The sequence below is a fragment of the Streptomyces sp. NPDC002467 genome (genome assembly GCF_042889825.1).
Classification (GTDB): domain Bacteria; phylum Actinomycetota; class Actinomycetes; order Streptomycetales; family Streptomycetaceae; genus Streptomyces.
On the sequence record NZ_JBIARJ010000002.1, the window covers coordinates 562,867 to 648,574 of the forward strand.

Below are 85,708 nucleotides of genomic sequence, written 5' to 3' on the forward strand. Positions count from 1 at the left end.
CTGCTCGACGCGGCCTCGCACGCCTACACCCTGGCGATCACACCCGCGTTCCTGATGGCGGGCGCCCTGGCGGTCGCCGCGGCGGCCACCACTTGGACGCTCATTCCCCGCGACCTGCGGCCCACCGAGAACCACTGACACCTGGGGCCTGTCTTTCGGATCAGGCAGGGCTCGCGGGGCCCTGATCCGGCCTGATCCGAAAGACGGGCCCCAGCCCGGCCGGCGCCGGGCCCAGCGTGGTGGTGCCCGGCGCCGCGCGGTGCCCGAGGCCGGTCCGGTAGGCGTCGAGAGCCGCCTCCACCCGGCCCGTGCGCCGCAGCAGATCGCCCAGCAGCCGGCACAGATCGGCCAGATCACCCGTCGCACCACTGCGCTCCAGCAGCGCCAGCGCCTGTACGTAGTGCAGCTCGGCGGCATCGGTCTCACCGCGCTCCTCGGCCATCAGCCCGAGGAGCCGGTGGGCGCCGCCCGCGTGCACCCTGCCGTGGCGTTCGCCCAGCTCCAGCAGCGCCGACAGCAGCCCGGCGGCCTCCTCGTACCGGCCGAGCCGGCGCAGCACGTCCGCGAGCTCCACCTCCACCTGCGCCGTGTACAGGGCGGCCCGCCGGGCCGACAGCACGGACCGGGCCGTGCGCAGCTCCCGCTCCGCCGAGGCCAGTTCGCCGTTCTGGGCGTGGACGTAACCGCGCATCCAGTGGCAGTGCGCCAGATCGGTCCGCAGCCGCAGCTGCCCGTAGATCTCCTGGGCCTTGGCGAGGGAGGCGTCGGCGTCGGCGATCCGCCCCTCCGCGAGGAACGTCCGCGCCACCTGCCGGTGCATGCCCGCCACCAGCGCCGGATCGCCCACCTGCGGGGCCAGCGCGAGCGCCATCTCGGCGGCGCGCGCGGCGCGGGCGTGAGCGCCCATGTCGATGTACGGCCCGATCACCGCGGCGTAGAGCAGCACCAGCGCCTCGGGATCGGCGAGCCCGCTCGCGCCCAGCTCGTCGATGGTGGATTCGAGGAGGTAGCAGGCGTAGCGCAGCTCGCCCGAGAGCAGGTGCGCGACGGCGCGGCCCCGGATCGGGCGGGCCCGGCGGGGGAGCGGCTCGTCGGCCAGCAGCCGCTCGGCCTCCTCGAAATGGCCGATCGCCTCGGCCAGTTCGCCCGACTCCAAAGCGCAGTCACCCAGCCCCAGGCGGGCCTCCGCCTGCTCGGGCGACAGGGCCAGCTCCTCCGCCCGGGCCAGCAGGGCCCGGTAGCGGTCGGCGGCCTCGTCGGCCTCACCCGTCGCCAGGGTCTGCTGCGCGTCGGACAGGGCGAGGCGCAGCTCCGTGGCGAGGTGGGCGGGGCGGCCCGTGGCGAGTTCCTCGTACGAGGTTCCCAGCCGCTCGGCGAGGAAGCGCAGCGCCGTCTCGGACGGGCGGACCTTGCCCGACTCCAGGGTGGAGATGTAGGCGGAGGTGTAGGACGGCTCCGCCAGCCGGCGCTGGGTCAGGCCGAGTTCGCTGCGCAGACGCTGAACCCTGCGCCCGATGTCGGCCGGTTCGTCCATGGAGACTCCCTGATCGCTCGAACTCCCCAGTATTCAGGGGGGAGTGGGCCATTGCGAACGCCCCGGCACCCCGCTTAGTTTAAGCAGCTGATTCAGCAGACTTAACAACCTTCTTAACTGCCTTTCACGGGGGAGGACTTCATGGACGTCGGTACACGCCCGGGCGCCCGCGCAGCCCTGCGCACGGTCGCCGCGGCGGTCTGCGCGACGGCCCTTCTGGTGGCCGCGGGCCCGGCCCGCGCCACGAGCGGCGAACCCACGGCGAAGCCGCGGGTGGCCGTCGAGGTACCGGGACCCGAACAGGGCGGCGACGCCGGATCCGGGCACGTCCTGGTCCCGCCGGGCGGCGCCGGACCGGCGAAGGGCGTCGCCGGGCTGAGCCCGGCCGAACGGGCCGCCGACGGCGAGGTCGCCAAGATGATCGACAACGGCCCCACCGCCGACCGCCTCGACGTCGTCGTCATCGGGGACGGCTACACCGCCGCCGAACTGGACCGCTTCCACGCCGACGCGGCGCAGAAGTGGGCCGAGGTGACGGCCGTCGAGCCGTACACCACCTACCGCAACCTCTTCAACGTGTGGACCGTCGACGCGGTCTCCCACGACTCCGGAGTCACCGGCGACCCCGACCGCGCCACCGTGCGCGACACCGCCCTCGGCTCGTACTTCTGGTGCGAGGACATCGAGCGGCTGCTCTGCGTGGACCAGCCCAAGGTCGACGCGTACGTGGCGAAGGCGCCCGCGGCCGACCTGGTGATCGTGCTGGCGAACAGCGCCAAGTACGGCGGCGCGGGCTACAACGAGCGCAGCGCCACCCTCGGCTACGAGGGGATCTCGACGGCCTCGGCGGGTCACCCGAAGTCGGGCCAGGTCGCCATCCACGAGACCGGCCACTCGCTGGGCAAGCTCGCCGACGAGTACTTCTACCCGGGCGTCCCGGACTACGAGAAGTACACCGGCCCCGAGCCGGCCGAATCCAACGTCTCGGGCCTTCCCGCCGACCGGATGGAGGCCCAACGGGCCAAGTGGTACCGCTGGCTGGGCGAGCCGTCCCCGGACGGCGGCACGGTCGGCGCGTACGAGGGCGGCGGCTACTACGTGACCGGGCTGTACCGGCCCACCGACAACTCGATCATGCGGGTGCTCGGCAAGCCGTTCAACCTCCCGGGCACCGAGGCGATGATCGCCGGCTTCTACCAGCACGCCCGGATCGTCACCCCGCTCACCCCGACCGACCGCACCCTGCGGCTGTGGGGCCGGGCGAAGGTGGCCGTGCCGGCCCTGGAGGGCGCCGACGGGCGTCGGCTCACGGTCCGCTGGTACCTCGACGGCAAGGAGGTGAAGCGCCTGGAGGGCCGCACCGAAGTGGCCGTGGCGGAACTCCGGCTCTTCGACCTGCGGACGCACCGGCTGTCGGTGACGGCCGAGGACCGGACCCCGTCGGTGCGCGACCCGAAGATCATGAAGACCCTGCGCGCCACGGCCGCGTGGAGCGTCAGGCTCTGAGATCCGCGGCGGACCGGGCCCGCGGGCGGGCGGGCCCGGCCCCGGATAGGAGCAAAGTCACCCCCCTCGGCAGCGGTTGCGGCGCACCCGCCAGGTAGGGTCGTCTGAAATGTCCCCGGTCCACCGCAGCCCCGGGGGCGTTCGCATCTGTCCCGGCACCACCCTTGCCCGGCGTCGTCCTGCCCGCCCCGGCCGCTGTACGGCCGCCTGCCCGGAAACAGCTGACATGAGTACGAACGCCGCGCTCCGCCCGCAGCCGACACCCGCCCCCGAAGCCGATTCCCTCCCGGCACCCGACGGCGCTCCGGTGCGCCGGTGGCCGGGGTTCACCGTACGGGCCCCGGCCAGGCCCGCCCCGGCGGCGGCCCTGCACAGCATCGCGGCGGCGACCACCGTCCTGCTGGCCCTCGTCGGGATCGGCGCGATGATCCACGAACCGGTGCTGATACCCCCGCTGGCCGCGAGCGCCGCCCTGGTCCACAGCGCTCCGACCCTTCCGCTCGCGCAGCCGCGCAACGTGGTCATCGGCCACCTGCTGGGCAGTGCGATGGGCTACGCCGTCCTCGCGGCGGCCGGCAGCAGCGCCTGGGCGGCCGCCGTGGCGGCGGGCCTCACGCTCGGCCTCAACATGCTCGCCCGTACCCCGCATTCGCCGGCCGTGGCCACCGCCGTGATCATCGTGCTCCAGACGCCCGCCCCCGGCCGGTTCGTCCCGCTGCTGTTCGGGGCGACCGTCCTGCTGGTGCTGACCGGGTACGCCGCCTCGCGCGTGCGCCGAAAGGCTCCGACCTACCCCGTCTACTGGTGGTGACGGGGTAGGGCCCGGCCTTCGGATCAGACCCTTGGCCGGAACCGGGCCGTACTACGCCGCGCCGGGGGAGGGCAGCGCCTGCGCCGCCGCCGTCGGGCCGGTGCCCGGCGTCGTGGAGGGCGCCGGGGCGGGCTCGCAGACGATCTCGTCGCGCGGCGTGTAGTGGGTGGAGTACTCCTCGCTCTTGACCTCCTGGCCGCCCTTGACGAAGATCCGGCCGACCTTGACGTCGAAGCCCTCCAGGGGCGTCTGGACCTCACAGGTCGGGCCGGTGTCCGTGTGCTTGGTCGGCGGGGTGACGTTGGTGCGCGGCCCCTTGGTCGCGCGGATCTCGTCGTACTTCTTCGTCCCCAGCAGGGTGATCGTCAACGAGGTGTCGGTCGACTGCGCCTGGACGTAGACGGGGTGGCCCGAGTCGTTGAGCCAGCGCAGGTCGAGGGTGCCCCAGGCGACGGTCGCCTCCCGGCCCTCCGGGTAGCGCTCGATGTAGAAGGAGTGCGCCCCGTGCTCCAGCGGCTTGAGACCGGCGAAGAACACGGCGTTGTACATCGTCGTGGCGACCGCGGACACGCCGCCGCCGGGCGACTTCACGTACCGGCCGTCGTTGATCATGATGCCGTCGACGAAACCGTTCTCCTTGGTGCGCTCGCCGACCGTGCGGTTGAAGCTCCACTCCTGCCCCGGCTTCACCACGGAGCCGTTGATCAGCTCCACCGCCCGGCCGATGTTCTTCGACCGGTACGGAGCCGCCGGGAACTGCACGGTGAAGGAGGAGAGCTTCTCCTTGATGCCCAGGCGCTGCGCCTCGGCGTCGGTGAGCTCCGGTTGGACGGCCGTGGTGGCCACCACGGCGCTGCGGGCGGCGCCCGAGCGGGTCAGCAGCGGCATCACGGCCTTGCCGAGGGCCTCCTCGGTGACCTCGTGCCCGGAACGGCTCGACTCGGTGACCACGGCGCGGCCGTTCGCGTCGAGGCCGAGCACGGCGTCGCGCGGTGAGCCGACGGCCTCCCCGAGGGGGCCGGCCACGGCGGGGTCGGCGAGCAGGCCGCCGGAGTCCAGCGCCGGTACGAGCCGCCCGGCGTCGTCGGCCTTCATCTTCAGGTGCTCGCCGAGGACCACGGGGCTCACGGGGACGCGGGTGTCGGCCACGGTGAGGGTGACGGGCTCGGACACAGCGGGCGCCGCGAACTCGCGCAGGGCGCGCTTGGTCTCCTCGGCCCCCACGCGCGGCTCGGTGCGCCGGACCGGCAGTTCGAGCGGGCCGCCGTCGGTGCGGGGCGCCAGGTAGGCGGCCCGCAGGGTGTCGAAGGCCGCGTCCTGTTCGAGGGTGACGCCGCTCTGCGCGGCGACCACCTTCGGCCTGCCCGTGTCGAAGGTTATGGAACCGTCGCGGACCTGCTGCGCGGTGCTCTCGCGGAGCCGGTCGACGCCGGCGCGAGCGGTCTTCTCGTCCGTCCGGATCACCGGCTCGACGTCCGGGTCGCCGGAGGCGAACAGCCGGCCGATGACGCCGAACGGCCCGGGACCCTCGCCCGCGGCGCGGTCGACGGTCGCGGCGGCGTCCAGGGACAGCCCGACGGCGGCGGGGGTGACCTCCTCGACCCGGTCGCCGACGCGCACGGCCACCGGCGCGGTGGCCTGCGGCCCCAGGGCGTCGGTCAGCTTGCGCTCCGCCGCCGCGGGGCTCATGCCGCCGATGTCCACTCCGCGGACCCGGGTCCCGGAGGCGATGTCGTCCCCCGCCGCGAGCCCGGCGACGTAGAGGCCGCCCAGCCCGAGGACCAGGGCTCCGCCCGTCGTCATCGCGGCGATCCGCCGATTACGTGTCCAGCTGCCCGCAGGTCGCACATCTCTCCTTGTGGCGCCGACCGGTCGCCGGGCGGCTCGCAGGCCGCGGCAGGGGCGCGTAGATGACGGGTGAGGTCATCCATCATCACCACGGAAATGTCCGATTAGGGAGAGAAGGTAACGGTTCTCACATTGCGGGCGAGGGAGCTCCGGGTCCGGCGGCCAGGCCGTCGAGGACCAGCCGCAGACCCAGCTCGAAACCGCGGTCGTCGAGCGCGTCCAGGCCCTCCCCGGTGGCGGCCGACTCGGCGAGGGAGTCGGCGAGCGCCGGGTACGCGGGCCGGTACTCGGCGGCGGGGCGGGTGAAGCCCGCGGTGAAGGTCTCCAGCGCGGAGCCCAGTACCAGGTAGTCGATGGCGGCGGCGGCCTCGGCGGCCCGCGCCGGGGTGCAGCCCGCGCGGGCGAGGGCCGCGAGCAGGGCGTCGTAACCGCGCAGCGCCCGGTCCGCCTCGACCCGGCGGCGGGCCGCCGGCGCGATCGCGTTCGGGTGGCGCAGGTACACCCGGCGGTAGCCGCGCGCGTACGCCGCGATCCCCTCGCGCCAGTCGGGCCCGTCGAGCGGGCTCAGGTCGATCTCCTCGTTGATCAGCTCCGAGACCGCGTCCAGCACGTCCTCCTTGGAGGCGACGTGGTGGTAGAGCGACGCGCCCTTGACCCCGAGCCGGTCGGCGAGCGTCCGCATCTTGAGGGCCTGGGGGCCCTCCTCGTCGAGCAGGTCGAGGGCCGCGCGGGCGATGTTCCCGCGGCTGAGCAGCGGCTGGTTCGGACGGCCCACGTGTGATCCCCCTCGTCGATGGCCGTCAGGTTACCCGTTGGCAGGGTCTTCCCCTGGGGTCCGGGTCGGGTTAAGGTCCCCGCAATCCCGCAACCTAACAACGTTAGATTTAGCTGTCGGGACGCGCCGGCCGCCCCGGCGTGCCCCGGCCCCGTGAGAGGTACGCATGCCAGACCTTCCCTCCCCCCGCACGAGCACGAGCACGGGCCCGAGTACGGCCGCGCCCACGGACGCGGACGCGGCCCGGATGACGGACCTGGGCTACACCCAGGAGCTGAACCGCAGCCTCGGCGTCCTCGGCAACATCGCCATGGGCTTCGCCGTGGTCTCGCCCGTCGTGGCCCTGTACGCCGTCTCCATGGTCGGCACGATGATCGCCGGCCCCGCCTGGGTGTGGGCGCTGCCGATCGTGCTGCTCGGCCAGTGCCTCGTCGTGAACGTCTACTCCGAGCTCGCCTCCCAGTGGCCGCTCGCCGGAGGGCCCTACCAGTGGGGGCGCCGACTGCTCGGCCCGTCCTTCGGCTGGATGAGCGGCTGGGTGTGGCAGTTCGCCGTCATGTTCGGCAACACCACCGTCGCCTACCTGGCGGCGCCCTGGGTCTTCGCCCTCGTCGGTGTCACCCCCACGCCGGGCGCCATGGTCGCCGTGGCCGCCGGGATCCTGCTGGCCTGCATGCTCGTCAACGCGTACGGGATCAGGATCCTGAGCCTGTTCGTCTCCCTGGGCATCGCCGCCGAGGCCGTCGCCTCCGTCCTGGTCGGCTTCGCGCTGCTGCTGTTCTTCCGCGAACACGGCTTCTCCCTGTTCACCGAGACCCTCGGCGCGGAGGAGCTGTCCGGCGGATCGACCACGATGGCCTTCCTGGCCGTACTGGCGGTCGCGGGCTGGGGGTTCATCGGCTTCGACGCCTGCGTCTCCACCGCCGAGGAGACCAAGGACGCCGGCCGGCAGGTGCCGCGCGCCATGTGGTGGGCGCTGCTCAGCGTCGGCCTCGTCGTCATCCTCAACGCGATGGCCGTGGCCCTCGCCCACCCCTCGCCCGCGGCCGTCGTCGCCGGCGAGGACCTCGACCCGGTGACGACCGCCGTCACCACCGCCTTCGGCTCCTGGTCGGACAAGCCCTTCGTCGCCGTGGTCCTGGTCGGCTTCCTCGCGTGCGCCATGGCCTCCCAGGGCGGCGCCGCCCGCGGCGTGTACTCGCTGGCGCGCGACGGCGGCTTCCCCCTCTCCCGCCACGTGCGCAAGGTCAACCGCCGCCAGGCCCCCATCGGCGGCCTGATCGCCTCCACCCTCGTCAGCTGTACCGGCCTGCTGCTGGGCCTGAACGCCACCGCCATCGGCAGCCTGATCGCCTTCGGCACCGCGGCCACCTTCCTGCCGTTCTTCCTGGTCACGCTGGCGGCGCTGATCGCCCGGCTGCGGGGCACCTGGGTCCCCTCCGGGCACGTCCGGCTCGGGCGCAAGGGCACCTTCCTGAACGTGCTGGCCGTGCTGTGGACCGCCTTCGAGGTCGCCAACGTCTGCTGGCCGCGGGCCGTCCTGGCGCCGCCCGGAGCCCCCTGGTACCAGGTCTGGGCCGGTCTGATCGGCACCGGCGCGGTGATCACGGCCGGACTGCTCTACCTCGCGGTCAGGAAGCCCCACCACGCACTGCGGAGCGCCCCGGCGGGCGAGGAGAGCGACGCGGGAGCAGGAACAGGCGTGCTCGCAGCCGACCGCCCCTGATCCGCAGCGCCCCGTTGGACCCGGAGCGCCCGGTCCGGCGGTGGGAACCCCGCCCCCGTCCGGTCCGGAGCGCCGACCGATCCCACAGCTCCCCTTGATTCCGGCATCCGCTTCACATCGAAGGAGTAATGTCATGGACCTGCCACACACGGGCCTGCCGCGCACGAACCTCCCGCGCACGAACCTCCCGCGCCTGACGCGCCGCGGTTTCGGCGCCGCCGCACTCGTGGCCGCCACCGTCCCCCTGCTCGGCCGCACCGCCTTCGCCGAGGCGAGCGCGGACCCGCTCCACGCCCCCGCCGAATGGGAGCCGCACGCGGGCTGCGTGATGGCCTGGCCCTGGGACCGGACGGCCGGCTGGGGCTCGCTGCTCGCCGACGTCCAGGCGGAGATCGCCGGGATCGCCCGGGAGATCGCCCGCTTCGAGCCGGTGATCATGGTGGCCGAACCGGGCACGGCCGCCGAGGCGCGCCGGCAGTGCGGCAGCACGGTCACCGTCATCGAGTACCCGGTCAACGACTGCTGGACCCGCGACACCGGACCGCTCTTCGTGGTCAACCCCGGCAACACGCACCGCGCCGGAGTCGACTTCGGGTTCAACGGGTGGGGCGGCAAGTACCCGTACGACAAGGACGACTTCCTCCCCGTCGGCGTCTGCGCCCACCTCGGCGACCCCCGCACGCAGGTCGGCATGGTCCTGGAGGGCGGGTCGGTCGTCACGGACGGCCAGGGCACCCTCGTCACCACCGAGGAATGCCTCCTCAACCCCAACCGCAACCCGGGCATGACCCGTGCGCAGATCGAAGCCCAACTGCTCGCCTCGTACGGAGCGAGCAAGGTCGTCTGGCTCCCGTACGGCCTCCACCACGACGACATCACCAACGGTCACGTCGACCTCGTCGCCGCGTACCTGGGACCGGCCAGGATCCTGCTCCACACCCAGCCCGATCCGGCCGACCCCAACCATGCCCGGATGGCCGCCAACAAGGCCGTGCTCCAGGCCGCGACCGACGCCTGCGGCAGGCCCTTCCAGGTGGTGGAGATGGAGCCCCAGCCCCACTTCCGTCACAAGGGACTGCTGGTGGAGACCTTCAGCTACACCAACTACTACCTGACCTCGGGCAGCGTCGTCGTCCCGCTCTCGGGCGAACCGGCCGACGCCCTCGCCCTGGCCCGGTTCGCGTCGCTCTTCCCCGGACGCCAGGTGGTCGGAACCCCGGCACGCACCCTGGCCTGGGGCGGTGGTGGCGTCCACTGCGTCACCCAGCACGTGCCTCGCGTGCAGTAGCAGGGAGGGAGAACGGGGGAACGGGGAATCGCTCCGGCCGGTGGCCGCCGCGATGGGGGACGCGGCGGCCACCGGCCGGGGTACGGCACGTGGGACGGGGGCGGACGACTACATGGGGTCCATGCCCCGGTCGTCCATACGGCCCTCCTGCTCGCTCTGCTCCTGGAGGCGGCGCGCCTTCTCCTTCAGCCGGCGGCGCTCTTCCGGGTCGGTCGAACGCTCAGCCGCGTCGTTCAGCTCCTTGGCCTTCATGCGCATCTGCTGGGACCGGCCGCGGGACTCGCCTGAAACGCTCATGATCGCTCCTTGGATCAGTGGGGGAGAGCGGGCGGACCCAGCGAATCAGCACCGCCGCGCGCACGCATCTCGAACCGTGACCGAGCGTGATCCGTGAAGGCGGCGCCGGAGCGCGGGCCTTACGCGAATGGCCGAGCACGGATGCCGGAGGCCCGCCCTTCGGCGAACCTGTGGGAGTGAGCCGAACCGACCCGGACGAGGACGCCGCCACCGGCACGAGCACCCGCGCCGGCACCCGCACGACCACCCGCACGAGCACGCGCATCACGCTGCGGGTCAACGGCATCGCGCACGTCCTGGAACCCGACCACCGCACCACCCTCCTCGACGCCCTCCGCGACCACCTCGGCCTCACCGGGGCCAAGAAGGCCTGCGACCACGGCCAGTGCGGCGCCTGCACCGTCCTCCTCGACGGGCGGCGGGTCTGCGCCTGCCTGCTGCTCGCGGTCGCCCAGGACGGCGCCGAGATCACCACGGTGGAGGGGCTCTCCGACACGGCGACCGGGGCCGCGCTCCAGCGGGCGTTCGTCGCACGGGACGCCTTCCAGTGCGGCTTCTGCACACCCGGCCAGCTCTGCTCCGCCGTCGGCGCCCTCACCGAGGCCGCCGACGACCCCGACGGCCCCGTCACCCTCACCGAGGCGGAGATCAGGGAACGGCTCAGCGGCAACCTCTGCCGCTGCGGCGCCTACCCGGCCATCGTCCGCGCCGTACGGGACGTGGCCGAACGAAACGTCGGCGACGGGGACGTCGGCGTAGGGGACTTCTCCGTACGGGACGCGGACCGGTGAAGCCCTTCGGCTACGTGCGCGCCGTCACCCTCCGCGAAGCCGTCGAGGCCCACGCCGCCCACCCCGGCTCCCGCTACCTAGCCGGCGGCACCAACCTCGTCGACCTCATGAAACTGGGCGTCGAGCGCCCCGGCACCCTCGTCGACATCTCCCGCCTCCCGCTCGACGCCATCGAGGAACGTCCCGGCGGCGCCCTGCTCATCGGAGCCACCGCCCGGGGTGGTGACGTGGCCGCGCACCCCCTCGTACGAGCCCGCTACCCGGCCCTCGCCCAGGCCCTGCTCGCCGGGGCGTCCGCGCAGCTGCGCAACGTCGCGACGACCGGAGGCAACCTCCTCCAGCGCACCCGCTGCGCCTACTTCCAGGACCCCTCCAAGGCGTGCAACAAGCGCGAACCCGGCACCGGCTGTTCCGCGCTCGACGGCGCGCACCGCGAGCACGCCGTGTTCGGCCACTCCACCCACTGCGTGGCCACCCACCCCTCGGACCTGGCCGTCGCCCTCGCCGCCTTCGACGCCGACATCGAGCTGTACGGGGCGCAGGGCACCCGCACCGTTCCCGCCACCGCGTTCCACCGGCTGCCCGGGGACCACCCCGAACGGGACACGGTGATCCGCGACGGCGAGATCGTCACCGGGGTCCTGCTGCCCGCGGCCGCGCCCGGAGCCCGCTCCCGGTACCGCAAGGCCCGCGACCGGGCCTCGTACGCCTTCGCGCTCGTCTCCGTAGCCGCCGTCCTCGACGTCGACGCCGGATCCGGCCTCGTCCGCCACGCCGCCCTCGCCTTCGGCGGGCTCGCCCACCGGCCCTGGCGGGCCGGCGCGGCCGAGCGGGCGCTGACCGGGGCCGCGCCGACCCCCGAGACCTTCCGGCGGGCGGTCGAGGCGGAACTGGCCGAGGCCCGCCCGCTGCGGGACAACGCCTTCAAGGTCGTACTGGCCCGCAACCTCGCCCGCGACGTACTCGGCGCGCTCGCCCGGGACGCCACCGCGTAGGCCCTGGAGAGGAGCAGCCCCCATGCCCCCGCACCCCGCACTCGGCACCCCCACCGTCCGCGCCGAAGGGCCGGAGAAGGTCACGGGCGCCGCCCGCTACGCCGCCGACCACAGCCCGCCCGGCCGCGCCCACGCCTGGCCCGTGCCCGCCACGATCCCGCGCGGGCACGTCACCGCCGTCGACACGGCCGCCGCCCTGGCCCTGCCCGGCGTGCTCGCCGTCCTCACCCCGTTCGACGCGCCGCGCCTGGGCCCCTGGGACGACCCGACCCTCCACGTCCTCCAGGACCCGGCCGTCCCGCACCGCGGCTGGTACGTGGCCCTGGCCGTCGCCGACACCCCGGAGGGCGCCCGAGCCGCCGCCGAGGCGGTGCGGATCGAGTACGCGACCGAGCCGCACGACTCCGTCCTGTACGAGGACCACCCGGACGCCCACACCCCCGAGCTGGTCAACGGCGGCTATCCCGCCCTCCGCGAGCACGGCGACCCGGACGCGGCGCTCGCCGCCGCACCCGTACGGATCGACTGCGCCTACACCGTGCCGCCGCTGCACAACCACCCCATGGAGCCGCACGCCGCCACCGCCGTCTGGGACGCCGGGCGGGGCAGGCTCACCGTGCACGACTCCAGCCAGGGCACGGGCCTCGTCCGCAAGGTCCTCTCCGCCCTGTTCGGTCTGCCCGAGGAGCACGTCGAGGTCCACGCCGAACACGTCGGCGGCGGCTTCGGCAGCAAGGGCACCCCGCGCCCCCACGTCGTCCTGGCCGTGATGGCCTCCCTGCGCACCGGCCGCCCCGTCACCCTCGCCCTGCCCCGCCGCCACTTGCCCGCCACCGTCGGGCACCGCGCGCCCAGCCTGCACCGGATCGCGCTGGGCGCCCGCCCCGACGGCACCCTCACCGCGCTCACCCACACCGTCACCGGCCACACCTCCCGGGTGCGGGAGTTCGTCGAGCAGTCCGCCGTCCCCGCCCGGATCATGTACGCCGTACCCGCCATCCGCACCCGCCACCGCGTCGTCCCCCTGGACGTCCCCACCCCCTCCTGGATGCGGGCCCCCGGCGAGACCCCGGGCATGTACGCCCTGGAATCGGCCATGGACGAACTCGCCGACGCCCTCGGCATGGACCCGATCGAGCTGCGCGTCCGCAACGAGCCCGCCGTCGAACCGGACAGCGGCCTCCCCTTCAGCAGCCGCCGGCTCGTCGCATGCCTGCGCGAAGGCGCGGACCGGTTCGGCTGGAGCGCCCTGCGCACACCGCGCCGGGACGGGCCGCTGCTGTGCGGGGTGGGCGTGGCCGCCGCCACCTACCCCGTCTGGATCGCCCCTTCCACCGCGAGGGTGCGGGCCCTGCCCGGCGGCGGGCACCACGTCGAGCTGAACGCCACCGACCTCGGCACCGGCGCGCGTACCGTCCTGATCCAGGTGGCCGCCGACGCCCTCGGGGTCCCGGCCGACTCCGTCACCATCGCCATCGGCAGCACCGGCCTCCCGGCGGCCCCGCTGGCCGGCGGCTCCGCCGGCACCGCCTCCTGGGGCTGGGCCGTCCACGAGGCCTGCACCGCCCTCGCCTCCCGCCTCGCCGGCCACCGCGGGCCGCTGCCGCCCGAAGGGCTGTCCGCGACGGCCGACACCGGCGCGGCGGTCAAGGCGAAGCCCCCGTACGCCCGCCACTCCTTCGGCGCCCACTTCGCCGAGGTCCGCGTCGACACCGTCACCGGCGAGGTCCGCGTGCACCGCCTGCTCGGGGTCTACGCCGCCGGGCGCATCCTGAACCCGACCACCGCCCGCTCCCAGTTCGTCGGCGGCATGGTGATGGGCCTCGGCATGGCCCTGACCGAACACAGCCCGGTCGACGCGGCCCACGGGGACTTCGCCCAGAGCGACCTGGCCGCCTACCACGTGCCCGTGCACGCGGACGTACCCGACGTCGAGGCCCACTGGATCGAGGAGCACGACGCGCACGTGGGCCCGCTCGGTGCCAAGGGCATCGGCGAGATCGGCATCGTCGGGGTGGCCGCCGCCATCGGCAACGCCGTCTCCCACGCCACCGGACACCGGCTGCGCGGCCTGCCCCTCACCCCCGACCGGGTACTGGCCGTCCTCGGCTGAGCTCAGTCCGTGTCCGACACGAGGGCGGTGGTGAGCGTGAACAGGGCCCCGTCCGGGTCGCGGAGCGTCACCCACCGTTCCTCCGCGTTCGAGACGACGTCCGAGACGGTGCGGCCGCCGAGCGCGACGGCCGCCTCGATCGCCGGCCGCAGCTTCGGCACCCGGAAGTGGACGTGCCAGCGCGGCCGGGTGTGCGGGGAGTAGGAGGCCAGCTCGACCGGGCCGCTGTTGAGCCGGGCGACGGGCACGCCGTCCTGCCGCAGCACCACCTGGTCCTCCTCGTAGCTGACCTCGCAGCAGCCGGGTCGCTCGGTGGCCCACTCCAGCACCGCGCCGTAGAACATCGCCGCGTCCAGGGCGTTCCTGGTACGCAGCTCCAGCCAGGCCGGCGCCGGGCCCTTGCCCACCCGCCAGTCCGCGGCCACGTCGCCCTCCCAGATGCCGAAGACCGCGCCGTCGGGGTCGGCCACCAGGGCCCCGCGGCCGCCGGACTCGAAGGAGACCGGGCCGACGGCGATCGTGCCGGTGCGCTCCCGGATCCGGTCCACCGCCACGTCGGCGTCGTCGACCGCGAAGTACGGGGTCCAGGCCACCGGGACCGCCAGGTCCCCGGCGAGGGCGCCGATGCCCGCCACCGGGACGCCGTCCAGCAGCGCCACCGAGAAGGCCTCGCCGAGCCGGGCCCGCCGGAACCGCCAGCCCGCGACCGCACCGTAGAAGCGCTGCGCCGTGTCGAGGTCGCGGGCCATCAGGCTCACCCAGCACGGCGCCCCGAAGACCTCCCGCGTCGAAATCTCCACCGCTCGCTCCATCCCTCGCGCACCCCCGGTCCCATTCTGGTCCTTTTGGGGACGACCCACCCGGTCGACCGCTCCCTTCGTATACGAGAAGTGGCCTGGAATCACGCTCCGTGGTGATCCCGTGGCGCCGCGCGCGGCGCTAGCCTCGGTCCCGGACGCGCTCCCGCACCCTCGGAAGGCAGGTCTCCCATGGCCGGTTCCCCGGTTCCCGCGACTTCCCCCACTCCCGGGACCCCCGTCGTTCCCGTGATCGATCTCGGTCCGTGGCGGTCCGGCGACGCGCACGCCCGGGCCCGTACGGCCGCCCGCGTCGACGAGGCGCTGCGCGCCGCCGGATTCCTGCTCGTCACCGGCCACGGCGTGGACCCCGCGCTGCCCGCGCGGATCCGGGAGACGGCGGCGGAGTTCTTCCGGCTTCCGGCCGCCGCGAAGCGGCCGTACGCGGTCACGGTCGGCGGGCGGGGCTGGCTCGGGCCGGGTGCCGAGGCCAACAGCTACGCGGAGGGGGAGCCCTCGCCGCCCGACCTCAAGGAGTCCTGGTCCTTCGCGGCCGACGAGCCCACCGGGGTCCCCTCCGTCGACGCCGAGTGGTTCCGCCCCAACACCTGGCCCGCCGAGGTCCCGGCGCTGCGGCCACTGGTGGAGGAGTACCTGGGGCTGATGCGGGCCCTCTCCGACGAGCTGCTGGAGCTGTTGGCCGCGGCCCTCGGGCTCGCCGAGGACCACTTCACCCGCCACACCTCACACCCCACCTGGGGGTTCAACCTCAATTGGTACCCGGGCACCGACACCGTCGGCCCGCCGCTGCCCGGCCAGTTCCGGATCGGCGCCCACACCGACTTCGGCACGGTCACGGTCCTCGACCGCCAGCTCGGCTCGGGCGGTCTCCAGATCCACACCGACGCCGACGGCTGGCAGGACGCCCCCTTCGACCCGGCGGCGCTCACCGTGAACATCGGCGACCTCATGGCCCGCTGGACGGGCGACCGCTGGCGGGCGGGCCGCCACCGGGTGCTGCCGCCGCCCGCCCACAGCCCGGCCGAGGAGCTGATCTCCCTGGTCTACTTCTACGAATGCGACGCGCACACCCGCGTGGAATCCCTGCCCGCCCCCATCGGCCGGATCGCCCACGACCCGGTGGACTCCCACGCCTACCTGCGGGGACAGCTCGACGCGATCAGCGTGCCCGCGACCTCTGAATGACCGGAGTCGACGATCGGGCGAGCGCCGGTCCGTGGGTTCGGCCGGGTGTACCGAAACCGGATGAGCCGTCGCCGAACCGCCACCGCAGTCGCGTTGGCGGCCGTCCTCCCGCCCCTTCTCGACGGTCCGACCGTCGACGCCCCGGAGGTCCGCTTCCACACCCTCTGACCAGGGCCGGGCGGGCCGCGACAGCCACCGTGGGGGCCGATTACGCCGATCCGTCGAACTTCGGCAGGATGGGCCCATGACCGAGATCCGCACCCCCCGACTCCTCCTCCGCCGCTGGACCGACGACGACCTCGTCCCCCTGTCGGAGATCAACGCCGACCGGGAGGTGATGCGCTGGATCGGCGACGGTTCCACGCTCGACCTGGACCAGACCGCCGAGGAGATCGAGCGGATGGAGGAGGAGTGGGACGAGGAGGGCTTCGGGCTCTTCGCCGTCGAACTCCTCGCCTCGGGCGAACTGATCGGTGTCGTCGGCCTCACCGTGCCGGACGGCCCGCCGGAGGTCCTCGCGGAGATCGCGATCACCTGGCGCCTCGGCCGCCAGTACTGGGGCCAGGGCTACGCCTCCGAGGCCGCCCAGGCCTCGCTGGAGTTCGCGCTCCAGGACCGCGGGCTCGACCGGGTGATCGCCGTGAACCGGGCCGGCAACGATGAGTCCGAGAACGTCATCCGCAAGCTCGGCATGGAGCTCGAACGGGACACCACCGACCCGGAGCACCACTACCTCCTGCAGATCCACGGCATCGACCTCACCGAGTACGAGGCCTGATCCGGCGGACCGCACGCCGCCCGCGGCCGCATCAACCGATCGGTTGACCGCGGGGTCGTCCGAACGATCCCGAGGGCCGGCCCGCAGGCGGACCGGCCCGCGCCTGCCGCCCGGCGACGATGGACCGGGGCAGCGGGAGGGCGGACCGGACCCTCCCGGCACCTCCCCGCCCCGGAGCCGAGAGGGACACCATGAACACGCACGACCGACAGCTCCTCGACGGCGCCCGGCGCGGCGACACGGCGGCGGTGGGCGCCGCACTCGCCGCCGGCGCCTCCGTCGAGGCCCGCGACGACCAGCTGCGCACCCCGCTGCTGCTGGCCTCGCTCGGAGACCACGTGGCCGTCGCCGAGCTGCTCGTCGCCGCCGGAGCCGACCCGAACGCCCCCGACTCGCGCGAGGACAGCCCCTGGCTGGTCACCGGCGTCACCGGCAGCGTGCGGATGATGCGGCTGCTGCTGCCCGCCGGGCCCGACCTGAAGCAGCGCAACCGGTTCGGCGGGATCTCCCTCATCCCGGCCGCCGAACGCGGGCACACCGCGTACGTGCGCGCCGTCCTCGAAGAGACCGCGATCGACGTGGACCACGTCAACCGGCTCGGCTGGACCGCGCTCCTGGAGGCGGTGATCCTCGGCGACGGCGGCCCGCGCCACGAGGAGATCGTCCGCCTGCTGCTCGCCGCGGGCGCCGACCCGGCACTGGGCGACCACGACGGCGTGACCCCGTACGAGCACGCCGCCCGCCGGGGCTTCGACGGCATGGCCCGGCTCCTGGGCGCGGCCGAGGCGGAGCGGGAGACCGGCCGGTGAACGGCCGCGCACGTGCCGCCCGTACGGCCTTCGCCTCGCTCGCCGCGGCCCTGCTGCTCGGCGCGTGCACGCAGGCCGCGAGTTCGGCGCCCGCCCCGGCACCCTCCGCCGCCTCCCCGCTGCCGGCCGGCGAGCCGACCCCGCAGGGGTTGCTGCTGACCGCCGATTTCGGGGCCGACACCGTCACCTTCGTCGACCCGCGGCGCGGCGCCGTCGCCTCCGTCACCGTCGGACGGGCCCCGTACGGGCTCGCCGTCGGCGCGGACGGCCGCGCCTGGGTGGCGACCGCCGAGGGCGTCGCCGTGGTCGACACCCACACCCGGACCCGGGTCGCGAACATCCCCTACCGCACCGGCACCGGGCCCGCCGGCGACGGCGAGTACCGCGGCGGAGGCATGGGCATCGCCCTGTCACCCGACGGCGCGCACGCCTACGTCGGGGTCAACGTCCCCGGCCGGACCGGAGTCCTGGAGGTCCTCGACACCGCCACGAAGACGGTCACCGCGGCCGTACCGGTGGGACGGCGCCCCTTCGACGTGGACGTGTCCCCCGACGGATCCGAGGTGTACGCCACCGGCCACGACTCCTTCGACGTCACCGTGGTCGACGCCGCCTCGCTGCGACCGCGCCGCATCGAGGTCGCCCCCTACGGAACCGAGGGCGGGCTCGGATCCTGGCTCAAGCCGCACTACACGGCCGTCCGCCCCTCCGACGGGATGCTGCTGCTCCCCTTCGAGGGCGAACGGCTCGCGGTGGTCGACCCGCGCACCGGAGGCACCACCATCGAGCCGATGACCGCCGACACCCACCAACACGGGGCCGAGCTCACCCCCGACGGCCGCCTCCTGGTGGTCGGCACGGGAGCCGTGGAACCCGGCAAGGGCAAGGGCCCCTCCCTGACGGTCCGTTCCCCGGACGGCACCGAGCGCGTGTACCCCCTCGACGGCCCGCACGAGACGGTGACGGTCTCCCGTGACGGCAGCACCGCGTACGTCACGGGCGGCTACACCCGCGACGGCTACTGGAACGGCATCACCACGGTCGACCTCACCACGGGCACCACCCACCGCCTCCCGACGGGCAACCGCCCCCTGGGCATCGCCGTCCTCTGAACCCCGCTCAGGCGGACCGGCCGTGCCGGAAGCGGGGGCGCGGCGCCGCCTCCCGGCCCAGGAGGCGACAGGCCGGGACTTCTTTCGTTCGGGGAACTTCCCGCGTCACTTCTGCATACATCTGGCGCACGTTCCCCTACCCTCCCCGCGGCGCGGCACGAGCCTGGGGAGGGAACCTTGAAGAAGGCCACGATGTTCGTCCTGGCGGCCGGCGTACTGCTGACGGGCTGCGGCGAGGAGCCGGATCCCCGCAAGGCATACGAGACGGCGTACGAACACGCGCGGCTCCTGAACGAGGCGTTCGACGGCCGGGAAGCTCCGGGGAAGGACGGGCCGACCGCCCTCGCGCTGTGTGCGGGCAAGCGCGGAGGTGACGAACCGGAATCCGTTCGGCTCGCGTCCTGGTCCGGATGCGTGGACGGGGTCATGGGGAAGCCCAGCCGCGCCGACACGTACGAGCAGCGATCGTGAGACGTCACCGCGAGCTCCGGACGCTCCCGGTCAGGCGGGCCTCGTCCCGGGAGCCTGGGCCGCGCGACCCGTGCGGATCTCGGCGAGGGCGGCGGTGTGCAGCGACCGCGGGGCGCCGTGGTGGGGGAGGGGGCTGCCCGTGAGGGTGTACCACTCGTCGGCGTCCTTGTACTGGACGTCGAACCGGACCCGGTCCCCGGGCAGGACCGTCGTGCGCAGGGTGAGCGGGCCCGTGACGACGCCGACCTCGTCGGTCATGGCGCCGCCCGGCCCGGCGGTCACGTCGTCCTGCCAGCGGAGCGCGTCCGTCATGAGGCGCAGGTGTCCAGCATCGTGGTGAGCATCTTCTTCTCCGGTTCGGTGACGGTCAGCGCGTACGTCGACTTCACGGTGGTCCAGGCCCGTCCGTACTGGCACCAGCTCGCCTTGTCCGGCGGCTGCCACAGGTCCGGGCTCTGGTCGCCCTTGGAGCGGTTCGAGGCCGCGGTCACGGCCAGCAGCTGAGGGTGGGTCAGGTCGTTGGCGAAGGCCTTGCGCCTGGCCGCGTCCCAGCCGGCCGCGCCGGAGCGCCAGCCCTCCGCGAGCGGGACCATGTGGTCGATGTCCATCTTCGCGGCGTCCGTGACGACCACACCGTCGTAGAGGCTCTTCCAGGTACCGGAGACCGCCCGGCACTCGGCGTCCTGCGTGACGTCCGTGCCGTCGCGCTTGAGGATCACCTCACGGGTGTCGCACTTGTTCCCCTGCTGGATCCAGTGGGTGAACTTGTCCCGGCTGTAGCCGGCCATCGTGCCCGCCGGCGCCACCTTCAGCCCCGCCAACTGGGTGCGGGCGACCGCGACGCCGACCATGCCCGGCAGTACCTCGCCACCGGCGGGCTTCGCGTCGGCGGGCGGCGATGACGCCGCACCCGACGGCTTGGCGTCCGGGGCGCCGGAACCCGCCGTTCCCGAACAACCCGCCACCGTCAGCAGCAGCGCGGCCGCCACCACCGCACCGCGCACCCTCGTATGACGTCCCATAACCCCACCCCGCACCGGCCCCGCTCCACAACTGACCCCGGAAGACTACCCAGAACCGGACATAAAACCGGCCGGGGACCCTCCGGCGGGCGTTGTCAGTGCCGCTCGCTAGTCTCCCGACATACCGCAGCCCAGGGGGGATTCGTCCCCCCTGTCAAGGCTGCGCTGATCCGTTGGGTACAGGCAAGCGAGGGGCACGGTCTGATGGCATGGCTGGCGGCGGGCGAGGGGTACGAGATCTCCCTCGTGGAAGGGCGGGTGGCGGCGCGGTCCACCACCGGCCGGTCGGCGGGACGGCAGTTGAAGTCACTGCCCAAGGCCCTCAAGGAACACCCCGAGGTGGACCGGCTGCGCCGGCTCTCCGAATGGCTCGACCGGCACGCCGCGGCCTGCGTCGCCCAGGTCGACACCTGGATGGTGTCCTCGCTGCCGGTACCGACCGAGCTGCTCGCCCGGGTCTGGCCCGACGAGGCCTGGCAGAGCGCACTGCGTGACGTGGCCGTCGTAGGCGACGACCCCGACGAGGTCGGCTTCCTGCGGGACGCCACCGAGTCCGGCGAACTGAAGGTGGTCAACCTCGACGGCGAGACCGTACGGCTCTCCCCGCGCACGGTGATCCTGCCGCACCCGGTGCTGCTGCCCGACCTCGACGACGTACGGGAGTTCGCCGCCGAACTGGGCATCGTGCAGGGCGTCGAGCAGATCCACCGGGCCACCTGGCAGAAGCCCGACACGTTCACCGCCGGCGCCACCGAGGTCCGCGACTACGCGGGCGGCAAGTTCCCCACCCGCTTCAGCCTCGCCGCCCGCGCCACGAGCCTCGGCTACCGGGTCTCCGGCGGCTACGCCACCTGCAAGGTCCGGGACGCGGGCGCCGGCGCGGAGGCGGCGGTGTGGATCGGCGAACCGTACTACGACGACGAGACCACCACCGGTGCCCTGAGCTGGCACGACGAGAACGGCCGGGCGGTGCGCCTGACCGACGTCGGACCGGTGGCCTGGTCCGAAGGCATGCGAATGGCCGCGGCGCTGTACGCCGGGCGCAAGATCGAGGAGGGCACGGGAGCATGAGCACGGACCTGAAGGACGACCAGCGCGGCGAGAACGCCACCGCCGGCGGCGAGGCCGAACTGCTGCTCAAGGCGGGAGCCGTGCTCCCGCCCGGCACCCCCGGCGCCGGGGCCGGCGCCGTCGAGCTGACCGCGCGCTCCTACCACCACCCCGCCCTCGCCGACCGCGTGGTCGTCCGCCTCGCCCCCGCCGAACTCGGCGCGGCCGAGGACCTCGCCGCCGGGTTCCTGGGCCTCGTACCCCACCAGGCCGAGCCGCCCGTCGTCGGTCTGAGCCGCCGCCAGGCACTCGGCTTCCCCGAGTGGGTCCTCGTGCACCACCCCGAGGACGGCCACCACGCCCTCGCCGTCGTCCCCGAACTCGACCGCATCGCACCCCAGGCCAAGACCAAGCCCAAGGCCGCCCTCGACGCCTGCAACGAGCTCGCCGGCCGGCTCGCCGCCTCCGTCCCGCACTTCCTGCCCGTCTTCTACGAGCAGGCCGCCCGGATCTTCCTCGCCGTCGAGAACACCACCTACGCCTCCCAGCTGTTCGGCCGCGCCCGGACGGCCGAGGCCCAGCACGGGCTGAGCGTCGACGAGGACCGGCTCGACGCCGTCTTCCTCGAATTCGCCCTGGCCGGCGCCCTGCCGGTCAAGGTGCTCACCGGCTACGGCAAGGACCTCGCCGCCCGCGTCACCCCCGCCGAGGCCCACGAGCGCTTCCGCCGCCTGTGCGTGCGCCGCACCGCGGGCGGACTCCCGCCCTCCGCGCAGGCCGCCACCGAGCTGCGCCGCCTCGCCCGGGCCGCCGGCCACAAGGGCACCGAGCCCGAGCAGGAGTACCTCGCCGAACTGCTGCCGCTGTCCGCGACCCTGCGCGCCGCCACCGGCTGGTGGAAGGCCCACCGGACCGCGCTCGTCGCACTGGCCCGCCGCGTACCGGCCGCTCGCGGAACCCTCCTCGGACTGATGCCGCCCGGCGGCGACGTCGAACTGTCCGACCTCTGGCTGGCGATCCTGGAGGAATCCGGCGCCACCGCCGGGCTCGTCGATGCGGGCCTGCCCGCCGAGCAGCGCTGCACCGACGGAGCCGTCGGCTGGCTGGAGCGCTACCACACCGCCCGCCACTCCGGTTGGGGACAGCGCCCCACCCCGCCCGCCCTCCTCGACCTCGTCACCCGCGCCGCCGACCGGCTGCGCGCCGAACTCGCCGAGCCCGGCCGGGAGACCGGCCTGCGCATCGGCGTCCAGGACGTCGACCTGCTCGACCTGGTCCTCACCCTCGGCGTCCCCGTCGCCGACCCCGAGGAGAACGCCCCCCGGTACCACCGCCACGACCAGCTGAACGTGGCCGACTGGGCACGCGCCGACCAGCGCCGCGACCTGCTCGCCCTTGCCGCCGACCAGCGGTTCCGCCCCGCGTTCGGCCGCGCCCTGAACGCCTTCGGCGACGCGACCTCCGGCGGCGACGTCATGCGCCGCCTCGCCGCCTCGCCCGGCGGCCGCCCCATGCTCACCGAATGGATGCGGGAAGTCGCCCGCAACTCCAAGGCCGCGGGCCTGCCCGGGCTGCCCGACGCCATCAGCCGGCTGACCTGGCTGCCCGCCGAGGCCCTCGAACTCGCCCGCGAGGAGGTGGCCGAGGCGGCCGCCGCCGACCTCGGCGCGATCCTCGCCCGGACCCTGCGCGGAGGCCTCTTCGAGGAGTTCGTCTGGCCCTCGTTCGAGGAGGCGCTCGTCGAACTCGCCGACCGCAAGGCCCTGCACCGCACCAACCTGACCGTCGTCGAGGCCTGGCCCCACCTGATCGTCGCCAACGGAGTCCAGGTCCGCGTCATCGACGCCGACTCCACCGTCCTCGTCCACGACCTGCGCGTGCCGACCGGCGGCTCCTACCGGTACGGATTCCACTACGTCGACGGCGCGCTGCTCGTCTTCTGGTCCACCTGGGGCAGCGACGTCCAGGGCTACTGGCACACCGACCCTCGACACGTGTTCACCCTCAAGACCGACCGCGCCCACTGGTCGCTGCGCTCCGACGAGATCAGCCTGCCCCTGACCGGCGGCGGACGCACCGTCGGCGGCGGCGTCCTGCACGCCGGGGACACCGAACTGCCCGACGAGCGGTCCGTGCTGTGCGACGGCACCTCCTACTGGGTCTGGCGGTCCCGCGACAACGACCAGGGCGGCGCCGGCTGGTGCGAGTACAACCCCGCCGACGGCACCCACGGACGCTTCTCCCAGCCCGCCTTCCTCACCGACACGCTCGCCGTCCGGCGCCCGACCACCAACTTCTCCGCCCGCTCCGCCTGGCTGCGGCCCGCGCCCACCGTCGCGGGCTCGGCCCTCGGTGAGCCCGTCGACGGCCTCCTCGGCTGGTGCGCCGTACGCGTCTGTGACGAGGGCTGGTTCGGCACCGACACCGCCGGCCGCACCGTCCGCACCCCCGAGGACGGCAACATGCCCGTCGCCGCCCTCGCCTTCCCCGGCGCGGACCGGCCGCGTGCCCTCACCCACCGCTGGCGCGAACTGAACATCACCGACCCCGACGGCGTCGTCACCGCGCTGACCAACGGCGACCACCGCAACGAGGGATTCGCCACCGGCAGCGTCGACCTCCCGCCGCTGCCCTTCTGGTACGCCCTGCGCCCCCGCGACCCCGAGGGCTCCAAGGCCCTGCGCGCCGCCGACCGCGACACCGTCGCCGCGCTGCTCGCCTCCGCGGCCGCCGTGGAGAAGGTCTCCGACCTGCCCGGCCTGGTCGGCGCCGCCTTCCCGCAGATCACCGCCCCCGAGCTGGTCGGCGGCGTCATCGAGGTCCTGCGCTTCGCCCTCGCCCAGCAGAAGGCCCTGGACGAGGTCGCCGCCCGGCTCCACGCGGACCAGGACGCGGCCCGGCAGGAGGAGAGCGGCCCCGTCGACCGCCTGATCGGCGAGGCACTGGCCGGCCTCCTCGGCACCGCGTACTACTACTGGGGTTCCGATCACGACGGCGCCCACCGGCTCCTGCGCGGCCTCGCCGCCGCCCGCGCCGACGGCGACGCACCCGAGGTGCCCGGGCGCCTCCACTGGGACCTGCCCGCCCTGGAGTACTCCAACTTCACGTGGACGCCCTGGCTCGACCAGCCCGCCGCCCTCGCCTACCGCGCCGCCGGTTTCACCGCCACCGACGAACAGCGGGCCGCCCTGCGCACCCTGCTCGACGCCGTGGACGAACTCGGCCTCGACTCGGCCGCGGGCTCCGCCGGCCACTGGCGCCGGGTCCTGCTCCACCTCGACCAGCGCCACCTGCGCACCCCCGACGGCTTCGAACGCAGCGTCCACCACCGCAGCCTGCTCCCCCTCGGCGGCGGCGCCGTACTGGCCCTCACCGAGCACAACACGTCCGTCCCCGACGGGCACGAGTTCGGCGCCCTGCTCCACGACCCCACCGGACGGTTCGCCGTCCCCGGCCCCTACACCCTGCGCGGCGAGGCACCGCTGGGCGACCGGGAGCGGGCCGCCGGCTGGCTGCGCACCTTCCTCGACGCCGCCGACGAGCACGGCCCGGTGCCCTTCCGCCCCGAGGCCGCCGAGGAGTTCGCCCGCCTCACGGGAGTCTCCGGCACCCTCGCCAAGCTGGTCGTCGCCGGCCTCCCGCACATCGACGACCGACAGCACCACTTCCTGCCCGCGCCGCTGCGCACCGTCCTCGGCGTCAAGTCCGCCGACGCCGACCACGCCCGCGACGAGCTCAGGGAACTCGACGCCGACGTCCGGCGCGAGGTGGTCGCCGCCCTGCTGCCCGCCGACCCCGAACGGCTGTGGAGCGACGGCCCCGACGCGGCCGCCGCAGCACAGGTGTGGAACCTGCGCGTGGGACGACGTACCCCCGTACCCGACTGGCTGCTCACCGAGGCCGCGCGCGCCGTGAACACCGGGTGGTCCCCGCACCGCGCCCTGGCCGCGGTCGTCGACCCCGCGGCCTCGCCGGAGCTCTCCGCCGACGTGCCCTGGCGGGTCAAGGGGGACCGCGCCGAGCCCTCCGAGCCGGCCGCCGCGCCCTTCACCACGACCGTGCTGACCGGCGCACTGTGCACGGCCGCATGGCTGGCCCACCGGCTGCCCGCCGGCGACCCGGTACGAGCGGCCCTGCCGCCCGTGCTGACCGCCCTGCGGCAGCGGCTGGCCGCACCCGAACTGCTCCTCCTCATCGGCTACTACACCGACATCGCCGAGTTCCGAAAGGCGGCCGGCACCCCGACCGAAACCGTGGAGGGCACCGACGGCTACGAACGCTACGGCGCGGTCATCCTGCCCACGCACGACGACCGGCCCATGCCCGTGCTGCGCCCGACGCTGCTCGACTCCACCGGCCGTGACCCGTACCTCCCGCTGCTGCGCGGCACCGACCAGCAGCCCAGCCGGAACGAGAGCGCCCTGCGGCTCGTCCACGACCCGGCGTTCGCCGCGCTGCTCGCCGACCCGGGCGCCCCGGCGGCGGGCGGCGTCGACGCCGACGGCACCTGGTGGCCGCAGGACCCGAGCCGTTCCGTGCCCGACCTGGTGGCCGAGGCGACAGCCGCGCACGGCCTCGGTGCGGACGCGGCCGCCTTGTACCTGATGCTGCTCGCCATGCCCGACCCCACCGACCGCAACACGGCCCGCTGGACCGGCTGGAAGCCCGCCCGCCTCAAGGCCGCCCGCGCCGAACTCGCCGCGACCGACCTGGTGGTGGAAGCCTCCCGGAGCAGGGCCGGGCGCTCGCTCTTCCTGCCCGGCGGATGGTCGGAGCAGAACTCCCCGGTACTGCCGGTGGAGCAGTGGAAGCTCCCGATGTACGAGGCTGCCTCCGTGGGCCAGATGGTGCCCGCGCAGCCCGTCGCCGACCTGTACCGCAGGGCCTGGCAGCGGGTCCGCGAGGGCGACACCCCCCGCTTCGAGGAACTCAAGGTCAAGCGCACCCGCGCCCGCCGCCGCTGACACCCGCGGCGCGCCCCGATCCGGGGCGCGCCGCCCCTTCCTTCCCCTCCGTCCCAAGGAACACCCCCATGACCCTCACCGAGCAGCCCGCCGCCACGGCGCCCGCACGCCAGGTACTCCCGGCCGAGGAGCGGTACGCCGCCGAACTGGCCTTCCTCGCCGCCCAGGACCAGGGCCCCCGCCCGCCCGGCTGGGCCCTGACCCCGCGCGCCGTCGTCACCTTCGTGTGCGGCAGCGACGGAGCCGAGCTCGCCCTGCCCGGCGGCGGCACCAAGATGGCCATCGCCCCCAAGTTCGTCGGCGAACGCGCCCTCGTCGAACGCTGCGTGGTCACCCTCGCCGGAGAGCGCGGCCTGCTGCTCACCGGCGAGCCCGGCACCGCCAAGTCGATGCTGTCCGAGCTGCTCGCCGCCGCCGTCTGCGGTACCAGCGCGCTCACCGTCCAGGGCACCGCCGGCACCACCGAGGACGCCTTCCGCTACGGCTGGAACTACGCGCTGCTCCTCGCCCAGGGCCCGAGCGCGGGCGCCCTGGTCGACTCGCCGGTGCTCGCCGCCATGCGGACGGGGCGGGTGGTCCGCGTCGAGGAGATCACCCGCTGCCTGCCGGAGGTGCAGGACGCGCTCGTGTCGATCCTCTCCGACCGGCGGATCAGCGTGCCCGAACTGACCGCCACCGAGGACGCCGTGGTCAGCGCGGCACCCGGATTCACGGTCATCGCCACCGCGAACCTGCGCGACCGCGGCGTCAGCGAGATGTCCGCCGCCCTCAAGCGGCGCTTCAACTTCGAGACCGTCGCCCCGATCGCCGACGCGGACGCGGAGGCCACCCTGATCCGCCGCCAGGCCGTCGCCGCCGTCCAGCGGGCCGGGGCGCCCTTCGGCGTCGACGACGCCGTGCTCGACGCGCTCGTCACCGTCTTCCGGGACCTGCGGAACGGGCGCTCCGCCGAGGGCTGGGACGTGGAACGCCCCGGCACGGTCATGTCCACCGCCGAAGCCGTGCAGGTGGCGGCCTCGCTGGGGGTCTCCGCGGCGTACCTGCCCGGCGGTGACGTGCTCGACCTGCTGCCGGGGCACCTGCTGGGCGTGGTCCGCAAGGACGACCCCGCCGACCACGCCCGCCTCCTCGGCTACTGGGACGGCCCCGTCCGCCGCCGGGCCGAGGACGGCTCGGCGATGTGGCGCCGCCTGTGGGACCTGCGCGGGAGCCTGCGGTGACGCCTGACCCGAAGGCAGCGGTGGACGCCCTCGCGGGCTCCCGCACGCCGTACCTGCTCGGCGTCCGCCACCACAGCCCCGCGCTGGCGGCGGTGGTCCCGGCCCTGCTGGACGCCTCCGGCGCGGACGTGGTGTGCGTGGAGCTCCCGGCGGACTTCCAGCCGTGGCCGTCCCACCTCGCCGACCCCGAGACCCTGCCCCCGATCGCCCTGGCGGGCACCTCCGGGGACGGCCGCCTCGCGTTCTACCCGTTCGCGGACTTCTCCCCGGAACTGGCGGCCATCCGCTGGGCCGCGGCGACCGGCGCGACGGTCCTGTGCTGCGACCTCCCCCTGGGCGCGCCCGCCTGGACCACCGGCGACCGGGCCGCGCTCCCCCTCCCCGGCGTGACCGCGGCGATCCCGGGCACGTCCCCGAATCCGGCCGCGGCCTCGGACCCGTCCTCGGGCTCCGGATCGGACTCGGTTCCGGGTTCGGGCACGGCCTCGGGTTCCGGCTCGCCTACGCGCCCGGACCAGGACCGGGACGTGGGGTCCGGGCGCGGGAGGCGATTCGCGGACGGGCTCGCCGCCGCCGGCTCCGGGCGGGACGGGGACGACATGTGGGACCGGGCCGTCGAGGTGCTCGCGCCCGGCTGCGCCCCGGAGGCCGTACGCCGTGCCGCGCTCGGCGTCGGCTGGGCGTTGCGCGCCGACACCGCGGCCGTCGAGCCGACGGACCTCGCCCGCGAGGCCCACATGCGCGAGGTGATCGGCGGCGCCCTCGCCGCCGGCCACCGGGTGGCCGCCGTGATCGGCGCCTTCCACGCCCCGGCCCTGCTGCCGACGGCCCCCGCCGTGGCCACCTCGGACGTGCACCCGGCTGCGTCGACCGCGGCCGAGGAAAGCACCCGCGGCGCGTCCGCCGACGTGCCCGCGACCGGGGCCACCGGCCGCCGGCACGGTGCGGACACGGCAGTGGGGCAGGGACCGGCCGCCGGTTCCGGGGCAGGCGCCTCGTCCGGCCCGGTCCCTGCCGGGGCCCTGGACGGTTCCGGCGACTCGGCCGAAGGGCACGTGCCCGGTCCCCGGAGCGGCAGCGAACCGGCCGCCGGGTCCGCGGCGGCCGGCGGCACGCGCGATTCCGGTGACGTCACAGCGGCCGGCGCACCGGCGCAGGCCGTCACCTCGCTCGTGGCGTACTCCTTCGATCTGCTCGACTCCCGCTCCGGGTACCCCGCCGGAATCCGGGACCCGCTCTGGCAGCAGGCCGTGCTGGAGGCCGGTGGCGATCCGGCACTCGTGCGGGAAGCGGCCTCCGGGGCCGTCGTCCGGCTCTGCCGGGAGCTGCGCCGCGCCGGGCACACCGCGGGTACCGGCGAGGCCGCCGAGACCCTGCGGCTCGCCTGCGACCTGGCCGTCCTGCGCGGGCTCCCCGCGCCCGGCCGCGGCGAGCTCCTGGAGGCCGTCACCACCGTGCTCGGTCAGGGCGAACCCCTCGGCCGGGGGCGGGCGCTGGCCCGCGCCCTCGAGGCCGTCCTCGTCGGCACCGCCCGCGGCCGGGTCACCCCGCACGCCCCCCGTTCCGGCCTCGGTCCCGCCGTCGAGGCCGAGCTGGCGGAGCTGCGGCTGCCCGGCCCCGACGACCCGGCCTCCAAGGAACTCCGCCTCGACCCGCTCCGCTCCGCCCTCGACGCCCGCCGCGAGGTGCTGCTGCAGCGGCTCCTCGTCTGCGGAGCCTCCTACGGCGAGCCCGCCCCGGTCGCCGCCACCGGCGACGGCACCGCGCTCGGCACCAAGTGGCGGCTGTCCTGGACGCCTTCCGTCCCGGCCCGCCTGGACCTCGCGGGCGTCCGCGGCGTCACCGCCGCCCAGGCCGCCGCCGGAACCCTCCGCGACACGGCCCGCCGGGCAGCCGCCGACGGCGGGCCGACCCCGGCGCAGATCCTCGCCGGGCTGGGCGCCGCCGCGCGGTGCGACCTGCCCGAGCTGGTCGACGTACGGCTGCACGAGGCGGCCACCACCCTCCCGCAGACCGCCACCCTGCCCGAACTCCTCGACGCCCTCGACCTCCTGGAGGCCCTCCACCGCGGCCACCTCCCCGGCACCACCGCCGGGTCCCGGGCCACCGCGAGCGCGCTCACCGCCGACCTCCTCGAAGCGGCCGTGCGCTCCCTGCCCGGCCTCGCCGGCAGCGAGGACCCCGCCGACGCGGCCGCCCTCGTGGCCCTCGCCGACCGGGCCGCCGCCCACCGGCTGGGACTGCGTACGGACGAGGCCCTTGCAGCCCTCGCCGCCACGGCCTCCCCGCTGATGCAGGGCGCCGCCCTGGCCGTACGGGTCCTCCTCGACCTCGACCCGGCCGCCCTGCTCGGCTCCCGCGCGGCCGGATGGATCGACGGCGCGGCCGGCCCCGACGGCCGGCGCGCCCTCAGCCGTCGACTCGGCGGACTCCTCACCGCCGCGGGGCCACTGCTCCAGGCCTCCCCGGCCGCCCTCACCCCGCTCCTCGACCGCGTCGAACGCCTCGATGACGACCTCTTCCTCGACCGCCTCCCCGCCCTGCGCGGAGGCTTCGACGTCCTGTCGCCGGCCGCCCGCGACCGGCTCCTGGACACCGTCACCGAACGCCTCGGCGACCGGATCGACCTCGGCCTCGACGCCCCGCCGGCGCTCCTCGCCCTCTGGGCGGCGGCCGACGCGGCCGGACTCGCCGCCGTCCAGGCCCTCGCACTGCCGTGCGGGGCGGAGGTCGGCGTGGCTCCCGAGGCCGGTCAGGACCCCACCGCCGAGCGGGAACCCGTACGTTCCCCGGACCGACCCGCCCGACCCGCCCGACCCGCCCGACCCGCCCGGCTGGCCCCCGCCGACCGCTGGCGGCTGCTGCTCGGCCGCGAACGCGACCGCCTGCCCGCCGACGCCCGCCGCTACGCCCACGCCCTGGACGAGCTGTACGGCGCCGGACGCGGCGAAGGCGCCGGTGACGCGGGCGGCGCGGGCCGGGGCGGCGGCCAGGAGGCCTCGTTCCCCACGGCCCGCGAGTGGTCCGAGGAACTGGAGGCCCTCTTCGGCACCGACGTACGGGAAGAGGTGCTCGCCAGCGCCGCGGAAGCCGGCCGCACCGACGTCCTCACCCAACTCGACCCGGCGTCCGTACGGCCCTCGGTGGAGCTCCTGAGCTCCGTGCTCTCCCTCGCGGGCGGCATGCCGGAAGCCCAACTCGCCCGTCTGCGCCCCCTGGTACGGCGGCTCGTGGACGAACTCGCCAGGGAACTGGCGACCCGCCTGCGACCGGCCCTCTCCGGCATCGCCACCCCGCGCCCCACCCGCCGCCCCGGCGGCACCCTCGACCTGGCCCGCACCCTGCGCGCCAACCTCGCGCACACCAGCCGCCGCGCCGACGGCAGCGTGGTCGTCGTCCCCGAACGGCCCGTGTTCAGCACCCGGGCGAGCCGCGAGGCCGACTGGCGGCTGATCCTCGTCGTCGACGTGTCCGGATCCATGGAGGCGTCCGTCGTCTGGTCGGCGCTCACCGCGGCCGTGCTGGGCGGCGTACCGACCCTGTCCACCCACTTCCTCGCCTTCTCCACCCAGGTGGTGGACCTCACCGAACGGGTGGACGACCCGCTGTCACTGCTGCTGGAGGTCCGGGTCGGCGGCGGCACGCACATCGCCGCCGGACTCGCCCACGCCCGCTCCCTGATCACCGTCCCGAGCCGCACCCTCGTCGTGGTGGTCAGCGACTTCGAGGAGGGCGCCCCCATCGGCGGGCTCCTCGGCGAGGTCCGCGCGCTGGCCGCCTCCGGCGCCCACCTGCTGGGCTGCGCGGCGCTCGACGACACCGGCTCGCCCCGCTACAGCGTCCCCGTCGCCCGGCAACTCGTCGCGGCCGGCATGCCGGTGGCCGCCCTCAGCCCCCTCGCCCTCGCCCGCTGGGTGGGGGACCGCCTCCGTGGAGAAGCCAGTTGAGCACCGAACTGCCCGCCGTCGCGCCCGAGGTGCTCGCCGAAGCCGTCGAGAGCCTCACCGCGCGGCTGCGCAAGAAGCTGGACGCCGCCATCGAGAGCTGCGGCGCGGACGCCACCCGGGAGGGGGACGGCAGCGTCACCGTCGGCTTCGGCGAGGACGCCGTGGTCACCCTGACACCGGGTCCCGAAGGCACGGTCACCCGCGCCGAACAGGCCGTGTGCAGCTGCCTGCTGGCACCGCGCTGCCTCCACCGCACCGCGGTCCTGGGCGCGGCCCCGCTGGCGGACGCCCCCCTCGACCCCGACCCGTCCCCGGACGCCGAGCAGCCGGGCTCGGCGGCCGGGCCGCTCCCGGTTCCGGGCGGCGGAGGCTCCGGGGGACCTGGAGAGGCGGAGCCTTCGCAGGCTTCGCCGGGGTCGCCGGAAGGGCCGCCCGCCGCAGGCTCGCCGGCCGCGGAGCCGGCGCGGGCCCCTGGGGCCTCCCGGGCCGCAGGGTTCCCTCACGATCCTGGGGCCCCCGCGGCGGCGCCCGAGGCCCCCGCGCCGGCCAAGCCGCTCACCGCGCCCCAGACCGCGGCGGCCGCCGCGCTCTGGCAGGCCGCCGCCGAGGCACTCGCCGCCGGGGTGACGGCCGGGGGAGCCGTGGTCCAGGCCGAGTTGCTGCGGGCCGCGCACACCGCCCGCCTCGCCGGGCTGCCCGCCGCCGAGGCGGCCGCGCTCCGGGTCGTACGCGGACTGCGCGCGGCCCGCGAGCGCCGGGCGGGCCAGCGGCTCGCCGACCTCACCGGCGTCTTCCGCGCGCTCCTGCACACCACCGCGCTGCTCGCCGCCGGCTCCGCCGATCCCGCGCTCACCGGCACCTCCCGCCGGGCCTACACCCCGGGCGGCAGCCTCCAGGTGTACGGGCTGTGCCGGGAACCGGTGCTCTCCGCCACCGGCTACGGGGGCGTGGTCACCCACCTGCTCGCCCCGGACGGCGCCCACTACTCCGTGGCCGACGTACGCCCCGGGGGTCTCGCGCGCGCCCGCGGAGCGGGGTCCGCCTCGGTGGCCCTCGGCGGGGCCACCCTCGACCACGCCGGGCTCTCCCGCGGCGGTCTGCGCATCGTCGGCGCGACCGTCTCCCCGGAAGGCCGCCTCGGCGCCGGACGCTCGGTCAAGGCGACCCCCCTGCGCGGGACGCCCTGGACGGGGGAGCCCGCCGCCGCGCTCTTCGCCCGGCCGGCCGCCGAGGCCGTCGCCGGACAACTGGCCTCCGAATCGGAGGAGTCCGAGCCCGCGCTGCTCGGCTGCGACGTCACGGTGGTCGGCGCGGTGGGGGAGCACCTCGTGGTCCGAGAGCCGCACGAGGACGCGCCGCTGCTGAGGCTGCTGCCCGCGCACCCCCACCCCGAGCTGCCGCACGCGGAGAACCTGCGCAAGCTGGCCTCGTACCCGGGCCTCGCGCTCCGCGTGCTCGGCCGCCCGGACCTCGACCGTGCGGCCACCCTGCGCCCCCTTGCCGTGGGGCCGGTGCCCGGCGCGGAGTACACCCTGCGGCTGCCCGAGGAATGGCTCGGCCGCGCCGACCTCGGCTACGACCGGCTGCAGGGCGCCCACTTCCCGCACCCGTCCACCACGCCCGCCCCCGCCCCCGCCCCCGCAGCCGCCCCCGACCTCCAGGACCCGCTCACCGACTCCCCGTTGTGGCGTACGCGCCGCCTCCTGGAGACCGGGATCGCGGGAGGCCGCCGGGCCGTCGCCGAGGCCGCCCGCGCCGACGGGCCCGTGGCCGCGTACGGTCCGCTGCGCCGGGCCGGCCTCACCGCGGCGGCGGAACTGGCCACCGCCCTCGCCGCCGAGGCCGACCGGCGGCCCCGCGACGCCTTCGGCCGCCTCTCGGACCCCTCGGCCGACGGCTACGCCCGCGCCTGGCTGGCCGCGGCGACCCACCTGGCGGCGGCGGAACGCCTGCTGGTCGCCGCCTCCTGGGCGGCTACGCGGTGACCAGCCACGCCCGCAGCACGCCGAAGTCCGCGTCGGTGAGACCCTGGCCGGGATCGACGCGGTGCAGGAGGGCCCGGCCGGGGTGGTGATCGGCCACCCAGGCGAGGTCGGCGGCCGTGATCTCGTCGTCGACCCAGATGAACGGACGCCCGGCCGCGTGCCCGACGAGGCCGGGGGTCTTCCAGTGGACCCGGCTCGGCACACCGTGCCCGTCCCCCTCGGAGGGTTCGGGCCACTCCACCAGGGGGAGCGGCGGCAGGCCGAGCCGGGGAGCGAGGCACTCGTTGGCCTCCTCCATCCAGGTCGTGGCCCACACCAGCTCGCACTCCAGCGCCGCGAGCCGGGACCCGACCGTGGCGTCGACCCTGGCGAGCAGGGGATTGTCCTCGTCCCCCTGCGGGTACGGGCCGGCCCCGAACGGGATGAGCGGTCCGTCGACGTCGAGGTAGAGGAGCGGGCGGGCCGCGGAAACGGTCATGCCCGCACCGTACGCCGTGGAACCGGGCCCGGTGATTTCCCCTCTTGGCAGCCAAGGGGGAGCAGCATGACGCAGCGGAAGACGACGATGAAGACGACGACGGGCCGGGTCCTGGCGGTGGGGCTCTTGTGCGCCGTACTGGCCGGCTGCGGGACCGGACGGGCGGGACAGGCCTCGGGCCCCGCCCCGGTGCCCAGCCTGACACCGGAGAAGTGCGCGCTCGACGTACCGACGGAGGAACAGACGGGCGGGTACGCGGGGCCGCCGACCGATCAGGAGACGGGTGGGTACGCGGGGCCGCCGACCGATCAGGAGACGGGTGGGTACGCGGGCCCGCCCACCGATCAGGAGACCGGCGCCTACGCGGGCCCGCCCACCGACCAGGACACCGGCCCCGCCGGCCCGCCCACCGACGGCGACACCACCACGGACACCGACGCGGACATCGGCAACGGCGGTGGCCCGTGCGGCCCGGCGGACTGGTTCGACATGACCCGGGACTTCATCGCCTACACCGCCGCGCACCGCGCCGAACACGACGACTTCCTCGTCCGGCAGACCCGCGTCCGCAAGGTCCGCACCGTCGGCGAGGCGAACATCGTCTTCAGCACCCACGAGGTGGGCAAGGGCCGCGGCGACATGGCCCGGCGCATCGCCGAGCTGTTCTCCGCCTGGCGGCACGAGGTGTACGGGGACCACGGCACGCTGGTCCTCCGCACGAAAGACGGGGGCGGCGGGAGCGACGGGGTCGTCGTCACCGAACCCTGGTGACCCCCGGCCCCGCCCCGGCTCCCGGCCAGAGCGCGTCCCACAGCGCGCAGTGGTGCTCGGCACGCGCGTCCACCGCGCGGATCCCTTCCGCACCCGGCGCCAGCGCCAGCACCGAGTCCGGCCCCCGGTACCGGGGCCACCGCACGCCGCCCGGGCCCGGGTCCGGGCGCCCGACGCGGGCGAACGACGTCCAGTACCGGGTCATCCGGTCCGCCAGCTCCCGCTGCGGTCCGGCCAGCGGAGCCATCGTGAACAGATAGGGCAGCTCGAAGCCGTGCGAAGCCCCGTACGGCAGATCCGCGGGCTCCGGCAGCCCCGTGAAGTTCGGCGCGCCCCGGTCGCCGAACCGATAGACGTACGTCGGCACGTGCCGGGCCAGCGCACCGCCGTCCCGTAGCGTCGGACAGGTGAACGAGGCGTCGGACAGCACCGCGGCCCAGGCCACCGCGGGCGTCGGCCGGTCGGACACCGGATACGCCGCCTCGACGGCCCGCGCGGTCTCCGCGCCGAACGACCGCTCCAGCCGCGCCCGGTACGCGGCCGCGTCGGCGACCGGATACGCCGCCAGGGTCTGCGCGACGAAGACCCGCATCTCGTCGCGGGTGGTGCCCTGGAGCACCGGCACCCGGTGGAACCGCCCGCTCTCCAGGGCCCGCCTCGGCTCCAGCGGCAGCAGGTCGTTCCCGTACGGCACGAGCGAGAACCGCTGCATCAGCTCGGGGACCGCGAGCGTACGGGCGTCCAGCCGGCGCAGGCAGTCCAGCACCCCGCCCGCAGGTCCGTCGCAGCCGAGCCGGCGGGCCGCCCGGGCCCCGTCCGCGACGGTCCGAGCCTCGGGTACGAAGGGCTCGTACGTGCCCAGTTCGGGCAGCAGCGAGCGCGCGGGGATCGTCGTCGAGCACGAGCCGCTCTGCACGATCGCCCTGTGGAAGAGGCCGGCGGAGGCGGGTGAGGCGAGGTGGGCGCACACGCTGAGCGCCCCCGCCGACTCGCCGAACACGGTCACGTCGTGCGGATCCGCCCCGAAGCGCGCCGCGTTGGCCCGCACCCAGCGCAGCGCCGCCTGCTGGTCCGCGAGGGCGAGCGCGGGAGCCCCGCCGAGCTCGGGGTGGCCGAACAGCCCGAAGACGCCCAGTCGGTAATTGACCGTCACGACCACGACTCCGCCGCGGACGACGAGCCGCTCGGGTCGGTAGAGGTCCCCCGCACCGTTGACGAATCCGCCGCCGTGGAACCACACCATCACGGGCAGCCCCCGCGGGCCGCCGCCCGCCGGCGCCGTCACGTTGAGGAACAGGCAGTCCTCCGCACCGCTCGGCCCACCCGGCCCGATGGCCGGCAGCTGCACGCACCGAGCTCCCGCGGCCCCGGCATCGCGGACGCCCGTCCAGCGGGGAGCCGGCCGCGGCGGCCGCCAGCGCAGCGCACCCGTCGGGGGAGCGGCGTACGGGATCCCCTCGAAGGTCCGGACCCCGTCGTGCGCCCGGCCCCGGACCGGCCCCCGGTCGGTCTCCACCAGCAGCGGCCCGGGCGACGGCGGGGAGGCGGGCGCGGGCGCCGCACCGGTCAGGAGCAGCACGACGGGCAGTACGACGGGCAGTACGACGGGCAGTACGAGCGCCATGAGCGGAGCGGACCACCCCCGGCGCCGGGCACTCGTGTCGGGCACGGCTGACGCCCTTTCCCCGTGGGGGCCGGGCGGGCCCCCGTTTGCCCGCCCCGAATGGCGCAGCGAGCGGATTCGACCGTAAATGTAACAAAGCGTGCGCTTCCCATGACGCACGATGACCGGCGCGCGATGTGTAGACCCGCGCGTCGGCGAACGGAGCTTTCCATGAATGACCCCATCACCCTCGCGGCGACGGACCACGACGACCGCCCCGGGACCCCCGACACCACACCGCTTCCGGAAGTGCCGGAAGCGCCGGAAGCGCCGGACGTCCGGCCGATACGCACGCTGCTGGAGACCGCGGTCACCTGCCGTCCGCTCGAAGAGGTCACCGCTCTGGTGAGCCTCCTCAAGGAGGACGGCCGCCTCCCCGACGCCGGACACGAGGCACTGCGCACGGCCGCCGTGACCCGGCCCGTCCACGACGTCCAGCGGATGGTCGCCCTCCTCGGCGAGCCCCCGCACGAGACCGTCGAAGCCGACATCACCCTGCGCGCCGCCGCCGTCGGGCGCCCGATCGAGGACGTCGCCCTGCTGGCGACCATCCTCGGCCACGAGGAGCACCGCGCCGCGGACCCGCGGCGCGCCCCGGTGCCCGACGAGCCCGAACCGGCCGCCCCGCCCCCCGAGGAGCCGATCGCGGAGGAGCCGTACGACCCCGGCTACTCGGAGCTCTACGACGCCCCGTACCAGGAACGGCCGCGGCGCACCCCCGTGGCGACGGCCCCGGTCCCCGTTCCCGTCCCCGTGACCGTCCCCGTCCGGGCCCCGGCCGGGGACGGGGGGCAGGTGCTGCGGCACGTACTGCGCTGGCCCGTGGCGATCGCCCTGCTGGTCAGCGGGGTGCTCCACCTCCCCGCCGACCTGACGGCACTGCAGTCCGCGCCGCCCGAGCGGTACCTGCCGCTGCTGGTCACCGTGGTCTGCCTGGGGCTCGGCGCGCTGCTGGCGCTCCGGGACACCCCGGCGGTGTGGCGGGCCGGCGCGGTCGCGGCCCTCGGCGTCGTCGCCCTCCACGTGGCGGGCGGCGCGGCGGGCTTCGACCCGCTGGCCGGGGCGGTGGGAGGTTCCGTGGCCTGGGCGGGTGCCGCGGCGGTCGTGTGCGCCGCGGCCGGTGCCCTGCTCGCGGGCCTGGCACTGCGGACCCGACAGGAGAGCTCGGCCTGACCCACGGCCGAACCGGTACGAAGCGGCACCCGGCGCCCCGAGGCGCGGGGTGCCGCTTCACGTGGTGCCGCTTCACGTGGTGCCGCCTCGCGCGGTGCCCGTGTGCCGTGCGTGCCCCGTGGGGAGGCGTTGACATTATGCAGGTAATCACCTGCATAATGGAGTCGTGAGCCTCGAAGCGAAAGAAGTGGACTCGGTCTTCAAGGCGCTGGCCGATCCCACCCGAAGACTCCTGCTCGACCGTCTGCGCCTGCAGAACGGCCAGACGCTGCGCGAGCTGTGCGAGCAGCTGGACATGGCGCGCCAGTCGGCGACCCAGCACCTCGACGTGCTCGGGCAGGCCGGCCTCGTGACCGTCGTCCGACGGGGCCGGGAACGACTGCACTACCTCAACCCCGCACCGATCCACGAGATCGAGGAACGCTGGATCTCGGGCTTCGACAAGCCGCGTCTGCAAGCGCTCGGCGCCATCAGGAACCAGGCAGAGGAGTACGCAATGATCAGCGAGAGCACGACCACGACCGTGCCGACCTACGTCTACGTCACCTACATCCGTGCGAGCGCCGAGCAGGTGTGGCGGGCCCTGACCGACGCGGACCTGACGGCCCGCTACTGGGGGCACGCCAACGTCTCCGACTGGCAGCCCGGTTCGGAGTGGGAGCACCGGCGCGTCGACGGATCGGGCGTCGTCGACGTCGTCGGCCGGGTGGTCGTGTCAGAGCCCCCGACGCGTCTGGTCGTCACCTTCGAGGACGACCCCGACGTCGAACCGCCGAGGGAACCGTCCGTCGTCACCTTCCTCGTCGAACCGCACGAGGACATCGTGCGCCTCACCGTGACCCACGAGAACCTGCCCAACCAGGAGATGCTCGGCGGCATCTCGCGCGGCTGGCCGGCGGTGCTGGCGAACCTCAAGTCGCTGCTGGAGACCGGCGACGTCCTCCCGCAGGCGCCGTGGGAGATGTCCGGGCCGCAGGCCTGAGACCACGCCGTCGCCTTCATCGAAAAGGAGCAGTCATGCAGGACACCACCCCGCTGCGCGACGCCTATCGCGCGTTGCTGGCCGCCGCCGACACCGTGGCGGACGCCGGGCCCGCGGTTCCCTCCCCGGCGCCCGGCGAGTGGAACGCCGACCAGATCCTGGCCCACGTGGTCCTGATCGGCGCAGCCGCCATCACCACCGTCTCCTCTGTCGCCTCCGGGAACGTGACGACGTACGACAGCCGGCCCACGCAGGACCACTGGACGATCGAGCGAGTCATCGGGCTCGCCGGCGGCAGCCCGGGGCTCCGTGACCGCCTCCGGCTCCAGGGCGAGGCCCTGTGCGCGCTCGGCGGACCCGTCCTGAGCGAGGTCGAACTGGACACACAGGTGCCCGCGATGCTGGTGTCCCACGGCAAGGCCCTCGTCGACCACCCCCTCCCGCTCAGGGACCTCCTGACGGGCCTCGCGGAACAGGAACTGCCGGGACACACCAAGCAGCTCCTGGACCTCCTGCCCGCCCGCTGAACCGGAAACCCTCCCCATCGGCCTGGCCGGCTCAGGGTGCCCGCCGGGTGCGGGTCCACTCCCGCACCTGGTCCGCGGACCAGGTGTTGATCACGCGGCCGGTGGGGACCCCGCACTCTGCGGCCCGTTCGCAGCCCAGCGGCTGCCAGTCCAGCTGGCCCGGGGCGTGCGCGTCGGTGTCGACGGCGAAGAAGGTCCCGGCCGCCACGGCGAGCCGCAGCAGCCGCCTCGGCGGGTCCAGCCGTTCGGGGCGGCTGTTGATCTCCACCGCGGTACCGGCCTCCGCGCAGGCCGCGAAGACGGCCTCGGCGTCGAACCGGGACTCGGGCCGGGTCCGGCCCGTCACCAGCCGCCCCGTGCAGTGGCCCAGTACGTCCATCAGCGGATTGCGCACCGCCGCCAGCAGTCGGCGGGTCATCGCGGGCGCGTCCATCCGCAGCTTCGAGTGCACCGAGCCCACCACCAGGTCCAGCCGCTCCAGCAGTTCCGGCTCCTGGTCCAGCGAACCGTCGTCGAGGATGTCGCACTCGATGCCCGTGAGCAGCCGGAACGGAGCCCACGTCTCGTTGAGCGCGGCCACCACCTCCAGCTGCTCCCGCAGCCGCTCCGGGGAGAGTCCCCGGGCGATCGTCAGTCGGGGCGAGTGGTCGGTGAGGACGGCCCATTCGTGGCCCAGCGCGGCCGCGGCCCGCCCCATCGCCTCGATCGGGCTCCCGCCGTCCGACCAGTCCGAGTGGACGTGGCAGTCGCCGCGCAGTGCCGCGCGCAGGGCGGCGCCGGCGGGCGTGGTCGGGGGAGCCTCCGGGAGCGCGGCCGCCTCGTCCTCCAGGTTCCGCAGATAGGCCGGCACCTCCCCGGCGAGTGCCTCGCGCACGACCTGGGCCGTCTTGGGGCCGAGCCCCTTGACCTGCTCCAGGGAGCCCGCCCCGACGCGGTCGGCCACTTCCCGGCCGTCCATCCGCCCGAGCGTGGCCGCCGCCGTACGGAAGGCCCGAACCCGGTAGGTGGGGGCCTGTGCGCGTTCCAGCAGGAAGGCGATCCGGTCCAGCGCGGCCACCGGGTCCATCGCGCACCTCCTGACTCCCGGACCCAGTGTCCGGCGGAGGCCGCTTTCGCGCCCGTCGCGGGTGCTACGCCTCCCGGGCCTCCGCCCGCGCCTCCTCCTGAGGTACGGCTGCGTCGAGTGCGGCGGTGAGCCGGTTCAGGCGGGTCTGGAGCTCCAGGATCTCGCCGAGCTCGAACCCCGTGGCGGTCGCGATCCGGCGCGGCACCTCCACGGCCCGGGCACGCAGCGCGGCGCCCTCCTCGGTGAGGTGCGCGTGCACGGAGCGCTCGTCCTCGGCGCTGCGCTCACGGCGCACCAGGCCGGCCGCCTCCAGCCGCTTGAGCAGCGGGGACAGCGTCCCGGAGTCCAGCCGCAGGTGCTGCCCGATCTGCTTGACCGGCATCTCGCCGTGCTCCCACAACACCAGCATCACCAGGTACTGCGGGTAGGTGAGCCCGAGGTCCTTGAGGACGACGCGGTAGAGCCCGCCGAAGGCGCGGGTCGCGGCGTTCAGCGCGAAGCAGATCTGGCCGTCCAGGCGGAGGAAGTCCTGGTCGGGGTGGAGGGCGGTCGGCTGCTCGGTCATGCGGCCAGTGTACCCGGGCGGGCTTGCGAGGCATTTAATTGTGCACAACTGAATTGTGTGCTCTACTCATGGAGCGGCGCCGAACACGGCAGCCGCGACGGTCGAACTCTTCGACTTCTTCGATCTCTGCGAGAGGGAACCCCGATGGACGCGCTGTACACCGCCGTAGCCACCGCCAACGGCCGCGAGGGCCGCACCGTCAGCTCCGACGGGCAGCTCGACCTCGCCCTGGCCATGCCCCCGGCGCTCGGCGGCAACGGACAGGGCACCAACCCCGAGCAGCTCTTCGCGGCCGGCTACGCCGCCTGCTTCGCCAGCGCCCTCGGCCTGGTCGGCCGCCAGGCCAAGGCCGACACCAGCGAGGTCTCCGTCACCGCCGAGGTCTCCATCGGCAAGGACGGCGAGGGCTTCGGCCTGGGCGTCGTCCTGCGCGTCGAGCTCCCCGAGTCCCTGGCGGGCGAGACGGGCACCCTGCTGGTCAAGCAGGCGCACGAGGTCTGCCCCTACTCCCGTGCCACGCGCGGCAACATCGAGGTGGACCTCGTCATCGAGTAGGTCCCCCGATCCGAGCGGGTGCCGTACGGCGAAGATGCCGGAGGCCCGGCGGGCGGCGACCATGGAGGAGCACCGACTCCAGCGGGGGCCGCACGCCGGGAGAGGCTCATGGCGCACACCTACGCAACCGACGTACTGGTCGTCGGCGCGGGCCCGGTCGGGCTGACCGCGGCCGTGGAACTGCGCAGACGCGGAATCCGCTGCCGGATCATCGACCGCCTCCCCGAACGGCTGCCGTACGCGAAGGCCGTCGGCATCCAGCCCCGCACCCTGGAACTCTGGGACCGCATGGGGCTGGTGCGCACCGCCCTGGAGGCGGCCGTCCCACTGCGAGGCCAACTGGTCTACGTCAACGGCGTCGAGCAGCCCCGCATGGATCTGGACCTGCCGCCCGAAGTCCCGTACGGATTCGCGGCCCTGCCGCAGTACGAGACCGAACGCGTCCTGACCGAATTCCTGGCCCGCTTCGGAACCGCGATCGAACGCGGAGCCGAACTGGAGTCGTTCACCCAGGACGCCGACGGGGTGACCAGCCGGGTCCGTACCCCTTCCGGAGCGGAGGAAGAGGTACGGACCCGGTTCCTCCTGGGCTGCGACGGCGCCCACAGCGCCGTCCGCAAGGGACTCGGGCTCACCTTCGAAGGCGGCGCCTTACCCGACGAGTTCATGCTCGCCGACGTGGAGCTCGACTGGGACCTCCCGCACGGCTACACCGTGCGCGCCATGCACCACGACGCCTCCGGCGCCGTGGACGACGTACTGGTCTGCATCCCGCTGCCCGGCGCCGGCCGCTACCGCGTGTCGATGATGGTCCCGCCCGAACTCTCCACCGCCGAGCGGGCGCAGGAAGCCCCCGACGGCGTCGCGCACGGCCTCCAGTCCGCCGGCCGCGCCCCCGAACTGCCCGACATCCAGGCCGTACTGGACCGGCTGGCACCGAAGCCGACCACTGCCTCAGCCGTGCGCTGGACCTCCGTGTTCCGCATCAGCCACCGCATCGTCGACAGGTACGGCGACGGCCGGGTCTTCGTCGCCGGTGACGCCGCGCACATCCACCCGCCCACCGGGGCCCAGGGCATGAACACCGGCATCCAGGACGCCTGGAACCTGGCCTGGAAGCTCGCCCTCGCCGTCGACGGCCGCGCCCACCCCGACCTGCTCGCCTCCTACGACGCCGAGCGCCGGCCCGTCGGCGAGGAAGTCGTCGGCCGCACCGTGCGGCACGCCGCCCACGGTGTCCAGGCGGACCCGGAGGACCCGGCCACGCTGATGCTGCGCGAGGCCCAACTCCTCGTCGGCTACCGGGGCAGCCCGATCACCGACCCGCCCGGGGAGGGTCGCGGCCCCCGCCCCGGCGACCGCGCTCCCGACTGCGTCGGCCTCAGCGGCGAGATCGCCGCCTACCCGCTGCGCCTGTACGACCTGCTGCGCGACCGCGACCACGTGCTGCTGCTGTACGGCGGCGCCCAGGACCCCGGCGCACTCGCCCGCACGGCCCGGGAGGCGTCCGGCGGCCGGACGGAGACCCTCGTACTCCTCACCGCGGGCAGCCCGCACACCGCGGCGCGGGGACTGCCCGTGTACACGGACACCGCGGGCCAGTTCGCCCACCTCTACGAGACGGACGGCCCGACGGCCTTCGTGATCCGTCCTGACGGCCACCTCGGCGCCCGCCTCGCCCCGCCCACCCCGGAGGCACTGCGCGCCCACCTGGCGCGCGTCTTCGCCCCCACCGGCTGAGCGGGCCGGCCCGCCGTCACTTCCGGTCGTCCGCCTTCGCCGCCTCCCGGCGCTGCCGCTTGCCCAGCGGTGCCTGCGACAGGTCCTCGGCCGTCGACTTCAGCTGCTTGAAGCCGTACCCCCGCTCGGCCAGCCAGCCCTCCGCCGCCAGTTCCGCACGGGCCGTCGCGTCGAGGATGTCCTCCTCGGCCTCCCCCGAGTCCAGGAAACGGAACGTGAAGAAGGGCCGGGCCGCGAGGTCGTAGGTGAGGTGTCCCTCGGCGGTGAAGGCGGCGCGCAGCACGTCGTGCTCGGGCGCGGCCGCGAGCAGCTCCGCCCGCTGCGCGTCGGTCAGGTTGTCGAAGGAACCGCGGACGGTGATGCGGAAGGTACGGGAACTCATCCCGGCAGCCTAGATCGGGCACCGTGCCCACGCATCGGGATTTCCGTCCGCACAGCGGTCGAGGGTCCCTGAAGACCGGGCAGGGGACCACGTTTTTGGAGTTGCCGGAAGATCCTCAATACGATCCGGCGATGATCACAAGAAAACGGCTTGCGGCCGGGGCGTGCGGACTGCTCGCCGCCCTCGCCGTCGGGCTCTTCCCGGCCAGCGCCGGCGCCGCCGACGGAACGACGAAGGAACCTCCCAAGGTCGATCTCGTCCTCGACGTCAGCGGCTCCATGCGGGCGACTGACATCGACGGCCAGTCCCGGATGGCCGCGGCGAAGCAGGCCTTCAACGAGGTCATCGACGCCGTCCCCAACGAAGTTCGGCTCGGCATACGCACCCTGGGGGCCACCTACCCCGGCGAGGACAAGGCCCTCGGCTGCAAGGACACCAAGCAGCTGTACCCGGTCGGCCCCCTCAACCGGACCGAGGCGAAGACCGCCGTGGCCACCCTCGCCCCCACCGGCTGGACCCCGATCGGCCCGGCCCTGCTGGCCGCGGCCCAGGACCTGGACGGCGGTGACGCCACCAAGCGGATCGTCCTCATCACCGACGGCGAGGACACCTGCGCCCCGCTCGACCCATGTGAAGTGGCCCGCGACATCGCCGCCAAGGGCATCCACCTGACCATCGACACCCTCGGCCTGGTCCCGGACGCCAAGACCCGCGCCCAGCTCACCTGCATCGCAGAGGCCACCGGCGGCACCTACACCTCGGTGCAGCACAAGGCCGAACTCTCCGGCAGGGTCCGCCAACTCGTCGACCGGGCGGCCGATCCCGTCGTCAACCCGGTCGCGACCGAGGGCGCCAAGCAGTGCGAGGGCGCCCCGCTGCTGAAGCCCGGCCTCTACAGCGACCGCGAGACCTTCGGCGAGCACCGCTGGTACCGCGTCGAGGTCCTGCCCGGCCAGGAGCTGCGGGCCTCGGTGAGCATCGCTTCCGACCGCGCCGTCAACAGGGACTACGGAGTCCTGCTGCGCGCCACGACCGTCCACGGCCGCGAGATCGTCCGGGGCTCGGAAGCCGGTGACGGCCGCACCGACGCGATCTCCACCGGCCTGCGCTACCCGAAGGCCGAGATCGACGGGACCGACTCGGACAAGCCGGCCGCCGAGACCGTCTGCGTCCAGGTCAGCAACTCCTTCTCCGCGCCCGCCTCCGTCAAGACGACGCCCGGCATGCCCGTCGAGCTCACCGTCGAGCTGGTGGACGGCCCCGACGAGGCCTCCGACGCCGCCGCCTTCGGACTCGGTCGTGGCTGGTGGCTGCTGGCCGCGCTCACGATCGTCGGGCTGCTGGCCGGACTGGTGTGGGGCTGGGTCTCGCGCTGGCGCATCTCCGTCTGGAGGACCAACTGATGCGTACCGTACGCACACTGACCGCCGCACTGCTGGCCGGCGCCGCCGCCCTCGGGATGGCGGGCTGCTCGGCCGAGGCCGACGGCTCGTCGGCCACCGCCTCACCCTCCGCGTCGGCCACGGCCACCGGGGACAAGGCCGGCTCCGACAAGAACGCCGACAAGAACGCCGACAAGAACTCCGGCGGGACCGGAACGGCGCCGACCGAAGCCGGCACCAGCTTCCGCACCGCCACCGCCTTCCTCCCCGGTGAGAAGGCCACGGCCGGAGCGTCCACCGGCGACTACCTCTACTGGGTCGTCCCCGTCGACGCCGAGCAGCGCGCCACGGTGAAGGCCACCGTCACCCTCCCCGACTCCGCGAGCCGGCACGGCGCCGCCACCTGGCAGCTCGACGTGTACGACGGACTGCGCCGCCGCCAGGCGTGCACGTACGGCAACCAGACCCGCGCCGCCGCCAAGGAGGCGGCCACGGTCGAACTGTCCTGCACCCTGCGCACCGTCCGCGCGTCGGCCGAGCAGTGGGCCAACGACCCGCTGCCCGGCAGCTACTACGTACGCCTGACCGTCCTCGACGTGCCGGACGAGGACAAGGGCCTGCCGGTACGGGCCTCGGTCGAGGCCGACGTGAACGACACGGGCGGCGCCCACGCGGTGGACGGATCGCTCTCCACACCTCTGGTCCCCGCCACCGTCACCGGCACCCGGCGCGCGCCGGAGGCCGGCTGGTCCGGCGGCTGGTGGACGGACCGCTGGCTCTGGACCGCCGCGGGCGGAGTCCTCGCGGCCCTCGCGGGCCTCTTCGGGTACTCCCTGACGCGCGGCTCCGGCCGCCCGCCCGGAGTCCCGCCGCGGGCCTGACCGAGCGGATCGCCGGGGCCGTGGGGGACTCCCTCACGGCCCCGGCCCCGTACGGACGACACCGCTAGCGCAGACGCGTGAGCCTGGTTCCCACCGAAGGCTCGGCCAGGTCCCCGCGCACCGCCACCGGCACGCTCTTGGCCCCGTCCCCGTCGCCCACCGTGAGCACCCCGACCTCGGTCCCGTCCTTCGCGGTGCGAACGGCTCCCGAAGCCCCGGTGGCGAGCGAGATCCGCATCCGCTGGCCCGGAACACCGATCACGTTCAGGTCCTTCGTCGCCACGAGCGGGGTGCGGCCGCCGAGCCCGTCGTCCACGTACCCGACCTGTTGGCCCTTGCGGACGGCCGGAGTCGAGGCCAGCGCGCCCCGCACCGCCTCGATCACCTTCCGGCTGTTCTCCTTCACCAGCACCAGGCTGTTCGCGCCGTTCGGGTCCGGGCCGTCCACGTGCTGGTCCATCATCGTGCCGAGGATCCGGGGGGTCTCGTCGCCCACGGTCTTGTACGCCGCCCACACCAGCGTCCCGCCCGCCGGCGTGCTCGAACCGGTCTTGATGCCCTTGATGCTGAGGCCCGGCGCGGTGAGCAGATTGCCGTTGTTGTTGTAGATCGGCTTGGGCAGGCCCTTGATGGTGGCGTCGGGCAGGGCCACGACCGCGCGGAACGCCTCGTCCTTCATCACGGCCTCGGCGAGCTTGAGCTGGTCGACGGCGGTGCTGACCGTACCCGCGTCCAGACCGCTGGGATCGGTGTACGTGGTGTTCTTCATCCCGAGTTCCGCGGCGGCGGAGTTCATCTTCGCGACGAACGCCGTCTCGTCGGCGCTGCCGGTGTCCCACCGGGCGAGGAGCCGGGCCACGTTGTTGGCGGACGGGATCATCAACATCTTGAGCATGTCCTGCTCGCTGAACTTCGTACCGGCGGTGAGCCCTTCGGCGCGCGACTCGCTGTCGGCGTTGCCTTCCGCCACCGCCTTCGCGTCGACCTCGATGCTGGGGCCGGCGTCGTCCTTGTTGCGCAGCGGGTGGCCCTTGAGGATCACGTAGGCCGTCATCACCTTGGCGACACTGGCCGTCGGGACGGGCTTCTGCTCCCCGAAGGTGCTGATGTCACCGGACCCGACGACGCGGATGGCCCCCTGCCCCTTGGCGGGCCAGGGCACGGTGAACTGCCCGTCCAGGGCGTGGACGGACTCGGAGGCGACGAACACCGGCGCGGGGAGCGGCCGCAGCAACTGCGCGCCGACGTAGGCACCGCCGAGCAGCAGGAGCAACGGCGTCCACACCTTGACCCGCCGCACCACAGTCCGCCGGGGGGTCTCGGCGGGGGGAGCGGTATTGGTGAGCGAAGCCAACAACTCGAGCGGCGGCACCACGGCCCCGGCCCCGGGCGCCGCCCCGCCGAGCCCGGGCGTCCCCACCCCCGCACCGACACCTGGGTCTCGCGGGACCCCTTCCACCGCGCCCGGCGCCGTTTTGACGCCGGGCCCGGTGAGGGCCGTGGCCTCGCGGAGTGCCTTGGGCGCCCCCGCGGTCGTCTGCCTTTCGGCGTCGGGTGTCGACCCCGAGCCGGGACCGACGCCCGGGTCCCCCCGGAGCCCTTCCGCCGCGCCCGGCGCCGCTTTGGCGCCCGGCCCGGTGCCCGGTTCCCCCTGGAGCCCTTCCGCCGCGCCCGGCCCGCCCGTTGCCGCCCCGGAGTCCCGATCCCGCCGGAGACCCGCCTTCGCGTCGGCCGTGGCCTCGCGGAGTGCCTTGGGCGCGCCTGCGGGCGCCTGGTTCTCGGCGTCCGGTGCCGGCCCCGCGCCGGGCCCGGCGTCTTCCCGGAGGTCTGCCCCCGCGTCTGGGGTCGCCTCGGCGTCGGCGTCGGCGCGGTGGCCGGCTTCCTCGTCGGCTTCCGCCGTGGTGCGTGCTTCCGCACCGAGGCCCGCCTGGTCACCGTCCTCCGCGTCCGCGTCCAAGTCCGCTTCGGACGCGGTGGGTGCTTCCGCCTCCGGGGCGGACCGCGGGTCGGCTTCTTCGTCCGCTTCTGCTTCCGCTTCCGCGGTCGTGACGGCGGGCTCCTCGTCCGGTGCCGCCCCGGTGTCTGCTTCTGCGTCCCCGACGGAGTCGGCGTCGGCGTCCGCGTCCGCGTCAGCGCCGGACTCCTCACCGGTCCGCTCGGAGTCCGGGTCCGCCTCCCGAGCCCCGTCCCGGAGGTCCCCGGATCCGGGTTCAGGGCGTGCCCCGGCCGCGTCCCCGTCCTCGGGCTCGGGCTCGGCCGACACCTCCGGTTCCGCCACGGGCTTGGGGTCGGCCCCGGACGTCCGCTCGGCCTCCGTCCCGACTGCGACCCGGGGGTCGACGGGGGTTTCGGCCGCCGACACCCCGTCCGGGGTGGTTTCCGGCATCCGCAGAACGGTCGTCCGTTCCATCTCCCCGCCGTCCGAGGAACCGTCCGCCGCCGTCACTGCCTTCATCCCAGCCCCGCTCTGCCGCTCGCACCCGGTCCCCGCCGGGGCGCGCACGCGGGCCCCGGCGTTCGGCCGGTCATTGCCGATACCGTGAGGTGAGGGCCCCGACGGGCCCTCGCCGCATGCCTAGATGTCCGCGGCGGCTCCGGCCGTTCCCCCCGTCCGATCCTGTGACCGTTCGGTCATATTCAGCGACGCGACACGGCACCCGAACAGGTCAGGAGCGACTTCCGGCGCGCGAACGGGCCCGGTATCCCGCGACCTTCGCCAGGTTCCCGCAGCGCTCCATCGAACACCAACGCCGCCGCCGCGCCTGGGAGTCGTCGAGGAACATCAGCGAACAGTCCGGGTTCTCGCACTCCTTCACCCGCGCCACCAGCGGGCCGCCGATCAGCAGCACGGCGTCCCGTGCGACCGTGGCCATCGCGGCCCGGACGTCGTGGCGGGCCGAGGCGCCGCCCGCGTGGTTCCGTACGGTCCACCCGGAGCCGCTCCCGGCGAAGGCGAGTTGCGGCGCGAGGTCCGGCCGTGTCGCCGCCTCGTTGATCCGTACGAGATCCTCCGCATCCGGCAGCGCCACTTCCCGTCCGTCCCCGCCCATCGCCGCCCGCAGGGCCAGGTGGATCGACTCCCGCAACTCCCGGGCCGCGGCCAGCTCCGACGCCGTCACCCGCACGCCCTCCCCGCCCGCCCGATCCACCCGCAGGCCCGCCTCGCCGATCCAGCGGCTCAGCGCGTCGGGGTCGGTGAGCCGCTCGAACGGGGCGGTGTACCGCTTGCCGAGCGTGGCGACGAAGTCGAGGCACGGGCGCCCCCCGGTGAACGGGAACACGAGGGCCGGGTCGGCCGGTGTGAGGGTCATGGGCCGACTCTACTCCCTTGACACCGGTTCGTACGGTGTCGCAAGGTGACACCACTTCAACCGGTTCAACCGGTGTCACGAGGGATGAGGGCGTGAGCAGCATGCGAGCAGTGCGGATCGAAGAGTTCGGCGGCCCCGAGGTGCTGGTCCCGGTGGAGCTGCCCGACCCCGTACCCGGAGCGGGCGAGGTGCTCGTACGGGTCGGAGTGGCCGGAGTGAACCGGGCCGACGCCCTCACCCGCGCCGGCAGCTACCACAGGGCGGGCCGCCCGCCGATCCTCCCCGGCCTGGAGGCGTCCGGCACGGTCGTGGCGACGGGGCCGGGGGTGAGCGGCATCGGCGTGGGTGACCGGGTCATGGCCCTGGGCGCCGCGGGAGCCCCCGGCTTCTACGCGGAACTCGCGGCGGTGCCGGTGGGGCGGCTGGTCGTGCTGCCCGACGGAGTCGGTGCGGCCGAGGCGGCGGCCATCCCCGTGGCCTGGCTCACGGCTTGGTACACCCTGCGCCGGCTGGCCCGCGTGGCGGAGGGGGAGACGGTGGTGGTGCACGCGGCGGCCAGTGGCGTCGGGAGCGCGGCGGTGCAGATCGCGGCGGATGCCGGGGCGCGCGTCATCGCCGTCGCGAGCTCGGCCGCCAAGGCGGCCTGGGCCACCGGGCTCGGCGCCCACGAGGCCGTCGACCTTTCCGCCCTGCCCGCCGGGGAGCCGGCGGAGGAGGTGCTGCGGTTGACGGACGGCCGCGGCGCGGACGTGGTCCTGGACACCGTCGGCGGGCGGGTGTTCGGGCAGAGTCTGCGGATGGCGGCGTACACGGGACGGGTGGTCGCCCTGGCCAACGTCGCGCTGGAGTCGAGCACCGTCGACACCCGCGACTTCTACCCGAAGAACGCCTCCGTGCAAGGCTTTCAGCTCACCAATCTGCTGGAGCACGGCTACGACCCCCGCGAGGATCTGAGCGAGATCGCGGCCGGGGTCGCCGCGGGCACCTACCGGGTCCCGGTCGAGGCGCGGTTCCCGCTGGAGCGGGCGGCCGAGGCCCACGAGCGCCTGGAACAGCGCGGAAACCGGGGGAAGATCGTGCTCTCCGTGGCCGGATGACGGCGTCGGCGGGCCTCAGCGCGTGCTGTGCCCGAGTACGAGGTGGGCCGCGGCATCCCGGTCGGCGTCCGTGTCGATGAAGGACACGATCACCGGACTGCTGCCCGTCGGCCCGCCGGCGGTCGCGCGCATCCGGTAGCGCTCGACGCGGACGGCCTCGCGGGCGAGCGGCGCACCGCCCGTGAACTGCGCGAGCGGCTTGACGTCGTTGGCGATGCGCAGGTCCGCCGGGCGCCAGGCGCCCGAGGCGGCGTCGAGGCGCTCCAGCAGGAAGCCCGGTCCGCTGCCGGGCCGGTCCCCGGGTTCGCCGACGAGGATCTCCATCTGGAAGGCGACCAGCACGTGCCGGTACGCGGCGGAGTTCCCGTTCCGCAAGGTCACGGTGAACTCCTGCCCGGCGCCGCCGCGCACGAGCGAGAGCGCGCCGCCCGGAGTGTCGACGGAGACCGAAAGTCGGGTCGAAGTCGCCGGGGAAGGCGCCGCCGTACGCGAGGGAGACGCGGAAGGGGAAACCGAATCCGCAGCCGCCGCCGCTGCGGTCGCCGTCGTCGTCGCGGTCACCGTCGCCGAAGGGGAATCCGACGCGGAGGCGGCCGCGGGCGCGGAGGTCACCGCGCCCGCCGGCGGCTCGCCGGCCTCGTCCGCGCATCCGGCGGCGCCCGCCAGCAGGACGGCGGACAGGGTCGCGGCGGTGAGGACCCGGCGGGTTCCTCCGGGTGCGGGCATGTGATCGGTCTCCCCGAGGTCGTTTCGCAGGAAGCTAACAACCGGAATCCGCCCGGACGAGGCCGGGAGGGACTCGGGCGGGCGACGTTTCGGTCACGGCCCGCCGCCGCGGGCCGCCCCGGGTGCTCAAACGGTCAGGGTCGCTTCGAGCACGGTCACCGCGTGCCCGCTGAGCAGTACGCGGTCCCCGCGCAGGGCGGTCCTGACCACACCGGTACGCGCCGAGGCCTGGAAACCCACGAGCCGGTCGCGGCCGCCCAGCCGCGCCGACCAGAAGGGGGCCAGCGAGGTGTGGGCGCTGCCCGTGACCGGGTCCTCGGGAATGCCGTTGGCCGGCGCGAAGAAGCGGGACACGAAGTCGTGCCCCCGCTCGTTCCTCCCCGCGGCCGCCGTGACGATGATCCCGCGCAGTCCCTCGCGCACGGTCAGCGCCGCGACCGTTCCGAGGTCGGGACGCAGCGCCCGGACGGCGGCCTCGTCGGGCAGGACCGTGAGCAGATCACCGAGCGCGCCGGTGCGGAACGTGGCCTCGGGCCGCACACCGAGCGCCTCGACGAGACCCGCGGGGACGGGCACCTCGTCCGCCGGGGCGGCGGGGAAGTCCAGGGTGAACTCCCCGCCCGCCCGCGCGTGTGCGATGAGCAGCCCGTACGAGCGGCTGCGGAACCGCACCGAGTCGCCGGTCAGCAGCCCCTCGCGGCGCAGCGTGTGCGCCGTGGCCAATGTGGCGTGCCCGCACAGCTGGGCCTCGACGAGCGGGGTGAACCAGCGGATCTCCCAGTCGGCCTCCTCCCCGGCGGGGAGGGGCAGCGCGAAGGCCGTCTCCGGATGGTTCAGCTCGGCGGCGATCCGCCGCAGCCAGGAGTCCTGAGGCCAGGGCCCGGCGGGGAGCAGGCACACGCCGGCGGGGTTTCCGGCGAAGGGGCGAGTGGTGAAGGCGTCGACGATCTGGATACGCATGCCGAGAACGTAGCGAGGCCAATGTGCGGCACGGCAAGGCCAATTGCCGACGAGTGGCCTGCCCGCCTGCCCGCCTGCCCGCCATTCCGTCAGGCGAGTGACTTCTCGAAGCTGAAGGCGGTCACGGACATCCGCTCGCGGAAGTAGAAGCGGTGCGCGTCCGCCCGCTGGGTCCCGGAGTCGAGCGTGAGCGCCGTGCATCCGGCGTCGCGCGCGTGCTCCTCGAGGTGCGCGAGCAGCGCGCGGCCCACGCCGCCCGAACGGGCGGTGGAGGTGGTGACCAGGTCGTCGACGTAGAGCTTGCGGACGGCGAAGGTGTTGGCGACGACACGCCAGCCGGCCGCCCCCACGCATGCGCCGCCCTCGTCGTAGGCGGCGGTGAAGCGCAGCCCCTGGGGTTCGCCCTCCGCGAGGACCGAGAGGAAGAGCTCTTCGGTGAGGTGCGGGCGGAGTTCGAGGAGCACGGGGAGGAGGTCCCCGGACAGTCGCGGATCGCCGGGCTCGAAGTCGATGATCTTCATGACATCAGACTAGTGGGAGCATGTCCGCATGCCGGACGTCGTCCACCGTTGTCAGACCCTCCCCCTACTCTTGATCACGTGAGTCCGACCCCTGAAAGTGAAGCCCGCCCGGTCCCCGAGCGCCCCCTCTCCGAGATCAACGCCGACATCCGCGGCCTCTTCGCCCGCGCCGAAGGCCGCCTGACCGACGCGGAGCGCGTCCGGCACGCCTCGCTGTTGCAGGAGTGGGCGCAGGCGATCCGGGCCTCGGTCGTACCGGCGGCGTAGACCTCGCCCCGGAGGTCATGCGCATCTGATCGGGTGAAGCGGCGGAACCTGAAGTGATCGCGGCCGTTGATCAAGGCGCTCACCACCATGCACTTGTGCAACAGCAAGGACCAATGATGATCAAGAAGATGATGGCCACCGCCGCCGCCACCGCATCCATCCTCGGCGCGGGTGCCGCCGTTGCAGCCCCGGCCATGGCCATCGGCAACGACAACGGCATCAACACCGTCAACGGCAACGGTTCGCAGCAGATCTACGGCAACCAGAAGACCCACGGTGACCTGAGCCCGCAGCTCGGCGTCGTCCAGGGCACCCTGAACAAGCCCTGCATCGGCCTGCCCGCCAAGGTCAACGCCCAGTCGATCCTCGCCGCGCTCAACGTCGGTGTCCAGGACATCAACGTCCTGTCCAACCCGCAGAACCAGCAGTGCACCGAGAACTCCACCCAGGCCAAGGGCGACGAGCCGCTCTCGCACATCCTGGACAACATCCCGGTCCTCTCGGGCAACCTCTCGGCCGGCAGCTGACGCAGTCCCCTTTGCGAGCCGGGGCCCCGGATGCCCGCGCGAGTGCCCACGGGGCCCCGGCTTGACCCGAACGCCACAGGCGCGCTTCGGCTCCGCACGCACACCACAGAGCCTCCGGGCCCCGAGACCGGGCCGGAGGCTCTGTGGTGCGCGTATGAGGTACCGCCGTCCCAGGACGACCGGCGGACGGCCGGACGCTCGACGCGGCTCAGGAACTCCGTCGGGTGGAACGGCTTGGCGAGGCAGTCGTTCACCCCGGCCTCCAGTGCACGGGCCGTGCACTCGGGGTCGGCCGGCGGCGGGGCGAGGATCGGTACGAGGCCGAGGTCGGGGTGGCGGCGGTCGGGCGCGTGCCCGCCTGCCCCGGGGCGGCTTATCGGGTAGTTTCGGGATATGACCCCTGAGCCGCAGAGCTTCGAGATCCTGCTGGTGCCCGAGCACATCGAGAACCTTCGCGGCGGCTCCGCGGCCGACAGGGCACTGCGCGTGGCCTTGGTCGAGGCGACCGGCGAGACCGGGGCCTCCGGCTACCCCCACTACCGCGGACAGGGCGTGGAAGCCGACATCGACCCGCGGACGCGCGCGATCGAGGCGCTGCTCGTCGACGGTGCGGAACTGGACCTCGGACTGACCGCCATGGTCGCCCCGGAAGGCGCCAAGGGCACCGGGCGGGCGTCCGGGCGCGCGTAGCGCGGGCCGTGGACCCGGTCCGGCTCCCTCCCCCGAGCGGGGGAGAAGGCCCGTACGTCAGGCGGACGTGGCGCCGGGGGCCCCGCACCATCCTGGGGTCATGGAGTCAGCGAAGACCACGACGAGCACACAGCGGGCCGCCGCACTCACCGCTTGCGCCGGTGCGCTCGCGTACACCGTCAGCAAGGTCGACCTCGCGCGGGACGGCGAGCTGGGCATGGCGGGTTTCCCCGCCCCGCCCGAGGCCTACGCGTCGATCGGTGACGTCACCGCCGCCCAACTGGGCAATGCCGGTCTCGGCCTGCTGATGGCGCTCGTCGCCCTGCTCCTGGTCCGCCCGCCGGCCACCCGGTGGGTCCGGTGGGGAGCGGTCCTCGTCTCCTGGGCGGGCATCCTCATGGTCGGGGCCGGGGTCATCGGCTTCGGCGCGCGGGCTGCGGGCCTGGCGCCCGCCCTGGGCGCCACGCCTCCCCACCTGGGCACCGCCCTCGCGGCACTCGCCGTCGGCGCACTGTGGGTGGCCGGCTGGGCGGTGGCCGCGGTCGGCGCCGCGCGGAGCGGCACCGAAGGGGTCGACCGCTCTCAGCGGGACACCCCGTAGCGCGCGGCGAGCGCGGCGGCGCGGTCGCGCAAGGCGCTGCGCAACCACGGAGGGGCCAGGGCTTCCGCGTGCGGGGCGAGGCTCCACAAGGCCCACTCGGCGTGTCGCCGGTCCTGGAAGGTCACCTCCAGCCGCAGCAGGCCGTCCTCGGTGGTCTCTTCGGCGAGGACCGCCAGCGCGGTGCCCACCAGCTCCTCCCGCCGGGCCGGATCAACCCGGACCACCACGGCGACCTGTTCGCCTCCGGTCCGGAACCGCGTACTGCGTTCCTGCCAGGCCCGGTCCAGGTCCACCCGGTCCGGTCGTCGCGCCGGTTCGGGGAGTTCCTCCGCGGCCAGGATGCGGGACAGCCGGTAGGTGCGGTCCGCGCCGGACCGTGCGGCCAGCAGGTAGCCCCGGTCGCGCACGGTGACCAGGCCGATCGGGTCCACCGTGCGCCACGTCGGGGCCTGCTCCACGGCCGCGTAGCGGATGCGCAGCCTGTGCCCGGCCAGCACCGCGCGCCGGACCTCGGCCACGACGGCCTGGGGAACCTCCTCGGTGACCTCGCGGCGCGACAGGAGGTCGGTCTCCGGGTCGACGAGCAACCGCTGCACCGCACCGTAGGCGATGGCCCGCTGGCCATCGGGCAGCGCGTCGACCACCTTCAGCATGGCCGAAGCGAGCGCCGAGCCGAGTCCGAACGCCTGCGCGCCGCGCCGTGATCCGGCGATCAGCAGGGCGAGCGCCTCCTCGTGGTTCAGCCCCGTGAGTTCGGTCTGGAAACCGGGCAGCAACTCGAAACCGCCGTGCCGGCCGCGTTCGGAGTAGACCGGCACACCAGCCGCGGACAGCGCCTCGATGTCGCGCAGCACGGTGCGGGTGGACACCTCCAACTCGCGGGCGAGCGCGGCCGCGGACAGCCGGCCGTGCTGCCGCAGCAGCAGTACCAGCGATACCAACCGGTCGGCGCGCATCCGAAAACCCTACGGGAATACACGACAGAGGGTGTCGTGATTGGTTGACAGGCTTACAGGCGCCCCAGAGATCCAACGCACACGAGAGGTGATCCACATGGCGCACGCCATCGTCAATCCGGACGGTCTGCACGACCCGGTCCCGTTCGGCTACAGCCACACCGCGTCCGTCCCGGCGGGCTCGGAACTGGTGCTGATCGCGGGTCAGTACGGATCGGGCCCGGACGGCGGGGTCGTCTCGGACGACTTCGCCGAGCAGGTGAAGCAGACGTTCCGCAACATCTCCGTCGCCCTCGCCGCCCACGGCCTCGACCTCGGGCACGTCGTCCAGCTCAGGACGTACGTGGTGAACCACGACGTCGGCAAGCTCGGGCCGATCGCCGGGGCCGTGCAGGAGATCTGGGGCAAGGAGCCGCCCACGCAGACGCTGATCGGCGTCGCGAGCCTGGCCGCGCCCGACGTGCTGTTCGAGGTCGAGGCCGTCGCCGTGCGGCCCTGACGGGCGGGCACACGCGTCCGGCCCGGCCCCCGCGGCAGGCGGGGACCGGGCCGGACTTCACGTGCTCACACGGTGGTTCGGAGTCAGCTCACCTGGACGGTGACGTCGTCCACGACGAAGGAGGTCTGCAGGGACTGGTCCTCCACGCCGTTGAACTTCAGGGTGACGGTCTGGCCGGCGAACTGCGCCAGGTCGTAGGTCTTCTGGACGTAGCCGGACGTCGGGTTGAGGTTGGAGAAGGTCTCCAGGGTCTGGCCGCCCACCGAGACGGTGAACTTGTCGTAGACCACGGGGTCCGTCTCGTCCGTGTCGATGTGCAGGAAGAACGAGAGTCGGTACGAGGAGCAGCCCGACGGCACGGTCAGCGACTGCGAGGCGCTGTCCGTGTGGCTGGAGCCGTACCCGTTCAGCCACGCGAAGTAGCCGCCGCCGTGCGGGACCTGGCCGGACTGGTTCGTGACGACGCCCGCCGTCGCGGTCCACGGGGACGAGCCGCTCTCGAACCCGCCGTTGACCACGAGCTGGCGCGGCGTGCAGCCGCCGGTCCCGGTCACGGTCAGCGTGTAGGTGGTGCTGTGGCCGACGGTGCCCGAGCCGGTGATCGTCAGGGTGTAGGTGCCGGGCGCGGTGCTCGCCCCCACCTGGACGGACAGCGTCGAGGAGCTGCCCGACTGCACGGAGGTCGGGTTGAGCGTGGTGGTCACCCCGGCGGGCGCGCCGGAGACGGAGAGGGCGACGGTCTGGGCGGCGCCGCTCACGGTGGAGGTGTTCACCGTCGCGGAGGTGGAGCCGCCCTGGGCGGCGCTGCCCGCGGTCGGGCTGACGCCGATGGAGAAGTCCTGCGCGGGCGTCTCACCGCCGACGGCGGTCTTCCAGACGGCGTAGGCGACACCGTCGGCGCTGCGGTCCAGGACCGTGGCGCTGATGTTGTTCGTGGTGTCGCAGGCACTGTGGTAGCAGGAGTCGTAGGCGGCGTTCGCGGTGCCGCCCCACTTGGTCGCCTGCGCCGAGGTCTTGCGGGCGCTGGCGCCGGCCGCGTAGCCGGAGGTCGGGATGCCGCCCTGCTGGAACGAGTAGTCGTCGCTGCGGCCCTGGCCCTCGGTGTTCTCCTCGGGGGCGAGGTTCAGGGTGGTCCAGTACGCCTTGAGCGGTGCGGCGGTGGCGGAGTTGAGGTTGTTGATGAAGTAGCCGCCGTTCGGCGAGCCGACCATGTCGAAGTTGTAGTAGCCCTTGATGGCGGCCTTCGCGGTGCTGCTCAGCTGGTTGACGTAGAACTTCGAGCCGTTGAGGCCCTGCTCCTCGTCGGTCCACCAGGCGAAGCGCACGTGCTTGGTCATCGTCGGGTTCTTCTGGGCGAGTACGAGCGCGTTCTCCAGCAGGGTCGCGGAGCCCGAGCCGTTGTCGTTGATGCCGGGACCGGCCGAGACGCTGTCGAGGTGCGCGCCGAACATGACGACCTGGTCGGCGGGGCCGCCCGGCCAGTCGGCGATCAGGTTGTTCGACGGGTAGGTGCAGGAGGTGCAGTTCTGCTCGGTGACCGTGTAGCCGGCGGCCTGGAGCTTGCCCTTGATGTACGCCACCGACCCGGTGTAACCGGCGCTGCCCGCACGGCGGTTGCCGCCGTTCTGCGAGGCGATGGTGTTCAGCTGGGCCAGGTGCGCCTGCACGTTGGCCACGTCGATGTTCGGCGGGTCGTTCGGCGGCTGGGTGCCTCCGACGTTGAGCGCGAAGTCGACGGTGTGCGACAGGGTGCCGCCCTGGCCCTTGACGACCACGGTGGCCGCGCCCGGCGTGGCGTTCGCGGTGGCGCTCAGGGTCAGCGTCGAGGACTGGCCGGACTGCACGGTGGCGGGGTTGAAGGAGGCGCTCACGCCCGCCGGCAGGCCGGTGGCGGTCAGCGTCACCGACTGGGCGGTGCCGGTGGTGACGGTGGTCCCGACGGTGGTGGTGACCGTACCGCCCGGCTGGACGGTGCCCGACGTGGGGCTGAGGCTCATCGAGAAGTCGTTGTTCTGACCGCTCGGGGTGCAGGTCGGGTCGGCGGTCTGGGCGGGCACGCTGATGGCGTCCCAGGCGGCCTTGGTCTTGTTGAAGAGGTCACAGGTGGTGTCGAGCGACTTGGCGGAACCGAGCGTCGCCGTCCGGTACTTCTTGTAGGACATGCTGCTCGTCTTGAGCAGCATCCCGCCGTAGAAGATCTTGCCGGCGTTCTGGACGCCCACGCCCGTCACGGTGGAGGAGTTGCAGGTGGGGCTGGTCGGCTTGCCGCCGCCCGGGTTGCTGCCCTCGGCGAGCAGGTAGAACCAGTGGTTCAGCGGGCCCGCGGCCGCGTGGACCTCGGTGCCGGGTATCGCCGAGCTGTAGCAGTTCGGGTCGTTGTCGATGGCCGACGGGTTGTACATGTTGCGGATCGGACCCTGGCCCTGGAGATTGATCATCTCACCGACCGTGTAGTCCGGAGTGTCGTACGGCGACTGCTCGTTGGCGTACGCCTCGGTCAGCGCGCCGAAGATGTCACCGGTTCCCTCGCCGAGGCCGGCCTCCTGGCCGCTGGTGCCGCCGGGGGTGTTGGAGTCGATGGCGTGCCCGTACTCGTGGGCCACCACGTCCAGGCCGGAGATCCACTCGTTGGCGCTGTTGTGCCCGATGGTGACCGAACTGCCGTCCCAGTAGGCGTTGAGATCGCCCAGGCCGACCTTGCCGGGGAAGCTGCGGCCGTTCCCGCTGACGCCGTTGCGGCCCAGCCACTGGCTCAGCATGTCCCACTGCTTCTGCGCGGCGAACATCAGGTCGACGCAGCCGGTCTCCTTGCTCGTGGGGTTGCCGGTGCCCCAGGAGTCGGAGGACTTCGAGAAGACCGTGCCGGAGCTGTAGTCCGCGCAGCTCAGGCCGGTGCGGTTGGGGTCGCGCAGCGAGTACGTGCCGGCCGAGTTGGTGGTGTCGATGGTGAGCGGGTTGGGGCCGTTCCACTTGCTGTTGCCGGTGCCCGCGACCACGTCGTCGTAGCTGTCGACGACGGCGCCCGTGCGGGAGTCCACGAAGACGTGCAGCTTGCTGGGCGCCGTCTTGGTGCGGCCGATCAGGACGGTCTCCCAGGCCAGTACCGGCTTGTCGTCCTTCAGCCGGACGACGAGCCGGCTGCTGTCGACCTTGTCGACCGAGGCCAGCTTCGAACGAGACGTGGACTCCGCGTCCTTGGCGCTGACCGTCGCCCGGGTCGAGACGTCGATCCGTACGGAGGAGGCCGACTGGAGGGCGCGGACCTTGCCCGCGCCGTCGGCGAGCACCACCGCGTCGCCGCCGACCACCGGCAGGCCGCGGTAGCTGCGCTCGTACGCCACGGAGAACAGGTCCTTGACCCAGGGGGTGACCTGGCGGCGTTCGTACTGCTCCTGCGAGGAGTTGACCAGGGAGTCGAGACCGCTGCCGACGGCCTGGTCGGCGGCGGCGACCGCGCGCGCCGCCGGGGTGTCCTTCTGGGACGGGGAGGGTTGGGCTTGCTGCGCCGACGCCGTTCCGGCGGCCAGGGTGCCGGCCAGGCCCGCGGTCAGCACCATCGCTGCCAGGGCCGCCGTCCATCTGGTGGGCTGCAACGTCCACTCCGATCGTGGGGGGTTGGGTGGGTGAGTGTTCGTTCGCGGCCGAGTATGAGCGTGTACATGACGGCTTTGGGTCATCTCGGCGGACATAAGGTCCGCGTTATGGTGCCGTGGCGGCCCGCTGCGTACGCTGCCCGGATGCAGCTGGAGTTGAGGCATCTGCAAGCCGTCTGCCGGATAGCGGAGGCGGGCAGCCTGGGGGGCGCGGCGCGGCGGCTGGGGGTGTCCCAGCCGGCGCTTTCGGCGCAACTGCGGCGGATCGAGCGGGTCACGGGCGGGGAGCTCTTCGTGCGCGGCCGCAGCGGAGTGGAACCCACCGCGCTGGGCCACTTCGTCCTGGCCAAGGCGCGACGGGTGCTGAACGAGATGGACGCGCTGGGCGCCGAGGCGCGGGCCATCGGCACCGGGACCCCGCTGCGGCTCGGCTGCATCCTGCTCGTACTGGTCGACGGACTCCTCGCCCAGACCGACCTGTTCATGTCAGGTCAGGAGATCACGGTCAACCTGGAGCACTCCGTGACCGCACTGGCCCGGATGCTGGGCACCGGGCGGTACGACGCCATCGTCTACGGAGAGGTCAACGACCACGAGGTGCCGCTCCCCACGGGAGCCCTCGCGCGCACGCTCGTCCCGAAGGAGCCGTTCTGCATCCGTCTCCCGGCGGGGCACCCCCTGGCCGGCCGGGAACGGGTCGACCTCGCCGACCTCGCCGGGGAATCCTGGCTGACCCTCGTGGAGGAGGACGACGGGGGACCCGAGGCGCTCATCACCGCCTGCGCGAACGTCGGTTTCACCCCGTCACTGCGCTACCGGATCACCGACCGCATGATGCAGTACGACCTGATCGCCGCAGGCCGCGCCATCTCCCTCAGCCAGCCCACCGCCCCACAGGTGCCCGGCACCGTGATGCGTCCGCTCGCGGGCACGCCGATCAGCGGGCGCATCCGCCTCGCGTGGAACCGCTCGGCGGTCTCGGCCGGCCAGGCGGAACTGCTCTACCGCGCCGCGGCCCGCGCCTATCTGGCGAACGTGGACAACAACGGCTTCCACAAGGAGTGGTGGGACGCCCACCCCGAGCTGCAGGTCAGCCTCGGCGGTGAGCCGTCAGCAGCAGGTACTCCCACTCCATGACGCCGTCCGCGGTGTGCTCGGCGGCGAGCGCGTCGAGGTCCCGGTCCAGGGCGGCGACCCGCTCGGGGTCCTCGGCGATCGACCGGTAGACGGCGACGGTCGGCCCGTACAGGGCCTTGAAGAACTCCCGGAACTCCGAGGGCTTGGTGAACCGGTCCACGCGGACCGTCTCGCGCCGGGCGACCAGATCGGTCACCCCGTCGCCCAGCAGCTCGTGGACGTGCTCCGGGTCGCCCCACAGCGGCGGCGGCTGCGCCCCGGGCGGGGGCGGGGGAGCGTAGGGCTTCATGGTGGCGAACATCCGGCCGATGAAGCCCTGCGGGGTCCAGTTGAGCAGCCCGATGGTGCCCCCGGACCGGCAGACGCGCAGCAGCTCGTCCGCGGCGGTCTGGTGGTGCGGCGCGAACATCACGCCGAGGCAGGACATCACGGTGTCGAACTCGCCGTCCGCGAAGGGCAGCGCCTCGGCGTCCGCCTCCCGCCACTCCAGCTGGGCCCCGCGTACGGCGGCCAGGTGCCGCCCCACCTCCAGGAGGTCGGGGGTCAGGTCGGAAGCCACGACGTCGGCCCCGGCCAGCGCGGCCGGAATGGCCGCGTTTCCGGAGCCGGTGGCCACGTCCAGCACCCGGTCCCCGCGGCTCACACCGCACTCCCGGACGAGCACGGCGCCCAGCTCCGGAATGAGGTGGGAGGCCACGGACGGATAGTCGCCCAATGCCCACATCGCGCGGTGCTTGGCCTTCAGTGCGCGGTCTGCCTGGGCCGCGTCGATCGACTCGGTCATCACAGCCGCCCTCCAGGAGTCGGGTCAGGGCTCTCTTTCCGAGCATAGGTACGATCCGCCGAGGCGGCCTCTCGGCCGCGGGGCCGGGCTCCGGACCAGCCGGATCCGGCCGCGGGCCGCGGGCCGAGGCCCCCGGCCGCCCGTTCACGCCACCCGGTTCCCCTCCCGGCCGGAGTCGAAGTCCCGCTCGAAGCCCTCACGGAAGCCGGGCCGCTCGACAGCCCGTTCGAAGGCGTGCGCGGCGCGGGCGAGAGCGGCTTCGTTCTCCTGGGCGGCGGTGAGTTCGGCGAGGTACGCGCGCAGGCTCAGTCCGCGGGCCGTGGCGAGTGCGGTGAGCCGCTCGTGCACATCGGTGTCGACCTCGACTGTGGTGGTGTCAGCCATGCTCCGAGTATGCGCGTCCGCGACCCCGCCAAAGGCCCGTTCGACGTACTCACGTGAGTACCTCAGCCCGCCCAGCGCCCCGTCAGGAAGGTGACGGCCACCAAGGTGGACAGCGGGCCCACGACGCACACGTACGCGGTCCGCAGCCGCGGACGGCGCAGGCTCCAGCCCGCCAGGGTGATCCACAGCGGCCACCACAGCAGCGTGGAGCGGGGGACGGAGGTGTACCAGTACGAGGTGCCCAGGGCCCACAGGGTCAGGGCCGTGTAGAGGGCCTCGGGCCACTGGCGGCGCCGCACGAGCAGGACCAGGAGCGCGACGCCGACCACCATCGCCACCAGCTCGGCCTGCCACATCAAGGCGTACCCGGTGGGCTGCGTGTGGTGGAAGGCGGCGTTCCAGGTGTTGCCCCAGGCCTCCCACGGGGTGTGGAAGTCCCGGTACCAGCCGCGTTCCTGGGCGTGCTTCCAGGCCATCCAGTCCCCGGTCCACGCGTGCAGGAACCAGCTGTACGCGGCCGGAGCGAGGAGGGGCAGGCACAGCCACGGGGCCGCCCGCCAGTCGTGCCGGTTCCGTGCCGTGAGGACGAAGAGGAGTGCCAGCGCCGCCGTCAGGAACAACCCCGTGACGCGCACCGAGGACGCCAGGAACGCCAGGGCCGCAGCGGCGGGCCAGTTGCGGCGCTGCGCCGCCAGCCAGGCGGGCAGGGCCAGGGCCAGGAACAGGGCCTCGGTGTATCCGGCGGCGAGGAAGACCGCGAAGGGCGAGAGCAGCAGGAACAGGACCGTGCGCCGCCCCGCCTCCGCGTCCCGCAACCGGTTCCGGGCGATGCGCGCCAGCGCCAGGACGGCCACGCCTCCCGCGAGGAACGAGATCAGCGCTCCCGCCGCGGCCCAGTGCGGCACGACCGTGTGGACGGCGCGCAGGGCGAGTGGGAATCCGGGCAGGAAGGCCTCCCGGTTGTCCCAGCCGGCCGTCCAGGGGCCCGCTCCGGCGGGGAAGTAGCCGTCCTGGGCTATGTGGAGGTAGTGCGACCAGTCCCACCGCTCCCAGGGCGAGAACAGCGACCCGGGCCACGGGGTCCGGCCGTCGCCGGGCGGGAAGAGCCAGCGGACGGCGGCCGCGGTCGTCCAGACCCCCACGCGCGTGAGCACGTACAGCCAGAGCACCTCACGGTCGTCCGGCCCGGGCCGCCACCCGCGCAACCGGGCGCCCGGCGCGCGTCGCACAGGAGCGGACGGGCCCGGGGCGGCGAGCGGCCTGGGCGGGGCGAAAACGGACATACGGGATCTCCTGATCGGCTCTGGGGTGTGCGGAACCGCCGGCCGGGGTCGGGGTGTCGAAGTCCGGGCCGGTGGTGGTGCGGTCACTGCCGCGGGGTTACGGGGGGTAGGGCGTGGAGCCGCGCGTCGAGGTCGGGGTCGTGGTCGGCGGCGGGGTCGGCGGAGGGGAGGCCGACAGGGTGTGGGACGCGCCCGGGTACGCCGTTCGGGTGGAGGTGGCGGTGGCGGACGGCGTCGTGGAGGGCGGAGCGGACCGGTTCGGCACGGGGGACGGCGCCAGGGGCGGGGGAGTGGTCGCGGGGAGGCTCGGGCCGGGGTCGTGCGGCAGGAACGCGGCCACTGCCGCGGCGGAACCGCCGATGACGAGGCAGCAGGCGAGCGCGAACCCCGCGATCCGGCGTCGCCGAACCTTCTCCCCGCGCCGGGCGATGACGGACACGGGCGGGAGGGCGGCGCGGGACCGTCCGACGGAGGCCGCTTCCCGGAACAGGGACCGCAGCGGGTCGTGGTCGTACGGGTCAGGCATCGGGAGCCTCCTCCATGCGGGGGTCGTGCAGCTCGCGGGCGAGGGTGGCCCGGCCCCGGGACAGGTGGGTCTTGACCGTGCTCGCGGACAGCGAGGTCTCGGCGGCGATCTGTTCGACGGTCAGATCGCACAGGTAGTGGAGCGCCATGGTCCGGCGCTGTTTCAGGGGCAACAGGCGCAGCGCCTGTACGAGGGCCACCACCTCAGGTCCCGGCCCCTCCACGTGGCCCGCGGGCTCGGTGCGCCGCCAGGCGTCGGCGCTGCGGCGCCGTCCGCGCCAGCGGCTCACGGCGAGCCGCCACGCGACCGTGCGGATCCAGGCCTCGGGCCGGCCGTCGCGCTCCAGCCGGCGCCGCCGGTCCCAGGCCTTGACGAAGGCCTCCTGCACCACGTCCTGTGCCTCGTGATGATCGCCGAGCATCACGTACAACTGTCCTGTGAGCCGTCCCGCCGCCTGCGCGTAGAACTCCTCGAACTCCTCGACGGTCAAAAAATCGCTCCCGAATCCATGTGTCCCTCCCACCAGGCATACGCCCGGCGCCGCGGATCCGGTCGACACGGTAGGGCCGGAACTTCGTGTGAGTGCGGTCACACGGCGGGCGGCCCCGCGTACCGGCGAGTAGGGCCCGGATCCGGCCTGATCCACAACCCGCCGTCAAGGACCGATCAAACCCCCTGGTGACGGTGCGTGCAGACGTGTACCTTCACGGGTAGCTGTCGTGGTTCCAAGTGCCTTGCCCGCGCCATTCGGTGTGGGCACTTTTGCTGTGTTGTGCCGTAGGACCAGGGCGATCACCTCCGTCTCCCACGCGGTGTGGGAGACGTACGTCAAATGGAAGGCATGAACATGGCTACGGGCACCGTGAAGTGGTTCAACTCCGAAAAGGGCTTCGGCTTCATCGCTCAGGACGGCGGCGGTCCGGACGTCTTCGCGCACTACTCCGCGATCAACGCCACCGGCTACCGCGAGCTCCAGGAGGGCCAGGCCGTGACGTTCGACATCACGCAGGGCCAGAAGGGCCCGCAGGCGGAGAACATCACCCCCGCCTAAGCATCGCCGCCTGATCTCCGTCGCCCACCCCAGGGTGGGCGAGGAACCGTTTCACCGCTGATGCGCTGGAACGGCTGAAGTGCGACACCAGGGCCGTGCGGCGATCGCCGCACGGCCCTGGTGGCATGAGGTGGGTGTGCATCGCACCCGCCGTCACCTGACCCCGTCCCGGCCGGGGAACCGCGACCCCGTCCCGATGCGGCATGATCGGGGGATGTCCGAACGCATCATTGCCGCCTGTGACGGAGCGGCGAAAGGTAATCCCGGCCCCGCCGGATGGGGATGGGTCATCGCCGACTCCGAGGGCCGCCCCGAGCGCTGGGAGGCCGGCCCGCTGGGGCGGGCCACCAACAACGTGGGGGAGCTGACCGCGCTCCAGCGGGTGCTGGAGGCGGTCGCCCCCGGTACGTCGATGCAGGTGCGGATGGACTCGCAGTACGCGATGAAGGCCGTGACGCAGTGGCTCCCGGGCTGGAAGCGCAACGGCTGGAAGACCTCCTCGGGCCAGCCCGTCGCCAACCGTGAACTCGTCGAGAGCATCGACGGACTGCTGGCCGACCGCGACGTCACCTTCCTCTACGTGCCCGCGCACCGCGAGGACGGCGACCACCTGAACGCCATCGCCGACCAGGCCGCCAGCGACGCGGCCGTCTCCCAGCAGGCCGCCGGCACGGCCCACGGGCACGCGGACATGCCGGTGCCCGCACCGGTGGCGCCCGCGCGCCGCAAGACGGCCGCGCCGAAGAAGCGCACGGCTGAAGGCGCCTCCACGGGCCGCGCGTCCCGGGCCATCAAGGCGAAGTTCCCGGGCGGCTGTCCCTGCGGGAAGCCCTACGCCGCCGGCGACATGATCGCCAAGAACGGCAGCCGCTGGGGCCACGAGGCCTGCGCCGCCGCCTCCTGAATCCGCGGGCCCCTCGTCAGGGCCGCTGTACGCGCAAGTGCGCGACCTCGAACGACATGCGTGACACGTCGCGGTCGGGCGCCGGGTGGTAACGCCCGGCGCACACCGAGAGGTTGACGATCAGGTACGCCCGCCAGCTCCGCCCCACGCCCCGGCGGTCGGCGAACACGCGGGTGCCGTCGACCCACCACACCACCGACCGGGAACCGAACTCGACCTTCAGGTCCACCCAGCCGCCGGGCGTGATCGAGGGATCCCGGTGGTAGCGCTGGCCGCCTCTGACGTGGTTGGAGAGTTCGAGCAGGTCCGGGTTGTCGGGGTGGTACTCGAAGACGTCCACCTCGTTCCCCCCGTCCCGCCAGGTCCAGATGGCCGGCCAGGCCCCGAGCTCGGTCGGCAGGCGCACCCGGGCCTCCAGCACGTCGCCCGTGCGGACCATGAACCCCTCGTCGCTGCCCTCGGTGGTCAGCAGGCCGGAGTCCCAGTCGCCGTCCGCCCGGCGGGTGGCCAGGAACGTGCCGGTGCGGCTGTAGGAGGGGGTCGGGACCAGGTGGTCCAGCTTGTTGTCGCCGTGGTTGGTGGGGCCCCCGTTCGGATAGGCCCAGGAACGGCCGGCGACCCACTGGGACGTCGAGCCGAAGTCGGCGGTGAACACCGTGGCGTCACGCGCCGCCGCGTCACGCGCAGTGCCGGTGCGCCGCCGCAGTTGTCGTACGAGTCGGGCGATGAGCTGAGTGGCCAAGGCGCGGTCCTTTCGTGCTGCGATTGCCTCTGGCTCATGCCCCATCGCCACGGGCGCGCACACCGGCGCACCGGTGCGCACTTGCAGCACATCGTACGAAATCGTATAGTCCGAAATTGTGAATACCGAATTCGTTGCACCCGCCTGGTCGGCGCTCCTCGCCCTGCAGAGGGCCACGCACGCCACCCTCCAGGTGCTCGCCGCGGAGCTCGCCGACCTGGACCTGACCCCGTCCGAGATCAACGCGCTGGCCAACCTGGCGGACGGCCGGGGGCGGACCGTGTCCGAACTCGGCGCCGCCGTCGGCACCCGGCCCACCACGCTGACCAGTGTGCTCGACCGCCTGGAACGGCGCGGACACATCACGCGCGGCGCCCGCCCGGGCGACCGCCGCGCCGTGCTCGTCGAGCTCACCGACTCCGGCCGGGCGGCCTCGGCCACCATCCGGGAGACCGTCACCGCGCTGGAGGACCGCGCGCTGGGCGGCTTGCCGCCGGAGGTACTGGCGGGCCTGCGCACCGGCCTGGACGCCCTGACGGAGGTGTCCGCATGACCGCCGGGACGACCGCCGGGACGACCGCCGGGACGGTCGGCGCGACCGCCGGGCAGGACGGGGCCGCCGCGTTCGACGCGCTGCTGGCCGGGGTCATCGCGACTGCGGGACGGTTCGGCCACCGCGAACACGTCCACCTCACCTGGCTGGCGGTGCGCCGCTTCGGCATGCCCGGGGCGCTGGACCTGCTCGACGAAGGCATCCGGCGCACCGCCACCCGTGCGGGAGCACCGGAGAAGTACCACCGCACGCTCACCCGGGCCTGGACGGAACTGATCGCCCACCACGCGGCCGGGACGGGCGAGGACGACTTCGACGCCTTCGCGGACCGTCACCCCGACCTCCTCGACAAGCACCTGCCGGAGCGCTTCTACAGCCCGGCGGCGCTGGCCGCGCCCGAGGCCCGGGCCGGCTGGCTCGAGCCGGACCTGGCCCCCTTCCCCTGGCGGGCCGGGTAGCGCGGCCTCAGGGGGCCTCCGGCCCGTGGGTGCGGGCGATGAGCAGGGCCACGTCGTCGTGGGTGTCGGGGCGACGCAGCGCCGACAGGAGGAGGTCGCAGGTCTCCTCGATCGGGCGCTGGGGGCCCGCGAGCAGGTCCGTGAGGGTCTGGATGCGGGTGTAGATGTCCTGGTCGCGGGTCTCGACGAGCCCGTCCGTGTAGAGGACGAGCCCGTCGCCGGCGGCGAGGGTGATGGTGGTCGTGCTGAACGGGATGCCGCCCACGCCCAGCGGCACCGCCGTCTCCAGCTCCACGACCTGCGGCTGTCCCGCGTGCAGGTGCACCGGCGGCAGGTGCCCCGCGTTGGAGATGTGGCACAGCCGGGTGCGCGGATCGTAGACGGCGTAGATGCAGGTCGCCATGGCGTCACCCACGTCGGCGGTGACCGCGTCGAGGTGGCCGAGCACCGTCGCCGGCTCCAGCCCGAGCCGCGCCAACGTGCGGGCGGCCGTACGCAACTGCCCCATGGTCGCCGCGGCGTTGATGCCGCTGCCCATCACGTCCCCGACGACCAGGGCGGTGCGCTCCCCGGCGAGCGGGACGACGTCGAACCAGTCGCCGCCGGTCTCGTCCGCCACGCCGGCGGGCTGGTACCGGTAGGCGATGTCCAGCCCCACTGCCGTGGGAGGGTGCTGCGGCAGGAGGTGGCGCTGGAGGGCGAGCGCGGTGTGCCGCTGGTGCTGGTACCAGCGGGCGTTGTCCACGGACACGGCGGCGCGGGCGGCGAGTTCGGAGGCCAGCAGCACGTCGTCCGGGCCGAACGGCTCCGGATTGCGGGCCCGCTTGAGGTCCAGCGCGCCGAGCACCTGGCCGCGCGCGATGAGCGGCACCGCCAGATAGGAGTGCACCCCGGCCTCGGCCAGCAGCCGCACCGCGTTCTCGTCGCGGGCGATGCGAGGCAGGTCCTCCGGCCGTACGTGCGGGACCAGCACCGGCCGGCCCGTGCTCGCACAGCGCGACACCAGCCGGTTGGGGCCGTACAGGGCCACGTCCCCGACGGGGTCGGCCGCCTGCTCCGCCGGGGTGGGGTAGGCCGTCTTCAGCGCCAGTGCCCGGAACCGCACGGCCTCGCCGTCCGCGCCCTCGCCGGGCCTGGGCCCCGTGAGGACGGTGTCGAGGACGTCCACGGCGGCGATGTCGGCGACCTCGGGCACCGCCACGTCCGCGAGCTCGCGGGCGGTCACGTCCAGGTCGAGGGTGGTGCCGATGCGGACCGACGCGTCCGCGATCAGCGACAGACGGCGGCGGGCATGGGCGGCGGAGACGGCGGCCATGTGCTGCTCGGTGACGTCCACGACCGATACGGCGACCCCGATGACCTGGGAGGCCTGGTCCTCCAGCCGGTACATCGACGACAGCCAGGCGTGCTCACTCTCCGCGTCCGGGGAGATCCGGCCGGTGGTGAAATCGTCCAGCAGGGGCACGCCGGTGCGCATGACCTCGCGCATCCCCGCCTCGATGCCCTCCCCGTCCAGGAACGGCAGGACCTCGGTGATCCGCCGACCCAGGTGCTGCTCGGCCGGTACCCCGTTGATGCGTTCCAGGGCGGGGTTGACCAGCACGTACCGCAGGTCCGTGTCCAGGACGGCCAGCCCGATCGGCGACTGGTCGACCAGCCGCAGCGAGAGCGCCAGATCCCGCTCGACCCGGCGCAGGGTGGCCCGGTCGGAGGCCAGCCCCAGCGCGAAGGCGCGGCCGCTGTCAGCCTCCAGCCGCATGTTGCGGAACTCGACCAGTACGGTCGCCCCGTCCCGGCGCCGGACGGGGAAGGCCCCGGCCCACGCGCCGTCGCCCGCCATCACCTGGCCGAACAGGCCCAGCACCACGTCCCGGTGCTGCTCGTCGACCAGCAGCTGTGCGGCGTACCGGCCCCAGGCCTCCTCGGCCGTGTAACCGAACAGCTCTTCGGCCTGTGGGCTCCACAGTGTGACCCGCCCCTCGCCGTCCAGGACGATCGCCGCGACCCCCAGCACGTCCAGGAGACCACCCGCCGCGAGTGCCACGTCCCCCGCGCCCGGGCCGGGCACCGGCGGAAGGGACTGGTCAGCGGCCATCACCGGCCTCCTCACCCGTACGCGCCGGGCAGCCCGGACGGGCCCGGACCTCCTTCCATGCTGCGGCCCCGAAGAGCGCGACGCGACCTCGGGACGGCCCGCGGGGCCCTCGTGGCCGGGGCCGAGGCCCATCCCGGCCCGACCCCGACCCGCCTCGCGGGGCGGGCCTGGCGGGCGGACGGGTGCGCAGACAGTAGGGTCCGTTCCGTTCAGCGCCGTTCCGTCGGCGCCGGCCACCCGCACCCATCAGGGGAAGACATGACGATGCGTGACCCGAAGCTCCTGAAGCTCAAGGCGGTGCTCCTCGCCGCGGCCGTCGGCCTCGGCGCACTGACCACGGCGGCCTGCGGAAAGACCGGCGGGGACGCCGGGTCCGCGGCCCCCAGCCTCGCCTCGCAGCCCGCCTCCTCCTCCCCGGCCGCCCCTTCGCCCACTGCCTCGACCACCCCTTCGGCCGCCGCCTCCGCCACCTCGTCCCCGGCCGTCACCCGGCAGCCCGCCACGCCGGCGGCCACCCCCAAGGGTGACAAGCCGCAGGTCGCCCTGTCCGAGGACCCGACCGCCGCGGGCAACGAACTGGCCCGGCTCCGGAAGGCCGGCTGGTTCAACCCGAACAAGATCGAATACGCGGACGACCCGGTCATCGCCCTCCAGCAGTTCAAGCGCTGGCTCGACCTCGGCTACATCGCGAACGACGGCGCCTGGACCCCCGAGGGCCTGGCCGCGGTCAAGCGCGCCAACGAATCCGGCACACCGCTGTAGCCGCCTCCGGGCGGGATCGTCTCCCCGCGTCCCTGCCGGCACCGTCTGCGATCCTGCTTCGCATGAAGCACCGGATCCCGCCCGCCCTCACCCAGCTCACCGGGACGCACGAGGTCACCCCGGGGCTGCGGCGCCGGCTCGCCGACTGCTGGATCGCCGTCACGAACGCCGGTGGTGCCGCCGGGTTCCCCTTCCCACCCGTCCAGGACGGCGAGGTGCTCCCCGTCCTGGACGGGATCCTCGGGCGTCTGCACCCGTCCCGCAGCCGGCTCGTCATCGCCGGGACCGACGACGTCGTCGCGGGGTGGGTCGTCCTCGATCGTGATCCGTTCCGGCTCGTCGCGCACTGGGGGACGGTCCATCACCTCCAGACCCACCCCGACCACCGTGGCCGTGGCGTCGGATCGGCTCTCATGCGCGAGCTGCGCAGGGCCGCCCGGGAGGAGTTGGGACTCGACCAGCTCCGGCTCGCGGCCCGGGGCGGAGAGGGGCTGGAGGACTTCTACGGTCGCCTCGGATGGCGCGAGGTGGGCCGCTGGCCCGGAGCCCTGCGCTTCGCACCCGACGACACCCGGGACGAAGTCCTCATGCTCCTCGACCCGCTCTGACCGGCACGCGCCGAGGCCGCCGCGCCAGGGCCCGGCTTTCGGATCAGGCCGGGCGCGCGGGGCCTAGACGGAACCCGTGTACGAGGCCGTGGTCCGTACCTCGCCGAAACGGGGGAAGATCCTGCGCACCGCGAACTCGTGCTCGTCCGCCGCGAACGCGGACATCGCGTCCTCGACGAACTCGACCTCGTACCCGTGGTCGCTCGCCGCGCGTGCCGTGGACTCCACCCCCATCGTCGTCACCAGCCCGGCCAGCACGAGCCGGTCGACGCCCAGGGCCCTGAGCTCCTCGTCCAGGCCGGTGGCGTGGAAGGCGCCGACCGTCCGCTTGACGATCTCGATGTCACCCGGGCGCGCGAGCCCCTCCACCAGACCGCTGCCGGGCGGCTGCTCGGCCACGTTCGGCCGCTCGACGCGCACCAGCACCACCGGGCGCCCCTCGGCGCGGAACGCTTCCGCCAACAGAGCGCAGCGGGCCGCGACCGCCTCACCGGAATGCGGAGCGACCGGCAGGGCGATGATGCGCGGCATGAGGTCCACGAGGACGAGGGCGGTGCCGGCCGAGGTATGCGTCACGCGGTGATCTTAGTCAGAGCTCCCGCGCGGCCGGAATGATTATTCGACCTCGAAGCGGGAGGTGTCGCCCGCGCCCCGGCGTACGATCTCCGCCTCGCCCCCGGAGAAGTCGATGACCGTGGTCGGCCTGGTGCCGCAGTCGCCCGAGTCGACCACCGCGTCGACCACGTGGTCGAGCCGCTCCTTGATCTCCCAGCCCTGGGTCATCGGCTCGTCCTCGTCGGGCAGCAGGAGGGTGCTGGAGAGCAGCGGTTCGCCGAGCTCCGCCAGCAGCGCCTGCGTGACGCCGTGGTCGGGGATGCGGACGCCGACCGTCTTCTTCTTCGGGTGCAGCAGCTGGCGCGGCACCTCCGACGTGGCCGGGAGGATGAAGGTGTACGGGCCGGGCGTCGCCGCCTTGATCGCACGGAACACGTCGTTGTCGATCTGTACGAACTGGCCCAGCTGAGCGAAGTTCTGGCACACCAGTGTGAAGTGGTGCTTGTCGTCGAGGTTGCGGATGGAACGGATCCGGGACACGCCGTCACGGTTGCCGAGCTGGCATCCCAGGGCGAAACAGGAGTCCGTCGGGTACGCGATGAGCGCGCCGGAGCGGATGCTGTCTGCCACGTTGCTGATGGTGCGAGCCTGCGGATTCTCAGGGTGCACGTCGAAGTACTTCGCCATCCGCCGAGACTACGGGATCCGCCTCCCGCACCCGACACCTCGTGGCGCACCGCGCGGACGCGGCGCCCGGGCCCCTCAACCGGGCTTGGGCTCCGCCGGCTTGTGGCCGGGGTAGACGTGTTCGGGGGTCACGATGCTCGTGATCGCCTCACCGAACAGCGTGCTCGGCTCCTGGCCGTCGCTCAGGATGTCCGTGTTGAGCAGGACCACCAGGGTCGCCTGGTACTGCGGGAGATAGATGGTCAGCGACTCGTACCCGGGCAGCGAGCCGTTGTGGCCGATCCAGCCCTGGACGTTGAAGATGCCCAGCCCGTACCCGGCGCCGGGAATGTCCATGGGCGTGGTCTTCAGCCGCTCGGCCTGGGTGGCGGGCGTCAGCAGGCTGCCGGTGGCGACGGTGCGCGCCCAGCTCCGCAGGTCCAGCAGGTCGGAGATCATCGCTCCGGCGGCCCAGGCCCAGGAGGGGTTCCAGTCGGTCGCGTTGACGACCTTGCCGGACGCCGACTGCTCGGTGTAGCCCTGCGGGTGCGGATCGGGGAAGCTCGCGTCGACGGGGAAGACCGTGCGGCGCAGCCCGGCCGGCTCCAGCACCTCCTGCCGGATGAACTCGCTGAGCGGCTTCTTGCCCACCTTCTCCACGACCAGTCCGAGCAGGATCAGGTTGGTGTTGCTGTAGTCGAACTGCGCGCCCGGTTCGAACTGCACGGGGTGCTTGAACGAGTAGGCCAGCAACTGTCGTGGTGGGATGTACTTCTTGGGGCTGGTGGTGAGTTCCTTGTTGAAGGTGGGGTCCTCGCTGTAGTTGTACAGACCGCTGCGCATGCCGGCGAGTTGGCGCAGGGTGATGCGGGCCCCGTTCGGAACGCCCTCGATGTACTTGCCGATGGGGTCGTCCAGCGCGAGCTTTCCCTGGTCGACGAGTTCGAGCAGGGCCGTGACGGTGAACGTCTTCGTCTCGCTGCCGATCCGGAAGTTGAAGTCGGTCTCCATGGGAGCACCGGTGGCCTTGTCCGCGACGCCGAAGGTGCGCACGTAACTGCCCTTGCCCGGGGCCCACAGGCCCACGACCACACCCGGCACCTTCGTCTCCCGCAGCACCTTCTGCACGGCGGTGTCCAGTTGGGCCGCGACGGCGGGAGTGAGCTGGGGGAACTCCGTGCCGGCGTCGGGCGAAGGCGAAGCGGAGGAGGGGGCCGGGACGGAGGGGCCCGGTGTCGCCACGCTGTGCGCCGGGTTCATGGCGGCGGGGAGGGCGAGCAGGCCCGCGGCCGCGACCGCCACACAGGCCCGGCGGAGCCGTTCGTGCGTCGGACTCACGGCGTGCCTCCTGTCGTGCGAAGGACCCCGAGACAAGGCAGTCCCACCAGCCTAGACCGGCCCCACCGGGCCCGCGACCGAGGGGGAACGGGGGCAACCGGGGGCCGTCCGACGTACTGGATCATGGTGCGATGGACAATACGCGGCACATCGTCAGCTCAGGATCCCCCCTCGAACCGGAGATCGGCTTCTCCCGTGCGGTGCGCGCCGGAAGCCACGTGGCCGTGGCGGGCACGGCCCCCATCGCCGACGACGGTTCCACCACCGCCCCCGGCGACGTGTACGGACAGACGGTCCGGTGCCTGGACATCGCCGAGCGGGCGCTGCGCGAAGCGGGGGCCGGGCTCGACGACGTGGTGCGTACGCGCGTCATGCTGACGGACGTGACGCTGTGGAAGGAGGCCGCGCGGGCACACGGCGAGCGGTTCGCCGCCATCCGGCCCGTGACCACCTTCGTGGAGGTGTCCCGCTTCATCGACCCCGGCTGGCTCGTGGAGGTCGAGGTCGACGCCGTGGTCCGAGCGGGTTGAGTTCCGGGCCTCGTTCGGCTGCACATCCGAGTTGGTGATCATCGTTCTGGCGTCTTGTCCGTTTTGATGCCGTCTCCGGGCTGAAGCGGTTCAGGGAGGGTTGTGTGGTCATGCGGCGGGCGCGACGGACACGGATGGTGGTTGCGGGTGCAGGCGCGAGCGTGCTGCTGATGGTCGGGGCGGCGGCCCCCGGCCAGGCGCCCGGGGCGGACGGAGGGCGTCGCGCGCCCGGGGCGGCCTCGGTCGGCCTGCTGGTCGGCCGCGTCCTGGACGAGGGCCGCGAGGCCGTTCGCCCCGGGAGCGAGCAATGCGCGGTGGAAGTCTTCCGGCCGGGCATGTGCCGGAACTGGCGACAGGAACGGGTGGTGGCCACCGCCGGCGGGCAGGGAACCGTACTGCCCCCGCCGGCCCTCGACGGCGTGTCCCGCCGGGTCGCCCGCGGGACGCACGCCGGTGGGCCCCTGGAGATCTCCGTGGCCGAACCGGGCCAGGGGATCCTGACCGACGTGTCCGTCACGGACGGCCGCGGACGCCACCTGGCGGGCACCCTCGCCGAGGGCGGCGGGCGTTGGGTGAACGCGGAGTCGCTGCGGGCCGGGGAGTCCTACACGGTGCGGGTCGACGCGCAGGACCCGGCGGGCAACGCGGTGGGCGTCACCCTGGAGTTCCGCACCGCGCCCGCGCCCGCGCCGACCGCCGAAGGAGGGCGGCTGACCGCCGAGTTCGGGCCGCGCGGCGGTACGTACGGCGCCGGGGAGATCGTGACGGCGGAACTGAGTCACCCCGTGCCGGCCACCGACGGCCTGGCCCGCAGCCGCGTGGAACAGGCGCTCCAGGTGACCTCCCACCCCCACGTGGAGGGCGCCTGGCACTGGGTCGACGCATCGACCCTGCACTACCGCCCCCGCGCGTACTGGCCCGCCCACACGACGGTGAGCGTCCGCAGCGGCCTCGACGGGGTCGAGATCGGCGGCGGACTCTACGGAGGACCGTCCGAGGGCGTGGAGTTCACCGTCGCGGACCGGATCGAGGCGGTCACCGACTCCGCCGCGCACACCATGACGGTGAGCCGCAACGGAACGGTCCTCAGGACGATCCCGGTCACCACCGGCAAACCCGGGTTCAGGACCAGGGCCGGGGTCAAGGTCGTCCTCGGCAAGGAACCCAAAGTGCGGATGCGGGGGGACTCCGTCGGCATCAAGCGCGGCACGAGCGAGTTCTACGACCTCCCCGTCCAGTACGCGACCCGTGTGACGTGGAGCGGTGAGTACGTGCACGCCGCGCCCTGGTCCGTGGAGGCGCAGGGGGAGGAGAACGTCAGCCACGGCTGCACGGGCATGAGCACGGAGGACGCCGCCTGGTTCTTCGAGACGGTCCGCGAGGGGGACATCGTCGAGGTCGTCAACAGCGGAGGCCCGCTCATGGAGCCCTTCGGCAACGGCATCGGGGACTGGAACCTGGACTGGAAGGCATGGCGGGCGGGCAGCGCCCTGGCCACCACCTACGGCGCCCCCGCCCCCGGCGACCCGCCGGCGCCGTCCCGGCTGTCCCCGACCACCTGACGCGCCCCTGAAACCGGGGGAGGGACGGCCGGCGTCCCCCTGCGGGGGTGGTGTCCATGTCGGAGTCGGAGCCGAAGGAGTGGGGGCCGGTCGCGGCCCTGCCGGCCGCGGCGGCGGCGGCCGTCTTCGCCTGGACCTCGTGGTGCTTCACTGGGGCCGCGGCGCCGTCGATCACCGTCACGGTGGCGGGCGTCGGGGTCCTGCTCCTCGCCGCGTGCGCCTCGTACTTCGTACGCGTCGGCGGCAGCGGCGGCTTCTTCGGGACGCTGTTCCTGGCACTGGGCCTGCTGGCCACCGTGGCGACCGCGGACCAGACGACGGCGCGTGGAGAGGTCGCCGGCTGCGTCGTACGGGACGTCCGCGCCCAGGACCAGGAGTCCCAGGGCGAGGGTCCCGCCTCGAAAACCGTGTACCGGCTCGCGCTGGACTGCCCCGGAGGCTACCCGGCGGAGCTCAAGGACGGACCCGAGGCCGCGGTGGGCGCGCGGATCCGGGTCTCCTACGACCCCGGGCGCCGGGTGTCCCCGGTGGCGGAGGGCGGGACCTCGCCGTGGACGGCCGGCGTGTGCGCGGTGTTCCTCCTCGCCCTCGCCACCGGCCTCGCCGGGCGTAGGAGGTCCGCGGCCTGACCACGGCCTGCCGAAGCGGGCCTCAATCCCCGCCGCCGGAGTCCCGACGGCCGGAGTCCCCGCCCCCGAAGTCCCAGGCTTCGACGTCGCGGTAGTGGATCGGTCCCGGGCCGCGGCCGATGTTGCTGCCGACCAGGTGCAGCCGCCGCGTCGGCCACGGGCGGCCGGTGAACGCGGCCAGTCCCGCGGCGGCCTCCACCGCGTGGAGGGGCTCGTTCCGACGGGACCGGGCCAGCGTCAGATGGGGACGCAGCGGCCGGCCCTCGAAGGGGATGCCGCACTCCTTGACCAGGGCGCGCACGGCGTCGGAAAGGAGGTGCAGTCCTTCGAGGTCCCCGTCGATGCCGGTCCACAGCACCCGCTCGTCGAAGTGACCGCCGCCGCGCATCGACAGCCGCAGGGGCCGGTGCGCCGCCGCGAGCTCGGCCAGCGGCGGCCGCAGCAACGGGACCGCCGCCACCGGGAGCTCCCCGAGGAACGCCAGCGTGATGTGCCAGTCCTCGATCCGGTTCCACCGCATCCGCGGGTACGCCTCGTAGGCAGGGCGCAGTGCCCGCTCCAGCTCCTGCTTGGCGTCGTCGGGCGGGGCGAGCGCGACGAATATCCGGACGGTCGAGGTCTGGGACTTTTCCTTCACACAGCACTTGGTACCGTGCGCCGGGCCGATCGGTCACATCCGGCGGGCACTCAGGGGCGCAGGAACCGGCGCAACCGGGTCAGCGGCCACGTGTTGACGACGTCGTCCCGCGTCAGCCAGCCCCGCTGCGCGACGCCCACGCCGTAGCGCACGTACGGCAGGTGCGTGGGGGAGTGCGCGTCGGAGTCCACCGCGAAACGCACGCCGAACCGCTTCGCCCGCAGGACGTCCTCGTCGCACAGGTCGAGCCGCTCCGGGTGCGCGTTGATCTCCAGAGCGGTCCCGGTCCGCGCGCAGGCCCGGAACACCTCGTCGAAATCGGCGTCGATGCCCGCCCTGCGGCCGATCCGCCGTGTGGTGGGGTGGCCGATGACCTGCACGTACGGGTTCTCGCAGGCCCGCACCAGACGGCGGGTCTGCGCCCGCCGGTCCAGCCCGAAGTGCGAATGCACCGAGGCCACGCACAGGTCGAACCCGGCCAGGAACCCGTCGGGCCAGTCCAGCTCCCCCTCGGGCCCGATGTTCAGTTCCGTGCCGTGCAGCAGCCGCATTCCGCGGTGGGACCGGTCCAAGGCACGCACCCGCTCCCGCTGGGCCAGGATCTTCTCGTCGGTCATCCGCTGCATGTACAGGTTCGGGGCGTGGTCGGTGACGGCGTAGTACGCGTACCCGCGCGCGGCCGCGGCCTCCACCATCTCCTCCAGCGGCGCCAGACCGTCGGTGAGGTCGGTGTGGGTGTGCAGGTCGCCCCGCAGGTCCTCCTCCGCCACCAGTTCGGGCAGCTCGTCCCGCAGCCCGGCCGCGATCTCCCCGCGGTCCTCGCGCAGCGGCGGGGCGATCCACGGCAGGCCGAGCGCCGCGTAGACCTCCTCCTCCGTCGCGCCGGCCCGCCGCTCGCCGCTGTCGGCGTCGAAGAGCCCGTACTCGGACAGCTTGAGCCCCAAGCGGACCGCGAGCTCCCGGGTGCGTACGTTGTGCGCCTTCGAGCCGGTGAAGTACTGCATGCCCGCTCCCCAGGACGCCGGCGGCAGCACCCTCAGGTCCACCTGGAGCCCCTTCGTCGTGCGGATCGAGGTCTTCTTCGACCCGTGCGCCAGGACCTCGGCCGTATAGGGCAGGGCCACGAGGGCCTCCATGACCGGGCCCGGCCGCTCGGAGGCCACGAGGACGTCGATGTCGCCGATGGTCTCGCGCATCCGCCGCAGCGACCCGGCGTGCGCGCACCGGACGACGCCCGGCACCGACGACAGTTCGTCGGTGAGTCGCTCGGCGATCTCGGTCGCGGCGCCGATCAGGATCCGGCTGCCCGCCTTCTGCATCAGCGAGATGCCGGCGAGGATGTTCTCCTCGCTCTTCTCCCCGAAACCACGCAGGTCACGCAGCCGCTCCGCGTGGATCGCGTCGAGCAGCTGGTCCACCGTGGCGACCCCGAGCCGCTGGTGGAGCAGCATGGCCCGCTTCGGCCCGAGCCCCGGGATCCGGGTCAGCTCCCGCACCCCCGCCGGAACCGCCGCCCGGACCTCGTCGATCGCCGGGACACGGCCGGTGCGCAGGTAGCCCAGTACCTTCTCGGCGATCGACGCGCCGACGTTCGGGATCTCCTTGAGCCCCTTCGCGTCCAGCTTCGCGACGTCCAGAGGACTGCCCCCGATGGAGCGGGCCGCCTTCTCGTAGGCGCGGACCTTGAAGGCGTCCCCGCCGCTGATCGCGATCAGGTCGGCGTACTCCTGCAGCAGTGCCTCGACCTCGTCATTGACCCGGGCCATGTCTTCAGGGTGCTCCTGGGTCCCGCGGTTCCGCCAGAAATCCCCATTCCGTGCGTGAACTCGCGTTCGATGCCGTCCTGTCGGCCCATGGCCTGTGAGAATCCACCGACCTGCGGTTCCGTGGCTTCGCGCTGCTGCTGTCGCTCGGTGTGGGACTCGGCCTGGGCCTCGCCCTGCGCGGCCTCGTGGCCCGTACGGCGGCGGTCGTGCTCGCCGGCGCCTGGCTGCTCCGGTTCTCGCCGGCCTCGAACAGGGAGCACGCGCAGGCCGTGCAGCTGTACCCGCGGACCACCTGGCTGATCATGTACTGCCTGATGGTCCTGAGCGTGATGGGCGTGATGGCCCTGGTGCAGCGGGGCTCCGGTTGGGCCGAGCGCTCGCTCCGGCCGAGCGGCCCCGCTCCTGCGCGGGTCGTTCCGCGTCCCGTCGTCCGGCAGGTCGCCGCGGGCATGGTGTGCGTGATCGCCCTGTTCGCGACGATGGGCGCGTCCTGGAGCGTCCACCGCTACATGCCCTCGCCCGACGAGTCCGCCATGGGCATCGACGCCTACCGGGCGCACGTCCTGAAGAAGGAATGTCTGACGGTCGGCGCGAAGGACCTGCGACCCAACCCCGACCGGGGCTTCTGGTGCGGTGGCGTCCCCGCCGACAAGTGGCCGCTGGTCTGCGGACGCGAAGCGCCCTTCTGGCAGCCGTCCCGTACCCGACTCCCCGGGACCGGTGCGGACGAACGGTGGGCGCAGTCCGTGCCGGTCCCGGAGGGCGGATCAGGGGGACGGGCTGACCTGGAGGGTGGTCAGGGAGCCGCCCGCGGCCTCCTTTTCGACGGTGATCCGGGTCCCGGTGTCCGGGACCCGGACCCCGAGCTGGGGCAGCTCGGGGTTCCAGTACGAGCCGTGGCGGTCGTCGAACACCGCGACTCCGGGCCGTGACGGTACGACCACCGGGGCGCCCGCCCGGTGCAGCACGATCCGATCGCTCGCCCGGCGGGAAAATGGCGCGTCGAACGTCTGGGCCCGCGCGTTCAGCAGGGTGCCGTCGGTGAACCGCAGCGGCTCCGGACGGGAGTCGACCGGCAGCAGCAGACCGGCGCCCGGGTGGGCCTTGGTGGTGTTGTCGCTGTAGGCGGTGTCCCAGAGCCAGATCAGCACGCCCTGCTGGTACGGGTAGAACTCCACCTTGTCGCCGCCGAAGCCGAAGTTGTACGGCCCGGACTTCAGCAGGCTGCCGTAGCCCGTGTAGCGCCGGTTCTCCGCGAAGTACGCGCGCGGGTGCTGCGCGACGCCCGTGCGGCCCTCCGTGATCGACCACTTCCGGGCCGTCCAGCCGTTCGCGCCCCGCTCCGCGCCGTCGCGCAGCAGTTCCCGGCCGTCCGCCGTGATCCGCAGGTCGTCGAAGGTGACGCCCTTGCCGTGGGTGTTGCCGTCCGAGGTCACGCGCAGCCGGATCTGGACGCTCCGTCCCGCGAACCGGTCCAGCGGGACGCTCAGTTCCCGCCACCCGGACGAGGTGCCGGAGACGCCGTTCGCGGGAATCCCGGTCCCGTCGACGGTGCCGGGCAGCGGCGCCCAGTTCACCCCGCCGTCCGTGGAGGCCTCCACGGTCAGGAAGTCGAAGTCCTGCTCGATGTCGTACCAGACCCGGGCGTCCAGCCGGGCGGAGCCTGCCCCCGTGAGGTCGACCGGGCGCGTGAGGGTGTTGTCCATGAAGTCACCGGTGCCGCTCCACCATTGGCCGGCGCCCTCGTACGGGTCGATGAGCTCGGTACGGGTCATCGAGGGCGGCAGGTGCACCAGCAGGGCCTGTGGGTCCTCGGTGTTGTATCCCGACACGCCCAGCACGGCGCGCGTCTTGCGTCCCGCGTCGGCCTCCGTGTACTCGAGCCAGCCGAGTTGGAGCTTGCTCCACGGATCGAGGTCGCCGGGGAACTCGCCCGTCGTACCCGGGCCCTTGCCGAGGTAGGAGGCCGAGGACATCAGGGACCAGAAGTTGACGCCGTTGTCCCCGTCCGAGCTGTACAGGTCGGGCAGACCCAGGTCGTGACCGAACTCGTGGGAGAACAGACCGGCTCCGCTGTTCTCACCGCCCGTGAGGTAGTCGCCGGCCCAGATGCCGGAGTCACCGACGGGCGTGCCTCCCGCCTTGTTGCCCTCCGGGCCCGCGGTTCCGGCCTGGTTCCAGTACGCGAACCAGCGGTGCGCCCAGACGGCGTCCTTGCCCTGGGCCCCGCCGCCCCAGGTCTGGTCCTTGCCCGCGTGCACGACGACCAGGTGGTCGAGGTAGCCGTCGGGCTCGTCGAAGTTCCCGTCGTGGTCGGCGTCGTAGCGGTCCCACACGTCGTACTCGGCGAGCTGTGCCTTGATCTGCTCGGGCGTACGTCCCTTGGCGCGCTCGGAGTCGTACCAGGCGGCGGTGGCGTCGCGGATCATGTCCCAGTTGGTGCGGCACTGACCGGCCTCGGTGCAGTTGTCGGTGCCGTAACGGGCCTCGTTGTAGGGGAGCTTGACCCAGTCGGTGACCGTGCCGTCCATGTCGTAGCGGCCGGAGGACTGGAGCCGGTAGTAGGCGCGCATGGACGCCGATGCGGGTTCGGTGGAGAAGAACTGCTTCTGGTAGTAGTCCCGTCCGAAGTCCTTGCGCCACAGGGTGTGGTTGTCGTCCGGGGCCGGTTTGCCGATCGCGTTGTGCAGGGGCCCCGGGGTGCCGCCGAAGCGGGGGTCCGTCTGCTCGCCGAACTCGGCGAGGATGACGAAGACCTTGTCCTTGCGTTCCTGGGCGAGTTCGACGTACCGCTTCCCGATCTTCGCGGTGCGGGGGAGGGTGCCGTCCGCCTCCGCGCGCAGGGCGTCTCCGGAGCCGCCGCCCGCCGCGACGTCTTCGAGGGCCTGGCGGCGAAGGGCCTGGCGCTGGAGTTCGAGCGGGGCGGGAGGCGGAGCGGCGGCGTGCTCGGCCCGGGCTCCGTCGTACGGCGGGGAGGGCGGCGGGGTGGCCGCGCTCGCGGGGGTGGAGAGGAGAGTGAGGGCGGCGAGGGATATCGCCGCCCCCACGGCAGCGAGTCTGCGCAACGTGAGGCGCCTTTCGGTGAATTGAGCCCGGCGGGGCCGCGGTGAGCCGCAGCGCGGGTAATATTTCACATGTGACAGGTCATGCATAGATGGCGGCGCTCGCGCGGAAGGGACGCTGCCCGGGCGGGCTGCTAAAATGTGCGCGTCGGCCTTCGCCACCGCCCGAACGGGTGCGTGCGGAGGCTTTTTTCATGCCTCCTCACCCTTCCGCACGCACCGCACCTGCCGCACCACCCACCACACCACCCGTCACCGGCTACCGCGTCCTGCTCCGCAACCGTGAATTCGCGGGCCTGTACGCCGGGTTCACGCTGACCGTCGCCGCGACCACGCTGTCCGGCTTCGCGCTCGGCACCCTGGTCTACGACCAGACCCGATCCGCCTTCCTGACGGCCGTGAGCATGTACGGCGCCACCTTCGCCACGGCCCTCGGCGCCCTCACGCTGATGTCCGTCGCGGACGGCAGCCGCCCCCGCCGGACCCTCGTCGCACTCCAATGCCTCACGCTCGCCGGAGTCGCCGCGCAGGCGGTTCCCGGGCTGTCACCGGCCGCCCGCTTCGGGCTCCTCCTGCTGCTGGGGTTCTTCCAGTCCCTCGGGACCGGCACCCGCATGGGCCTGCTCGCCGAAGTCGTGCCCACCACGCATTACGCCCTGGCCCGCTCGCTCATGAACATCACCTCGGGCGGCACGGCCGTCCTCGGCTACGCCACGGGCGCCGCACTGCTCACCCGCTTCACCCCGCACGGGGTGTTCATCGCCGCGGCGGCCCTGACCGCCATCGCGACGGCCGTCGTCGCGGCGACCGTCCGGGAACGCTCCATCCGCCTGACCCGCCGCCCGGGCCTGCGCCGGACCTGGCGGACCAACGCCGAACTCTTCTCCCACCCCGGCGGGCGCGCGCTCCTGCTGAACCTCTGGGTCCCGGGCGGCCTGATCGTCGGCTGCGAGGCCCTGTTCATCTCCTACGCCCCGCAACACGCGGGCGTCCTCCTGGCCGCCGGATCGGCCGGCATGCTCCTCGGAGACCTCGCGGTCGGGCGGTTCCTGGGCCCCGCGCAGCGCCGCCGCCACGCCTTCACCCTGCGTCTTCTGCTCGCCGTCCCCTACCTGCTGTTCGCCTTCCATCCCCACGTACTGGTGGCGGCCGCCGCGGTGTTCGTCTCCGGCCCCGGGTTCGCCGCCACCCTGCCGCTCCAGGAACAGCTCCTCGAACTGACCCCCGATCCGGTACGCGGCCAGGTCCAGGGAGTCGAATCCGCGGGCCGCATGACATGGCAGGGCATCGGAGCCGCGATCGCCGGCGGCCTCGCCGGGCAGCTCGACCCCGCCACGACGATCACCGCTCTGGCGGCGGTGTCGCTGGCCGTCACCGTCGTCTCCCGGCCGTTCGTGCTCCGCGCACGTACCGTGCGGGGCCGTGAGCGGACCGCCCCTTCCTCGGAGGCCCGTTGTCAGACCCATGGGCGAGGATCATGCTCATGAAGAACCTTCCCGCCGCTGAGGCGCTGTCCGTCATGTCCGGCCGCGACGAGTACGAGGGCGCCCTGGCCCGACTGCGCGAAGCCTCCGCGGCCTACTACGGCGACGGCGAGGGCCCCCTGGACGACGCGACCTACGACGCGCTCCGGCTCACGGTGCTGTCCTGGGAACAGGCGCACCCGGACGAGGTGGCCCAGGACTCCCCGACCGGTCTGGTCGGGGACGGCGCCGCCCCGGCGGGCGACGTCGCGCACACCACACGACTGCTCAGCCTCGACAACGTCTTCGACCCGGCCGGCCTCGTCGCCTGGGGGGCCTCCCTCCAGCGCCGCCTGGGCCGCGAACCCGCCGGCGGGTTCACCGTCGAGCCGAAGATGGACGGCGCGGCCGTAGCCGCCCGCTACCGCGACGGCCGACTGTTGCGGATCGTCACCCGGGGCGACGGCACCACCGGCGAGGACGTCAGCCACGTCATGGGCACCATCGACGGCCTGCCCGAGCAACTTCCCGTACCGGCCACGTTCGAAGTCCGCGGTGAAGTCCTCTTCACCCGCGAGCAGTTCGAGACCGCGAACGAGGTCCGCACCGCACACGGCGCGCAGGTCTTCGCCAACCCCCGCAACGGCACCGCCGGCACCCTGCGGGCGAAGGACCGCCCCTACCGGCTCGCCATGAGCTTCTGGGCGTACGGAGCCGTCGAGCTCGACGGCGCATCCTTCGCCCCCGAGGGAGCCACCCACGCCGAACTCCTGGCCGCGGTGGCGGAGGCGGGCGTACGGACCACGGCCGCCACACCTGCGGGACTCCACGTGGTCGCGACCCTCGCCGAAGCACAGCGGAAGGTCGACGAGATCGCGGCGCTGCGCCCGGACCTGCCGTTCGGCATCGACGGCGTCGTGATCAAGGCGAACGACGCGGCGGAGCAGACCGCGGCCGGCTTCGGCAGCAGGTTCCCGTACTGGGCGATCGCCTTCAAGCTGCCCGCCGTCGAGCGCCGGACCGTGCTGACGGACGTGATCTGGGAGGTGGGCCGGACGGGCGTGCTCGCCCCGACGGCCGTTCTCGAACCGGTGGACCTCGACGGCTCCACGGTCACCCGTGCCACCCTCCACAACCCCGCCGACATCCGCCGCCGCGACCTGCACCTCGGCGACACCGTGACGGTCTACAAGGCGGGCGACATCATTCCCCGCGTCCAGGCTCCCGTCACCGCCCTGCGCCCGGCCGGCGCCCAGGAGGTGCCGCTGCCCGAGGCCTGCCCCAACTGCGGAGGGGAGATAGACAAGGGCCAGGAGCGCTGGCGCTGCGCACGGGGAACCGCCTGCGCGCTGCCCGCACTGATCGAGTACGCCGCAGGCCGGGACATGCTCGACATCGACGGCCTCGGCAGGACGTACGTCAACGCGCTCATCGAGGCGGGCGCCGTCACGGACGTCGCCGACCTGTTCACCCTCACCGAGGAACAGCTGACCGCCGCCTCCGGCAGCTCCAAGCGCGGAGCGAAGCTGGCCGAGCAGATCGAGGCGGCCAAGTCCCGGCCGCTCAGCCGCGTCTTCTGCGCCCTGGGGGTCCTCGGAACCGGGCGCAGCATGTCCCGCCGCATCGCCGCGCACTTCGGCACGATGGACGCCATCCGGCGGGCCGACGCCGCGCTGATGCAGGAAGTCGAAGGCATCGGCGGCGAGAAGGCTCCGGTCGTCGTCGAGCAGGTGGCCGCCCTGGCCCGCGTCATCGACAAGCTGGCCGCGGCCGGGGTCAACATGGAGGAACCGCGGCAGCCGACGGCCGCGGGCGACGGTCCACTGGCGGCCGCGACCGTCGTCGTCACCGGGAAGATGAGCGGGCCCCTGGAGAAGCTGGGCCGCTCCGAGATGAACGCCCTCGTCGAGAAGGCCGGCGGCAAGGCGGGCAGCAGCGTCAACTCCAAGACCACCTACCTGGTCTGCGCGCCGTCCGCGAACGGCAAGCCGAGCTCGAAGGCCCTCAAGGCCGCGGAACTCGGCGTCACGGTCCTGACTCCGGAGGCCTTCGCCGAACTGGTCGCCGAGTTCCTGGGCCGGGAGGCGTCGTAGGGCACGGTGACCACCGCCGGAACACGGCGCTGCGCCGGTCTCCCCCGTGAGAGACCGGAGCGGCGCCCACCTGCACCCCCGTACCCGGTCGGCCCGCCGTGCGGCCGTCGGACCCCTATCCCTGCGCGGCCGGGATGAGGTACCCCCAGGTCTTGATGCCGACGATGCCGTCCGGGCCGCCGGTCTCCCGCGGGTACTTCGACTGGAACCGCAGCACGGCCGCCTCGGTCTTGGGGCCGAAGTCGCCGTCGATGAAGGTCGGGGCGTCGGAGGAGTCGACGAACGCAGTGCGGACCAGGGCCCACTGGAGCGCCCGTACGCAGTCGCCCCTGGAGCCCCTGGCGAGGTTCACGGCCGGAACGGGCCAGCCGTTGGACGCATAGCGCGTTCCGACCTGGTTCTCGCACGCTTCCAGGTACCCGGCCTGGGCCGACGCCTGCGGAGCGGCGAGCCCGGCGGTCATGAGCAGCGTCGCGCCCAGGACCCCGAAGCGGGTCGCCGTTCGCCTGATGGTGTTCATGCCAGGATCTTCCTTTCGGTGAAGCGTGGGCATGCCGGCCACTCGGCCTACTCGAAGTAGACGTGGGCGATCAGGGAGTGCCAGGTGTACCGCCCGACGACACCGTCCGCGCCGCCCTGGACCCCGGTCCTGTTCTGGAAGTTCACCACCGCGTTGTACGTCTTGGGTCCGAAGGAACCGTCGATGAACCCGGGCTGGTCCTCGCTCCGGACCGCGCCGACTTCGAGCAGCTCCTCCTGGAGCTCCCGGACGCACACCCCGGACGAGCCCTTGCGGAGCACCACCGTGGGGATGTCCCAGCCGAGGTAGTACTCATGGCCGTAGGCGTTCTTGCACGTCTGAAGGTCGCCGCTCCAGCCGGCCTGGGCGGGGGCGGCGGCCAGGGCGCCGAGGAGGACCGTGGCGGTCGCGACGGTCGCGCCCGCCCACATCGTGCGCTTGCGCGCTGCCTTGTTCGTCATGGCGACCGCGCGAGCCGGCGCCGCCGGTCACCGCCACCGGAGAACGGCGGTGACCAGCACCTTCACATCACTCCCCGGGTCTCCCCAGGGCCTGTCGTCAAACTCCCGTCTGCCCCGCGACGCCTGGCACGCGCTCTCGCCGCACCGGGCGGAAGCCAAGTACGTCCAGTACGCGGGCTTC

The 85,708-nt window shown here is 73.7% G+C and carries 78 protein-coding genes (1 of these 78 cut by a window edge); 44 read left to right on the forward strand and 34 right to left on the reverse strand.

Going from position 1 to position 85,708, the window contains the following annotated elements:
- Window positions 1-138: the 3' portion of an MFS transporter gene (locus tag ACFYYJ_RS05915; protein WP_389128896.1), read on the forward strand. The gene continues 1,386 nt to the left of window position 1, outside the view; only the last 138 of its 1,524 coding nucleotides appear in the window; its start codon lies off the left edge, out of view; it ends in the stop codon at window positions 136-138.
- Window positions 139-160: 22 nt separating this feature from the next.
- Here the strand turns inward: ACFYYJ_RS05915 and ACFYYJ_RS05920 are convergent, their stop codons facing one another.
- Window positions 161-1,534, reverse strand: a complete 1,374-nt coding sequence (locus ACFYYJ_RS05920) for a tetratricopeptide repeat protein (protein ID WP_389128899.1) — start codon at window positions 1,532-1,534, stop codon at window positions 161-163.
- Window positions 1,535-1,675: 141 nt separating this feature from the next.
- Here ACFYYJ_RS05920 and ACFYYJ_RS05925 point away from each other — a divergent pair, with 141 nt between their 5' ends.
- The gene (locus ACFYYJ_RS05925; RefSeq protein WP_389128901.1) at window positions 1,676-3,040 is read left to right on the forward strand and encodes a M64 family metallopeptidase; all 1,365 of its coding nucleotides are present in this window, start codon (window positions 1,676-1,678) and stop codon (window positions 3,038-3,040) included.
- Between the two features lie 226 nt (window positions 3,041-3,266).
- Window positions 3,267-3,851 carry an HPP family protein gene (locus ACFYYJ_RS05930; RefSeq protein ID WP_389128903.1) on the forward strand — a complete coding sequence of 195 codons (585 nt, stop codon included), beginning with the start codon at window positions 3,267-3,269 and terminating at the stop codon, window positions 3,849-3,851.
- A 51-nt stretch (window positions 3,852-3,902) separates the two neighbouring features.
- Here ACFYYJ_RS05930 and ACFYYJ_RS05935 read toward each other — a convergent pair whose 3' ends face one another.
- Entirely contained in the window at window positions 3,903-5,654 is a 1,752-nt protein-coding gene (locus tag ACFYYJ_RS05935) for a VanW family protein (protein WP_389128905.1), read from the reverse strand.
- A gap of 172 nt (window positions 5,655-5,826) precedes the next feature.
- Window positions 5,827-6,474 (reverse strand): TetR/AcrR family transcriptional regulator, encoded by a 648-nt coding sequence (locus ACFYYJ_RS05940; RefSeq protein WP_389128908.1) that lies wholly within the window; start codon window positions 6,472-6,474, stop codon window positions 5,827-5,829.
- Window positions 6,475-6,640: 166 nt separating this feature from the next.
- Between ACFYYJ_RS05940 and ACFYYJ_RS05945 the strand changes: the two genes are divergently transcribed.
- Together ACFYYJ_RS05945 and ACFYYJ_RS05950 are read left to right on the forward strand one after the other, a co-directional pair.
- Window positions 6,641-8,200, forward strand: coding sequence for an APC family permease (locus ACFYYJ_RS05945; RefSeq protein ID WP_389128910.1), 1,560 nt, complete (start codon window positions 6,641-6,643; stop codon window positions 8,198-8,200).
- Between the two features lie 133 nt (window positions 8,201-8,333).
- The gene (locus ACFYYJ_RS05950) at window positions 8,334-9,488 is read left to right on the forward strand and encodes an agmatine deiminase family protein (protein WP_389128912.1); all 1,155 of its coding nucleotides are present in this window, start codon (window positions 8,334-8,336) and stop codon (window positions 9,486-9,488) included.
- A gap of 108 nt (window positions 9,489-9,596) precedes the next feature.
- On the opposite strand, the gene ACFYYJ_RS05955 is transcribed toward ACFYYJ_RS05950, so the two are convergent.
- Window positions 9,597-9,785 carry a DUF6381 family protein gene (locus tag ACFYYJ_RS05955; protein WP_376658165.1) on the reverse strand — a complete coding sequence of 63 codons (189 nt, stop codon included), beginning with the start codon at window positions 9,783-9,785 and terminating at the stop codon, window positions 9,597-9,599.
- Window positions 9,786-10,048: 263 nt separating this feature from the next.
- Between ACFYYJ_RS05955 and ACFYYJ_RS05960 the strand changes: the two genes are divergently transcribed.
- The 3 genes from ACFYYJ_RS05960 to ACFYYJ_RS05970 are packed head-to-tail and all read left to right on the forward strand — an operon-like array spanning window position 10,049 to window position 13,684.
- Window positions 10,049-10,576 (forward strand): (2Fe-2S)-binding protein, encoded by a 528-nt coding sequence (locus tag ACFYYJ_RS05960; protein WP_389129055.1) that lies wholly within the window; start codon window positions 10,049-10,051, stop codon window positions 10,574-10,576.
- A complete protein-coding gene (locus ACFYYJ_RS05965) occupies window positions 10,573-11,571 on the forward strand; it encodes an FAD binding domain-containing protein (protein WP_389128915.1) in 999 nt (332 codons plus the stop codon). The genes ACFYYJ_RS05960 and ACFYYJ_RS05965 overlap by 4 nt, the downstream gene beginning before the upstream one ends.
- A gap of 22 nt (window positions 11,572-11,593) precedes the next feature.
- A complete protein-coding gene (locus ACFYYJ_RS05970; protein ID WP_389128918.1) occupies window positions 11,594-13,684 on the forward strand; it encodes a xanthine dehydrogenase family protein molybdopterin-binding subunit in 2,091 nt (696 codons plus the stop codon).
- A 2-nt stretch (window positions 13,685-13,686) separates the two neighbouring features.
- Here ACFYYJ_RS05970 and ACFYYJ_RS05975 read toward each other — a convergent pair whose 3' ends face one another.
- Complete coding sequence (locus tag ACFYYJ_RS05975) at window positions 13,687-14,433, reverse strand: VOC family protein (protein ID WP_389129058.1); 747 nt, start codon at window positions 14,431-14,433, stop codon at window positions 13,687-13,689.
- A 240-nt stretch (window positions 14,434-14,673) separates the two neighbouring features.
- Here ACFYYJ_RS05975 and ACFYYJ_RS05980 point away from each other — a divergent pair, with 240 nt between their 5' ends.
- The 5 genes from ACFYYJ_RS05980 to ACFYYJ_RS06000 all read left to right on the forward strand — a co-directional run bounded on the left by ACFYYJ_RS05980 (window position 14,674) and on the right by ACFYYJ_RS06000 (window position 18,857).
- Entirely contained in the window at window positions 14,674-15,687 is a 1,014-nt protein-coding gene (locus ACFYYJ_RS05980) for an isopenicillin N synthase family dioxygenase (protein WP_385130341.1), read from the forward strand.
- Window positions 15,688-15,931: 244 nt separating this feature from the next.
- Window positions 15,932-16,465 (forward strand): GNAT family N-acetyltransferase, encoded by a 534-nt coding sequence (locus ACFYYJ_RS05985; protein ID WP_385130342.1) that lies wholly within the window; start codon window positions 15,932-15,934, stop codon window positions 16,463-16,465.
- Between the two features lie 191 nt (window positions 16,466-16,656).
- On the forward strand, window positions 16,657-17,274 hold the full coding sequence (locus tag ACFYYJ_RS05990; protein ID WP_389128923.1) for an ankyrin repeat domain-containing protein: 618 nt from the start codon (window positions 16,657-16,659) through the stop codon (window positions 17,272-17,274).
- Window positions 17,271-18,386 carry a hypothetical protein gene (locus ACFYYJ_RS05995; RefSeq protein ID WP_389128926.1) on the forward strand — a complete coding sequence of 372 codons (1,116 nt, stop codon included), beginning with the start codon at window positions 17,271-17,273 and terminating at the stop codon, window positions 18,384-18,386. The genes ACFYYJ_RS05990 and ACFYYJ_RS05995 overlap by 4 nt, the downstream gene beginning before the upstream one ends.
- Window positions 18,387-18,563: 177 nt before the next feature.
- Window positions 18,564-18,857 carry a hypothetical protein gene (locus tag ACFYYJ_RS06000; protein ID WP_389128929.1) on the forward strand — a complete coding sequence of 98 codons (294 nt, stop codon included), beginning with the start codon at window positions 18,564-18,566 and terminating at the stop codon, window positions 18,855-18,857.
- Window positions 18,858-18,887: 30 nt separating this feature from the next.
- Here the strand turns inward: ACFYYJ_RS06000 and ACFYYJ_RS06005 are convergent, their stop codons facing one another.
- Window positions 18,888-19,169, reverse strand: a complete 282-nt coding sequence (locus ACFYYJ_RS06005; protein ID WP_385366907.1) for a hypothetical protein — start codon at window positions 19,167-19,169, stop codon at window positions 18,888-18,890.
- Window positions 19,166-19,879 (reverse strand): DUF1524 domain-containing protein, encoded by a 714-nt coding sequence (locus tag ACFYYJ_RS06010; protein WP_389128932.1) that lies wholly within the window; start codon window positions 19,877-19,879, stop codon window positions 19,166-19,168. The genes ACFYYJ_RS06005 and ACFYYJ_RS06010 overlap by 4 nt, the downstream gene beginning before the upstream one ends.
- A gap of 204 nt (window positions 19,880-20,083) precedes the next feature.
- Here ACFYYJ_RS06010 and ACFYYJ_RS06015 point away from each other — a divergent pair, with 204 nt between their 5' ends.
- From ACFYYJ_RS06015 to ACFYYJ_RS06035, 5 genes are all read left to right on the forward strand, one after another.
- Window positions 20,084-20,950 carry a DUF4132 domain-containing protein gene (locus ACFYYJ_RS06015; RefSeq protein ID WP_385130357.1) on the forward strand — a complete coding sequence of 289 codons (867 nt, stop codon included), beginning with the start codon at window positions 20,084-20,086 and terminating at the stop codon, window positions 20,948-20,950.
- Entirely contained in the window at window positions 20,947-25,893 is a 4,947-nt protein-coding gene (locus ACFYYJ_RS06020) for a DNA-binding protein (RefSeq protein ID WP_389128936.1), read from the forward strand. Before ACFYYJ_RS06015 ends, ACFYYJ_RS06020 begins: the two co-directional genes overlap by 4 nt.
- Window positions 25,894-25,961: 68 nt before the next feature.
- On the forward strand, window positions 25,962-27,113 hold the full coding sequence (locus tag ACFYYJ_RS06025) for an AAA family ATPase (RefSeq protein WP_389128939.1): 1,152 nt from the start codon (window positions 25,962-25,964) through the stop codon (window positions 27,111-27,113).
- Window positions 27,110-31,060 (forward strand): DUF5682 family protein, encoded by a 3,951-nt coding sequence (locus ACFYYJ_RS06030; RefSeq protein WP_389128942.1) that lies wholly within the window; start codon window positions 27,110-27,112, stop codon window positions 31,058-31,060. Before ACFYYJ_RS06025 ends, ACFYYJ_RS06030 begins: the two co-directional genes overlap by 4 nt.
- Window positions 31,057-33,045: a hypothetical protein gene (locus tag ACFYYJ_RS06035; RefSeq protein WP_389128945.1), complete on the forward strand. Its 1,989-nt coding sequence runs from the start codon at window positions 31,057-31,059 to the stop codon at window positions 33,043-33,045. Before ACFYYJ_RS06030 ends, ACFYYJ_RS06035 begins: the two co-directional genes overlap by 4 nt.
- Here ACFYYJ_RS06035 and ACFYYJ_RS06040 read toward each other — a convergent pair.
- On the reverse strand, window positions 33,035-33,523 hold the full coding sequence (locus ACFYYJ_RS06040) for an HAD domain-containing protein (protein WP_389128949.1): 489 nt from the start codon (window positions 33,521-33,523) through the stop codon (window positions 33,035-33,037). The two genes, ACFYYJ_RS06035 and ACFYYJ_RS06040, sit on opposite strands and share 11 nt — an antisense overlap.
- Before the next feature lie 66 nt (window positions 33,524-33,589).
- On the opposite strand from ACFYYJ_RS06040, the gene ACFYYJ_RS06045 reads away from it, so the two are divergent.
- The gene (locus ACFYYJ_RS06045) at window positions 33,590-34,294 is read left to right on the forward strand and encodes a hypothetical protein (protein WP_389128951.1); all 705 of its coding nucleotides are present in this window, start codon (window positions 33,590-33,592) and stop codon (window positions 34,292-34,294) included.
- On the opposite strand, the gene ACFYYJ_RS06050 is transcribed toward ACFYYJ_RS06045, so the two are convergent.
- Window positions 34,278-35,918 carry a carboxylesterase/lipase family protein gene (locus ACFYYJ_RS06050; RefSeq protein ID WP_389128953.1) on the reverse strand — a complete coding sequence of 547 codons (1,641 nt, stop codon included), beginning with the start codon at window positions 35,916-35,918 and terminating at the stop codon, window positions 34,278-34,280. The genes ACFYYJ_RS06045 and ACFYYJ_RS06050 overlap by 17 nt on opposite strands.
- A 210-nt stretch (window positions 35,919-36,128) precedes the next feature.
- On the opposite strand from ACFYYJ_RS06050, the gene ACFYYJ_RS06055 reads away from it, so the two are divergent.
- From ACFYYJ_RS06055 to ACFYYJ_RS06065, 3 genes are all read left to right on the forward strand, one after another.
- Window positions 36,129-37,130 (forward strand): hypothetical protein, encoded by a 1,002-nt coding sequence (locus tag ACFYYJ_RS06055; protein WP_389128956.1) that lies wholly within the window; start codon window positions 36,129-36,131, stop codon window positions 37,128-37,130.
- A 187-nt stretch (window positions 37,131-37,317) separates the two neighbouring features.
- Window positions 37,318-38,112: an ArsR/SmtB family transcription factor gene (locus ACFYYJ_RS06060; RefSeq protein WP_389129061.1), complete on the forward strand. Its 795-nt coding sequence runs from the start codon at window positions 37,318-37,320 to the stop codon at window positions 38,110-38,112.
- Window positions 38,113-38,147: 35 nt separating this feature from the next.
- The gene (locus ACFYYJ_RS06065) at window positions 38,148-38,639 is read left to right on the forward strand and encodes a hypothetical protein (protein WP_385366889.1); all 492 of its coding nucleotides are present in this window, start codon (window positions 38,148-38,150) and stop codon (window positions 38,637-38,639) included.
- A 31-nt stretch (window positions 38,640-38,670) separates the two neighbouring features.
- On the opposite strand, the gene ACFYYJ_RS06070 is transcribed toward ACFYYJ_RS06065, so the two are convergent.
- Window positions 38,671-39,705 carry a PHP domain-containing protein gene (locus tag ACFYYJ_RS06070; protein ID WP_389128959.1) on the reverse strand — a complete coding sequence of 345 codons (1,035 nt, stop codon included), beginning with the start codon at window positions 39,703-39,705 and terminating at the stop codon, window positions 38,671-38,673.
- Between the two features lie 64 nt (window positions 39,706-39,769).
- Window positions 39,770-40,270, reverse strand: coding sequence for a MarR family winged helix-turn-helix transcriptional regulator (locus ACFYYJ_RS06075; RefSeq protein ID WP_385130386.1), 501 nt, complete (start codon window positions 40,268-40,270; stop codon window positions 39,770-39,772).
- A 144-nt stretch (window positions 40,271-40,414) separates the two neighbouring features.
- Here ACFYYJ_RS06075 and ACFYYJ_RS06080 point away from each other — a divergent pair, with 144 nt between their 5' ends.
- Window positions 40,415-40,825: an organic hydroperoxide resistance protein gene (locus tag ACFYYJ_RS06080; protein ID WP_385130388.1), complete on the forward strand. Its 411-nt coding sequence runs from the start codon at window positions 40,415-40,417 to the stop codon at window positions 40,823-40,825.
- A 108-nt stretch (window positions 40,826-40,933) separates the two neighbouring features.
- The gene (locus ACFYYJ_RS06085) at window positions 40,934-42,565 is read left to right on the forward strand and encodes an FAD-dependent monooxygenase (RefSeq protein ID WP_389128962.1); all 1,632 of its coding nucleotides are present in this window, start codon (window positions 40,934-40,936) and stop codon (window positions 42,563-42,565) included.
- 16 nt (window positions 42,566-42,581) lie between these two features.
- Here the strand turns inward: ACFYYJ_RS06085 and ACFYYJ_RS06090 are convergent, their stop codons facing one another.
- The gene (locus ACFYYJ_RS06090; RefSeq protein WP_385366961.1) at window positions 42,582-42,947 is read right to left on the reverse strand and encodes a DUF6204 family protein; all 366 of its coding nucleotides are present in this window, start codon (window positions 42,945-42,947) and stop codon (window positions 42,582-42,584) included.
- A gap of 131 nt (window positions 42,948-43,078) precedes the next feature.
- Between ACFYYJ_RS06090 and ACFYYJ_RS06095 the strand changes: the two genes are divergently transcribed.
- Both ACFYYJ_RS06095 and ACFYYJ_RS06100 read left to right on the forward strand, forming a co-directional pair.
- The gene (locus tag ACFYYJ_RS06095; RefSeq protein WP_384748727.1) at window positions 43,079-44,350 is read left to right on the forward strand and encodes a VWA domain-containing protein; all 1,272 of its coding nucleotides are present in this window, start codon (window positions 43,079-43,081) and stop codon (window positions 44,348-44,350) included.
- Window positions 44,350-45,210 (forward strand): hypothetical protein, encoded by an 861-nt coding sequence (locus ACFYYJ_RS06100; RefSeq protein ID WP_389128965.1) that lies wholly within the window; start codon window positions 44,350-44,352, stop codon window positions 45,208-45,210. The genes ACFYYJ_RS06095 and ACFYYJ_RS06100 overlap by 1 nt, the downstream gene beginning before the upstream one ends.
- Before the next feature lie 64 nt (window positions 45,211-45,274).
- On the opposite strand, the gene ACFYYJ_RS06105 is transcribed toward ACFYYJ_RS06100, so the two are convergent.
- Together ACFYYJ_RS06105 and ACFYYJ_RS06110 are read right to left on the reverse strand one after the other, a co-directional pair.
- The gene (locus ACFYYJ_RS06105; protein WP_389128967.1) at window positions 45,275-47,665 is read right to left on the reverse strand and encodes a D-alanyl-D-alanine carboxypeptidase; all 2,391 of its coding nucleotides are present in this window, start codon (window positions 47,663-47,665) and stop codon (window positions 45,275-45,277) included.
- A gap of 211 nt (window positions 47,666-47,876) precedes the next feature.
- Window positions 47,877-48,521, reverse strand: a complete 645-nt coding sequence (locus ACFYYJ_RS06110; RefSeq protein WP_389128969.1) for a CGNR zinc finger domain-containing protein — start codon at window positions 48,519-48,521, stop codon at window positions 47,877-47,879.
- A gap of 101 nt (window positions 48,522-48,622) precedes the next feature.
- On the opposite strand from ACFYYJ_RS06110, the gene ACFYYJ_RS06115 reads away from it, so the two are divergent.
- Window positions 48,623-49,618 carry a zinc-binding alcohol dehydrogenase family protein gene (locus tag ACFYYJ_RS06115; protein WP_389129064.1) on the forward strand — a complete coding sequence of 332 codons (996 nt, stop codon included), beginning with the start codon at window positions 48,623-48,625 and terminating at the stop codon, window positions 49,616-49,618.
- Window positions 49,619-49,633: 15 nt separating this feature from the next.
- On the opposite strand, the gene ACFYYJ_RS06120 is transcribed toward ACFYYJ_RS06115, so the two are convergent.
- The 3 genes from ACFYYJ_RS06120 to ACFYYJ_RS06130 all read right to left on the reverse strand — a co-directional run bounded on the left by ACFYYJ_RS06120 (window position 49,634) and on the right by ACFYYJ_RS06130 (window position 51,825).
- Window positions 49,634-50,344 carry a hypothetical protein gene (locus tag ACFYYJ_RS06120; RefSeq protein ID WP_389128972.1) on the reverse strand — a complete coding sequence of 237 codons (711 nt, stop codon included), beginning with the start codon at window positions 50,342-50,344 and terminating at the stop codon, window positions 49,634-49,636.
- A gap of 126 nt (window positions 50,345-50,470) precedes the next feature.
- On the reverse strand, window positions 50,471-51,304 hold the full coding sequence (locus ACFYYJ_RS06125) for a PhzF family phenazine biosynthesis protein (RefSeq protein WP_389128975.1): 834 nt from the start codon (window positions 51,302-51,304) through the stop codon (window positions 50,471-50,473).
- An 89-nt stretch (window positions 51,305-51,393) separates the two neighbouring features.
- Window positions 51,394-51,825, reverse strand: coding sequence for a GNAT family N-acetyltransferase (locus tag ACFYYJ_RS06130; RefSeq protein WP_385128137.1), 432 nt, complete (start codon window positions 51,823-51,825; stop codon window positions 51,394-51,396).
- A 78-nt stretch (window positions 51,826-51,903) separates the two neighbouring features.
- Here ACFYYJ_RS06130 and ACFYYJ_RS06135 point away from each other — a divergent pair, with 78 nt between their 5' ends.
- From ACFYYJ_RS06135 to ACFYYJ_RS06150, 4 genes are all read left to right on the forward strand, one after another.
- A complete protein-coding gene (locus tag ACFYYJ_RS06135; RefSeq protein WP_385128138.1) occupies window positions 51,904-52,092 on the forward strand; it encodes a hypothetical protein in 189 nt (62 codons plus the stop codon).
- Between the two features lie 116 nt (window positions 52,093-52,208).
- Window positions 52,209-52,619 (forward strand): rodlin, encoded by a 411-nt coding sequence (locus tag ACFYYJ_RS06140; protein WP_385128140.1) that lies wholly within the window; start codon window positions 52,209-52,211, stop codon window positions 52,617-52,619.
- 393 nt (window positions 52,620-53,012) lie between these two features.
- Window positions 53,013-53,309, forward strand: a complete 297-nt coding sequence (locus ACFYYJ_RS06145) for a hypothetical protein (RefSeq protein ID WP_385128141.1) — start codon at window positions 53,013-53,015, stop codon at window positions 53,307-53,309.
- A gap of 100 nt (window positions 53,310-53,409) precedes the next feature.
- The gene (locus ACFYYJ_RS06150) at window positions 53,410-53,910 is read left to right on the forward strand and encodes a hypothetical protein (RefSeq protein WP_389128982.1); all 501 of its coding nucleotides are present in this window, start codon (window positions 53,410-53,412) and stop codon (window positions 53,908-53,910) included.
- On the opposite strand, the gene ACFYYJ_RS06155 is transcribed toward ACFYYJ_RS06150, so the two are convergent.
- The gene (locus ACFYYJ_RS06155) at window positions 53,892-54,866 is read right to left on the reverse strand and encodes a helix-turn-helix transcriptional regulator (RefSeq protein ID WP_385367125.1); all 975 of its coding nucleotides are present in this window, start codon (window positions 54,864-54,866) and stop codon (window positions 53,892-53,894) included. The two genes, ACFYYJ_RS06150 and ACFYYJ_RS06155, sit on opposite strands and share 19 nt — an antisense overlap.
- A gap of 97 nt (window positions 54,867-54,963) precedes the next feature.
- On the opposite strand from ACFYYJ_RS06155, the gene ACFYYJ_RS06160 reads away from it, so the two are divergent.
- Window positions 54,964-55,365: a RidA family protein gene (locus tag ACFYYJ_RS06160; RefSeq protein ID WP_385128145.1), complete on the forward strand. Its 402-nt coding sequence runs from the start codon at window positions 54,964-54,966 to the stop codon at window positions 55,363-55,365.
- An 83-nt stretch (window positions 55,366-55,448) separates the two neighbouring features.
- On the opposite strand, the gene ACFYYJ_RS06165 is transcribed toward ACFYYJ_RS06160, so the two are convergent.
- Window positions 55,449-58,922: a M28 family peptidase gene (locus tag ACFYYJ_RS06165; protein ID WP_389129067.1), complete on the reverse strand. Its 3,474-nt coding sequence runs from the start codon at window positions 58,920-58,922 to the stop codon at window positions 55,449-55,451.
- Between the two features lie 180 nt (window positions 58,923-59,102).
- Here ACFYYJ_RS06165 and ACFYYJ_RS06170 point away from each other — a divergent pair, with 180 nt between their 5' ends.
- The gene (locus tag ACFYYJ_RS06170) at window positions 59,103-60,095 is read left to right on the forward strand and encodes a LysR substrate-binding domain-containing protein (RefSeq protein ID WP_385128146.1); all 993 of its coding nucleotides are present in this window, start codon (window positions 59,103-59,105) and stop codon (window positions 60,093-60,095) included.
- Here ACFYYJ_RS06170 and ACFYYJ_RS06175 read toward each other — a convergent pair.
- From ACFYYJ_RS06175 to ACFYYJ_RS06195, 5 genes are all read right to left on the reverse strand, one after another.
- Window positions 60,049-60,879, reverse strand: a complete 831-nt coding sequence (locus ACFYYJ_RS06175; protein WP_389128988.1) for a class I SAM-dependent methyltransferase — start codon at window positions 60,877-60,879, stop codon at window positions 60,049-60,051. The two genes, ACFYYJ_RS06170 and ACFYYJ_RS06175, sit on opposite strands and share 47 nt — an antisense overlap.
- A gap of 144 nt (window positions 60,880-61,023) precedes the next feature.
- Window positions 61,024-61,263, reverse strand: coding sequence for an antitoxin MazE7 (locus tag ACFYYJ_RS06180; protein WP_385367302.1), 240 nt, complete (start codon window positions 61,261-61,263; stop codon window positions 61,024-61,026).
- A 62-nt stretch (window positions 61,264-61,325) separates the two neighbouring features.
- Complete coding sequence (locus tag ACFYYJ_RS06185) at window positions 61,326-62,546, reverse strand: mannosyltransferase family protein (protein ID WP_389128993.1); 1,221 nt, start codon at window positions 62,544-62,546, stop codon at window positions 61,326-61,328.
- Between the two features lie 97 nt (window positions 62,547-62,643).
- A complete protein-coding gene (locus ACFYYJ_RS06190; protein WP_389128996.1) occupies window positions 62,644-63,072 on the reverse strand; it encodes a hypothetical protein in 429 nt (142 codons plus the stop codon).
- The gene (locus tag ACFYYJ_RS06195) at window positions 63,065-63,562 is read right to left on the reverse strand and encodes a SigE family RNA polymerase sigma factor (protein ID WP_384728127.1); all 498 of its coding nucleotides are present in this window, start codon (window positions 63,560-63,562) and stop codon (window positions 63,065-63,067) included. Before ACFYYJ_RS06195 ends, ACFYYJ_RS06190 begins: the two co-directional genes overlap by 8 nt.
- Window positions 63,563-63,919: 357 nt before the next feature.
- Between ACFYYJ_RS06195 and ACFYYJ_RS06200 the strand changes: the two genes are divergently transcribed.
- Both ACFYYJ_RS06200 and ACFYYJ_RS06205 read left to right on the forward strand, forming a co-directional pair.
- Window positions 63,920-64,123, forward strand: coding sequence for a cold-shock protein (locus ACFYYJ_RS06200; protein WP_030036890.1), 204 nt, complete (start codon window positions 63,920-63,922; stop codon window positions 64,121-64,123).
- Window positions 64,124-64,337: 214 nt separating this feature from the next.
- Window positions 64,338-65,027 carry a ribonuclease H gene (locus ACFYYJ_RS06205; RefSeq protein WP_389129000.1) on the forward strand — a complete coding sequence of 230 codons (690 nt, stop codon included), beginning with the start codon at window positions 64,338-64,340 and terminating at the stop codon, window positions 65,025-65,027.
- 16 nt (window positions 65,028-65,043) lie between these two features.
- Here ACFYYJ_RS06205 and ACFYYJ_RS06210 read toward each other — a convergent pair whose 3' ends face one another.
- Window positions 65,044-65,733, reverse strand: a complete 690-nt coding sequence (locus tag ACFYYJ_RS06210) for a beta-glucanase (protein ID WP_385128190.1) — start codon at window positions 65,731-65,733, stop codon at window positions 65,044-65,046.
- Between the two features lie 154 nt (window positions 65,734-65,887).
- Here ACFYYJ_RS06210 and ACFYYJ_RS06215 point away from each other — a divergent pair, with 154 nt between their 5' ends.
- Together ACFYYJ_RS06215 and ACFYYJ_RS06220 are read left to right on the forward strand one after the other, a co-directional pair.
- Window positions 65,888-66,322, forward strand: a complete 435-nt coding sequence (locus ACFYYJ_RS06215) for a MarR family winged helix-turn-helix transcriptional regulator (protein WP_385128152.1) — start codon at window positions 65,888-65,890, stop codon at window positions 66,320-66,322.
- Window positions 66,319-66,780: a hypothetical protein gene (locus ACFYYJ_RS06220; protein WP_389129003.1), complete on the forward strand. Its 462-nt coding sequence runs from the start codon at window positions 66,319-66,321 to the stop codon at window positions 66,778-66,780. Before ACFYYJ_RS06215 ends, ACFYYJ_RS06220 begins: the two co-directional genes overlap by 4 nt.
- A 7-nt stretch (window positions 66,781-66,787) precedes the next feature.
- Here the strand turns inward: ACFYYJ_RS06220 and ACFYYJ_RS06225 are convergent, their stop codons facing one another.
- The gene (locus ACFYYJ_RS06225; protein ID WP_385128154.1) at window positions 66,788-68,875 is read right to left on the reverse strand and encodes a SpoIIE family protein phosphatase; all 2,088 of its coding nucleotides are present in this window, start codon (window positions 68,873-68,875) and stop codon (window positions 66,788-66,790) included.
- A gap of 258 nt (window positions 68,876-69,133) precedes the next feature.
- Between ACFYYJ_RS06225 and ACFYYJ_RS06230 the strand changes: the two genes are divergently transcribed.
- Entirely contained in the window at window positions 69,134-69,637 is a 504-nt protein-coding gene (locus ACFYYJ_RS06230) for a hypothetical protein (RefSeq protein WP_385128155.1), read from the forward strand.
- Window positions 69,638-69,699: 62 nt separating this feature from the next.
- Window positions 69,700-70,245, forward strand: a complete 546-nt coding sequence (locus tag ACFYYJ_RS06235) for a GNAT family N-acetyltransferase (protein ID WP_389129008.1) — start codon at window positions 69,700-69,702, stop codon at window positions 70,243-70,245.
- A 63-nt stretch (window positions 70,246-70,308) separates the two neighbouring features.
- Here the strand turns inward: ACFYYJ_RS06235 and ACFYYJ_RS06240 are convergent, their stop codons facing one another.
- From ACFYYJ_RS06240 to ACFYYJ_RS06250, 3 genes are all read right to left on the reverse strand, one after another.
- A complete protein-coding gene (locus ACFYYJ_RS06240) occupies window positions 70,309-70,821 on the reverse strand; it encodes an isochorismatase family protein (protein WP_389129011.1) in 513 nt (170 codons plus the stop codon).
- 39 nt (window positions 70,822-70,860) lie between these two features.
- Complete coding sequence (locus ACFYYJ_RS06245; protein WP_385128158.1) at window positions 70,861-71,487, reverse strand: L-threonylcarbamoyladenylate synthase; 627 nt, start codon at window positions 71,485-71,487, stop codon at window positions 70,861-70,863.
- 75 nt (window positions 71,488-71,562) lie between these two features.
- Window positions 71,563-72,804, reverse strand: coding sequence for a serine hydrolase domain-containing protein (locus ACFYYJ_RS06250; protein ID WP_385366241.1), 1,242 nt, complete (start codon window positions 72,802-72,804; stop codon window positions 71,563-71,565).
- A 131-nt stretch (window positions 72,805-72,935) separates the two neighbouring features.
- On the opposite strand from ACFYYJ_RS06250, the gene ACFYYJ_RS06255 reads away from it, so the two are divergent.
- The 3 genes from ACFYYJ_RS06255 to ACFYYJ_RS06265 all read left to right on the forward strand — a co-directional run bounded on the left by ACFYYJ_RS06255 (window position 72,936) and on the right by ACFYYJ_RS06265 (window position 75,525).
- Window positions 72,936-73,334 carry a RidA family protein gene (locus ACFYYJ_RS06255; RefSeq protein ID WP_385128160.1) on the forward strand — a complete coding sequence of 133 codons (399 nt, stop codon included), beginning with the start codon at window positions 72,936-72,938 and terminating at the stop codon, window positions 73,332-73,334.
- 170 nt (window positions 73,335-73,504) lie between these two features.
- Entirely contained in the window at window positions 73,505-74,896 is a 1,392-nt protein-coding gene (locus ACFYYJ_RS06260; RefSeq protein WP_389129071.1) for an Ig-like domain-containing protein, read from the forward strand.
- Window positions 74,897-74,952: 56 nt separating this feature from the next.
- A complete protein-coding gene (locus tag ACFYYJ_RS06265) occupies window positions 74,953-75,525 on the forward strand; it encodes a hypothetical protein (protein ID WP_389129015.1) in 573 nt (190 codons plus the stop codon).
- A 22-nt stretch (window positions 75,526-75,547) separates the two neighbouring features.
- Here ACFYYJ_RS06265 and thpR read toward each other — a convergent pair whose 3' ends face one another.
- From thpR to ACFYYJ_RS06280, 3 genes are all read right to left on the reverse strand, one after another.
- Window positions 75,548-76,162, reverse strand: a complete 615-nt coding sequence (gene thpR / locus ACFYYJ_RS06270) for an RNA 2',3'-cyclic phosphodiesterase (protein ID WP_385128162.1) — start codon at window positions 76,160-76,162, stop codon at window positions 75,548-75,550.
- Window positions 76,163-76,212: 50 nt separating this feature from the next.
- On the reverse strand, window positions 76,213-77,928 hold the full coding sequence (polX, locus tag ACFYYJ_RS06275) for a DNA polymerase/3'-5' exonuclease PolX (protein WP_389129018.1): 1,716 nt from the start codon (window positions 77,926-77,928) through the stop codon (window positions 76,213-76,215).
- Between the two features lie 767 nt (window positions 77,929-78,695).
- Window positions 78,696-80,993: an immune inhibitor A domain-containing protein gene (locus ACFYYJ_RS06280; protein ID WP_389129021.1), complete on the reverse strand. Its 2,298-nt coding sequence runs from the start codon at window positions 80,991-80,993 to the stop codon at window positions 78,696-78,698.
- Window positions 80,994-81,184: 191 nt separating this feature from the next.
- On the opposite strand from ACFYYJ_RS06280, the gene ACFYYJ_RS06285 reads away from it, so the two are divergent.
- Window positions 81,185-82,477 carry an MFS transporter gene (locus ACFYYJ_RS06285; protein ID WP_389129024.1) on the forward strand — a complete coding sequence of 431 codons (1,293 nt, stop codon included), beginning with the start codon at window positions 81,185-81,187 and terminating at the stop codon, window positions 82,475-82,477.
- On the forward strand, window positions 82,474-84,546 hold the full coding sequence (gene ligA, locus ACFYYJ_RS06290; RefSeq protein WP_389129026.1) for an NAD-dependent DNA ligase LigA: 2,073 nt from the start codon (window positions 82,474-82,476) through the stop codon (window positions 84,544-84,546). Before ACFYYJ_RS06285 ends, ligA begins: the two co-directional genes overlap by 4 nt.
- Before the next feature lie 115 nt (window positions 84,547-84,661).
- Here the strand turns inward: ligA and ACFYYJ_RS06295 are convergent, their stop codons facing one another.
- Together ACFYYJ_RS06295 and ACFYYJ_RS06300 are read right to left on the reverse strand one after the other, a co-directional pair.
- A complete protein-coding gene (locus ACFYYJ_RS06295) occupies window positions 84,662-85,066 on the reverse strand; it encodes a peptidoglycan-binding protein (RefSeq protein WP_385128169.1) in 405 nt (134 codons plus the stop codon).
- A gap of 47 nt (window positions 85,067-85,113) precedes the next feature.
- Complete coding sequence (locus ACFYYJ_RS06300) at window positions 85,114-85,527, reverse strand: peptidoglycan-binding protein (RefSeq protein WP_389129030.1); 414 nt, start codon at window positions 85,525-85,527, stop codon at window positions 85,114-85,116.
- Window positions 85,528-85,708: the final 181 nt, after the last annotated feature.

What these genes read in the sequence shown, in the direction of transcription:
- ACFYYJ_RS06220 (WP_389129003.1), top strand. Translation starts at nt 66,319, where the DNA reads ATGACCGCCGGGACGACCGCCGGGACGACCGCCGGGACGGTCGGCGCG.
- ACFYYJ_RS06145 (WP_385128141.1), top strand. Translation starts at nt 53,013, where the DNA reads ATGACCCCTGAGCCGCAGAGCTTCGAGATCCTGCTGGTGCCCGAGCAC.
- ACFYYJ_RS05975 (WP_389129058.1), bottom strand. Translation starts at nt 14,433, where the DNA reads ATGGCCCGCGACCTCGACACGGCGCAGCGCTTCTACGGTGCGGTCGCG.
- ACFYYJ_RS06140 (WP_385128140.1), top strand. Translation starts at nt 52,209, where the DNA reads ATGATCAAGAAGATGATGGCCACCGCCGCCGCCACCGCATCCATCCTC.
- ACFYYJ_RS06090 (WP_385366961.1), bottom strand. Translation starts at nt 42,947, where the DNA reads ATGAGTTCCCGTACCTTCCGCATCACCGTCCGCGGTTCCTTCGACAAC.
- ACFYYJ_RS06185 (WP_389128993.1), bottom strand. Translation starts at nt 62,546, where the DNA reads ATGTCCGTTTTCGCCCCGCCCAGGCCGCTCGCCGCCCCGGGCCCGTCC.
- ACFYYJ_RS06070 (WP_389128959.1), bottom strand. Translation starts at nt 39,705, where the DNA reads ATGGACCCGGTGGCCGCGCTGGACCGGATCGCCTTCCTGCTGGAACGC.
- ACFYYJ_RS06095 (WP_384748727.1), top strand. Translation starts at nt 43,079, where the DNA reads ATGATCACAAGAAAACGGCTTGCGGCCGGGGCGTGCGGACTGCTCGCC.
- ACFYYJ_RS06120 (WP_389128972.1), bottom strand. Translation starts at nt 50,344, where the DNA reads ATGCCCGCACCCGGAGGAACCCGCCGGGTCCTCACCGCCGCGACCCTG.
- ACFYYJ_RS06300 (WP_389129030.1), bottom strand. Translation starts at nt 85,527, where the DNA reads ATGACGAACAAGGCAGCGCGCAAGCGCACGATGTGGGCGGGCGCGACC.
- ACFYYJ_RS06190 (WP_389128996.1), bottom strand. Translation starts at nt 63,072, where the DNA reads ATGCCTGACCCGTACGACCACGACCCGCTGCGGTCCCTGTTCCGGGAA.
- ACFYYJ_RS06075 (WP_385130386.1), bottom strand. Translation starts at nt 40,270, where the DNA reads ATGACCGAGCAGCCGACCGCCCTCCACCCCGACCAGGACTTCCTCCGC.
- ACFYYJ_RS06055 (WP_389128956.1), top strand. Translation starts at nt 36,129, where the DNA reads ATGAATGACCCCATCACCCTCGCGGCGACGGACCACGACGACCGCCCC.
- ACFYYJ_RS05980 (WP_385130341.1), top strand. Translation starts at nt 14,674, where the DNA reads ATGGCCGGTTCCCCGGTTCCCGCGACTTCCCCCACTCCCGGGACCCCC.
- ACFYYJ_RS06230 (WP_385128155.1), top strand. Translation starts at nt 69,134, where the DNA reads ATGACGATGCGTGACCCGAAGCTCCTGAAGCTCAAGGCGGTGCTCCTC.
- ACFYYJ_RS06015 (WP_385130357.1), top strand. Translation starts at nt 20,084, where the DNA reads ATGGCATGGCTGGCGGCGGGCGAGGGGTACGAGATCTCCCTCGTGGAA.
- ACFYYJ_RS06255 (WP_385128160.1), top strand. Translation starts at nt 72,936, where the DNA reads ATGGACAATACGCGGCACATCGTCAGCTCAGGATCCCCCCTCGAACCG.
- ACFYYJ_RS05945 (WP_389128910.1), top strand. Translation starts at nt 6,641, where the DNA reads ATGCCAGACCTTCCCTCCCCCCGCACGAGCACGAGCACGGGCCCGAGT.
- ACFYYJ_RS06175 (WP_389128988.1), bottom strand. Translation starts at nt 60,879, where the DNA reads ATGACCGAGTCGATCGACGCGGCCCAGGCAGACCGCGCACTGAAGGCC.
- ACFYYJ_RS05970 (WP_389128918.1), top strand. Translation starts at nt 11,594, where the DNA reads ATGCCCCCGCACCCCGCACTCGGCACCCCCACCGTCCGCGCCGAAGGG.
- ACFYYJ_RS06265 (WP_389129015.1), top strand. Translation starts at nt 74,953, where the DNA reads ATGTCGGAGTCGGAGCCGAAGGAGTGGGGGCCGGTCGCGGCCCTGCCG.
- ACFYYJ_RS06125 (WP_389128975.1), bottom strand. Translation starts at nt 51,304, where the DNA reads ATGCGTATCCAGATCGTCGACGCCTTCACCACTCGCCCCTTCGCCGGA.
- ACFYYJ_RS06245 (WP_385128158.1), bottom strand. Translation starts at nt 71,487, where the DNA reads ATGGCGAAGTACTTCGACGTGCACCCTGAGAATCCGCAGGCTCGCACC.
- ACFYYJ_RS06110 (WP_389128969.1), bottom strand. Translation starts at nt 48,521, where the DNA reads ATGACCCTCACACCGGCCGACCCGGCCCTCGTGTTCCCGTTCACCGGG.
- ACFYYJ_RS06225 (WP_385128154.1), bottom strand. Translation starts at nt 68,875, where the DNA reads ATGGCCGCTGACCAGTCCCTTCCGCCGGTGCCCGGCCCGGGCGCGGGG.
- ACFYYJ_RS06200 (WP_030036890.1), top strand. Translation starts at nt 63,920, where the DNA reads ATGGCTACGGGCACCGTGAAGTGGTTCAACTCCGAAAAGGGCTTCGGC.
- ACFYYJ_RS06100 (WP_389128965.1), top strand. Translation starts at nt 44,350, where the DNA reads ATGCGTACCGTACGCACACTGACCGCCGCACTGCTGGCCGGCGCCGCC.
- ACFYYJ_RS06025 (WP_389128939.1), top strand. Translation starts at nt 25,962, where the DNA reads ATGACCCTCACCGAGCAGCCCGCCGCCACGGCGCCCGCACGCCAGGTA.
- ACFYYJ_RS05955 (WP_376658165.1), bottom strand. Translation starts at nt 9,785, where the DNA reads ATGAGCGTTTCAGGCGAGTCCCGCGGCCGGTCCCAGCAGATGCGCATG.
- ACFYYJ_RS05930 (WP_389128903.1), top strand. Translation starts at nt 3,267, where the DNA reads ATGAGTACGAACGCCGCGCTCCGCCCGCAGCCGACACCCGCCCCCGAA.
- ACFYYJ_RS06235 (WP_389129008.1), top strand. Translation starts at nt 69,700, where the DNA reads ATGAAGCACCGGATCCCGCCCGCCCTCACCCAGCTCACCGGGACGCAC.
- ACFYYJ_RS06295 (WP_385128169.1), bottom strand. Translation starts at nt 85,066, where the DNA reads ATGAACACCATCAGGCGAACGGCGACCCGCTTCGGGGTCCTGGGCGCG.
- ACFYYJ_RS06010 (WP_389128932.1), bottom strand. Translation starts at nt 19,879, where the DNA reads ATGGGACGTCATACGAGGGTGCGCGGTGCGGTGGTGGCGGCCGCGCTG.
- ligA (WP_389129026.1), top strand. Translation starts at nt 82,474, where the DNA reads ATGAAGAACCTTCCCGCCGCTGAGGCGCTGTCCGTCATGTCCGGCCGC.
- ACFYYJ_RS05935 (WP_389128905.1), bottom strand. Translation starts at nt 5,654, where the DNA reads ATGACGACGGGCGGAGCCCTGGTCCTCGGGCTGGGCGGCCTCTACGTC.
- ACFYYJ_RS06205 (WP_389129000.1), top strand. Translation starts at nt 64,338, where the DNA reads ATGTCCGAACGCATCATTGCCGCCTGTGACGGAGCGGCGAAAGGTAAT.
- ACFYYJ_RS06115 (WP_389129064.1), top strand. Translation starts at nt 48,623, where the DNA reads ATGCGAGCAGTGCGGATCGAAGAGTTCGGCGGCCCCGAGGTGCTGGTC.
- ACFYYJ_RS05950 (WP_389128912.1), top strand. Translation starts at nt 8,334, where the DNA reads ATGGACCTGCCACACACGGGCCTGCCGCGCACGAACCTCCCGCGCACG.
- ACFYYJ_RS06005 (WP_385366907.1), bottom strand. Translation starts at nt 19,169, where the DNA reads ATGACGGACGCGCTCCGCTGGCAGGACGACGTGACCGCCGGGCCGGGC.
- ACFYYJ_RS06170 (WP_385128146.1), top strand. Translation starts at nt 59,103, where the DNA reads ATGCAGCTGGAGTTGAGGCATCTGCAAGCCGTCTGCCGGATAGCGGAG.
- ACFYYJ_RS06150 (WP_389128982.1), top strand. Translation starts at nt 53,410, where the DNA reads ATGGAGTCAGCGAAGACCACGACGAGCACACAGCGGGCCGCCGCACTC.
- ACFYYJ_RS06105 (WP_389128967.1), bottom strand. Translation starts at nt 47,665, where the DNA reads ATGAAGGCAGTGACGGCGGCGGACGGTTCCTCGGACGGCGGGGAGATG.
- ACFYYJ_RS05985 (WP_385130342.1), top strand. Translation starts at nt 15,932, where the DNA reads ATGACCGAGATCCGCACCCCCCGACTCCTCCTCCGCCGCTGGACCGAC.
- ACFYYJ_RS06085 (WP_389128962.1), top strand. Translation starts at nt 40,934, where the DNA reads ATGGCGCACACCTACGCAACCGACGTACTGGTCGTCGGCGCGGGCCCG.
- polX (WP_389129018.1), bottom strand. Translation starts at nt 77,928, where the DNA reads ATGGCCCGGGTCAATGACGAGGTCGAGGCACTGCTGCAGGAGTACGCC.
- ACFYYJ_RS06065 (WP_385366889.1), top strand. Translation starts at nt 38,148, where the DNA reads ATGCAGGACACCACCCCGCTGCGCGACGCCTATCGCGCGTTGCTGGCC.
- ACFYYJ_RS05925 (WP_389128901.1), top strand. Translation starts at nt 1,676, where the DNA reads ATGGACGTCGGTACACGCCCGGGCGCCCGCGCAGCCCTGCGCACGGTC.
- ACFYYJ_RS06050 (WP_389128953.1), bottom strand. Translation starts at nt 35,918, where the DNA reads ATGGCGCTCGTACTGCCCGTCGTACTGCCCGTCGTACTGCCCGTCGTG.
- ACFYYJ_RS06080 (WP_385130388.1), top strand. Translation starts at nt 40,415, where the DNA reads ATGGACGCGCTGTACACCGCCGTAGCCACCGCCAACGGCCGCGAGGGC.
- ACFYYJ_RS06180 (WP_385367302.1), bottom strand. Translation starts at nt 61,263, where the DNA reads ATGGCTGACACCACCACAGTCGAGGTCGACACCGATGTGCACGAGCGG.
- ACFYYJ_RS06045 (WP_389128951.1), top strand. Translation starts at nt 33,590, where the DNA reads ATGACGCAGCGGAAGACGACGATGAAGACGACGACGGGCCGGGTCCTG.
- ACFYYJ_RS06165 (WP_389129067.1), bottom strand. Translation starts at nt 58,922, where the DNA reads ATGGTGCTGACCGCGGGCCTGGCCGGCACCCTGGCCGCCGGAACGGCG.
- ACFYYJ_RS05990 (WP_389128923.1), top strand. Translation starts at nt 16,657, where the DNA reads ATGAACACGCACGACCGACAGCTCCTCGACGGCGCCCGGCGCGGCGAC.
- ACFYYJ_RS06020 (WP_389128936.1), top strand. Translation starts at nt 20,947, where the DNA reads ATGAGCACGGACCTGAAGGACGACCAGCGCGGCGAGAACGCCACCGCC.
- ACFYYJ_RS06130 (WP_385128137.1), bottom strand. Translation starts at nt 51,825, where the DNA reads ATGAAGATCATCGACTTCGAGCCCGGCGATCCGCGACTGTCCGGGGAC.
- ACFYYJ_RS05920 (WP_389128899.1), bottom strand. Translation starts at nt 1,534, where the DNA reads ATGGACGAACCGGCCGACATCGGGCGCAGGGTTCAGCGTCTGCGCAGC.
- ACFYYJ_RS06160 (WP_385128145.1), top strand. Translation starts at nt 54,964, where the DNA reads ATGGCGCACGCCATCGTCAATCCGGACGGTCTGCACGACCCGGTCCCG.
- ACFYYJ_RS06155 (WP_385367125.1), bottom strand. Translation starts at nt 54,866, where the DNA reads ATGCGCGCCGACCGGTTGGTATCGCTGGTACTGCTGCTGCGGCAGCAC.
- ACFYYJ_RS06040 (WP_389128949.1), bottom strand. Translation starts at nt 33,523, where the DNA reads ATGACCGTTTCCGCGGCCCGCCCGCTCCTCTACCTCGACGTCGACGGA.
- ACFYYJ_RS06260 (WP_389129071.1), top strand. Translation starts at nt 73,505, where the DNA reads ATGGTCGGGGCGGCGGCCCCCGGCCAGGCGCCCGGGGCGGACGGAGGG.
- ACFYYJ_RS06285 (WP_389129024.1), top strand. Translation starts at nt 81,185, where the DNA reads ATGCCTCCTCACCCTTCCGCACGCACCGCACCTGCCGCACCACCCACC.